Genomic DNA, 115343 nt, shown 5'->3' on the forward strand with positions numbered 1-115343 from the left:
ACACCGCCAACACCGGTTACCGCCACCGCACGCGCATGTTCGCGCACAACTTCCGGGGTGAATTTTTCAAGCGTGATCAGGCGGTCAAACAGCATCCGGTCATGAACCGACAGGTCAAAAACCTCGCGCAGGGTTTCAAGCGGCATTTCATAGGTACCAAGCCCGCCCGAAAGCCCCGGCAGACTGACAAGCGTGCGACCGCTTTGGCCAATCAGCACACGGGCATAACGCAGGCTTTTGGTCGTGAAAGGTGTCCGCACACCACGGGTAACGAATGACGCGGGCAAACAGGACAGTGCATCCGGCTGACCTGCACGACCAGAAGACGACATGCTTGCGTTATTATTTGCTAATTGCTGTTTGGTCATTCTCGGCTTTGATCAACCCATCCCGACAAATTCTATTCGTTGGCCATCTGCGCTGTCAGGTTTACGCCACGAGTGCCGCTGCCAAGCTTATACTATCGCGCAAGCCAGTCCATGACAAAGGAACCGGCATTTTGCAGATAAGCAGATTACCGGGACATGCTGATGAAACCCTTAACGTTCCGGATAGGTCAAACAAATCCGAAGATCAATGCCGAATGGTCACAAAAGTGCAGAAAGCCGCCTTGAAACAAGCACGTGCAACCATGAGCATGGCATCACAGTGTTTCTTTCGCCTTTTCCCACGTGTTGACATAGGCCTTCCATTCCGCGCCGTCCGGAATGCTTTCGTCAATATTAACCATTTCCGCACAATCAATCATCACCGCCACCTCGTCGGTTTCGACCGGCACCCTGATCATGGTTTTCTGATACGAACATGGATGCGGTCCATGCGGGAAGCCGCTGGGATGGAAGGTTGCCATGCCCGGCTTGATATTGCCCCGGCTGTAGAATTCACCCCGGTGATAGAAGATGAATTCATCGAAATCCTCGTTCGAGTGATAGAACGGCACGCGAAGCGTCCCTGATTCACCTTCGCCAATTTTCGGCACAAAGGTACTGATGGCAAACCGGTTGGCGACAAAGGTACTGTGTGCCGCGGGCGGCACCGGCTGGCCCGGTTGGCGGTCCTGTCGCAAATCGCGCCAGTTCAGCCGCACGACACTAAGATCCCCCTGCCAGCCCACCGCATCCAGCGGGTTATAGGGATAGGTCAGTGTCGAAATCGCATTGCGACGCTTGATGTGAATTTCCCAATAGGCCTCGTCCTGCTGGGCGCGGAATTTATCGTCAATTCGTGGCACTTCAAAACGGGTCGGATTGATCGATGGATGACCGGCTGACTGGGTTTCGTTTGGCAGGCCAAAGGCATCATTGGTTGCCTCGACAAACAGGAATTCCGATGGTTCGGATGCCTCGAACCGCCAGGCCGTACCGCGCGGCAGCAGGATGTAATCCCCATCACGATAGGGCATATGACCGTAATCGCAATAAAGTGCACCGTTGCCGTTATGCACAAAGGCCAGCGTATCACCATCGGCGTTACGCGCCAGCGCATGCATTTTACCATCCAGCCGCCAGTAACGGACTTCCATCACCGCATTATGCAGAATGCGGCGCGCCTGCAACGGGCAATCCGGCCCGGCGGCCAACTTGTTCAGATCGAACGCCCGCGGTCGAAGCGGCCCTTCGAACGAGGCCCAGCCTGCCGGTGGGTGTTTATGATAAATGTGGGCAGATGGCCCAAGGAACCCGTTGCGTCCTATTTCGCGTTCATGAACGGTAACGGATGGGGAATTTGTTGAACCTGCGGCATTCTTGGACGCTGCAACGCAATTGCCTTCGCTGTTCGGAAGACGAATCCAGTTCTTCACCTGACACCTCCCGGCCGGATCGGCCATATGAAAGGGCTTGTCGGATTTGCCCGTTATATAAGGATATGTGCAGGCCCGGAGATTATTTCAAGGCGTGCAGGAAATTGCAAAAATACAACTTTTCGCTGCACCGGCAACAAGGAAGCCGTCAGGACGAAAATCGGCCGAAATCGACAATGGACGCCCGCGTGACCAAGGCACTAAACTTCCCGCTCCCTGATTGACTGGAGAAACCTATGGATAAAATCACCGGTGGCTGCCTATGCGGCAAAGTCCGGCTTGTGGCAACGGGAAAGCCGTACCGGGTTGGCCTGTGTCATTGCCTTGATTGCCGGAAACATCACGGCACGCTTTTTCACGCATCGGCGGTTTATCCCGAGGATGCGGTAACAATCGAAGGTGACGTCCGCGATTATCAGGGGCGCTATTTCTGCCCGACCTGCGGATCATCGGTTTTCGGGCATAGCGGGGATGAAATCGAAGTCAATCTGGGCGCGCTGGACGCACCCGATCAGTTAAAGCCCACCTACGAACTTTGGACGATCCGACGCGAAGGCTGGCTGCCGGAATTTCCGCTTGCGAAACGCTATGAACGGGATCGGGAAGGTACGGGTCGTTCTGAAGAGTAAGGCAAAAGGGGATGGTGCGCCCGACAGGATTCGAACCTGTGGCCCCCAGATTAGGAATCTGGTGCTCTATCCTGCTGAGCTACGGGCGCACTTTATCGGCAAGAGGCATTCAATTAGCAGCTTCGATAGCTGCGATCAATCCGGCAGCGAACCAAATTTGCCCTTCATTGACCAGAAACGCAAAAAGCCCCGTCATCTGCGGGGCTTGGTGCATCGTTCCAAACGCGCAGATCAGTTAAAGATCGCGTCGATCGGAATCGCATAGGTCAGAGACAGAATTTCCGTACCCGGGTTTTCGTCGCCGATGCTGGCATTCGAAATGTGGGCAATGCCGAGGCTCAGACGTTCGCGGCTGTCAAAGCGGAAGCCAAGCTCAAGGCCCGAACGGAATTCGATCCAGTGACCAAGGTCTTCGCCGTCACCCTGGTGATAGGCACCGACCGAGGTATAGATGCTTGAAACGAAGTGATCGCCCCAAAGCACATCCATCGCAATACCGCCATAACCGTGTGCCGCCTTGTCGCTGGTGACCATCAGGCCAGCAATCGGGCGGGCAACGCCAAACATCGCATGCTGGAAACGGTAATCAAGACGGAATTCAGCCGCCTCGTCATCCTGCGTGATATCAACCATCCCGGTCGAAAATTCCAACAGGCCACTGTCATTGTTATTTCCAAGAAACTGCTGCGCATGTGCAGCCCCTGCAAAGCCCGCCACCAATAGCAGGGCCAGGATTTTCCCCAAAACCAACCGCATCAACTTAGTCCCCTCTAAGATCATGTCGAGCGTATACTACCCAACCGTATGATATAGACAACAAAACAATGAACCGGCTGTTCTAGTTTTTATCAAATCCGGTGCCATTAAAGGAGTTCGTGGCGCGCACAAGTTCACGCACGATCCCCGGCTCACTTGCCGCGTGACCGGCATCCTCAACGATATTCATTTCAGCATCCGGCCATGTCGCGAGCAAATCAAACGCGGAAACCGGCGGGCAGACGATGTCATAGCGGCCCTGAATGATCCGGGCGGGCAAATGACGAATGCGATCCATATTCTGAAGTAACTGGTCGGGCGTGAAGAAACCCTTATTGACGAAGTAATGATGCTCCAGCCGCGCCAGCGCGAGTGCGATCCCGTCGCTTTCGAAATCCTCGACCAGACTGTCATCGGGAAGCAATGTGCAGCAGGTGGCCTCATAGCCCGACCATGCACGCGCCGCGGCAATGGCAGCAGCTTCGCCTTCCTTACCGGCAAAGACATCACCAAATCGCTTCAGCAGGGCAGGACTTCCGGGATTGCGATCAAACCCCACAGCCGCAAGGAATTTCTTCTCGGCCTCGGCAAAGATTTTGCCCATGCCATCCATGAACCAGTCGATTTCCTGATCCCGGCACAGGAATATCCCGCGCAGGACAAAGCCCAAGGCACGTTCCGGATGGGCCTGCCCGTAAGCCAGCGACAGCGTCGATCCCCACGAACCACCAAAGACCAGCCATTTATCAATACCGCGATCCTCACGAAGCGCTTCGATATCGCCGATCAGATGGTCGGTCGTATTGTTTTCAAGACTGCCGAACGGACGGGATTTACCGGCACCGCGCTGATCATGCAGGATCACCCGGTATTTTTCGGGATCAAAGAAGCGCCTCGACTTGGGCGAGATCCCACCCCCGGGGCCACCATGCAGGAACACCACCGGAATGCCGTCGGGGTTGCCAAGTTCTTCCCAATAGATTTCGTGCCCGTCGGGCCGTTCCAGCCAGCCGGAATAAGCGGGTTCAATCTCGGGATAAAGCATTGGGGAGCCTCTTGGAATCTATCGTCCCATTCTTCTACACGTCTAAAGTGTTATTGGACAAGTCCAAAGCCGTTCACGGCTGACCGACAGACTGTTCCACACACAGGGACGCCGGATTGGCAAGCTCAAGATAGGGGCCACCGCGGTCTTCGATCAGGCCGCGGACACGGATTTTCTGGCCGACCCAGTCTTCCATATACTGCCCGGTGGCGGCGATCGCGTCACGACGGTCGCGGTCGATCATCACGGTGAAATCGTCGCGCCAGTTGGCACCGAAATTAAGATAACTGCGCCATTCCCGGTCTTCGATACGTTCAAGAATCCCGTCAATCACCGCAAACCGCCCGATGGCCTGCGCGGCATCGGGCAGATCACCCGCCAGCCCCGATGAACCGGCATAATGGTAAGCCGGGTTTTGGCTGGTCGCCCAAAGTCCGGCCTGCTGCGTCATGGCGGATTGTTCGGCTTTGATCAGGGTATCAATCGGGCGGCCGCCTTCGGGCAGAAGGATCACAACCCCCTGTTCCAGAAGCTTTTCCTGCCACAACCCGCCTGCGCCATCCTGCATGTCGGCAACGTGACGCCCGGCAAAATCCGGATTCTGGTCATATGCGACGAGGCCGGTGATGGTATTGGCTGTGCCCTTCATCGCCACAAGCGCGGCATTTTCAAATTCCGGCACAAAGGCGATATCGGCCAGACGCCATAGGATATCGGCCTGCGCGGATGTTATCAGGGCATCAACAGCATCAAAACTTGCCATTCGGACCGGCATGACGGGAAGATCACCGCCACGCGCGCCAGCCCCATCAGCATTGGCCACATCAATTTTGGCAGAACCAAAGTCAGGGCCACATATCCATTCCTGTGCATGCGCGAGGGTGGACGTGACTGCACTCAGGGATGCCGCAAACAGGCACCCTGCAACCCGAACAGCAAAGTTCGCCGCAAAATTTCCCGATTTTTGCGAATAGGTTTGATTGCTGCAAGATATTGATTGGCAAGCCAACACGCGCTACCACATCGTAAGGGATAAAATGGCGTTTCCGGCAAAGGATACGCATCGCGGGCATAAGAGGAAAGACTTCAATGAGCTGGCTTTTTCATCGCAAGACAAGACGATTGGCAACCGCCATTGGCGCACTTGGCCTGATTGCCGCCCTTGCGGGTTGCTCGACCAATCGTGCAACAGGCGAAGACAGCTTTACCGCCTTTATGTCCCCCGAGCAGGAAAAACAGGTCGGGGCCGAGGAACATCCGAAGATCGTCCGCGAGTTTGGCGGCGATTATGATGAAAAAGACCTGCAAAGCTATGTCACGGAAATCGGCAACAAGCTGGTGGCAGTATCCGAGGCACCGGATGAAAAATTCACCTTTACCGTGCTTGATTCACAGGTGATCAACGCCTTTGCACTGCCTGGCGGCTATGTCTATATCACCCGTGGTCTGGCGGGACTTGCCTCGAACGAGGCGGAGCTTGCCGGGGTTCTGGCCCATGAAATCGGCCATGTGGTCGCCCGTCATTCCGCCCAGCGTTACAGCCGCGGTGTCCTGACGCAAATCCTTGCCGGGGGACTGTCGGCTGCCCTTGGCAGTGGCGCGGGCGATATCGTCGGTGCCGGGGCGAATGCCTATCTGAAGTCGTTTTCGCGCGAACATGAATTTGAGGCCGACATGCTGGGCGTGCGTTACATCACGCGCGCCGGATATGACCCGGAAGGCATGGCATCGTTCCTGAAAAAACTGCGTGCCCATTCGCGCCTGCAGGCGAAACTGGCCGGACGGTCACCCGACGAAATCGATCAGTTTGATTTCATGGCCACCCACCCGCGGACCCTTGACCGGATCGAGCAGGCCCACAAAGCCGCCAACGTGACCCCGGTCGCCAATCCCGAAGTCGGCAGCGTGCGTTATATGCGGGCGATTGACGGTATTATTTATGGTGATGGCCCGGATAACGGTTATGTGCGGGGCACTGCCTTTATCCATGTGCCGCTTGATTTCCGCTTTGACGTGCCCGACGGATTTTCAATGATCAACCAGCCCGATGCCGTCATCGCACAGGATGACGGCGGGGCGCAGATCGTGTTTGAAGGGGCGCCAAAGGCCAAGGGTGTCGGACTTGATCAATATCTGGCACGTGGTTTTTCCAGCAAGATCGCGATCACCAATATCGAGAATATCGATATCAACGGTCAGGAAGCCGCCACCGGCTATGCCGACGTCAATCTGAATTCCGGCGGGAAGGCACGCCTGCGTGTGGTCGTGATCCGGCACGGCGAAAACGCCTATCAGTTCCTGTTCATCACACCTCTTAATAAGGTCGATGATTATAACGTGGCGTTACGCCGCACGACATACAGCTTCCGGCCGCTCACCCGCGAGGAACAGCAGAAATACCATCCGCTGCGGATCAAGGTGCGCGCGGTGAACCCGGAATATGACCTGTCGACCTTTGTCGGTCAGATGGCAGTATCACGCGAACCATCCGAAACCTTTGCCGTGCTGAACGGGCTTGAACCCGGCCAGCCACCGGCAACCAATTCGATGGTCAAAGTTGTGATTGATTAAACAAAAAGGGCAGCAAATCCGGTTTGCTGCCCTTTTTATCTGACATTTTTCAAATCAGCTTTCGATGCGATCAATGATCGTGCCATCACGGCCAATCGCAACGGCGATCAACTGACCACCCCGCCCGGCCCCGCCATCAATCGACAGGGTGAATTCGCGTTCCTGCAGGCCGACATTGCCCGGTGCCGATCCGCGCACGATCCGGCGGCAATCGTAATAACGGTCCGTGATGCTTTCAAACATCGACCCGCCCCACCAGAAGGTATCCGTCTGCCCGGTCAGCGGACGCGATCCATCCAGCCCCGCATGAACAAAGATCAGCGATCCATCCGTGGCATAGGCTGCGTGTTTAAGATCAGACAAAAGTGAACTGTGCCCGGGCTTTCTGCGGAAGGCTTCGCCGAACTGGCCGGTCCATTGCGAAATGGCGTGTGCACCCTGCCGCATCAGGGCCTGCGTATGCGACGGATCAAAGCCATAGGCCCGAAGTGTTCCAGCAATGCCGCGCGACAGCATCCAGTCAAATACCTCGCCCGGGTTGGGGGCGAAATGAATCTGCTGCAATTTACTGAGCATTTCTTCGCTCGCACCGCGCAGAAAGGCGATATCGGCGATATCAACACCATCTTTGGCAAGGAAATAGCGGCGGAACAGCAGCACTTCATTGATGGCGCCCGATACGGCCTCGGCCGTGCCATCGCCCCAGTAATTGCCAAGATAGATCAGACGATCACCTGCCGTGATTTTGCCCCGAAGCTTGCCATGAATGGCCTGCAGCGCGGCAAGATCGCCATTGATCGCACCAACGGTCCAAATTTTGTCCGCCGGTTTTATCGGTGCCAGAACTGCGCTCATCGCCATAACGTGCCCAAAATAAACAAAACCGGCCCAAGATTACCTTGTAGGCCGGTTTTTAAAAAGAGGTCTCTGTATAAGAAAGCTGTACAGACGTATCAGGCAGCTTTCTGCAACAGTTTTTCGAGCTTGCCCGATGCCTTGTCCTTGTCGATCTTTTCGATCGCGGCCAGTTCATCAACGAGGCGTTCAAACGCTGCTTCGTAAATCTGGCGTTCAGAGAACGACTGTTCAGGCTGGGTGGCGGTACGATGCAGGTCACGAACCACTTCGGCGATCGAAACCGGATCGCCGGAATTGATCTTTGCCTCGTATTCCTGCGCACGGCGCGACCACATGGTGCGTTTGACGCGTGCACGGCCCTTAAGGGTGATAAGCGCCGAGTCCATCTGTTTCTTCGAGGACAGCTTGCGCAGTCCGGAGTTGCCCACCTTATTGACCGGGACGCGCAAGGTCATGCGGCTCGATTCAAAAGTGATGATGTAAAGGCGCAATTCCTGACCCGCGATTTCCTGGGTTTCCAGGCCATCAACACGGCCAACACCGTGTGCGGGGTAAACAACGTAATCGCCAACAGCAAAGGGCAACTTATCCGACATCAAGCTTCCTTCCGGCCCAAACAGGCCTGGTCATTCAACTGTAACACTATAGACCCAGCGACGCGAAGAGCTTCACACGACCATGCTTTTGGCGAAGTCGCGGTTTTTGACAGGATATAATAACGGAGATCCGACTGCGCGGAGCGAGCCTGCCGAGCCCTTGAACGCGAGTTGCCCACAATAACACAAAGAGCCGGCCTATCACAGATTTTTTCCGTGCGACCGGCTCAATGCAGCCATGCGCCAATAAAATTAGGGCACAAAAACAGTTGTTTTACAGGCGCTTAACGCGTGCGATCAATCACCGGCTCCCGGCGCTTCGCTAAGCAATTCAGTCTTGCCCGACTTGCCATTCCATTCGTCGGCATCGGCCGGTGCATCACCCTTGCGCGTAATATTCGGCCAGACTTCCGCGAATTTGCGGTTGATTTCGAGCCAGTTATCCAGATTCGGCTCGGTATCGGGAATAATGGCCTCGGCCGGACATTCAGGTTCACAGACACCGCAATCAATGCATTCGTCCGGGTGAATAACCAGGAAGTTTTCACCTTCATAGAAGCAATCGACGGGGCAAACCTCGACGCAGTCCTGATACTTACACTTGATGCAGTTTTCTGTCACCACATAGGTCATGGTGTAACTCCGTTCAGGTTGCGAGGCCGTGATGCGGCTGCGCCCGCGCTCGGCCTTGTTCTCTCTCGGGGATTGGGTTATCACGCACGACGCTTGTGTGCAACTCCAATAAAATCCCATTTTTTTTAGTAGTATTGCTCTTTCGACGCATTGCGATATCGCAGATTTTTAACGCGCATCGGACAGGCAAAATCGGCTTTGGGCGGAAAATACAGATTTCGTCGCCTTTTTCCAGTATTAGAAGCCGTGCAACAATTGCTTTTGACGCATTAAGCACATAGTCTTGACTGTGCAAATGGTCATAGAGCCATGCAGGGGTGTGGATTGGCGGAGGGTAGCCTGAAAACGCAACGGCTCAGATGGCGTGATCGCTTGTCTGTCAAACAGGCACGTGCAGCCGTCATAATCACCCTTTTGATTGGTCTGTTTTTCAGTTTTGCCCAAATTGCCTGGGACCTGCATGAAGAACGCAACCTGATCGACAGGACCGTTAATCAGGTTTTGTCGACTTTGCGCGAATCCGCGACACAGGCGGCCTATGGCCTTGATGAAACGCTTGCCGCGCGCGTTGTATCAGGCCTGTTTGAGTACGAACCGGTTTACAGCGCAACCCTTCGCGACAATTTCGGCAATGTGCTGGCGCAACAGTCACGCCCGCAATCGTCATCGGGCCGCTCAGCCCTGACCGAAATGATGTTTGGTAACAACCAGCAATATGATGTTCCCCTTGAAATCGGCGAGAGTCGCGATCTTGTCGGGCATCTTGTGGTGCGGATCGATACCGACCTCATTGCTGACGGTTTTATCAATCGTGCAACCCGTATCCTGACATCTGGCATTTTGCGCAACTTCCTGCTCGGCCTTGCGCTGGTTGCATTCTTCTATCTGACCCTGACCAAACCGCTTTTGCGCATATCCCAGGCCGTCATCGGCATCGACCGCGACAATCCCGATGCCACCGGCATCACGGTTGCCCGCCACCATGAACGCGATGAACTGGGTCTGTTGTCGCACTCGGTCCGATCACTGGTTGACGGTATTGCGACCTCGCTTGGCAAATTGCGCCAGACCGAACAGCAGATGCGCGATAACGAATCCCGTCTTCGCGCCATCGTCCAGAACGTTGCCGACGGCATCCTGACGATCACACCGGGCGGCACCATTGTTGAAATCAACAACGCATCCTTCCCTTTGCTGGGGCTTTCCGAAGACGAAACACCAAAAGGCCGGTCCTTTCTTGAATTCGTCGCCCCGCGTGCGATCCCGCATTTCGAAGAATGCCTGACCGAACTTGCCGGTTTCCAGACGCGCGACCATGTGGCCGAACAACGCCTGACATTGCCACTGGTGCGTCAGGACAAGACCGAAATTGAAGTCAGCGCGGCCTTCCGCCCAATCCCCGAGGCGGAAACACCGCTGATCACGGCTGTTCTGCACGATATTACAGCGCGCAAGCGCTACGAGGAACAACTGGTCTATATGGCCAACCACGATGCGCTGACGAACCTGCCCAATCGCAGCATGCTCGAATACAGTCTGAAAACGGCACTGGAAGGTCGCAAGCGCGATGCACAGGGACCGCGCGACCGGGCCACTGCCATCCTGTTTATTGATCTGGACCGATTCAAGCTGATCAATGACAGCCTTGGTCACAATGTCGGAGACTTGCTGCTTAAAGCCGTTGCCGACCGGCTGCGCCGGGTTGTCAGCCGACAGGAGGTCGTTGGCCGCCTGGGCGGGGACGAATTTCTGATCATCATTCCGCGCCTGCGCGAAACACAGGACGCCGCAACACTTTCGCAGGCGGTTCTTGATGCCCTGTCCCCGGCCTTTGATATTCAGGGGCGGCAATTGTTCATTACGCCGTCCATCGGGATCGCCCTTTGCCCTGCCGACGGGGATGATTTCCCGACCCTGATGCGCAATGCCGATACAGCAATGTATAGCGCAAAGGCCCGTGGTGGCGGGACCTATCACTTCTTTACCAAGACGATGAATGAAAGCGCGGTTGCCCGTCTGGCAATCGAGAACGATCTGCGCGAAGCCCTGGCACAGGGTCAGTTCGAACTTTACTACCAGCCTAAAATAGATCTGGCTTCCGGCGGTCTTGCCGGACTGGAAGCCCTGATACGCTGGAACCAGCCGGGGCGCGGATTTATTTCCCCGATGCAATTCATCCCGGTTGCCGAAGAAACCGGCCTGATCGGCAAGATCGGGGAATGGGTGCTGCGCCGGGTCTGTGACCAAATCCGCGAATGGGATCTGCTCGGCCTGCCGCCTGTCAGCATTGCGGTTAACCTGTCGCCCCGCCAGTTGATCGAAGGCAGGATTACCGAAACGATATCGCGCATCCTTGACGAAACCGCGACACCGGCATCACGTATTGTCCTTGAAATCACCGAAACGGTGATGATGCATGAAATCAAACGATCCGCATCAATCCTTGATGAATTGCGTAAACTTGGCCTGCAGATCGCCATTGACGATTTCGGTACCGGATATTCCTCGCTGGCCTATCTGAAACGGCTGCCGATCAATTCGATCAAGATCGACCGGTCGTTTGTCCGCGATGTGACGACCGATCCCGACGATGCCGCGATCACAAATACGATTATCATCATGGGTCATAATCTGGGCCTGAAAGTCGTGGCAGAAGGTGTCGAAACCCAGGAACAGCTTGATTTCCTGCGTCAACATGGCTGCGACGAAATCCAGGGCTTCCTGATTTCCGAACCGCGACCGGCAAATATCATCGCCAAACAGATCGAACAGCTTTCGCGCAAGGTTGCGCCTACTCTATAATCGGACCTATCCTTGCGGGTGGCGCTGATACCACAAAAACACAAACCGAAGATCCGAGAAAAACATGTCCCAGAAGCGATCCGTCCTGCTTGTCGATGACAGCAAATTTGCCCGACTGCTGGTTAAGGCCTTTATCACCAGCAACTTTGCCGACTGGCGGGTGGATGAAGCCGAAGAAGCCGAAAAAGCGCAGGCAATGGCCGCCGAGCACGCCTATGATTACCTTGTGATCGACTTCAACATGCCGGGCATGAACGGGCTGGAATTGGGCGAAAAGCTTCGCGCGGCTTATCCCGATGCTGCAATTGCGCTTCTGACCGCCAATATACAGAAGGAAATCCAGAACAAGGCGGCGGGACTGGGCATGGATTTCATTGCCAAACCGCCGACCGAAGAAAAGATTTGCGATTATCTGAAAGGCAAGGAAGCCGGGCGATGATCGATCTGAGCGAGCTTGAACATGACACGATCAGTGAACTGATCAATATCGGGGTCGGTCGCGCCGCCGCGTCACTTTCGGAAATGGTCGATCAGCCGGTCGAACTGACGGTCCCGACGATTACCTTTGTCGAACGGTTTTCCGATTCAAACCTGACATCATCGCCCGAAGAAGTGGTTTCCGCCGTCAGCCAGACATTCGATGGCCCGTTCAAGGGCGAGGCGATGCTGGTTTTCCCCGAAAAACGCAGCCTTGAACTGGTGCGACGGTTGCTTAAGGTTGATGTGCCTCTCGATACCCTGACCGATCTGGAACAGGAAGCCCTGATGGAGGTCGGCAACATCATCCTGAATGCCTGTCTTGGCAGTATTGCCAACGTTCTGGGCGAGCCGATCAATTGTTCGATGCCGACCTTCCGCAAACGCGAAACCAAGGCGCTTTTGAATGATGAGGCCGCGTATGATACCACCTCGGGCAAGATGCCGGTTCTGATGATCCTGCATGTGCAATTCATGCTGCGCCAGAATGACATTGATGGTTATGTGCTGTTTGTCATGGATCTTGACTCGATCCAGACCCTGAAGGAACTCGTGCGGCGTTTCCTTGAAAACTCGCTCGGTTAACGGGCAGCAGCGCGATGACAAAACCCACCTCCCCGATTGTCGATATCAAGGATGCCGCAGAAGCCGCCGACCTTTACGGCAATCTGCTTGATACAGCCGATGTCGGCCTTGTGGTGATCGGGGCAGACCGGGCCATCTGCCACTGGAACCAGTGGATGCAAAGCCGGTCGGGGATTTTGCACGAACAGGCAATCGGTAAACGGTTAAGCGCCCTGTTCCCCGAAACCCGCTTGGGGCGTCTGTGCCAGGCCATACAGGATTGCCTGGAATTCGGCATGCCTGCTGTGATTTCGCCGTCCCTTAATCAGGGGGCCCTGCCGCTTCGTCCGCTGCCGCAATTTGCCGCGACATTTGAACGCATGGAACAATCCATCCGTGTTCATCCAATCACGACATCGCGCGGGGACAAGCTGTGTTCACTGACTGTACGTGACGTCACACTTGCCGTGCAGCGCGACCGGCTTTTACGACAGCAGGCTGCCGAATTGGCCGAACTGGTGACCCAGACCCGACGCAGTGAAGACCGTACACGTGCGATTTTGCAAAACACCATCGATGCCATTCTGGTCGCATCCGATGACGGCAATATCGAACCGCTTAATGCCCGTGCTCAGGAACTCTGCGGTCCCGAAGGCGACCCGGAACTGAGCAACATCATCCGGTTTTTGCTCCCTGACAGCAAACATACCCCACCGCAACGCCCGACTGCGGACCGTCTGTTGACCGATCTTGGCACAGGCGTGATCGAGGTTCTGGCCTGCACCAAAAACGGCCGCAACGTACCGCTTGAAGTCGCAATCAGCCACTTTTCGGCTGACGGGCGTTATCATTACATCATCACCCTGCGAGACATTTCCCAGCGCAAACGCCATGAAATGGAAATCCAGCGCACCATGGCGGAACTGGAACGATCCAACAGCGAGCTTGAACAGTTCGCCTATGCCGCGTCCCACGATTTGCAGGAACCGCTTCGCATGGTGTCGAGCTATACGCAGTTGATCGCACGGCGATACAAGGACAAGCTTGACGAAACCGCCGATGAATTCATTCATTATGCGGTCGATGGCACCCAGCGCATGCAGCGCATGATCGATGATCTTCTCACCCTGTCGCGGGTCGGGCGGCATGGCAAACCGTTCCATGCAGTGCCACTTGACAGCCTGTTTGACGCGATTGCCGCCAATTTCCGGCGGGCGGGACTGGGTCCGGCGGGCAACATTGTTCGCGATGGCTTTCTACCAACCGTGACCGGTGATGCCAGCCAGCTTTTGCTGCTGTTCCAGAACCTTGTTTCGAACGGCCTTAAATACAGTGACCCCGACAAGGGCGAAGTCCGGATTTATGCCGGGGAAACCGATGAAAGCTGGAAGGTTTTTGTTGCCGATAACGGTATCGGCATCGAACCGCAATATCACGCGACAATCTTTGAAATCTTCAAACGTCTGCACGGTTACGGGGAATACGCCGGGACCGGCATCGGGCTTGCGATCTGCAAAAAAATCGCTGACCGGCATGGCGGGACGATCACGGTTGAAAGCGAACCGGGAAAAGGCAGCACGTTCTGCGTTGAATTGCCAAAAGAATTGCCGATTGTGATCGCACAAGAAAGCATGTAGTTTTCGTTTACGTAAGCGTAAACCTGAACGGGATGTCATGAACGACAGCTATTCCATCACCGACCTTGCCCGCGAGTTCGACGTCACGACGCGTACCATCCGCTTTTACGAGGACCAGGAACTGATCGCGCCCGCGCGTCAGGGGCAGACCCGCATCTATAGCCAGCGTGACCGCGTGCGCCTGCGTCTGATCATGCGCGGCAAACGGCTTGGCTTTTCGCTTAAGGAAATTCGCGATCTGCTGGACCTGTATGATACGGACCGCAGCGAAATCATGCAGCTGACCATCCTTGTCGATAAGATCAATGAGCGCCGCGATACCCTGCGCAAACAGCGTCAGGATATCGACGCGACACTTGATGAACTCGATAAGCTCGAAGAAACCTGTCAGGAAGAACTGACCCGTAAATCGGGCTAAGCGGTAATACCTCAACACCCGACAGTATCAGACGCCTGTGCCCGGCTCCCCGCCCTGTGTTACCGGGATGGATGCGGGAATGCGCGACGGGCGTGACAGGATGAAACAGCTGACTGGAATTGCGACCAGCAACTGGATCATCACGATCCAGCGGTTTTCAACAAAGATCAGGGATGCGGCAATCACCACGACAAAGGCCGACATCGCCATGATCTTGGCCCGGCGATTGATCACGCCATGTTCGGTCCAGTGACGGATGGACGGGCCAAAATGTGGATGGTTGTAAATCCACGCATGCAGGCGCGGCGATCCTTTGCTAAACAGCCAGGCCGCCAGCAGCATGAAGGGCGTCGTCGGCAGAATTGGCAGAAACGCGCCCACAATGCCAAGTCCAACTGAAAGCCAGCCCAACGCCAGATAAAGATACGATGCCTGCACGTCTTATTTCCTGTTTACAGCCCTGCCCGCCCCTGACAGGGTAAGTGCCTTCAATGTAGGTGGAATGCGATCGATTTTCAATCGACAGCACCCACCGGTTTCCGGGCATCCGCCGTGCAAATTCGCCGCACAACTTATCGCCCCTATTACTTAGACGATCCGCCATGCTCGAAATCTCAAATGATCTTTATCTTGATGAACGCCACCTGCAATTTCAGTTCGTGCGTGCATCCGGTCCGGGCGGCCAGAACGTCAATAAAGTATCGACCGCGGTTCAAATGCGCGTGCGCATCGATGATCTGACGGAATTGCCGCAACGCGTGCGTGATCGCCTGCGCGAACTGGCAGGCAGCAAGCTGACCAATGACGGGGAAATCATCTTTGACGCGCAGCGTTTCCGCACACAGGAACGCAACAAGCAGGACGCGATAGAACGGCTTCTGGCGCTGCTGCGCAAAGCCGCCGAACGCAAAAAGTTCCGCGTCAAAACCCGCCCGTCCCTATCGGCGAAACGCAAACGGGTCGACACGAAGAAGAAACGCGGCGATGTCAAAAAGATGCGCCAGCGACCGATGGATTAGACGACAAAGCCCGATCACGAAACCGGGCATTTATGCAGCCAGTCATCCATCAGAGCCGCCATTTCCGAATTTTCCACGCCCGTCTGTGACAGCGACTGCCATGTCGCAAATTGCACCGCGTGCCGCGCAACAGCCTTGCACATTTTGCCCTTGCGTCGGGCATCGGGAAGGCTTGCCAGCACATCAACACACAGCATGTCGAGATAGGCATCAAAGCCCGTCATGTGTTCGTGAAGCGCCGCAACGCTCTCCTGATCCCGATAGCAATGATCCCACATATAGGCCGTTTCACCATAATAGTGATAAAGCATGCTAAGGATCGCAAGGCCCCAGTCACCCTCTGGCACCGACTCGCGCCATGATGTGGGATCGGGCGGCGGGCTAAGGCTCAGCCAATGTAACAAGCACGCATCAAGCAGTTCATTTTCTTCGGAAAAATGCCGATAGACCGTCAGGCGCTGCACACCGGCGCGGTCGGCAATGGCGCTGATGGTTGTGCGTGCAGGGCCGACTTCACCATGCAAACTCATCGCGGCCTCGACAATCTTCAGGCGCGTTTCATCTTCTTTTTCTGCGCGTAACGTCTTGTTGTATTTTCGCTTTTCCATTTAATTAAACATCACTGTTCTCTTAAATTTAACCCAAGGGAACTGCATTCTTCGTTTTAAATGAACGCATTTGATCATTCATTTTTGATGGTTCCCCCGAAGGGCCACAAGATACACATGACGCAGCCCAACCCTGAATTTAACCATCATCACCAGCTTTGCCGAAATGAGCAAGATGAACCTTCGGGACATCCCGGTTCGTATTGCGAATTTGCAGTCCGGATTTGCAAGCAGCCAACCGGGTTTCTATAACTGTCAGGGAATGACACAGGATTGGCCGACATGATCATCGATTGGGACGAAATCGCCAGACCGGCCCTGCCCGCCAATTGCGGATGGCGCGGCACCTATCGCGTGCGATATTCGGAAATTGGGGATAACGGCCTTGCGATGCTGTCGGCTCTTGCCGATTACATGCAGGATGCGGCTGGCTGGGGCGCCCGTATCCTGAAACTGGCCTATGACGATACGGTGGATCAGGGCATAGCATGGGTGCTGGCACGCATGGTCATTCATGTGCGGCGCTATCCCGGCAATGGCGAGGATATCATTGTCGAAACATGGCCATCCGGCGTTGCAAGACGTGTTGCCACCCGCGATTTCCGTCTGATCGATGGCAAGGGTGATGTGATTGCAGTCGCGCAAAGCTTCTGGGTGATGTTTGACCTGATTGAACGGCGCGCGGCAAGCTGGCCCGACTGGATCGAGGAAAGGCTGCCAGACCCGCCCGGCCCCAAGCTGATCGCACCGCCGTTTCGACCGCCCTTTACCAGCGACCCGTTACCCGAAATCGACAGCATAAAGGCCCGGCCATCCGACCTTGACCTGTATGGGCATGTCAACAATGTCCGCCTGATGCAGTGGGTCCTCGGCGCAACCGGTGCGGATGCAAAACCGGACTTCCATCCCGAAAGCATCGATATCCAGTTCCGCACCGAATGCCGGGTACAGGAACGGGTCACGGTGCGCCAGAAGGACGGATTTGCCGCGATTACACGTGACAGTGATGGCACCGACCTTGTCCGGGCAAGCGTGACGCAGGCCTCATAGGGCCTTCAGGCCGGATTTCCATACCATTGCAGCGCATGACGAACCGCCCGAAATCTCATGCCGTTTCGGCACGGTTCGTCTGTCCTTGTTTGAAATTACCGCCCCATAATGACCTTCGGTTCAAGATGACTTTCCAACCCATGAACCCCATATTGACGACCGATCCCTGATTGCTTGAAACCGCCAAACGGTGCCTGTGGTTCGTGCTGGAAGCCATTTATGCAGACGCGCCCGGCATCAATGCGTTCTGCGACACGTCCCGCCCGCGCGGGATCGGACGACATCACATAGGCCGCAAGACCATAATCCGTATCATTGGCAATCGTTATCGCCTGCTCTTCATCTTCATAGGGGATCAGACAAAGAACCGGGCCAAAAATTTCGTCACGCGCAATCGTCATGGCATTATCGACATTGCCAAACAGGGTCGGTCTAACGAAATAACCGCCAAGCCCTTCGGGGTGTCCTGGCCCGCCCGCCAAAAGGTCCGCACCTTCTTCGATGCCTTTGATAATATAGCCCTGTACGCGTTCATATTGTTTGCGACTGACCATCGGGCCAATACGTGATGCCGGATCGGTGGGCTCGGCGACCACAATGTCATTCATCGCAGCAATCAGTTTTTGCGCAAGTTCATCATGCTTTTCACGCGTAACCAGCACCCTGGTACCGGCAATACAGGCCTGACCACTATTCAAGAAGCCCGCAGTAAGAACAAGCGGAACCGCAGCATCAAGGTCGGCATCGTCAAGGATGATCGTTGGGGACTTGCCCCCAAGCTCAAGTGTTACCCGTTTCATGGTATCGGCACTGGCACGAAGGATATCTTTCCCCACCGCCGTTGAACCGGTGAAGGATATTTTTGCCACATCCGGGTTCCGGGCGATCTCCGCCCCAACTTCAATCCCGGTACCGGTCACAACATTAAGAACCCCTTTGGGCAGGCCTGCCACGTGCAGGCTTTCGCAAAGGATCTGGGTTTGCAATGCGCTCATTTCACTGGGTTTGATAACGGTGCAGCAACCCGCCGCGATCGCGGTCGCAAGCCTGCTGGTGATAAAACCGACATTGCTGTTCCAGGGGATGATAACCCCCACAACCCCTATCGGGGTCATCACAACGTCGCTTGCCCGAATTTTCTGCGTGAAATCGTAACTTCCCAGTGCCTCAGCCATATCCAGAAAGTTCTGTGCTGCCATTTTCGTCCATTGCGGCATCATGGAAACCGGGCCGCCATACTCCTCGACCACGGCAGCCGTAATATCATCGGCACGCGCGACAACCGCGTCATAAAGGCGCCACAGCAATGCCAGACGGGTTTCTTTCGTACTTTGCGAAAAGGCCGGAAAAGCTGCTTTTGCAGCCGCAATCGCTTTCTGGGCATCGTCACGATTGGCAAGGCGCACCTGCCCGTTCACCATCCCCGTGGCAGGATTATAAAGATCAAAAAGCGCCGAACCCCTCGGCGTGACGAATTCGCCATTGATATAAATTTTATCGATCTGATGCATACCGTTTTCTCCTGTGCAGGGTCGTTGGAGAAAATCTAGGCAGTCACGATAATCCTGTTAATATAGATTAACCTGTATGTTAAATTTCGAAAATCGGGACAATGCATAAATCCGGCCTGACCGAACTGGAAGCCATCATCGCGGTTGCCCGCCGCGGCAGCTTTCGAGCAGCGGCACATGAACTTGGCATGTCCCCCACTGCCTTATCCAATGCGGTTGCTGCTCTTGAAAAACGGCTTGATGTCCGGTTGTTCAATCGCACGACACGCAGCGTTTCGCTGACAGAAGCCGGGGACCGGTTCATTGCCCGTATTGCGCCTGCAGTTTCAGAAATCGATCAGGCCGTCGAAAACATCAACGCGCATCGCAACACACCGGTTGGCCGACTTCGGATAAACAGTTTCGCATTGGCCGCGCGTGTTGTCCTGAAACCGATTATTCTGGAATATATGCGCCGCTATCCGGACATGAAGGTCGACATTGTCACCGAAGGGCGATTTGTCGATATTGTCGCCGAAGGTTTTGACGGGGGATTTCGCCTTACCGAAGAAGTTCCGCGCGACATGATTGCCGTCCCTGCCGGGCCGGAGATGAGTTTTGCCGTTGTCGGCGCACCGTCCTATTTCGCCGCACGCGAACGGCCCCAAACCCCCGACGACCTGCTTAACCATGAATGCATACGATCCCGCCTTGGTAGCGGGGCGATCTATCACTGGGATTTCCGGTATAAGGATAAGATCCGCAGCATCGATGTCCCCGGGCAGCTTTGTCTGGATGAAGGGGAACTGCTTTTGCAGGCAGCAAGAGCCGGAGCAGGACTTGCCAATCTTCCGCTGTGGCTGGTTGAGGATGACATCCGAACCGGTCGCCTGATCCGCGTTCTGGAAGAATGGTCGATCAGTTATTCAAGGCTGGCATTCTATTATCCAAGTCGCAAAAACATATCAGCCGGTTTGCGTGCCTTCGTCAGCCTGCTACGCGAGATCGAAGCAAAATCACGACACGGTAAACCCTGATCCATCATCCGCTGGCAAATCCACAAGCAATTCGGCAATCGGCCTGAAACTGCGGCGGTGATGCAGGGTCGGGCCAACAATGCCAAGCCCGTCCATATGCTTTTTCACCCCATAACCGGCATTGCCATCCCAGCCGAAATGCGGATAGCGCACGGCAAGCCGGGTCATGGCGCGGTCGCGCACGACCTTGGCAACGATGGATGCCGCCGCGATGGATAATGACCTGCCATCACCCTTGATGATCGTTTCGACCGCACAGGGCAACCCCGGGTCACGATTGCCGTCCACCAGCGCCTGATCGGGGCATTGCGGCAGGCGCGCCACCGCACGGCGCATGGCGACATATGTGGCCTGCAGGATATTGATCCGGTCGATCTCGCGGACAGATGCCGCACCGATGCCGACCTCGGCACAGCCCATGATCACCTCAAACAGAAAGTCGCGTTTCTTGACCGAAAGCTTTTTGGAATCGTTAAGTTCCCCCAGAAGGACTTCCGGCAACCGTTCATCGCGCGGCAGGATAACGGCCGCCGCAACCACCGGCCCGGCCAACGGCCCACGACCGACCTCGTCGATCCCGGCGATCCGCCCGCAATACTGATCTTCGATGCTGAAATCCGGCATGTGAAACGCGTTCCTCCTGCCCTTGTCATAACAAGATCAGAGGCAGATCGGCAATGTCATCTATGAGGACGTTTTGCAAAATCATCTGCTGTGATCGCATATTGCACGATATCGTTGTCGTCCTTGTGAGGACACATGCCGATCTTTCGCGCCACCGCAAGTGATCCGATATTCCGGGCATCGATACAGGCAATGAAACCGGGCAGTTTCATGTTTTCAAACCCATGCGCCAACAGGGCATTGGCGGCTTCGGATGCGTATCCCCTGCCCCAGAAAGCCGGTTTCAACCGCCAGCCGATTTCGATCTCGGGCCCAACCGCATCCTCGGGGATCAGCAGCACCCAGCCAATGAAACGATCCGGTTCCGTTTTTAAAAACAGCGACCAGTATCCAAGTCCCGGCCCGTAATCCATGGTGATGCGATCATGGATAAAGGCACGATGTTCGGTTTCGTCGGCCCACGGTCCCTGAACAAAGTCGGTCACACCGGGTTCACGATCCATCGCAAAGCAGTCTTCAAGATCATCCAGTGTTCGCGGACGCAGCCAAAGCCGTTCGGTTTCAAGGATCATGCGGTTTTCCTGTTAACAGCATACCAAAACGGCACCGCATGAACGGTGCCGTTTGCAAATCTCCACCCGTGTTCACTTCTGATCGGGTTTGTATTCCTCGCTGGGGTCATAGCCATCCGGGCCGACCGGATCAAAGGTTGCCCAGCCTTCGTCCTGACCGCTTTTCGGAAGATCCGCGTGCGGATCGACATGACGCAGCAAATAGGCCTTGGCGATCAGGTTCGCGGTGATCGGTGCCGTCAGGAACAGGAACAGCGTGATCAGCAATTCATGAATGGTGAAATGCCCGCGTTCGATCCAGAAGAACAGCATCGATGCGATCAGGATTCCGCCAACGCCAACCGTGGTTGCCTTGGTCGGCGCATGAAGCCGCGGCAGCAATTCGCGCAGTTTGAGCATCCCGAACGACCCGATCAGCAGGAACAATCCGCCAATCACGATCAGAACGGAAATGACGAGTTCGGCAATAAACGGCATCGTCTCTCTCCCTATTCGATGATGTCGCCACGCAAGACGAACTTGCAATAGGCAACGGTGGAGACAAAGCCGAACATGGCAAACAGAAGCGCCCCTTCGAAATACATCGAGGTTGCGCGGCTGATCCCGTACAGCACCAGAAGGGCGATGGCGTTGATCGCCATGGTATCGACGGCCAGAACACGGTCCGCGATGGTCGGTCCCTTGGCCAAACGCCACAAATTCATCAACAGGGCGACCGCCACACAGATAAAGCCGAAATTCAGCGCATATTCGATCATTCGAAAATCTCCTTCAGACGGCCTTCATAGCGGGTCTTGATATCATCAACCACGCCCTGCGGGTCCGGCGCATGCAGGCAATGCACCAGAAGGCTTTTGGCATCGGCACTCAGATCAATGGTCACGGTGCCCGGCGTCATGGTGATCGTCCCCGCAAGGGTCGTGATCGCCTCCGGCGAGGTCAGATCAAGCGGAACGACAACGCATTTCGTTTCAAGGCTTTCGGCCTTGCGAAACAGGATCAATCCGGCAACGACAACATTCGCCACCAGAATATCCCACAACACGATCAGGCCGTATTCGCAGATCGCATAGGCATTGCCGACCTTTGGCGCGGCCGGCCAGAAACTTGACGTGATCAACGGCACCACAATCGCCAGGATCGCACCAAAGACCACGGCACCGGCCGATATTTCATTGACCAGCAACACCCAGACAACCAGCAGGGCCAGCGACAGAAGCGGGTGGGGAAGACAACGTTTCAACATCATCACTATCCTTTCATCACCGCTTACTGGCCAGGCTGTGTGGCGGGTATTTCACCCAGCACAGCCCGGATGTAATCCGTGGTGTCAAACAACTGCGCTGCCGTGCCCTGCAGGTAATCCATGATCGGTGCTGCAAACACCGTCAGGGCAACAAGTGCACACAGCATTCCGCAGGCGGCAACGATCGGAAGAACCGGCCAATTTGCCCCCTCGACCTCGATCACACCTTCAGCCGAGGCACTTTTCCAGAACAGGACACTGCCTGCACGGCCAAAACCGACAATGCACATCAGCGACGTCACAAGAATGACTGACCAGATCCAGACAGACAGGTCGCTGTCACGTGCCGCATCAAGGATCATCAGCTTGCCGATAAAACCGCTAAGCGGCGGCATCCCGGCCATGGCGATGGCCGCAACAAAGAACAGAACCGCCAGAAGCCCCGATTGATGGAAAACCGGTGCCGTTTCAAGTTTGTCGCCATAGATGGCCCCCCGGCGTGACGCCACCAGATCACCGATCAGGAACAGGGCCGCCCCGGCAAAGGTCGAATGCAGCAGGTAATAAAGACCGGCCGAAATGCTTTCGGGCGTAAACAGCGCGATGGAAATCAAAAGCGTTCCCATCGATCCAATCACGGAAAACGCAATCAGGCCATTAAGCCGCTTGGCCGCCAGCACCCCGATCATGCCAATCGCCAGTGTGACAATCGCCGCAGGCAGGATATAGGGCTGTGCGAGCCATGCCATATCACCGGCATTTTCGCCAAAGCCCAGCGAGTAAACGCGCAGGATCGAATAGGCACCGACCTTGGTCATGATCGCAAACAGGGCAGCCACCGGTGCCGGTGCATTGGCATAAGTCCCCGGCAGCCAGAAATGAACCGGCACCAAAGCCGCCTTCACACAAAACACCAGAAGCAGGATCAGCGCCCCGGCACGCAGCAACGCGGCATCACCGGCGGCCACCTGCGGCACCTGGATGGCCAGATCGGCCATGTTCAGCGTTCCGGTCACGGCATAGATCATGCCGACCCCGACCAGAAACAGGGTCGAACCCGTCAGGTTGATGACGATATACTGCATGCCCGCCTTAAGGCGTTCCGCCCCGGCACCATGCAGCATCAACCCATAGGATGCGATCAGCAGCACCTCGAAGAAAACGAACAGGTTGAACACGTCACCGGTCAGAAACGCACCATTGACCCCCATCAACTGGAACTGGAACAGGGCGTGGAAATGCTGGCCACGCTTGTCCCATTCGCTTGATGCAAACAGGATGACACCAAGACCGAGGATCGAGGTCAGAAAGATCATCATCGCCGACAGGCGATCCAGTACGATCACGATCCCGAACGGTGCCGGCCAGTCGCCAAGTGCGTACATTTCCGGGTTGTTGTTATTGGCAAAAATCACCAGCGACAGAGTGACCGCCACAAGGGCAACGGTCGAGGTGATCGAGAATATGCGCTGCAGAACAATGTCATGCCGAACCGCCAGAACAATCAGGGCGGCCATCACGGCAGGCAGCACAATGGGAACGACAATCCAGTGACCCATCAGTTTTTGTCTCCTGCTTCGGAAGGCTCGCCAACCGGGCGACCGTCAACATGGTCATTACCGATTTCAAGATAGGCGCGGATTGACAGCACAACGATAAGTGCGGTCATCCCGAACGAAATCACGATCGCTGTCAGGACAAGTGCCTGGGGCAGCGGATCGGTGTATTCCGTAACACCATCACGCAGGATTGGCGGCATATCGATGGTCAGGCGCCCCATGGCGAACAGGAAAACGTTCACCGCATAGGACAGAAGTGCCAGACCGATTACCACCGGGAAAGTACGACCACGCAGCAACATATAAGTGCCGCACATGGTCAGAAGCCCGATACTGCTTGCTACAAGAAACTCCATGATATCAGGCCTCTTTCTCAGCTGTCGCGACCTGCTGGGCCGCGGCGGACGGATCATGGTCCATCGGCTCGGGATTGATATCGACATGCTCGGCCATGCGTTCCACCTGCGACAGTTTGGCAAGGGCAAGGGTAACCGCCCCGACAACCGTCAGGAACACGCCAAGGTCAAAGCCCATGGCAGATGCCAGTTCAAATTCGCCGACAATCGGCAGATGAACATGGACAAAGCCACTGGTCAGGAACGGCAGCCCCGCCACCCAGGCCGAAAGACCCGTAATGGCCGCGGCAATCACACCCAACCCGATCATGCCGTGATAATTGGCTTTCATGCGGTTCTGGGTCCAGCCAAAGCCCGACGCCATATATTGCATGACCAGTGCGACCGAAACGACCAGACCGGCGATAAAGCCACCGCCCGGTTCGTTATGGCCGCGCAGGAAGATGTAAACCCCCACCAGCAGCGCCAGCGGCAACATCACCCGCGTTGCAATGACCATCATCATCGGATGGCGATCAGCCGACCGGCGATTATCGACCACCCAGCTTGCAAGACGTTTCGCCGCCTCACCCTGGGTAACCGTTTCAATCAGGGCAAAGATCGAAAGGGCGGCAATGCCAAGAACGATGATCTCGCCAAAGGTATCAAAACCGCGGAAATCAACGAGGATCACGTTGACCACGTTGGTCCCCCCGCCTTCGATTTTCGAATTGGCCAGATGATAGGCTGAAATCGAATTAGGCAATTCACGCGTCATGATCGCCCAGACAGCCCCGCCCATGCCAAGACCGGCCGCGATTGCAATTACCCAGTCGCGGAACTTGCGTCCCGGCTGGCTTTCCTTCGGGGTTTCCTTTGGCAGGATGTTCAGCGCCAGCAACATCAGGATGACCGTCACCACCTCGACCGAGATCTGCGTCAGGGCAAGATCCGGTGCCGACAGATAGATAAAGCCAAGCGAGACGATCAAACCGATGACCCCCACCAGAAGCAGGGTCAGAAGCCGGTTGTGATGCATCGCGACCGCCGCGATACAGGTCCCGACCAGAAGCACCCAGCCAATGGCAGCGGGCGGTGAAACCGCCAGAAGTTCACGTGTGCCTGCGGTATGATCCGGTTCGGCATAGAACCCCGAAAGACCGATGGCAATCGCGGCAAAGACCATAACCGCAAGATAGCGTTGCAGCGAACCGTTATGCAGATTGTCCGATATCACACGGCAAAGCGCGACGACCTTGACGATCAGGCAGTCAAACATGGCCTTGGCGTCGGGCCGCGACAGGTTGGCCGTTACCGACATCAAACCGCCATGGCGCAGCAAAAGCAACGCACCGCCGATAAGGGCAATCGTGCTCATGGCAAGTGCCGGGGTCAGCCCGTGCCAAAGTGCCAGATAATAGTCCGGAAGGTTCCCGCCCGTGACCGCATTGGACGTGGCCGCCACCAGCGGCCCGGCAATTGCTGCCGGGAACAAGCCGATCAGAACCACAAGAACCGTCAGGAATGCGGGCGGTGCCCACATGCCAAAGGGCGGATCATGGGGATGATGGGGCAGTTCATCACGGGTTTTGCCAAACCAGACATGGAAGATAAAGCGCAGCGAATAAGCAACCGAGAACAGCGCGCCAACCGTCGCCAGCAACGGCACGATCCAGTTCTGATCAAGCCAGACGGTATGCCATGCTTCTTCCAGCATCATTTCCTTGGACAGGAACCCGTTTAACGGAATGATCCCGGCCATCGATGCGGCCGAAATGATCCCGATGGTCCCGGCAATCGGCATCAGGTTCAGCAACCCGCCCAGACGGCGAATATCGCGCGTCCCGGTTTCATGGTCGATGATCCCGGCGGTCATGAACAGAGCCGCCTTGAAGGTCGCATGGTTGATGATATGAAACACGCCCGCAACGGCGGCCATCGGCGTACCGAAACCAAACAGCATGGTCACAAGACCAAGGTGGCTGACCGTGGAATAGGCCAGAAGCCCCTTAAGGTCGTGTTTGAAGATCGCAATCCATGCGCCCAGCACCATGGTCACAAGACCGGCGGTCGCAACGATATAGAACCATTCCGGCGTTCCCGACAGAACCGGCCACATGCGCGCCATCAAAAAGATGCCCGCCTTCACCATGGTTGCCGAATGCAGATAGGCCGAAACCGGTGTCGGTGCGGCCATGGCATGCGGCAGCCAGAAATGGAACGGGAACTGTGCGGATTTGGTAAAGCAGCCCAAGAGGATCAGAACAAGGGCTGGCACATAAAGCGGTGACGCCTGGATCAGATCTGCATTTTGCAGGATCACCGTCAGGTCATAGGACCCGACGATATTTCCAAGGATCAGCATCCCGGCAATCATCGCAAGCCCGCCTGCCCCGGTAACGGTCAGCGCCATACGCGCGCCCTGTCGACCTTCGGGCAGATGTTTCCAGTAACCGATCAGAAGGAAGGATGACAGCGACGTCAGTTCCCAGAAAATCAGCAGAAGCAGAATGTTGTCCGACAGAACAATGCCGACCATCGCGCCCTGAAACAGCAGCAGGAACACATAGAACCGCCCCATCGGATCGTCTTTCGACAGATAGAAACGGGCATAAATGATGATCAGCAGACCAATCCCCAGGATCAGGGTCGCAAACAGCAATCCCAGACCATCAAGGAAGAAGGTCACGTTCAATCCCAGTTCGGTCAGCCATTCATAGCGGACCTGAAACACTTCTCCGCCAATAACGGCCGGCGCCTTGGCGATAAGCAGGATCAGGGCAAGCAGCGTGACCGAGCCGGTTGCTGTGGCGCACGCATTGCGCCCGGCCCTGATCATGACGGCGGGTAACACCGCCCCAAGGAAGGGAAGCAAAACAATGAGGGTGAGACTCATGAAAGACCCTTATATTTGGAAAACGCCGCAACGCCCCCAACGCGCAACAGCAAGAAAATTCTGGCAGAAAGTAATATTTGTGCTGAAAATGGTCAAGAAAACCCAAACGGCGCAGTTTTTTGCCTTCAGGTTGTCAAGTGATGCGGATCACCGACTCTTTTCGCTATTCCGGCTCAAAACTATCGCCGCCCTCCCGCCAGTCGGATGGCTTCGGGCATGTTGCGCAATCGTCCCATGGCGATAAAGCCCAGTAATGGCCCCACCGCCAGCATGGCAAACGCCCCCCACCAGCCAAAACCATCGGCAATCACCGGCACCAGATGGATCGATCCAAGGGCAATAAGAAAGCCGATGGCATTTTGCATGGTCAGCGCCGTTCCCACCTGATGGGGATCGGCCAGTTCGATCACGCAGGATGAAAATTGCGCAGAATCGGCAATCACCGAAATGCCCCAGACAATACAGACGACAATCAGGATCGGGACCGACGCATCGCCAAGCGCCCCGGCAACAAGGGCGCAGATGCCACTGACCGCCATTGCGGCCATGGTCACCGTCGTCCGCCCGATCCGGTCCGCCAGCAAACCACCCGCAAGGCTCCCGAACGCGCCGATACCAACAATCGCAAATGTCAGAAGCGCCGCCCAGATACCGGGATTATCAAATTCCCGCCCGGAAAGCGCCCCATACAGGAACAACCCGATCCAGCCCCACATGGCATACAGTTCCCACATATGCCCAAAATACCCGTAACAGGCATGGCGCAGGGGTTTGTTCGACCAGATTTGGCCCACCATGCGCGGATCAAATCGCGGGGATTTTCCCGGCGTCCCACCCAGTTTGACAAACAGGATCGCCACACCGGCGATATAAGCCGAAATACTGGCGATCACGATCACCATCCGCCAGTCAAGCGGCACTGCCACGGCAAACAGATGCGGCAGGGCCGACCCCATGGTCAATGCACCGACCAGCAACCCAACCAGAAATCCCGTATCGCCGCGTGACCAGGTCGCGACCATTTTCATGCCGATGGGATAAATCCCTGCCATGCAGACCCCGGTAATCAGGCGAAGCCCGATCACAACCACCCCGTCGACCGGCACGGTCAGGATCAGAAGATTGGCGGTCGCAGCAATCAATGCGGATGCCGCCCAGAAACGCCTTGGCTCAACCCGGTCGGCCAGACCGAAAAACGCGCTGATCAAAGTGCCCAGTACAAACCCCAGCAAGACCGAACTGGTAAACAGGGATGATTGCACCGCCCCCAGATCAAACTCGGCCCGCAATTGCGGCAATACCGCCGTTGCCGAAAACCACAGCGCAAGTGCCATCAACTGGCAAATCGTGATCATGCCAACGGCAAATGGTTTGCCTGCCTGCGCCATGCTTTCCCCTGTAATCATTCAAATTTATGCGCCATCATACATTGCCAAAGGGCAATGACCAGTGGCCCATGCACAAAACAAAAAAATGCCGCCCGAACAAAGCCGGACGGCACCAAGTTTCCCGAGCGGGAATGAAACGGGTAGATACCTTTTCGCAGTATCGGTCCCGTGACGGGACAACTGCAAAAAGGGTTCTGGCGGTTGCTCAGGAATAGTCGCGCTGGTCGTCGATCACCTTGCCATCATTGGGCAGACTGCCCGGTGTTGCGATTTCGACCCTGCCGCGCAGCTTGCAGATCGAATGCAGGCTATCCATCACCGCATCGGCACTGAACCCGGCGGCATCGGTTTCACAGGCCAGCGTCATGACATCGACATCGTTTTCACGGGTTACGACCAGACGGGCCTTGCCGATATCCGCATGGCGTTTGACGACCTCGGCAATCTGGTGGGGATGGACAAACATGCCTTTGACCTTGGTGGTCTGATCGGCACGGCCCATCCAGCCCTTGATGCGCATATTGGTCCGCCCGCACGGGCTTGGCCCCGATGCAATCGCCGAAAGATCACCGGTGGCAAACCGGATCAGCGGATAATCCATATTAAGGCTGGTAACAACGACCTCGCCCACCTCGCCCTCGGCCACCGGATCACCGGTACCGGGACGCACGATTTCAAGGATGATGTCCTCGGCAACGATCATGCCGCTTTTGGCATCGCTTTCATAAGCAATCAGGCCAAGATCGGCACTGGCATAACATTGCAGCATGGCAACACCGCGTTCGGCAAACCAGTCGCGCAATGACGGCGGCAATGCCTCGCCCGACACAAGCGCACGGGTGATGGATGAAACATCCCCGCCCAGTTCGTCGGCCTTTTCCATCAGGATTTTCAGAAACGACGGTGTTCCGGAATAGCCGGTCGGTTTCAGGTCGGTGATCGCCTTGATCTGGGCCTCGGTCTGGCCAACACCGGCCGGGATCACCGCACAGCCACACGCACGCGCGCCGCTGTCAAAAATGAAGCCGCCCGGTGTCAGGTGATAGGACAGGCAGTTATGAATAATGTCGCCCGGCCGGAACCCGGCAGCAAAAAACGCGCGCCCCATCCGCCACCAGTCATCACCCTTGCCTTCGGGATCGTAAATCGGCCCCGGGCTTTGGAAAATACGGCCAAGGGCCGGCACCGGTGTTGCATTCAACCCGGCAAAGGGCGGATTTTTCGCCTGCATGTCAATCAGGTCGGATTTGCGCGTCACCGGCAGTTTTGCCAGTGCCTCGCGACTGTTGATCGTCTGCGGATCAACACCTTCAAGGATACGGCCAAACCCGGCGGCCTTGCTTTTTGCGTGATGAATAACCCGCGGCAATGCCGCCATCAAACCGGTTTCACGGTCTTTGGGGCTGCGGGTTTCACTGGCGTCAAAGTAGGTATTAAGCATGGTGGCCGGGTCCGTTTTCTGGTCGTTACAAGGCACAGGCGCGTGTTAAAGCCAACGCTTGCGACGTTTGTACGATTTGATGTTCTTGAAGCTTTTGCGGTCTTCCGAACCGCCGCCAAGATAGAATTCCTTGACGTCTTCGTTGTTCAGAAGCTCGTCACGGGTGCCATCCAGAACCACCTTGCCGCTTTCCATGATGTAGCCGTAATCGGCAACCTTCAGCGCAAAATTGGCGTTCTGTTCAACGATCAGCATGGTGATGCCCTGCTCGCGGTTGATCTTTTCGATGATCCCGAACACTTCCTTCACCAGCAAGGGTGACAGACCCATCGAAGGTTCATCAAGCAAAATCATTTTCGGACGCGCCATCAACGACCGGCCAATCGCCAGCATCTGCTGTTCCCCGCCTGACAGATAACCGGCAAGCCCGGTGCGTTCGCGCAGACGCGGGAAATATTCAAACACCATGTCGATATCGTCCTTAACGCCCTTGTCCTTGCGGGTATAGGCACCAAGCCGAAGGTTCTCGACACAGGTCATGTCTTCGATGATACGGCGGCCTTCCATGACCTGAAACAGGCCGGAACGCACGATATCCTCGGGGCTGCCATTGGCGATCTGCTGCCCCATGAAATTGATGTCACCTCGGGTAACCTTGCCATCCTCGGTCTTGAGCAAACCAGAAATAGCCTTGAGCGTGGTCGATTTCCCGGCCCCGTTCGGGCCCAGAAGGGTCACGATCTTGCCCTGCGGAACTTCAAGCGATACCCCGCGCAGCACAAGGATCACCTCGTCATACACGACTTCGATATTGTTGACCGACAGCAACGGTTCTGCGGTTTCGATCTTGCGGGCGGGCTCTGACATGGTGTCCCCTTCAATCACGTTCTGATTACATCTCCCGGCGCCGGGGCGGGCGCGCTTTTCGCCACCCCGCCCCGAACACCTTCGGGAGACAGCCGTCTTCTGACTACGACTTAATAGCCGAGCCAGTCGTCACGACGCGGCAGAGTTACCGTGGTCAGTTTTTCGACCGTCGGTTCACCACCCTTGGCACTGCCGTTATAGATATTCACGGTGTTGATGCCGCGATGATCTTCGGCCGTCCAGGTTGCCGGCATGCAGACACCTTCAAGACCTTTCGGCACCCAGTCGGTGCGGGCATACATCCCGGCCTTGATGTTTTCGCCGGTGATGCCGCCATTGGCCTTGGCCCATTCCATGGCTTCTTTCATGTAATAGACCGAGCAAATGCCGCGGATATAGTGGTGCGTACGGAACTGTTCGCCCGAGCTATCGGACATTTTCGAGATTTCACGCACCAGTTCCATGCCCGGTACGCCCTCGTCGGTCCAGAAGCTGGTCATCGCCGGGAAGACATAGTTTTCAACATCGCCGATGGTTTTCAGCGTTTCAAAGTCACCCGCCCAGATATTGGCGAGCCATTTCGGGGACGCGCCAACCGTGTCACACGATTTCACCAGCGAAACCACCGACGGGCCGAGGTTGCCAAGATATCCATAATTGGTTCCGGCTTCCTTGATCGTCAGGCACTGCGCCTTGAAATCGCCCGGCTTCATCGAAACAACAACCGGCTCGGTCACTTCAAAACCAAGTTCGGTCGCATATTCCGCACAGGCTTCTTTGGGGGCGTTCGGATACGGGTGGTTATCCCCGATATGCGAAAATACCGGCTTGCCAGAACCACCCGATGTTTTCCAGTCTTCGGCAGCCCACTGAACCATTGCACGGCAGGCATCGGAATAGGATGCGCCATAGAAGAAGTTATAGGGGGCCGGCTTTGCAGTTTTCGGGTTTTTCGCGGTCGGATCGGTCAGATGGCCGGAATAGGATGCGGAATAGACCGGCACCTTGTCCTGGGCCACAAAGCTGATCAGGGCTTCGGTATCACCCGTACCCCAGCCCTGCATGGCGACCATTTCATTGCGCGAACGCCATTTTTTATAGTTCGCAATGGCCTGCGGCACCTTGTAGGCGTAATCCACCGATTCAGAATCCAGAACCGTGCCGTCAATCCCGCCATGGGTGTTGACATAAGACAGTGCATCGCGAACCCCGTCGGCATAAAACTTGCCGATGAAGCCGGTGGCACCGGTGATATCCATCAGATGGCCGACGAATACTTCGTCTGCCTTGGCTGCCGTTACCGACAGGCCGGTTGCAACCATCGCGGTTGCAGCAATCAGTCTTTTCATCACGACGTCTCCCTTGGACGTTTTCATCAACGATATAGCCTCCCGGTCTCCCCCGATTTTGATCCTGCCCCTTTTGTGTTTTTTAGCGGGGCGGGTTTCGGCGGTAATTATCAGTACGAGAAGGGATAAAGCTTCCAGTACGCCCTGATCTGCTGCCAGCGGTGCGCGAGCCCGTCCGGTTCGAAGATCAGGAAAAGGATGATGGCCAGACCGATCGCCATCTCCTTGATATAGGCCAGTCCATCGGTCACAGCCGTTGAATTGGCCCATTCGAAAACACTTAAAAGCCCGACACCGTTTTCCATGACTTCCGGCAGCAGAACCATGAAGACGGTCCCCATCAGCGTGCCCTTGACCGAGCCAAGACCGCCAATGATGATCATGCCCAGAAACTGGATCGACAGCAGGATGGTAAAGCCCTCGGCCGAGACAAAGCCAAGATAGTGGCCATACATCGCCCCGCCGACCCCGGCATAGAAGGATGAAATCGCAAAGCTCATCAGACGATATTTCGTCAGATTGATGCCCATGATTTCCGCTGAAAGATAATGATCACGTACCGCAACAAAGGCACGGCCATCACGGGTCCGCATCAGGTTCGTGCCCAGCAGATACATGATCACAAGGAAGAACAGGCAGACATAGAAGAAGCTGAAATCATCCAGCACTTCATAACCGAACACATTGACCGGGTTCGCCGCCGCCCCATAAGACCCGCCGGTAAACCAGTCGGCCCGGGCAAAGAAATCTTCCAGGATGAACTGGGCGGCCAATGTCGCAATCGCCAGATAAAGCCCCTTGATCCGGGCAGCAGGCAGACCGAACAAAAGCCCGACAGCCGCCGTCATAAGCCCCGCCAGCGGGATCGACAGCAAAACCGGAATGCCGGTCGTATTGTTGATCCAGGCGGATGCGAATGCGCCAAAGCCAAAGAACGCCGCATGACCCAACGAAATCTGCCCGGTGAAACCGACCAGAATATTCAGACCAAGGGCGGCAATCGCAAAGTACGAGATCTGAATGAACAGGTTGACGTAATAGCCATCCAGAACAAACGGGATCAGGGCGGTTGCAATCACACCAAGGATCGCGGCATTGCGCACAAAGGTGGTGTCGAAAATCCGCGTATCCTGTCGATAGGTGGTGCGAAAATCACCGCAGGGACGCATCGAAAATCCAGCCATAACGTATTACTCCGCCCCTTAGATGCGTTCGATGTCTTTGGTGCCAAACAGACCGTATGGCTTGATGCAAAGAATGATGATCAGCACATAGAACGGTGCGATCGAAAACAGGTTGCCCCAGTGCAGATACTGACCGTCGACAAACTCGGCGGTGTTTTCCAGAAGACCGATGATCACACCGCCGACAATCGCGCCGATGATTGAATCAAGCCCGCCCAGAATGACCGCCGGGAAAACCTTGATCCCGATCACCGAAAGCGCGGATGAAACCCCGTTGACCATCCCGATCACGATACCGGCAACACCCGATACCAGGGCTGAAATCGCCCAGGACATGGCAAACACGGTCTTGACGGAAATACCAAGGCTTTGCGCGACCTGCTGGTCAAAGGCGGTGGCCCGCATCGCAAGGCCCAGCTTGGAATATTTGAAGAACCAGTAGAACGCCGCCATGATCACCAGCGAGATCACGAAACTCATGATATAGGCGGTTTCGATCTGCATGCCGAAAAGGTTGATCGACCGTTCGCTAAACACCTGCGGATAGGTCGCGGTGGTCGCACCGAATATCCATTTCGTTGCCGCCTGGAAAAAGATCGAAAGCCCGATCGTCACCATGATCACCGAAATGATCGGCTCGCCAATCATCGGGCGCAGCACCACCATTTGCAGGACAATGCCAAACGCCATCATGAACAGCAATGTGAACAGGAACCCAAGCCAGAAGGGCATCTGCATTTCCACCAGAAACGCATAACAAACCCATGCCCCGATCAAAAGAAACTCGCCCTGTGCGAAGTTCACGATCTGGGTCGATTTGTAAATCAGCACGAAACACATGGCGACCACGCCATACAATGTTCCGACAATCAGCCCGTTAAGCAGAAGCTGAAACAGAAGTTCGAAATTCATGTTGCCATCCCTGTAATGGCGGCCCCGCAACCTTTATGGCATTTGGGGCGCACTGTTTTATCGCTGCCTTATTCGGCGGCTTTGGGGGCCGTCTGTGCGGCCTTGTCCCCGTCCAGATCGACGACCTTCACACTTGTCTGGATGCGGGTTTTTGACCCGTCCTGGAAGGTGATCATGGTGTCGATATCAACCTTTTCATTGCCAGCATAAACCGCGTCGATGATGTCGGCGTATTTTTCCGCAACCACGCTGCGGCGAACCTTGCGGGTACGCGTCAGTTCGCCGTCATCGGCATCCAGTTCCTTGTAAAGCAGCAGAAACCGCTTGATGCGCTGGGCTTCCGGCAGGGTTTCATTCACCTGACGGATTTCATCAACGATCATGTCATAGACCTGCGGCTGGGCTGACAGATTGGTATAGTTGGTAAAGGCAATCCCGCGCTGCTCGGCCCATTTCGCCATGATCGAATAACGGATGCAGATCATGGTCGACAGGAACGGCAATCCCTTGCCAAGGATCACGGCCTCGGCAATGAAGGGCGAGAATTTCAGTTTGTTTTCAATAAACTGCGGCGAAAAACGCACACCTTTGGATGTTTCCGCCAGATCTTTCAGGCGATCAATCACCACAAGATGCTTGTTGCCTTCCTTGAAGTAACCGGCATCGCCCGTATGCATCCAGCCATCCCGGACATCCTCGTCATAGGCCGCCTGGTTTTTATAATAGCTGGTAAACATGCCCGATGTGCGCGCAACAATCTCGCCAACGCCGTTTTCATCGGTATTGATGATTTTGATTTCCGAATTGTCGAACGCGCGCCCGACCGTATCGAAATCAATGTCGTCGGGCTGATGGATGGTATAGGCACCGCAAAGTTCGGTCTGCCCGTAAAGCTGGCGCAACGGCACGCCCATGGCATGAAAGAACTTGAAGGTTTCCGGCCCCATCGCCGCCCCGCCGGTCGCCGCCGACCGCAGATTGGAAAAGCCCAACCGGTCCTTTAACGCATTCATCAACAGGACATCGGCAACCCTGGAATGACCGCCGCCATCAAGGGCTGTGCGCGCCAGAGCCATGCCGAAATCATACATTTTCTGTTTGAACAGGGTCGCATCCATCATGCGTGCCCGCACATCGGCGGCAATGGCTTCCCAGACGCGCGGCGCCAGCAGGACGAAGTTCGGTCCGATCTCGCGAAGATCGGCCATCATGGTTTCCTGTTCTTCGACAAAATTGACGATCTGGCGACTGATCAGCGACTGACCGACGACATAAACCTGTTCCATGATCCATGGCAGCGGCAGAACCGAAACATAGTTGTCACCCGGATATTTCGGGTCGGCCCGCAAATAGGCCGCACAGTGATCAAGGAAATCACCGGCATTCAGCATCGCCATTTTCGGCTTGGACGTCGTGCCTGACGTGGTGCACAGGATCGCGCATTCATCACCGCGCGTATCGGCCACCATGCCGTCATAGGCACCGGGGTCTTTTGCCTCGACCGCACGGCCAAGCTCGTAAAGCTTTTCGATATCCATCAGGCGCGGGTCTTCGTATTTCCGCATCCCGCGCGGATCGCAATAAACGATATGTTCAACCGTCGGAATCTGGTCGGCCAGTTCCAGAAGCTTGTCACACTGTTCCTCGTCCTCGGCGATCAGAACCCGCGCACCGGAATAGGTGATCAGATAGGCGACTTCTTCATGAAGGCTGTCCCGATACAGGCCGACCGACATGGCACGTAGCGCATGGGCGGCAATTTCGCCCCAGACCCATTCCGGGCGGTTTTCGCCGATAACGCCGATCACATCACCGGGCTTGATGCCCATATCGCGCAGGCCAAGCGCCATCCATTTGACGCGGTCGTTATAATCTTTCCACGTGAATTCCTGCCAGATGCCGAATTCCTTTTCGCGCATGGCAATTTCGTCGCCCCAGTGGCGCGCGTTATAAGCCAGCACCTTCGGAAAGGTATCAAGCGCCTGCACATCGGCATAATCGGGTGTATTGCTGCTCATGTTCAGGCCACCTGCTCGTCTTCATCGGTTGCGTCATCATCTTCGCCGAGATAGGCCTTTTTGACATGGGCATTCGCCATGACTTCTTCGGGCAGGCCGGCCGCAATCTTGCGCCCGAAATCAAGAACCATGACCCGGTTGGAGATATCCATCACCACCCCCATGTCATGTTCGATCATGACAACCGTCATGCCCCATTCTTCGTTCAGGTCGATGATAAAGCGCGCCATGTCCTCTTTTTCCTCGAGGTTCATGCCCGCCATCGGTTCATCCAGCAGGATCAGATCGGGGCGCAACGCCACCGCACGCGCCAGTTCAACCCGCTTTCGCAGACCATAGGATAGCGTTCCCGCCGTTGCCTTGCGGATATGGGAAATTTCAAGGAAGTCGATCACATCCTCGCAGAAGCGCCGATGTTCAAGCTCTTCCTTCTGCGCGCCGGAAAACCAGTAAAGCGGCCCGGTCAGGCAATTATTTTTCAAAAGATGGTGCCGCCCGACCATGATGTTATCAAGCACACTCATATGGCCAAAAAGCGCCAGGTTCTGGAAGGTACGGCCAATGCCCAACTCTGCGCGGTCATTGGGTTTAAGCCCCGTGACATCCTTCCCCTTGAAGGCAACGGACCCGGTGGTCGGCTGATAGCGACCCGAAATGCAGTTAAGCATCGATGTCTTGCCAGCCCCGTTCGGACCAATGATTGAAAACAGCTCGCCGGGCTGGACGGAAAAGCTGACATCGCTCAGCGCGCGCACGCCGCCAAACACAAGCGACACGTCGCTGATCTGCAAGATGGGACCCTGTGACGTCATAACGTCGCTTATCCTCCCTGACTTGGGCCGCAGGCATCCTTGTGTCCGGTTGACCGGATCAAAGGTGGATACCCCGTGCCTCTTGTTCAGTTTCCCTGATGATGTGCCGGTTTTTATTTGCCCCGGACCTTACGGAAACCGGGCTTGGCACATTTAATACGTATTTAAGTACCAATTTCAGCAAATCACGTCAACGTGTTGCACAGCAACGGATTGAGACTTTTCACAAATTCGCGCTGCACAATTTTTGCGTTCTGGTCTGATGAATGCATTTCCACCTATAATTCCGTAAGGTCATCGTGGCACAACCCGGAAACCGAAAACCCTGAAATTATTGCGCCGCACCATTGAGGCACCTGTTCGCGCTGCACCACGTGCATTCCGGCAAACCCCGAAATTGCCCCCTTGCACAGTCAGGCGGCCACCCGATTCGTTGCCGTTTGGACAGGCTTCTCCCCTTATTGGACAGGTCGCCTTCTACATTCGAGTCTTTCCAAACTGGACGGTGACCCCGTGGACTCGCAAACGATGTCCGGGCGGATTTGCGGCGTTTTTCACCGGAATCACATACCTTGCGATTGCCATTACACGCCAGCCATTCACCAATTCATTGTTATCGCAGGGATTTCAAGAATGACCCTTTTGCGGGTCTGGACTTTCGGGGGGAATTGTGGTGTAACCCCGTGGCACATACATATGTAGCCGTGACCCGCGTCACGAGAAACAGATAGCCCACCGCTCGGCGCTCCGACGGTCGGGGTGTCTTGTCACGACAAGCCCTTTAACCACCTTGAGGAGGGTCTGATGTCCATTTGTGGCAAAGACAACCTGCAAACGCGCCGCACGCTGAAAGTCGGGGATAAATCCTACGACTATTACAGCCTTAAAGTTGCTTCCGAAAAAATCGGCGACGTTTCCAAACTTCCGTTTACGCTGAAGGTCGTTCTGGAAAACCTTCTGCGTTACGAAGACGATTTCACTGTCAAAACCGACGATGTCAAAGCTGTCGTGGAGTGGCTCAAATCCCGTACGAGCTCGCACGAGATCAACTATCGTCCGGCCCGCGTCCTGATGCAGGACTTCACCGGCGTTCCCGCCGTTGTCGACCTTGCCGCGATGCGCGATGCCGTCGTCAAAATGGGTGGCGACGCCCAGAAGGTGAACCCGCTTTCACCGGTTGACCTCGTCATTGACCACTCGGTCATGATCGACTTCTTCGGCACCGACGACGCACTCGACAAAAACATGGAAGTCGAGTTCGAACGTAACGGCGAACGCTACGAGTTCCTGCGCTGGGGCCAGAATGCGTTCAACAATTTCCGCATCGTCCCGCCGGGGGCAGGTATCTGCCACCAGGTGAACGTCGAACATCTCGCCAAGGTCGTCTGGACCGGCGAAGATGACAACGGCAAAACCGTTGCCTATCCTGATACGCTGGTCGGTACCGACTCTCACACCACCATGGTCAACGGCCTTGCCGTTCTGGGCTGGGGTGTTGGCGGTCTCGAAGCCGAAGCCGCAATGCTCGGTCAGCCGATCTCGATGCTGATCCCCGAAGTCGTCGGTTTCAAACTGACAGGCTCGATGAAAGAAGGCATCACCGCAACCGACCTCGTGCTGCGCGTCGTTCAGATGCTCCGCGAAAAAGGCGTTGTCGGCAAGTTCGTCGAATTCTATGGCGACGCACTTGACCATATGAGCCTGCCGGATCGTGCGACCATCGGTAACATGGCACCGGAATACGGTGCGACCTGTGGCTTCTTCCCGATCGACGATGAAACGCTGAACTACATGCGTAACACCGGCCGCTCCGAAGAACAGATCGCACTGGTCGAAGCATATGCCAAAGAACAGGGCATGTGGCGCGACCCGAGCTTCGAAGCAGAATATACCTCGACCCTTGAACTCGACATCTCGACCGTCGAACCGGCCCTGTCCGGTCCGAAACGCCCGCAGGACCGCGTTCTGCTGAAAGATGCCGTTTCAAGCTTCACCAAGACCTTTGCCGATATGGCACCGGGTGTTGATGCGGATCGTTCTGTTCCGGTTTCGAACGAAAACTTCGCAATGAAAGACGGTAACGTCGTTATTGCCGCCATCACGTCCTGCACCAACACCTCGAACCCGAGCGTGCTGATCGCAGCCGGCCTGCTGGCGAAAAAAGCGGTTGAACTCGGCCTGCAGCGCAAACCGTGGGTGAAAACCTCGCTCGCACCGGGCTCGCTGGTTGTTGCCGACTATCTCGAAAAAGCCGGTCTGCAGTCCTATCTCGACAAGCTTGGCTTTAACGTTGCCGGTTTCGGTTGCACCACCTGTATCGGTAACTCCGGTCCGCTGGCCGACCCGATCATCGAGGCAATTGACGGCAACGACATGCTCGTTACCGCCGTTCTCTCGGGCAACCGTAACTTCGAAGGCCGCATCAGCCCGCAGGTCAAGGCAAACTACCTTGCCTCCCCGCCGCTGGTTGTTGCCTATGCCATTGCCGGTAACCTGAAGGTCGATCTGAACAAAGACCCGATCGGTACCGACAAGAACGGCAAAGACGTCTTCATGAAAGACATCTGGCCGACCAACAAGGAAATTGCGGACACCATCGCGTCCTCGATCTCTGCTTCGATGTACAAGGATCGTTACGACAACATCTTTGCCGGCCCGAAACCGTGGCAGGAAATCGAAGTCACCGAAGGCGAAACCTTCGATTGGGATGGCAAATCAACCTACGTCCAGAACCCGCCTTACTTCGTCAATATGGCGAAAGAACCGGGTGAGTTCTCGGAAGTTCATGGTGCACGTCCGCTCCTGATCCTGGGTGACTCTGTCACCACCGACCACATTTCTCCGGCCGGTTCGATCAAGGCAGAAAGCCCGGCAGGTGAATACCTCAAGGCTCATGGCGTCGAAGTTCGTGACTTCAACTCCTACGGCGCACGCCGCGGGAACCACGAAGTCATGATGCGCGGTACCTTTGCCAACATCCGTATCCGCAACGAAATGGCACCGGGCACCGAAGGTGGTGTTTCGGTTCATTACCCGTCCGGCGAACAGGGCTGGGTCTATGATGTTGCCATGCGTTACCAGGCAGAAGGCACCCCGCTGGTTGTCATCGCTGGTAAGGAATACGGCACCGGTTCGTCCCGTGACTGGGCAGCCAAAGGCACCAACCTGCTTGGCGTCAAAGCTGTTCTGGCCGAAAGCTTCGAGCGTATCCACCGCACCAACCTGGTCTGCATGGGCGTCCTGCCGCTGCAGTTCAAGAACGGTGAAGGTCGTGCGACTTACAAGCTTGATGGCACCGAAGTCTTCGACGTTCTGGGTATCGGCAACGGTATCAACCCGATGCAGGACGTTACGGTTCGTATCACGCGCAAGGATGGCTCCACCGAAGAGGTCATTGCCACCTGCCGTATCGATACCGAAAACGAAGTCCTTTACTACCAGAACGGCGGCATTCTGCAGTTCGTTCTGCGTAACATGATGAAAGCGGCCTGATTTCTCCTGAAATCAGAAGCTGACTGAATGCGAAACACCCCCGCCTTTTATGGACGGGGGTGTTTTTTTGCAGGAACCTGCACCTTTAAATTGCGCCAAATCCAAACCACATCTATCCATTGATTTATAACAAGTCAGCCATCCCGACGATTTGCTAGGGATGAGGCTAGACCAGAAATGCCCGCAAACCGGGTGCCAGACAGGATTTGGACAGCAACAGGTTATTATGACGCGCCCCAGTTTTTCGGATGGCAAGCCTCCCCACCTGACAGTAGGTACGATTTCCCCCGGCATTGTGTTGCGCTGCGGGCCGGAAACCGCCATTGGTCAGGCCATCGACATGATGCGCGAAGCCAATTGCAGCTCCATCATTGTCACCAGGGATCATCTGCCGGTCGGAATCTGGACGGAAAAGGATTGCCTGTCCCTGCCGGCCGACTGCGAAGCCACCCTGAACGAGCCGATATCAAAATGGATGTCGGCCCCGGTCCACAGCATTTCCGTCCACGCCACGCCCGAGGCCGCGATCATCCGCATGCGCGAACGCCATGTCCGCCATCTGGTCACCGTGGACGAGGAAAACCGCCTTGCCGGCATCATCAGCCAGTCGGATCTGATCCGTCAGCAGGGAAGCTGGCGCAAGCTTGGCGATGGTGATGTCGGTGCCGCCATCCGCCGCACGACAATCTTTGTCGATGGCGATATTGCGATGTCGGAACTGCGCGCCCGCATGCATGACGCCAAATGCGACTGCGCGATTGTTTATGATCCGTCGGTTGCGACCGACCCGGTCGCCATGCTTGATCACACCGGGATCATCACCGAACGCGATATCCTGCGCAATCTGGCCAATGGCGATCACGCAATCCCCGCCATCAAGGTCGCCAGCCGTCCACTGCGCGTTATTTCCGCCAGGGCCAGCCTGAACAATGCCCGCGACACGATGCTGGCCGAACATATCCGCCATCTTGCCGTCATTGATGAAGCCGGCAACGTGATCGGCGTTCTGTCATTTGCCGATCTGCTGGAATTCATCGAACAGGACTACTTCGCCCATCTCCGGTCCGTGATGGAAGGCCGCGATGTCGAACTGAGTGCAGCCCGCCGGTCGCTGTTTCTCGCCGACAAGATCATTGAAACCTCGCCCGACGGGATCATGGTCTGTGCCGCCGACGGCACGATCGAACTGGTCAATCCTGCCTTCACGCGCGTGACCGGCTACACCGCCAGCGATGTGATCGGCAAGAACCCGAATATCCTGCAATCCGGTCGCCAGTCCCGCGAATTTTATACCGCGATGTGGCGCGATATTGCGCGACAGGGCAAATGGGAAGGCGAAATCTGGAACCGTCGCAAATCCGGCGAAATTTATCCCGAATGGCTGTCAATCATCGCAATCCGCGATGCCGATGGCCAGATCAGCCAGTATGCGTCGATCTTCACCGATATCAGCGAACGCAAGAAAAACCGCGAGGATATCCTGCGGCTTGCCCATATTGATGAACTGACCGGCTATCCCAATCGCCGCCGCTTCCTTGAGCTGCTGGCACATGGCATCGGTGAGTCCCGGCGCAAGGGAACGCGCCTGACGATCCTGCTGCTTGATATCGATAATTTCCAGCGGGTGAACAACACATTGGGCCACGGTGACGGCGACGATGTTCTGGTCGAAGTTGCGCGTCGCCTGCATCGCCGTCTGGATCAGGGCGGGGTTCTGGCACGTGTCGGTGCGGATGAATATGCCATCCTGCTGTCAGGCGGCCAATCTGCCGACGATGATGCCGCACTGGCCGACGATCTTCTAAAGGCGTTAAGCCAGCCGCACCGCACCAGCAAGGGGCAGGAAATCTATCTTTCGGCCAGCATCGGCATTGCATCATTCCCCCACGATGCCAACGATACCGCCAATCTTTTGCGCAATGCCGAAATTGCCATGATGCAGTCCAAGGAACAGGGGCGAAACCGCTTCAGCCGCTATAACCGCGCCAGCCATTCACGCAGCGATACCGACCTTGCCCTTGAAACCGCATTGCGTCGCGCCCTGGACCGGGATGAATTTCATCTGGTCTATCAACCGCAATTCGAAGCCCGTACCGGCAACCTGCACGGGGTCGAAGCCCTGTTGCGCTGGAACCATCCGGAACGCGGCCCGATCCCGCCAACCGTGTTCATTCCCGTGGCCGAGGAAATCGGCGTCATCGGGGAACTGGGCCGCTGGGTACTGCGCCATGCCTGCCGACAGGCCGTTTCATGGCGCGAAAAGGGCCTGCACAACATCACCATGGCGGTGAATGTCTCGGTTCAGCAATTCTATGGCACGGTTGATCTCGCCGACCAGATCAGAACAATCCTGGTCGAAAAGGGCATGGCTGCCGACCGGCTGGAAATCGAAATCACCGAAAGCCTGTTCATGCAGAACATTGATGAAATGCGCGCCAACATGCAGCGCATTCGCGATCTCGGCGTCAAAATCGCCCTGGATGATTTCGGTACCGGCTTTTCCAGTCTCAGCTACCTGCGCAAACTGCCCTTTGACACGATCAAGATGGATCGCAGCTTTGTAAGCGACATCAATCAGGGGCGTGAAGGCAGCACGCTTGCGATCACCATCCTCAATATGGCGCAGAACCTGCGCAAAAAATGTGTCGCCGAAGGTGTCGAAACCAACGCCCAGCTCACGCTTCTGCGCGATGCCGGCTGTGACTACATTCAAGGCTACCTCATGGGAAAACCGATGAGTGCCGATGACATTTTCGACCTGTCACAGCAAAGATCGGCCGAAGCTTCCTGACACAGACAAAAGGGCGGGGAAATTCCCCGCCCTTTGCATTTCCGATGCTTTGAAAAGCTGGCCTAAAGCACGCCAAGCCCCTTCAGCAGAATGAAGGCAATCGCAAGCGGTGCGATGAACTTCACGATAATGCCCCAGGCATTGATCCAGCCCGGCACCACACCATTATGGGCAGCGATGTCTTCCTTGGCCTTGCCCCAGACAACCCAGCCGACAAACAGCGAGATGAACAGACCACCAATCGGCAGCAGCAATTTCGAGCTGATGTAATCCATCAGATCAAAGAAGCCGAGGCCAAAGATGGTGAACTCGCCCATGATGCCAAGCGACAGCGAGGACGGAATCCCCAGCAGGAAGATAATCACACCCACCACGATTGATGCCGATTTGCGGCTGATGCCACGGTCATCGACAAAATAGGCGACAACCACCTCAAGGATCGAAACCGCCGACGTCAATGCCGCAATACCGAGCAGCAGGAAGAACATGAACGCAAAGACCGATCCCATCGGCATATGCGCAAACACCGCCGGCAGCGTGATAAAGGTCAGGCCCGGCCCCGCACTTGGATCAAAGCCGAATGCAAACACGGCTGGCAGGATCAGAAGACCCGCCATCACCGCAACCGAGGTATCAAGCAGCGTCACCCAACCGGCCGAACTTGCGATATTTTCCTTTTTGCTCAGATACGAGCCATAGGTAATCATCGCCCCCATCCCAAGCGAGAGCGAGAAGAACGCCTGCGAAAGGGCTTCCGATACCGTCGTCCACGTGACTTTGGAAAAGTCCGGCGACAGCAGGAAGGCAATACCTTCGCCTGCACCCGGAAGCGTTACCGAACGCACGATCAGGATCAGCAACAGCGCAAACAGGGCTGGCATCAAAATCTTGGACGCGCGCTCGATCCCCGAACCGACACCCGCCAGAACCACAAAGATCGTCAGCGCCATGAACAGCGCATGATAGATCAGCGGCGAAACAGGATCGGAAATGAACCCGCCAAAGATGCTGCCCAATGCGGCCGGGTCCTCAATCGCAAGCGCCCCGGTGATCGATTTGACCATGTAGGAAATCGTCCAGCCGGCAACGACGCTGTAAAATGACAGGATGATAAAGGCCGCCGCGACACCACAGAAACCAACCAGCGGCCAGACGCCGCCTTTAAGCTTCGCGAACGCACCAATCGCATTCTTTTCCGCCATCCGGCCGATAACCATTTCAGCCAGCATGACCGAAAGCCCGATGGTAAAGACCAGCGCCAGATAAATCAGCAGGAAGGCGCCACCGCCATTCTCGCCCGCCATATAGGGAAACTTCCAGATGTTGCCCAGCCCCACGGCCGACCCGGCAGCCGCCAGGATAAAGCCGAGGCGTGAACCCCAATGCTCTCGTTTAATCATTGCCTGCAAACCTTTCTTGGACCGGCATCCACGGAAAGTCGCTCCCGCCGCAGTGCCTGTTCCTCATTTTTCTGTATAAACGCAAAGGTGATTTCACCTCACGCATTCCGTGAAGACCTGTTGCCCCCTTTCGGAATTGACCGGAGCTAATAACACCAATCTTCCGAAATCTCCTGTCTAAATTCCCGGATTTCACGCAAAAATCGGTCGTTTTGGCGCATACGGGCCTTTCAACGCCTTGTGATTGGTGGTTGATACGCATTTTGGGGCATCATCAAGCCATGAAACAGCTTCGCCCCCTTATCATCATGCTTGCAACCGCGTTTTTCGGTGGTTTTTCGACCGCATATGCAGCCGAATCCACTTCACCCCGCGCCGTGATCGAGCTTTACACATCCGAAGGATGCAATTCCTGCCCCCCGGCGGATCGCGTCCTTTACGAATTAAATCAGGAACGTAGCGACCTTCTCGCACTGTCCTTCCATGTCGATTACTGGAACTATCTTGGTTGGGAAGACCCGTTTTCCAGTGCCGCCAATACGGAACGCCAACGTGATTATGCCGGTCGCATGCGCGAACGTTATGTCTATACCCCGCAGGTCGTGATCAATGGTGATCATGTCGTGCGGGCCACCGCCAAAAACCAAATCGTCACCACCAGCGATGAAACCACCCCGCTTCGGCAATGGGCGGAACTGGCCCTGCAATCGGATAACCGTGCCACGCCCGCCAATGGCAAATTGAAACTCGGCATGGTCGATACCCCACCCGCCGGTCAATCCTACCAGCTTTGGCTGATCGGCTTTGATCGCGAACATGAACGCGATGTCCGGTCTGGCGAAAATGCCGGTCGGCGTCTGGTTCACGCCAATGTCGTGCGCGAAATGATCGATCTCGGTCAGTGGGATGGCACGCAGCGCGAACTTGATTTCGCCCTGAGCCAGCCTTGTGACGGTGGTGTTGTGGTTCTTGTTCAGGAAGGCCGCGGCGGCCCGGTTCGAAGCGCTTCGGTCATCCGCTTCTGATTATCTGTCCTTCTGCCAAACGCCGCAGCCGGTTTTTGATCGCTGCGGCGTTTGGCGTTTCTTTGGATTGATTTGAAACAATGTCATCACATCCAATGTCGGATAAAGCATGATTAATCACCCCGGACGCGTTATAGAAAACGCATATCCGGCATGAATTCCGACAGTCAAACGAGTTAGATGACAGTTTTTACCGGTTCTGATCTGACCTGTCTGCGTGGCGAACGTCTGGTCTTTGGCGATCTTTCCTTTGGCGCCAATACCGGCGATGCCGTGATGCTGCGTGGCCGCAATGGCGCAGGAAAATCAAGCCTGCTGCGCCTGATGGCGGGCCTTATGCCCCCGCGCCTTGGCACCATCCGCTGGCAGGGCGATGATATCGCCGATGATAAAATCGCCCATCGTGCCCGCCTGCATTACCTTGGTCATCAGGATGCCATCAAACCGGTCCTGAGTGTTCGTGACAATCTGCGCCTGTGGGCCGAACTGCGCGGTATTTCCGACATCGACGCCGAAATTGATCAGGCCCTTCGCGCCCTTGATATTCATCATCTTGGCAACACCGCCGGGCGATATCTTTCAAGCGGCCAGAAACGCCGCACCGCCCTTGCCCGTATCCTGCTGGGTCAAAGCGACCTTTGGCTGCTTGATGAACCAACTGTTGGCCTTGATCGCGAAAGCTGTGCAGAACTCGCCCGCCTGATTGCCGAATTCCGCGCCAAAGGTGGCATCGTGGTTTATTCAACCCATGTCGATCTGGATATCGCGGCCCCGACCATCCTCGATCTGGATCAGTTCGCCATCCCGATGATGGAATGGCTGGTCGAACAGGATGATGAAGATGCCGACGAAAACCTGTCGCACGACATGAATCAAGGCAAGGCGACGGAGGCCGCGATATGAATGCCTTTGTCGCCATCCTGCGGCGCGATTTGCGTCTGGCCCTGCGTCAGGGGGCGGATTCCGTGATGGTGGTTGCCTTCTTTATCGTAACCACCACCCTGTTTCCGTTTGGTGTCGGGCCCGAAGCCAACATTCTGGCGCGTATCGCATCGGGGGTGATCTGGGTCGCGGCCCTGCTGGCCGCCATGCTGTCACTCGAACGCGTCTTTCAGACCGATTACGAGGATGGCACGCTGGAACTGCTGACCCTGTCGCCCGCCCCGCTGGAACTGCTGGTGCTGGGCAAGGTCTGCGCCCACTGGCTGACGACGGGCCTGCCGCTGATTATTGCCGCACCGGTGATGGCGGTGATGCTCAATATGGATCAGGACGGCTTTGGCACTTTGATGATCGCCATGCTGATCGGCACACCCGCACTCAGCCTGATCGGGGCGATTGGCGCGGCACTGATACTGGGGGCACGGCGCGGCGGTGTACTGGTGTCGTTACTGGTCCTGCCACTATATATACCGGTACTGATTTTCGGTGCTGGCGCGGTCGAGGCCGCATTGCTTGGCATTTCCGCCCAGGCACAGTTACAGATCATGGGGGCGATCCTGTTACTGTCACTGGCTGCTGCCCCGTTTGCCACGGCCCACGCCATCCGGCAGGCAGTGGAATGACAAAGAACACAGACTGACGACCTTCGGCGGCATCGCCGCAAACGGACGAGAGAAAATGCATCGTTTCGCCAAACCAAGCGTGTTTCTGAAACTGACCGGGGCCATGATGCCCTGGATGGTCGCGCTGACCGTCATCCTCACCGTGGTCGGGCTTTATCTGGCCCTGATCGGATCACCGGTTGACTATCAGCAGGGCAACACCGTCCGCATCATGTATATCCATGTGCCCGCCGCATGGATGGGCCTGTTCTGTTATGTCGGCATGGCCCTTTGCGGCGCCATGAGCCTGATCTGGAAACATCCGCTGGCCGATATCTGCGCGCGCGCCACCGCACCGGTCGGCGCGACCTTTACCGCCCTGACCCTGATTACCGGGTCGCTTTGGGGCGAACCGATGTGGGGAACATGGTGGGTCTGGGATGCGCGTCTGACCTCAATGCTGATCCTGCTGTTCCTCTATCTTGGCTATATCGCGCTGGTAAATGCCTTTGACGATCCCGAACGCGGGTCAAAGGCCGGATCGGCACTGGCGCTGGTCGGGGTGGTCAATGTGCCGATCGTCAAATTTTCGGTCGACTGGTGGAACACCCTGCATCAACCGGCATCGGTCGCCCGCATGGGCGGCCCCAGCATCGATCCAAGCATGCTGGCCCCGCTTCTGATCATGGCCTTTGCCTTTACCGGATATTATTTCATCATTCTGGTCCTGCGCGTGCGCCTTGAACTGAACCAGCGCCGCATTCGTGCCCTTCAGCTCAGCGGCCTGTTTGACGAACGCGCCGCTGCCAATGGCGATGACGACGCACTTGCCTATGATCAGGGTCACAACGCCGGAGCCGGAAAATGAGTGAATTCTTCTCAATGGGCGGATACGGCAGCTATATCTGGGCCAGCTACGGCATCGCTGCCCTTGCCATGATTGTCCTTCTGATCGCAACCCTGCGGGGCCTGCGTCAAAGTAAAACCGAACTTGATCAGCTTGAAACCGTTCTGAAAGCCCGCCGTCCCAGACGTGCCCGCACCACAGACCAGTCTCAGACATCCTGAGCGGAGAATATGAAGTGTCTCTTTCGCGTGCCAAATCCCGCAAACGTCAGCGCATGTATATCATCATGGCCGCCCTTCTCGCGGTCGGTGCAGCTGCCGCACTTGCCCTGACGGCGTTTGAAGATTCGGTTGTGTTCTTCTTCAGCCCGACCGAGATCGCCGAAAAATCGCCGATTGACCCCGATCAGCGCCTGCGCGTCGGCGGCCTTGTCGAAGAAGGATCGCTCAAAAAACTCGGCGGCGGTGAAACCGTCACCTTCACCGTTACCGACATGGCAAATTCGGTCACCATTTCCTATACCGGCATCCTGCCCGACCTGTTCCGCGAAGGTCAGGGTGTCGTCGCCGAAGGCCATATGGGCTCCGAGGGTCAGTTCATCGCATCCGAAGTTCTGGCCAAACATGACGAGAATTACATGCCGCCAGAAGTCGCTGACTCATTGAAAAAAAGCGGTTATTGGGAAGAAATCGAAGCCCGAAATGCCGAACAAATGCGTAATTAAGCCACATTCTGCCATCATAAAAACCTCATATTGAAGCCTTCAACGCGGCATTAAAACTGGGTGGATGCCTTGCTATTTGACAGCAGGGGCTGAGTGGTGTTCGTTTACCGCACATCACGTACGGGGAAATCTGAAGAAACGCATGATCGCAGAGTTTGGACATTTTGCCCTTATCCTCATTCTCGCATTGGGGACCTGCCAGGCCGTCCTTTTCTGTCCGGCCCTGTTTCGCGCAAGCTATCGCGCGCTTGGCCCGACACCGGCAATGGCTCCGGCAATCGCAAATGGCTCCCTGCCTGACGGAATGACCGGCACGACCGGGCCTGCCGAAACATCCGGTTTCGGTGTCTGGCCGCTGCCCTTTGCCATGTGCGTTCTGGCAATCATTGCCGAGGCCGCCCTGATCCATTCCTTCATTGTCAGCGATTTCACCCTGCCCGTGGTGGCCGGTTACAGCCATTCCTCCACCCCGCTGATTTACCGTATCGGTGCGGCCTTCATCCCCGATAGCGGCGCAATGCTGTTCTGGGTCGCAACCACTACTCTGGCGACATTGTTATTTGCCCTGCAAAGTGTTGCGCGCGGCGTTACCGAACAGGATCGTGTTGCCCTTGGCATTCTTGGCATCGTTGTCGCCCTGCTGGTGGCAGCAACAATCATTGATGCCGATCCCTTCATGCGTTCCGGGATGGCGCCCCTTGATGGCAGCGGCCTTGACCCGGAATTGCAGGACATCGCCGGCATGATCCGCGGACCGATCCTCTATGCCGGTCTTGCCGGACTGTCGGTGATCTTTGCCGTAACCTTTGCCGCCTTGCCGGGTGCCAAGCTTGATCGTGCATGGTCCGAACAGCTCCGCCCGTGGGCAATGGTCTCCTGGACGTTCCTTGGCGGTGCCATCGCGATTAGCGCCTACCGCGCCTATACCGAACAGGCATGGGGCAACTGGTGGTATTGGGATACATCCGAAAATGCCCTGCTGCTGCCCTGGCTTTTGACCACGGCCTTCGTGCATTGCCGTGCGGTCCTTGAAAAAACCGATACCCTGAAACCCTGGACGGCCCTTCTGGCCCTGTCTGCCTTCGGGGCGGGCTGGTTCGGGACATTCCTTGTGCGCTCCGACCTGCTCGGGCCATTGCCAACCGCCCTGCTCAGCAGCGGCGACAGTGTGGCCCTTCTGGTCGGGTTCTGTGTGCTGTTTGCCGGGGCCTATTTCATGTTCTGGCGCTGTGCTGGTGGCATGATCGACAACAAGGACTTTTCCCTGATATCGCGCGAAAGCGGCATGTTCTTAAACAGCGTGATGCTATCGGTTGCTGCCGCAACCGTTCTGATCGGCACCATTTATCCGCTGTTCCTGCGCTGGTTTGACGGCGATATCATCACGGTCGGTCCACCGTTCTTCGTCCAGGCGCTGATCCCGATCGGTTTGCCGCTTCTGTTCCTGATGGGCTTTGCCCCGACGCTTCGCTGGCGCAATGACGAGGCATGGCAGATCGGACGCCGGATGAAACTGGCGGCCATGATGTCGCTGATTGTCATTCTGTTTGTCTGGATGCGCTTTATCAATGCATCCCCCCTGCCATTGCTTGGCATCGGTCTTGCGGCATGGGTCTTTACCGCCGCCCTTGGCGACCTGTGGGAACGTCTGTGGCGTCAACCCGATCACGGCGAAGGCAAATACCGCAATCTCCAGCTTCTTGGCCCCCGCTATCTCAGCATGACTTTTGCCCATATCGGCATCGCCATCCTGATTGCCGGTGGCTCGGCCAGTGCCATCTGGGAACAGCAGATATCGCTATCGGCCCGCACCGGCCAAAGCATCCAGATCGGTCCCTATAACCTGCAATATGAAGGTGTGGCATTGCTGCCCGGCGAAAACTTCGCCACGCGCAAGGCAACCTTTATCGTCTATCGCAACGCCCAGCCGGTCGCCGAACTGTTCCCCGAAGTCCGCTATTATCCGATCCGCGGCATTGAAACCAAGGAAGCCGATATCTGGCACGGACGCGACGGGGATTTGCATGTTTCCGTCGGCGAACGGGCCGAAGACGGCGGACGTGTCGTGACCGTCCGGTTCCTGCCGATGATGCCCTGGGTTTGGGGTGGAATGTTACTGATGCTGATTGGTGGTGCCATCAGCATCTGTACGCGCATCGTCCTGCGCTATAAGAAGAACGGAGTTCCCGCTTCATGAGATTCTGGATCGCAGTCATCCCGCTGGTGCTCTTTGCGGCCCTTGCCGGTGTCTTTCTGATGAATATCGGCAAGGATACATCGGTTGTACCATCTGCCTTGCTCGACAAACCGGCACCGGATTTCCAGCTTCCCCCGCTGCCCGGTCGTGATCAGGGATTGTCGCGGGCCGATATTTCAAAGGGCGAGGTTTCGGTGCTGAACGTCTTCGCCAGCTGGTGCATTCCGTGCCGTGCCGAACATCCGCTGATCAAGCGCCTCTCGCGCGAGGCCGATGTGCCTGTTTATGGTCTGAACTACAAGGAAAAAGACCCGCAGGACGGTGTGAACTGGCTTGATGAACTGGGCGATCCCTATACCGCGGTCGGCATGGATCTGTCCGGGCGGACCGGGATCGATTTCGGTGTCTATGGCGTGCCGGAAACCTTTATCATCGATGGCAGCGGACAGATCAGATACAAGCATGTCGGTCCGGTCACCAATGAAATCCTTGAAGAAGTCCTGCTGCCCAAGATTGCGGAGTTAAAGGGATGATCCGTCGAAATTGCTCACTGTTCGCGGCCTTCGTGATCCTGCTGGGTTTGCATGCAGCCCCGGCATTTGCGGTCAATCCCGATGAAATGCTGGCCGATCCCAAGCTGGAAGAACGCGCGCGCGACATCAGTCAGGAACTGCGCTGTCTGGTCTGTCAGAACCAGTCGATTGATGATTCCGATGCCGATCTGGCACGCGATCTGCGCATTCTTGTCCGCGAACGTCTGGTTGCCGGTGACAGCAACGAGGAAGTCATCGATTACATTGTCGAACGCTATGGCGATTATGTTCTGCTGAACCCGCCGCTGAAACCCGAAACCTATATCCTGTGGATCAGCCCGGCGGTTCTTGCATTCCTTGCCCTGATTGCCGTGATTGCCTTTTACCGCCGCAAACAGCGCGAAGACGGTGCAGGACCAAAATCGCTTTCCGCCCAGGAACAGAAGCGGCTTGATGAAATCCTCGGCACGTCACAGGATCGCTCGTAACGATGCAGTTTGATCACCCTGCATACCGCATTCCCCGCAAGCGAGGTTCCCTGTGATCTGGCTTGGTCTTGTCATACTTGCCGCGTTTGGCGGGCTTGCGATTTATGCCAGCCTGCCGCGCCACCTTGGCAAATCCGGTGATGCTGCAACGCCGGGCACCAAACTTTCCTTTGGCCCCGTCGCCCGGATCGGCTTTTCCGCCCTGCCGATCATTGCCGCGGTTATTCTTTATACCGCAATTGGCATGCCACAAATTCCGTCGCGCCCCTATGCCGAACGGGAAGGCGAACGCAATCTTGCCGCGGCGGCCGCCGCCGCAACCGATGTGACAGATCCCGATTTCCAGACCGATCAGCAGATCCGCCGTCTGCTCAGTCAGATTGTCCTCACGCTTGAAGCCAATCCCCGTAACCTGCAGGGCTGGATTGTTCTGGCGCGCGGGTCGCTACGGCTGGGTGACGTTGAACGGGCGGTCGCGGCCTTTGCACGTGCCTATGCCCTGTCGGGGCACAATCCGTTACTCGCCATTGAATATGCCGACACACGCATCACCGCCCAGCAAGGCCAGATTGATCAGGTATCACGTGATCTTGTCCTGCATGCCCTTGGCCAGATGCCAAACCATCAGCTCAGCCGCTATTACTATGGCATGATGCTGAAACAGCAGAACAAGTATCAACAGGCCCTGAATGTCTTTACCGATCTGTATCGCGACATTCCAAAGGACGACCCGCTCAGCGGCGCGACCGAGGCGGAAATCCAGTTGCTGAACGCTGAAATCGCCGACGCGACAGAGTCGGAACCGAACTGACGAACTGAATACCGCCCATGGGACTGTATCGGGCTAGGCCCCAATCAGATACAGCACACCCAGCAAAGCCGCGACAATCACAATGAAAGTTCCCGCGACCACCGCAAATCGCATCAGCGGATGCAGTTTGGCAAGTTCCGTGGTCTCGTCGCTCTGTGATTGAAGGCCGCCTGCTTCGCGGTCCTTGTGGAACCGGCGCAATGCCTCATCCCCACTCATCGGTGGCATCTGCATCCGGTCAAGGACCGTACCCTGATCCCGACGACCAGACGACGGATCATCATTGCGATGCTTGTTTGCGGTCATCAATCCCGGCTTAGCGTTCGGCGGTCAGGCCACTATCACCCGTACCGCCAAGGTCCTGTGACTGGTAAACCGGCCACTGCCCCGCGGCAAGACGATCGAGCGACGGGCTATCCTGCCCCAGACGCGACCGATACATCCAAAGGTTCGCCATCACACGCTCGATAAACAGGCGCGTTTCGCGCGACGGAATGCTTTCGATGAAATACAGCGGATCTTCGTTATCCTTAAGAGCCTTCTGCCAGCGCCCCAGATTGCCGATCCCGCCATTATAGGCCGCCATCAACTGCAGGAAGCCGTTATCAACCCCGTCCTGTCCCAGCAGATGGTCGACATATTTCTGGCCCAGCGACAGGTTGATTTCCGGCTCATACAGTTCCGCACGCTTTTCACCGCGATAACGGGTATTGCCGATATAGCTGGCGGTTGCAGGCATCAACTGCATCAAACCGCGTGCACCGGCATGGCTTCGTGCCTCGGCATTGAAACCGGATTCCTGACGCATCAGCGCATAAATCAGCGCCCGGTCAACTTCATACCCGCCTTCCGGTGCCCATGGCGGAACCGGATAAAGCGCATTGACGATCACCTCGCCGGTCTTCTGCGCGATATACCCGCCAAGCCGCATGGTCAGCGACGCAAAATTGGCATTGTCCGCAAGGGAAAGCACCGCCCGGCGCAGTTTGTCATCATCACTTGCCGCGGCCTTGCGCAATTCACGTTCCGCCTCGTCACGATTGCCAATCTGGATCAGGGCAAGTGCGCGGCGACCATGCGGGTCAAGTTTCAGCTTGTTGGCGCGATTTTCATCAAGCGCCAGACTGTCCCAGTCAAAAACGTCATCCCGGCCAAGTGACCGCAATGCCAGAAGCCCATAAAACGACCGCGGATATTCCGCCGCCATCTGCAACAGTTTGTCGGCTTCGACAAAACGCCCCGCCGCCAGATCAATACGTGCCGCCCAGAATGCCCCGGCCGAACGGGTCCAGCTTGACGCATATTTGTTTTCGGTCAGTGCGATGAAATGGCTGTGCGCCTGATCCATCTTGCCAAGGCGCCACGCGGTCAAGCCCGCCGTCCAATGCGCCTGCGGCAGGTATTTGCCCGACCGCTTTGCGGCTTCGGCCGCATGACGCAATGCCAGATCCGGCTTGCCGAAATAATAATATCCCGATGCAATGGATGTCCGCGATTCGTCAAGTTCATAGGCATCAAACAGGCGTTTGGTTTCCTGCGCCTCAAGAACCTGCAACGCACCGGTCGGCCAGCCGTCACCAATCCGCTGGCGGATGCGGCGTTTCAGAACCGAAACGCGCGAACGCTGTGCCGATGAAAGGCTTTTGGTCGATTTATGGTGATAGGGACGGATGTCTTCGTAATCATATCCGGCACCGTTGACATAACCACCAACCGGCTTTTTCGGATAGCTGGCACTGCCACGGCGCTGCAACGCCAGTTTGTAAATGCGCGGTGCCTGCGGATGGTCGGCATAAAGCGCCAGCCAGTCCTTCAATTCCTTGTAACGCGACCGATATGCCGTCGGATGCAGATAACGCTGTGCGAGGACATGGCCCATCAGCAGATCATCGGACAAACGCGAAATCAGGTTATCCGCATCTTTCCAGCGGCCCTGTTCCTGAACGGCAAAAATCTGTTCGTAAAGTTCTGCGTCGCGCTTGGACAGCGCAAGGGGAACCGATACCGAAGCATCGTCACCAGTCTCGGGCGCGCTCAAGGCGGCCTGTTCCTTGGTAGCCTGGGCATGCGTTACGGGCACTGCCAGCGCGATGGCACCAAGTGCTGTGAAGAAAACGGTACGCCGTAATGCCAATGCGGCACGCGGCAGGCCTGTTTTTATTGCTTCGATCAAAACCAGTCTTTCCCCTGCGAGACTCCGGCAAAGCCGTGTTTGTATCCCGAAGCAGTTTCTCGTCGCAACCTGTAGAGTGCGGTGTCCCCCCGCTTGAAGCCGCCATATATACCAGCAAAAGCCTGCCTCGCGAAATGATTTCTCCGAAATCAACCACTTGGCGGGGATGTTCGCACGCTGCCTGCCCGCTGCATATCGGCCATGCATCGTGGGTTTCGTAAGGTAATTTACGACAATTTCTGTGCCACGGCGCGCAAATCACGCCACGCCAGCCGCTTCTGTTCGGGTGTCCGAAGCAGATAGGCCGGATGGAACATGGCCGTCACATCGGCCACACTGGACGCCCCCAGTGTCATTTCCTTCCACGTGCCACGCAACCGGGTAATGCCGCGATCCTCTTCCATCAGGGTCTTTGCCGAACTGCCGCCAAGGCAGACAACAACCTTTGGCCCGATCAGTTCAAGATGACGGCGGACAAACGGTTCGCACACCGCAATCTCGGCGATGGTCGGCTGACGGTTTCCCGGCGGACGCCACGGCAGGATATTGGTGATATAGACTTCCTCACGCGCAAAGCCGATGGACCGCAACATCGCATCAAGCAACTTGCCGCTCGGCCCGACAAAGGGTTCGCCCTGCCGGTCCTCTTCAGCACCTGGTGCCTCACCCACCAGCACCAATCGTGCTTCGGGGTTCCCCACACCAAACACGGTATTGCTCGCCGATTTCTTAAGCGCGCAGCCCTCGAACTTTTCGACCGCTTCCTTAAGATCGGCCAGACTGGTTGCCGCTGCGGCAAGATCACGGGCTGATTGCCGGGCTTCGTGGGGCGTATCGGATAACAGGAAACCGGCACCCGGTGCCATGGGTGGCGGCGGTGTCATCGCACCTGTGCCACCGGCAGGCCGTGGCATCGCCGGGCGGGCGGCCCCGCCACCATTGGGCGGCAATGCTGCACGACCCGGAAGGCCTGCCTGACGGCTCAGGCTTTCGGACGCCTTGAAACGGTCCAGCGGCTCGTCGGCAATCGCTTCGTCCGCGCCCATTTCAAACTGCCAGATCAATGCCTGCAGCGGGTCGAGGTTATTTACATCAAAATCTGTAATTGGTTTGCTCATCTACACAGGAACGGTGTATGTTGCGGCGCACTCTTTGGAATGGCGCATGGATTTAAATCGACTTTAACGATTTTGGATCACTTGCACCATATACAAACGCGGCTTAAATCGGTACACCTATACCGATTAACCAATGAATGTGAGAAATCAGGGCTTGGGCGAGACTCTGATCGGTGAATACCGGCTTGTGACCCATACGGACGGAAACAGTCCGAAACGGTCGGCAGCCAAAGGAGAGAGGCCATATGGAACGCGAATCCATGGAATTTGACGTGGTTGTCGTCGGTGCCGGTGTATCCGGTCTGTCGGCTGCCATTCGCTTGATGCAACTCGCCCAGGAACATGAAAAAGAAATCACCGTCTGTGTGGTGGAAAAAGGTTCCGAGGTCGGCGCGCATACGCTTTCGGGTGCGGTGATGGAACCGCGTTCGATGAACGAACTTTTCCCCGACTGGAAAGAACGCGGCGCACCGCTGAATGTCCCCGCTGGCAAGGATGAATTCCTGATGCTGAGCGAAACCGGTGGCATCAAGCTCCCCACCCCGCCGCAGATGCATAACAAGGGCAACTATATCGTAAGCCTCGGCAATGTCTGTCGCTGGCTTGGCGAACAGGCCGAAGCCATGGGGATCGAAGTTTATCCCGGCTTTGCCGCCGCCGAAGTCCTGTTTAACGAAGACGGTTCGGTCAAGGGGATCGCGACCGGCGATATGGGCATCCAACGCGATGGCACGCCCGGCCCGAACCACGAACCGGGCATGGAACTGCATGCGAAATACACCTTCTTTGCCGAAGGCTGCCGTGGCTCGCTGTCCGAACAGCTGATCAAAAAGTTTGATCTGCGCAAAAATTCCGATCCGCAAACCTATGGCATCGGGATCAAGGAACTCTGGGAAGTCGACCCTGAAGTTCACGAAGAAGGCAAAATCACCCACACCACCGGCTGGCCGCTCGATAAAAACACCTATGGCGGGTCGTTCCTGTATCACCTTGATAACAATCAGGTGGTGGTCGGTTTTGTCATCGGGCTTGATTACGAAAACCCGCATCTGAGCCCGTTTGACGAATTCCAGCGTTTCAAAACCCACCCGAAAGTCCGCAAGATTTTCGAAAAGGGTCGCCGTATTTCATACGGCGCGCGCGCGCTGAACGAAGGCGGTTTCCAGTCGATCCCCGATCTGGTCTTCCCCGGTGGCTGCCTGATCGGCTGTTCGGCCGGTTTCATGAATGTGCCGAAAATCAAGGGATCGCACACCGCAATGAAGACCGGCATGCTCGCCGCCGAGGCCGCGTTCGAGGCGCTAAGTGCCGAAACACCGCCCGCCTCGATGGAAAGCTACCCGGAAAAACTTAAAAACAGCTGGGTCTATCCCGAACTGCACAAGGTCCGCAACATCCGCCCAAGCTTTGCCAAATGGGGCTACTGGGGCGGCATGGCCTATAGTGCGGTCGATACCTATCTCCTGGGTGGCAAGGCCCCCTGGACCTTTAAAAACCACGCCGACCATGCCTGCCTGAAACCGGCTGCCGACATGCCGAAAATCGACTATCCGAAACCGGATGGCAAAATCAGCTTCGACAAACTGTCATCGGTGTTCCTGTCAAACACCAACCACGAAGAAGACCAGCCGATCCATCTGACGCTCAAGGATGCCAGCGTGCCGGTCGACGTCAACCTTGCGGTCTATGACGGGCCCGAAGCCCGCTTCTGCCCGGCTGGCGTCTATGAATTTGTCGAGGACGAGGATAAAGGCGGCAAACGTCTGCAGATCAATGCGCAGAACTGCGTTCATTGCAAAACCTGCGACATCAAGGACCCGACCCAGAACATCGTCTGGGTGGTGCCCGAAGGTGGTGGCGGCCCGAACTATCCCAATATGTAATGCTTTAAAAAAGGGCCGCATGAAGCGGCCCTTTTTCGTGATCCTGATGATCGATATGCGCCCTATTCCGGTGCATAGCCAAATGCGGCGGGCGGATTGGCCGCCGTTTCGGTCCAGACACTTTTGGGCTGCATATATTCCATCAACCCTTCCTTGCCGCTCGACCTTCCATACCCACTGGCCCCAAACCCGCCAAAGGGCGACATGACATTGATCGTCTTGTAACTGTTGATCCAGAACGTCCCGGCCCGCACATTGGCCGCCACCCGGTGCGCCCGATCCACCGATTGCGTCCAGACAGCCCCGGCCAGACCAAACTTGCTGTCATTGGCAATCGCGACCGCCTCTGCCTCATCATCAAACGGAATGACCGAAACAACCGGGCCAAAGATTTCCTCGCGCGCAATCGCCATGTCATTGCGCACATTGCCCAACACCGTCGGACGCAGGAAATAACCCTCGTCATACCCTTCCGGGCGAACGCCGCCTGCCAGCAGTTCCGCGCCTTCTTTCTGACCCGCCGCAACCAACCGACGCACCGTCTGATATTGCGCGTCATTGTTGATCGGGCCGATCTGGGTTGCGCTATCCATCGGATCCCCGACCGGAATACGATTGGCCCCATCGACCAGCATATCAAGGAACCGGTCAACCACATTGCGCTGCACCAGAAGCCGCGATCCCGCGACACAGCTTTGCCCCGCGCCGCTAAAGATCGCGGCCTGCGCACCAAGCACCGCGCGTTTAAGGTCCGCATCGCCAAACACGATATTGGCCGATTTCCCGCCAAGCTCCAAAACACAGGGCACGATATTCTGTGCCGCCTGTGCGGCGATAATTGCCCCCGTGCGCGGCGACCCAACGAAAACAACCTTGCGCGTCACATCATGGGTGGTCGCCGCAACCCCGGTCGTGGTGCCAAGCCCGGTCAAAACCGTAATCACCCCAACGGGCAAACCGGCCTTTTTGGACAGAACCCCAAGGGCCAGCGAGGTCAAAGGCGTCATTTCCGATGGCTTCAGAACCGCCGCATTGCCGGTGCAAAGGGCCGGGGCCAACTGCCAGCCGGCGGTAAAGATCGGCGCATTCCACGGCGTAATCTGTGTCACCACGCCATACGGTTCGGGACGGGTATAGTTCAGATGGCTGGTCGGCACCGGGATCACATCACCATGCAGCTTGTCGGCCCAACCGGCGTAATATTCAAACATCTCCGCGACTTTAAGCACCTCGACCTTTGTATCGCGGATCGGCTTGCCCGCCGTCACGGTTTCCAGCAACGCAAGCTGATCAAGGTGATCACGCACCTGCTGCCCGATCCGCCATAGGATCCGGCCACGTTCAGCCGCCGTCATGCCCCACCAGACTTTCTGTCCGGCACTGGCCGCCTGCATCGCCTCATCAACAACCTCCGCCCCGGCATCCTTAAGCGTCAAAAACGCCTTGCCGGTCGCCGGATCGATCAGTTCGAACATATCGCCACGTCCGGGCATCATCGCCCCATTGACCCAGCTTCCGATCTCATCGCTGCCAAAAAACGGCGCCATGGCCTTGTGATAGTCACGCGCCATCATTTTGGAATCACTGCTCATGATTTGGCTCCTTTGTCGGCAGGATCACATTCGGTAATACGGTTGAAATCAGCGTCATCGGCAAGAACTTCGGCACTTGCCGCCCAAATCTGTCCGGCCAATCCCGACACTGGCAGGGAAACGTCCTTTTCCTTGGCAAGCGCCATGGCAAGCCGCACGTCCTTTCGCATCAGTCCCATGGTAAAGCCGCTGTCAAAGGCACCGTTCATCACCCATTTCGGATAATTGACCTCGCTGATCGCACTGCGGCCCGACCCGGCATTAAGGGCAGCAATCAGGTTTTCCGTCGTCACGCCTGCCGCATTGCCAAGACGCACCGCCTCGCTCATGGTCAGAAGGTGGCTTGCCACCAGCATGTTATTGACGATCTTGACCGCATGACCCGCACCCACCGGCCCGACATGGGTAATCTTGCCACCCAGCGAATTCAGGACCGGCATCGCACGCGCCACATCGGCATCCCCGCCGCCAACCATCATGGTCAGATTGCCGCTATTGGCACCGGCCGGTCCGCCGCTGACCGGCGCATCAATCAGGATATGCCCCTGTGTCCGCAGCACCGCATCAAGCTCGCGGGTTACATCGGGTTCCGATGTTGTGGTGTCGATCACAAGCCTTGGGTCCATATCGCGCGCACCAAGGCCCTCATCACCGGTCAGAACCGTGCGCACATGGTTCGCCGTCGGCAGCGACAGGACAATCGTCGGGCACGCTTCAAACAGTTCGGGCAGGCGGGCAACGATGGTCGCCCCGGCGGCGGCAGCTTCGGCCTGACGTTCCGGCGAAAGGTCAAACCCGACCACCGAAAAGCCATCCCGCAACAGGGTACGGACCATGCCCAGCCCCATATTGCCAAGACCAACGACACCAATGGTGCCGGTTTCTGGATTACTCACGATAAATGCCTCTTTGCTTTCAGACAGCCGGGCTCAGCCGGTGAAGACACGCGCCTTCCCGTCACGGCACCAATGCGGTCCGATGTGATTTTTTGATTTTGCCCCCCGACTTTCCGGTGGATATCGGGTGAACTCAAGATCAATTGCCGGAACATGTTGTTGCCGAAACAGCAACACATATGCTCTGATTAGGTGATCAGCTTCACAAGCACCACGCATCAACCACCCAATCAGGCACCACCGCCATGAAGATCGACGACAAGCCGCTGCGTTATTTCCTTGCCGTGTTCGAGGCCGGGTCCATCCGGACCGCGGCCGAAAATCTGCGCATCGCCCCATCCGCCATCAGCCGCCAGATCGCATCCCTCGAAGCCCATCTTGAAACGCTTCTGATGGAACGCACCAAACGCGGCATCATCTTCACGGAATCGGGCCATATGGTTGCCGCCCATGCCAGACGCCGCTTTGAAATGGACGAGGCCTTTTCGGTTGATCTGGCCGCCGCCCGCGGTGCCATTGCCGGAACAGTGCGCATTGCAACGGGCGAAGGATTTGTCGTCGATCTGGTCAATCACGTTGTCCGCCCGCTTCGCGATGAATTCCCCGATATCCGCCTTGAAATTGATGTCGCCGGAACGGAAAAAATCACCCACGGCATCCTGCGTGATGATTACGATATGGGGCTTGTCTTCAACCCGCCGCGCAATCCCGATCTGGAACTTCTGGCCGAGGATCACGCACCGCTTTGCGCCCTTGTCCCGCCGGGATTTGATCTGGCGAAAAAGGAAACCTGCACGCTTTCCGATACACTGAATTACCCGGCTGCCTTACTGAACCCGCATTTCGGCGTTGCCAAACTTCTGGCCAATGTCGATCACGGCAACCGGGTGGCGCGTGATGCGTTCCTGACCGCCGATTCGATCAATGTTGCCGTCCATTTCGTGCTATCGGGGGGCGGCATCACCTTTCTTCCGGCCTTTGCCGTATCGCGACAATTACGCAGGGGCGAGGTCGTGGCGATCCCCCTGACCGACCATTTTCTGGCCCGCGTTCCATCGCATCTTCTGGTGCGCAAGGGACGCCCGAAAACCGCCGCCGTGCGGGCGGTTACCGGCATGATCCGCGACCGGATGGAGGCCTTCGGCTCCGCCTGGTATCCCGAAGAACACGCATAGCATCAAGGCACCTGTTGCCGCTCCGGCAACAGAAGCATCCCAAAATGGCACTTGCTCCACCCCGGTCGAGTTTTCATTGTCGGACAAAATCCCCGGCGCCAAAAATGGCAAAATTGTGAAATCTGCCAATGCCGGGATACCGCAGGGATGATGCAACAGTCTGGCCTTTTTGACCGTGGCCATGGTTGCGTCGAACACGCCACGTCAAGGAGATTGGGAAATGAACGCGCTTCGGGGACAATTGGAGCTTTGGCGGCTCCACCTCGCCGTTATCGTACTCGGCGCCATCGCCGAACTGATCGGCATTCAGAAAATTCCATTGGGCATCGGCGCGATCCTGCTGCTGCCGCTGCTTTATGCCTTCGTCATGGCGGCATTGATGAACCCCAATGTCATGCCGAAATTCGGAAAGTTCATCCGCCAGAAGGAAGTCGCCGCCGCATCGCCGCTGATCGTGATCGCGATCATGCCGTTCATTGCGAAATTCGGCACCACCATCGGCCCGGCAATCGAAACCATCATCGCAGCCGGCCCGGCCCTTCTGTTGCAGGAACTGGGCAATCTCGGCACCATCGTTCTGGCCTTCCCGCTTGCGGTCTGGGGCCTGAAAATGGGCCGCGAGGCGATTGGCGCAACCTTCTCTATTGCGCGTGAACCCAACCTTGCGATCATCGCCGACCGCTATACCCTCAAAAGCCCCGAGGGCACGGGTGTCATGGGCGTCTATGTGATCGGTACCCTGTTTGGCACTTTCATCTTTGCCATTCTGGCGTCCCTTTTCGCCAGCGCGGACATCTTTGATCCGCGTGCCCTTGCCATGGCATGTGGCATCGGCAGTGGCTCGATGATGGCGGCCTGCACCGGCGCGCTGACCGAAGTCATTCCGTCCATGAAGGACGAAATCCTTGCCCTTGCCGGGGCCAGCAACCTTCTGACCTATGCGACCGGGCTTTATGCCGGCCTGTTCATCGCCCTTCCGATTGTTGAAAAACTCTATAACGCGACGGCTGGCAAAAACGACATCGCCACCGCAAACAAGAAGGAGGCCTGATCATGTCCGATAACGCAATTGCAATGGAACGTACCCGTCCGAACATTGATCTGACAGATCACGCCGTCACCCTTGTCATTGTCTGCCTTGTCGGACTGGTGATGAATACGGTCGGTCCGGCCATCCCGCTTGCCGATGGGTTTGTCGGCATGGTGGTGATTTATCTGATCACCATGGTCGGCCTGCTTCTGACCCGCTTTGCACCTTTCTATCTGCCAAGCGTCGCATGGATTTCGCTGGTCGGTATCCTCGCGACCCTGCCCTGGACCCCGGGTTCGGAATGGATCGTCGAGCAGGCCAAATCGGTCAACTTCCTGGCCCTTGCCACCCCGGCCCTTGCCTATGCCGGCTTTGCGATTGCCAAAAAGGAAATCGAAGTCGCCAAGCATTCCGGCTGGAAACTGGCACTGGTTGCCTGCTTGGTCTTCCTTGGCACCTATGCCGGTTCGGTTCTGGTGGCCGAACTGATCCTGCGCCTGCAAGGCGCCTGATCAGACACCATATGAACGGGGGCGATCGCGTCCCCGTTTATCGCGGGGCTCCGATGCCCACGATAAGACCCCCGCTTTTGATATGACACACGACAGAGTATGCAGATGACAGTCTCCGCTTCCTCCCTTCATCCTCGTGCCACCCAACTCGTTGATGAATTTACGGCCTGGCGACATCATCTGCATGCTCACCCCGAAACCGCGTTCGAGGAAAAGCTGACCAGCGCCTTTGTCGCGCAAAAGCTTCAATCCTTCGGGCTCGATGTCAAAACCGGTATCGCAAAAACCGGTGTGGTCGCCACCCTTCAGGGCAAAGGCGGACCCGGAAAACGTATTGGCCTTCGCGCCGATATGGATGCCCTTGATATCCACGAAACCACCAATCTGCCCTATGCCTCGAAACATCCGGGCAAAATGCATGCCTGCGGCCATGATGGCCATATGACCATGCTACTCGGTGCGGCCAAAATCCTCGCTGAAAATCCCGATTTCACCGGCACGGTCGATTTCATCTTTCAGCCTGCCGAGGAAAACGAAGGCGGCGGGCGCGAAATGGTCGAAGAAGGCCTGTTTGACAGCCACCCTGCCGATGCGGTCTACGGCATGCATAACTGGCCCGGCCGCGATGTTGGCACCATGGCAATGAAACCCGGCCCCATGATGGCCAGCTACGATATTTTTGAAATCGCCATTGATGGTCGCGGCTGCCATGCCGCCATGCCGCATCTTGGCCGCGATCCGATTACCGCTGCCGGTCAGGTGCTGCTTGCCCTGCAAACCATCACTGCGCGCAACGTCAATCCGCTGCAAAGTGCGGTGATCTCCCCCACCCAGATTTTCGCGGGCGACACATGGAATGTCATCCCCGATACCGCCACCATCCGCGGTACGGTGCGCACCTTCGCCCCCGACATTCAGGATCTGGTCGAAGAACGCCTTAAAACCGTTGCCGATGCCACCGCGCGCGCCTTTGATTGCACCGCGCGCGTCATGTATCAGCGCCGTTACCCGGCCACGATTAACAGCGAAGCCGAAACCGCCATCGCCTTTGCCGCCGCCTCACGCGTCGTCGGCGCGGATCAGATCGATCAGAACCCCGAACCCTCCATGGCCAGCGAGGATTTCGCGTTCATGCTCAATGCCAAACCCGGAAGCTACGTCTGGCTTGGCAACGGCCCGACCGATGGCAACTGCCTTCTGCATAACGCTGCCTATGATTTCAATGACGCTGCCATCCCCTATGGCGTCAGTTACTGGATATCGCTGGTCGAAGAATGCCTTTCCGCATGATTTTCTGACGGAAATATCGCATTTTCCTTGTCTAAGTCACAATCTGCGCGTTCAATAGCCGCCCTTTTTTGACTGGCGATGGATGTGTGATGGAAATCGCGATTGTAACGCTTGATGGTTTTAACGAACTCGACAGTTTTGTCGCGCTCTCGATCCTGAACCGGGCCAAGGGCAATGGCCTTCGTGCCGTCATTACCGGCACGGGCCAGTCCGTAACCTCGATGAACGGGGTCGAAGTCACGATACAGGAACCGTTATCCTTTATCGCCACGGCCGATGTCGTCCTGTTTGGCAGTGGCATCCACACCCGCGATCATATCAATGATCCCGACCTGATGGCACAGATCGACCTTGATCCGTCGCGCCAGATGATCGGCGCGCAATGTTCGGGTGTGCTGTTCCTGCATAAACTGGGCCTTCTGCCCGCCACCATCACGACGGATACCAAAACCCGGTCCCTTCTGGCGCGCACCGATACGGTCCTTGAAGACCGCCCGCTGGTCGCGCAGGGCAATATCGTCACCAGTGGCGGCTGCCTGTCGTCGCACTATCTGGCGGGATGGGTTCTGGCGCGTGCGCTTGGCACCGACAGGGCAATGTCCATTCTGGAATATGTCGCCCCGGTCGGCCAGAAATCGCAATTCACCAAACAGGCGCGCGACATCATCGTGCCGCAGCTTGATGTTCCGGCCAAACGCCCGCTTTACTGCTAGGCTCAGGACCCATCACGAGAACGTTTCTGGCTTTGCGCAACCACCTGTGGGAAGTCATCGTACAATCACGTATGCTGGCTCATCACCGGTTGCGCGAAATGGCAAATGTTTTGCCTTATATTTGCCGACTAGTTAGGGTTAGCTCAACAAAAGTTAGTGGCCCGCATTGAAGGCAAAAAATGCGGCCGGTTGCGAATTGCAGACGCAGGACAAGTTTTTGAAACGCCATCTGTTAAACATCGTCATTCCGATGACGGCTCTTGCCCTTTCGGCCTGTGGCACCATGTCGCAGCGCGCCGACCGTGCCGAGTTCGAATATCCGCAAAGCAACAGCTTCTCTGGCAACTTCCTTGCCGGCAAGGCCGCCCAGATCGAAAACCGCACGGATTATGCTTCGCGCTATCTGCTGCGCGCCCATGAAATCGACCCAGGCAACGATGATCTGCGCCGCCGCGCCTTTCTGGCCCTGATTGCCGAAGGCCGCATTGCGGACGCGGAACCGATTGCACGCGTTCTGGTCGATGAAAACCCCGAAGACCTGTTTGCCGTGATGGCCGTCATGGATGCCGAAATCCGCGATCAGGATTATCAGGCAGCCCTTGATACCGTATCAACCCTGCCGCAACGCGGGATCACATCGCTGATCGTGCCACTCGCCAAGGCATGGCTTTATACCGGCCTTGATCAGCCGCAAAACGCCATGGCCGCCCTTAACGAATTGCAGGGCAACGGGTCGCTCAATCCGCTGTCGGAATATCATCGTGGCCTGATCCTTGCCTATTTCAATGACCTGAACGCCGCCGAAGTCGCCCTTGCCAGCGCCTATGGCGATCCGGCCGATGCGCCGCTTCGCGCGGCCGAGGCACTCGGCTCCGTCTACGAACGCAAAGGCCAGACGCAAAAGGCATCACTTTTGTATGAAAGCTATATGGATCGCCATCCGCAGTCGCTGGCGATGCCCTATCACCTTGACCGTCTGGCAAAGGGCGAACCACCAACCAGCACGGTTGTGACCCCGGCATCGGGTCTGGCGGAGGCATATCTTGATATCGCGACCCTGCTCAGCCAGGAAAACGCGGTTGATCCGGCCCTGCTCATGGCGCGCTTTTCGCTGTCGCTGCGCCCCGGTGATGACATAACCCGCCTTCTGGTCGGCGAAATCATGGAAATCCAGAAACGCTTTGACGCGGCGATCATTGTCTATCAATCGATCCCCATCGAATCCCCGCACAGCTGGAACGCGCGCCTGCGCGCCGCCTCAAGCTATGAACAGCTTGGCAAAACCGACGATGCCATTGCCCTTCTCGAAAACATGGTCAATGAACGCGGTGATCGTCCCGATGCCCTGATCCAGCTTGGCGATATCCTCCGCTTTGATCAGGACTTTGCTGGCGCGGCCAATGCCTATGACCGGGCGATTGAACGGCTGGGCGGGGCCGATGCTGTCGGCTGGCGTCTGCTTTATCGTCGCGGCATTGCCTATGAACGCGCCGGAAACTGGCAAAAGGCCGAGGCCGACTTCCTCAAGGCGCTCGAACTTGAACCCGATCAACCCTATGTCATGAACTATCTTGGCTATAGCTGGGTCGATATGGGCAAAAACTTCGATCAGGCCGAAGACATGCTCAAACGCGCGGTCGAACTGCAACCTGATGACGGTTACATCATCGATAGTCTCGGCTGGGTCTATTACAAGCTCGGCCGTTATGACGATGCTGTCGAACAGCTTGAAAAGGCGGTTGAACTCAAACCCGATGATCCGACCATCAACGATCATCTGGGCGATGCCTATTGGCAGACCGGCCGCTTCCACGAAGCCCGTTTCCAATGGCACCGCGCCCTTTCCTTCAACCCGACCGAAGAACTGCGTGCGGATGTTCAGGCCAAGCTTGAAGGCAAAACACCCCTTGTTGGTGCGGTTGCCGCAAACTGATTGATCGGGGATATCGGGCATATGTCTTCGACCCATACCGAACCGGCCCCGGCCAAGCTGAACCTGTTCCTGCATGTCACCGGCAAACGCGATGACGGCTATCACCTGCTCGATAGCCTCGTCTGCTTTGCTGATTGCGGCGATGTGATTACCGCAACCGCGCGCGATGATGCCGAACTGACCCTTTCGATCACCGGCCCGATGGCGGGTGACCTTGCCACCGGCAATATCGAAGACAACCTGGTCCTGCGCGCCGCGCGCCTGCTTCGGGCCGAGGGAGCGGTATCACAGGGCGCCGACCTCACACTTGAAAAAAACCTGCCCGTCGCATCTGGCATCGGCGGCGGATCGGCAGATGCCGCCGCCGCCCTTCGCGTGCTGTGCCGGGTATGGCAGCTTGATATCCCGACCGACGCCCTTGAAAAACTCGCCCTCAAGCTCGGGGCCGATGTGCCGGTTTGCCTGCATGGTAAAACCGTTTTGATGCAGGGGATCGGGGAAAAGCTGATTGATCTGCCGGAATTGCCCAGCCTGTCACTGGTGCTGGTCAATCCGGGCCAGGCGGTTTCAACGCCTGAAATCTTTGCCGCGCGCGATGCCGCTTTTACCGACGAAAACCTTTGGGATCGCATGGCAAAGTTTAACAGCGGGGCATCGCTTGCCGCGGCCCTTCAGGACTGCCGCAACGACCTGACCCTTCCGGCATCGGGCATCTTGCCCGAAATCTGTGACGTGCTGAATGCGCTGGCCCGCGAAGACGGCTGTTTGCTGGCCCGCATGTCGGGCAGCGGGGCGACCTGCTTTGCGATTTACGATACCGAAAATCAGGCCGGACGCGCCGCCCACGCCATCGCCGAAAGCCAGCCCGACTGGTGGGTACAGGCCACCGGAATTCAAACGACCGAGGATCGCGCACGCGCACAAATCGGCGCATCCTTCCCGGCCTAAATCCCCCGCAAAAAAAGGTTCAAATAGAGGGTTGCACTCCGGCGCGGGGAACGCTATTTTCCGCGCCACACACGCTGATGGGGCGTGGCCAAGTGGTAAGGCATCGGTTTTTGGTATCGTGTACCGTAGGTTCGAATCCTACCGCCCCAGCCAAGACAAACCGCTTTGAGGTTTTCCTCAAAGCGGTTTTCTTTTATCCGCTCATCCCCGCCTTAAGCGCCCGGACGATTTCGCCATCGGTGGCGACCCGTCCGGCGGCGTAACCGTCCCCCGCCGGGTTCGCTTTTTTGCACGATGCATGCAGTTCCGTTGCCCCGGTTGTGCGCAGCAATTTTGCCGCATTTTCCGGCGTGATGCCGGATCCGGGCAGGATCGTGATCCGTCCGTCGGCCTGTGTGATCAGGCGCGCAATCATGTCCGCCCCCTGTTCGGCGGTCGGCTGCTGGCCTGATGTCAGGATGCGGTCAAAGCCAAGGTCGATGGCACCTTCAAGCGCGTCGAACGGATCGGGCACCGCGTCAAACACCCGATGCAATGTCGCCCCAAGCCCGCCCGCCACGGACAGAAGATCGGCCAGCATGTCGCGATCAAGCCGCCCGTCCGGTGTCGCCGCGCCAATCACGATCCCCTCTGCCCCATGGTCGCGGGCAAGGGCGATGTCGTGTTTCATCATCGCCACGTCAGACGCGCCATAGATGAAATCGCCGGGCCGTGGCCGGATCATCACCCGGCAGGGCACGGGAATATCGCGCAAATGGGCCATCGCCCCGGCACTTGGCGTCACCCCGCCGACCGCCAGGGCGGCGCAATATTCAATGCGGTCCGCCCCGGCGCGCGCGGCCACCATCGCATCGTCAAAACTTTCAACACAGATTTCCAGAAGCGGTTTGATCCCGGCTGTCATACACCCGCCCCGCCAGCCAGAAGATGCAGCATCGCCGCCCCGCGAAGCCCGCCATCGCGGCTGTAATGGCCCGGCACCACCAGCGGCGCGTCATAGCGGCCGAGAACCCGCGCCCGCACCGCCTCATCGATCATCGCAATCAGGCGGCTTTCAGAAGCCAGCCCCCCGCCCACCGGTACACTATCGGGGTCGAGCACATTGACCATCAATGCAAGCTCCCCCGCGATCAGGTCGACAAAGATTTCCACCGCGCGGCTTGCCATCGCATCCCCGCCCTGCCAGCCATCGGTGATCTCGTAACTTGGCCGTTCCTGTCCGGGGGAAAGCCCGGCAATCTGCGCGTAAATCCGTTCAAGCCCCCGCGCCCCGCCCCAGGCATCAAGGCACCCGTTCCGGCCACAGCCGCACACAACGCTCGCAAGCCCATGGCGGATCAGCGCACCGGAAACATCATTGCCATGTCCCCATTCGCCGCGAATGCCGCTGCGCCCGCCAATGAACTGCCCGTCCACCACAATGCCGCCGCCGACCCCGGTGCCAAGGATGATGGCAAAAACCGTCCGCGCGCCCTTGGCCGCACCCCCGCGTGCTTCGGCAAGCGCAAAGCAATCGGCATCATTGGCCACCCGCACGTCACGATTGAGGATTTTCGAAAGTTCCGGGCCAAACGGCCATCCCTTGATCGCCGGGATATTGGCCGAAATCACCGCCCCGGTCTTGGGATCAAGCCCCCCGGCAAAGCTGATGCCGATATCGGCATTCTCGCCAAATTCGCGGTCGGCATCGGCAATCAGCCCGGCAATCGCCGCGACAAAGGCATCGCGATCCTGCGTTGGTGTCGGCACCTTGATCTGGGACCGGATGTCACCACTGGCGTCAAACGCCCCGAATTCGATTTTCGATCCGCCAATATCAAATGCGTAATGCATGGACTGTATCCCCGTGATCTTTCCTATCGGATACACCACAGGATCATCTGCCGCAAAAAGAAACGGCGCCCCCAGAAGGCAGCGCCGCATTCCTTCATCTTCTTAAAACGCCGTTCTCAGGCACGCAGCCGTGCCGCAAGGTCATCATAACCCGGCATGCCCTTGACCGGGCCAAGGGCCGTCACCGTCGGCGTACCGCCCAGAAGCGACTTGCCCGCCGCACGCACCCGTTCAAGGTCAACCGCGTCAACCTTGGCAACGATTTCCTCGATGGTTTGCGGGCCACCGAAAATCTGGATCTGGCGCGCAAGCGTTTCGCAACGGCCGGAATTGCTTTCCATGCCCATCACGACCGAAGCCTTAAGCTGTGCGCGCGCCCGGTTCACTTCTTCCTCGGTCAAATCGACCGTGGCGCGCACCAGCTCGTCACACATCACCGGCATCAATTCGCCAATGTCGTTTGGCCCGGTCCCGGCATAAATCGAAAACAGCCCGCCATCGACATAGTGTGACGAGAAGCTATAAACCGAATAGACAAGCCCGCGCTTTTCACGGATTTCCTGGAACAGCCGCGAAGACATGCCCCCGCCCAGCAACGTGTTGAACACCTGCAGATCATAGAAACTGTCATCGGTATAAGACACCGTCGGCAGGCCAAAAATCACATGCACCTGTTCAAGGTCGCGCTGCTCGATCCGGTTGCCGCCTTCATAGCGAAGGGCTTCCATTTCATGGTCTTCATGCGTCGGAAGGTTATCGAATTTCGACGACACCAGATCGACAATCTGCTGATGATCAACCTTGCCCGATGCCGAAAACACCATGCGTTTCGGGCTGTAACGGCGCGACATGAAATCAAACAGATCATCACGCGACAGCGACGATACATTTTCCGGACTGCCAAGGATCGACCGGCCAAGCGCCTGATCCGGCAGGGCCGTTTCCTGGAAATAGTCGAAAATAATGTCATCGGGCGTGTCATTGGCCTGCCCGATTTCCTGCAAGATCACCTGACGTTCGCGTTCAAGTTCCTTCGCATCAAGGGTCGAGTTCTGCAAAATATCGGCAATCACATCAATCGCCAGTTCCTGATCTTCATGCAGGACCTTGCAGTAATAGGCCGTATTCTCGCGCGAGGTATAGGCATTCATCTGCCCGCCGACATTCTCGATTTCCTCGGAAATCTGAAGCGCGCTGCGCCGCCGCGTGCCCTTGAACGCCATATGTTCAAGCATATGGGAAATGCCGTTGATTTCAGGCGTCTCGTTGCGCGCCCCCACATCAACCCACGCACCAAGTGCCACGGATTGCACATGCTCAAGGCGGTCGGTCGCAACGATCATCCCGTTGTCAAGCCGGGTAAGCTCGACTGTCATATGGTTATACTCCTGTGTTTCACATCATGTCCGAAGTCGCACGTCATCAGGCCGCACGTCGCTTTGCGCGAACATGCGCCATCAGGGCGCTGACATCATTGGACATGGTTTCGGCCTTCTCTGGCCGGTCATATAGGTCAGACAGCCGTGCCGGCAAGTCCGGATAAATCCCCGATGCCTGTTTGACCGCATCCGGGAACTTCGCCGGGTGTGCGGTCGCAAGGGCCACCATCGGAACCGATTTGTCGCGATTGCATTTGCGTCCGGCGACAATGCCGATCACCGAATGCGGATCAACAAGCTCGCCACTGGTCGCCAGCACATCCCTGATCGCCGCCCGGGTTTCATCGTCGCTCAGCCGATAGCCGTCGAAATGTTCCTGTGCGCGGGCAAACTGCCCCTGCGACATTTCCATAATTCCGGTTTCGCGGAACTTGGTCAGCATCCCGGCAATCGCAAGGCCATCGCGATCATAAAGGTCAAACATCAACCGTTCGAAATTCGAACTGACCTGAATATCCATCGACGGGCTGATGGACGGCTCGACACCTTCCATCTTCATCACGCCACTTTCGAAAAAGCGGGCGAGAATGTCGTTGCGATTGGCCCCGACCACAAACTGTTTGATCGGAAGCCCCATCTGCATCGCGGCATATCCGGCATAGACATTGCCGAAATTGCCCGACGGAACGGAAAATGACATTTCACGTTCCGGCGATCCAAGCTGCACCCCCGCCCAGAAATAATAGGCGATCTGGCACATGATGCGCGCCCAGTTGATCGAATTGACCGCCGAAAGACCAACCTCGTCGCGGAACGCATGATCATTGAACAATGCCTTCACCAGGTCCTGACAATCATCAAACGATCCCTCGACCGCGATGTTATGCACATTATCCGACAGGATGGTCGTCATCTGGCGACGCTGCACTTCGGAAACGCGCCCCTTCGGATGCAGGATGAAAATATCGATATTTTCCCGGTCCCGGCAGGCTTCAATCGCGGCTGACCCGGTATCACCCGACGTCGCACCGACAATCGTGATGCGTTCGCCGCGCTTGGCCAGAACATGGTCAAACAGCCGCCCGACCACCTGCAACGCATAATCCTTGAACGCCAGTGTCGGACCATGGAAAAGCTCCATCACCCAGTCATTGGCACCAAGCTGTTTAAGCGGTGCGACCGCTTCGTGATCAAACCCGGCATAGGTTTCTTCAAGAATGGTCTTAAGCGCCGCATCATCGACCGAACCGGTCGTGAAGGGCTGGATCACCTTATAGGCAACTTCGGCATAAGTCAGGGTTCGCAGCGCACGGATGTCATCGGCAGTGAAGGTCGGCCAGCTTTCGGGCACATACAATCCACCATCACGGGCCAGACCGGCCAAAAGGACATCATCAAACTGCAAAACGGGCGCGGTTCCCCGCGTGCTGACATAACGCAACGACCTGTGCTCCTGAACTGGGCTTTCACAACATTCAGGCGACTTTGTCCCTAACGGACAAAGACACTCCAAACCGAAAGTTAGTGAGGGGAACAGCCGCCATAGTCAAGGGTCAATCAGGCAGATCAGGCGTGCTTTGCGCAATATCGCGTAACCGGCTGGAATGACGGCCTGTCAATCAAGCGTGATCCCGTGTTCCTTGAGCTTGGCCTCGGCCACGGCGGCACGGCGCACCACGGTGCGATAGTTATTCAAAAGAATCCGCAGGACCGCCTTGATGAAGCGGTCAGACGCCGCCATTTTTTTCTCGAACATCTGGCGATTGATCGCAATCAGGACCGTCCGTTCGCAGGCGCGCGCCGATGCCATGCGCGGCTCGTTATCGACAAGCGCCAATTCGCCAAACAGGCCCCCGGCTTCTATCCTGCCCAGAATGACTTCTTCGTCGCCATTCATGGTCTTATAGATTTCAACCCGGCCTTCCTGCACGACAAAGGCCGCACTTCCCGGTTTTCCTTCCCGAAAAATGACCTGACCGGCGGCATAAACATGCCGGTCCATGACTTTCTTGTTGCCGTCGGTTATTCCCATGACGCTTCCGGGAAAATGGACATTAAATCAAAATATCCTGATGTGGGGCCGGATGCCTGCCGTCACCTGTGCCGGAAGGATGATTGATGCTAGCAGATAAGTACCGCCAATCAATCAGTTTCACCCGCCATACCTGTTTTCCATATGGGCCTTGAAGGCCGCCACGCCAAGCGGTTGACCGGTTGCCTCGATCAATATCTCGTCAGTTGATTTGCTCGATGCCTTGCCATGGATATTTTCGCCAAGCCACCCCATCAAGGGGCTGAAATCACCACGCGACAGTGCATCGGGGATTTCCGGCCGGGCCTTTTTCGCCGCGGCAAAAATCTGGGCGGCGGCCATCGCGCCCAGCGTATAGGTCGGGAAATACCCCCACGCACCTGATGGCCAATGGATATCCTGCATGCAGCCATCCCTGTCATCGGGCGGCGTAATGCCCAGCAACTTGCCCATCATCTCGTTCCAGGCACCCGGCAGATCGGCAAGCTTCATGTCGCCTTCGATCAGGGCGCGCTCCAACCGATACCGCAGGATCACATGCGCCGGATATGTCACCTCGTCCGCATCCACACGGATCAGACCCGGTTCGACACGGGTATAAAGCCGATGCAGGTTGCCTGCATTCCATGCCGCGTCATCGCCACCAAACGCCGTCTTGAAGACCGGCCCGGCATAGGTCAGGAATTCTTCCGACCGGCTGGCCTGCATTTCCACCAGAAGCGACTGGCTTTCATGCAGGGTCATGCCGCGCGCCTTGCCCACCGGCTGATTGCGCCACGCGCCGGGCAATCCGCGTTCATACATCGCATGGCCGGTTTCATGCAGAACCCCCATGATCGCCGATGTGAAATCAGTTTCGTCATAGCGCGTCGTGATGCGCACATCATCGGGAATCCCGCCACAGAACGGATGATGCGAAATATCCAGACGGCCATGCTCGAAATCAAAACCGACCGCCTTCATCAGGTCCAGGCCGACCTTGTTCTGAACCGAAACCGGGAACGGCCCGGTCGGGCTGATCGGGGCCGCTTCGGATTTCTGGCGTTCGATCACCTGGGCGGTAAAGGCTGGCAGGAACGCTTCAAGTTCGGCAAACAGGCTATCGATCCGATCTGACCGCATCATCGGATCATACTGATCCAGAAGCGCATCATAAACCGACGTGCCCAGCGCCTCGGCCTTGGCCTTGCCCGCCTCGATCGACAGGTCCAGCACGGTCTGAAGCTTCGGCAAAAGCCCGGCAAAATCATTATCCGCCCGCGCACCGCGCCACGCGACCTCGCACGAAGTCGCCGCCAGTGACATTTTCTCCACCAGATCGGACGGCACCGCCGTGCCATGCACCCAGTTGCGTTTCATTTCCGCCAGATTGGCCTTCTGCCACGAATCAAGGTTTTCACCCCCCGCCGCCTCGATCAAATCGCCCATATCCGGGGCATTGATCAGTTCGTTTGCCATGACATCAAGGGTCGCCAGTTGCTCGGACCGGGCATTGGCCCCGCCATTGGGCATCATCGCCGCCATATCCCAATGCAGCATGCCGCCGATATCGGACAGAACATTGATCCGGCGAAAACGGGCTTCAAGCGATTTATAGGCGTCAGTCATGGGAACTCCTGTTCGGCGGAACCGGAAAAATCTGGCAAACCGGGCAAACGAAACGCCGCAACCGGTATCGGGCAGCGTTCCGTCAGGCAGTCGGAAATATCGTCAGAAAGGATCAGCTTTCGGCGTCATCTTTCTGCGGGCGGCGGTGATACAGAATAAAGATCACAATCAGCGAAAGCGCAAGGCTGTACCAGGTGATCGCATATTCAAGATGATTGTTCGGCAGATCGATTTTCGCCTGCCCGCCAATCGGCAAGCCGCCGGGGATTTCGGTTTCATCAAGTTCAAGATAATACCGGCTGGCAAGATCCGCCCCGCTATCCTCGGCCATCGCATCGACATCGACAAAGAACCACTGGTTTTCCAGCGGTTCGTTTTCCGGCTGAACCCAGTGGCGGGTCTGCGGCAGGCGCAGTACGCCGGTTACCCGGACATTGCCCTCAATCAGGCTGTCGGGTCGGGTCGAAGGATCGCGAAAATCCTGCGGCACCCAGCCGCGATTGACCAGAATGATCCGGCCATCTTCCTGTTCAAGCGGTGTGATCAGATGAAACCCGATATTGCCCCGCCGGGTCCGCGCCATCAGATACATTTCCTGATCGTTCAGGAAATGGCCTTCGGCATAGGCGGCCCGGAATGCCATCGCCGGGTCGGGCGCAACATCTGTCGGCACGGCAATAGGCGGCTGGGTCGCCTGCGCCTGGCGTTCCGCGATCAGGTTCTGTTTCCAGAACAGGCGATCCACCTGCCAGGACCCAAGTCCCAGAAGGATCACAAGGGCAAGACCGGCACAGATTTTGATCGCGGGGCTTGGGCGTGTCGTCAGAAGCGGCATCTATTCAATTCAATCCTGTTCGGAAGTCGACCGGTGGCGATATTGCAGCGCCACCATGAGGCCTTTTAACGGTCGCAGCAAGGCCAGTGTTACCCCGATGATGGTCGGGAACCATAACACCGCATGCAGCCACAAAGGCGGCATATAGGTCATCTCGACCCAGAGCGCCATCGGCACCACGATAAAACCGAGAATGAAGATGATAAAAACGGCCGGGCCATCACCGGCATCATGACCGCGAAGATCAAGACCGCATTGCGAACAGCTTTCGCGAACATTCAGAAAGCCCGAAAACAGCTTTCCCCCGCCACAGCGGGGGCATTTGCATGCCAGCCCGGTGCGGATGGGGGAAAGTGCTGGATAGTAATCCATGGTCATTGGCTGACCGGTATCCTTTATTCGCCGCCCCAGATGTAAACGGCAAAGAACAGGAACAGCCAGACAACGTCAACGAAATGCCAGTACCATGCGGCGGCTTCCAGACCGAAATGATGGTCGGGTTTAAAGCCGTCCTTGATCGCCCGCACAAGGCAGACCGCAAGGAACACGGTGCCGACAAACACGTGGAAACCGTGGAAACCGGTCGCCATGTAGAAGGTCGACGAATAAATGCCATCGGCAAAACCGAATGCGGCATGGCTGTATTCATAAGCCTGCAGGCCCAGGAAGATGACGCCAAGGGCAACCGTAATCGCCAGCCCCTGCACCATGTCCTTTTTCTTGCCTTCAAGGCAGCCATGATGCGCCCAGGTCAGGGTGCAGCCCGACAGAAGCAGGATCAGGGTGTTGAGGAACGGCAAATCCCACGGATCAAGAACTTCGACACCTGCGGGCGGCCATTCGGTCACACCGGGGCTGAAAATAATGAACGCGTTGTGGAAGAACGCCCAGAAGAAGGCGACAAAGAACATCACCTCGGACGCGATAAACAGCGACATGCCGTACCGCAAGCCGATCTGCACAACCTTGTTGTGGTAGATGGTGGACTCGCTGATCACGTTGCTCCACCAGCGGAACATCACGAACAGGATGCCCGCCAGTCCAAGTCCGGCCAGCCAGAAATCTGTCGGCGCACGATCCGAATGCATGAACATGACCATGCCACCGGTAAACAGTCCCGCAGACAACGCGGCCACCAACGGCCACGGGCTCGGGTCTACCAGATGGAACGGATGTTTCTGAGCGTGATCACTCATTCCTCGCCCCCCTCAATCCTCACAAATGAAACCTTCAAAGCTCTCTTCATTGGAAACACGGAACCTGCCAACCGGTCAGGCCCTAGCCTCCTTTTCCTTTATCCCCGCCCGGACCTTCAACCGATGCCTCGGTCTTATAGAAGGTATAGGACAGGGTAATGGTCTTCACGTCTCTGGTATTCGGGTCTTCTGCAATCGCCGGATCGACATAGAAACTGACAGGCATATCCACGCGCTGACCGGGTTCAAGCGTCTGCTCGTCAAAACAGAAACAGGCGATCTTGCTGAAATACTGCCCGGCCTTAAGCGGCGTTACATTGTAAAGCGCCTGACCGGTCACCGGTTTGACCGACATGTTTTCGGCCATGTAATAGGCAAGGTTGTCCTCGCCCAGCTTCACGGTGATTTCACGCTGTTCGGGCTTGAACTGCCACGGCAGGCGGGAATTCACATCGGCATTGAACCGGATTTTGATCGTCTTTTCCGAAACATCGCGCGGTGCATCGGTGGCAACCTGTGTGGTGCCGCCATATCCCGTCACCTGACAAAACAGCGCATAAAGCGGGACCGAGGCATATGACAGACCAATCATGCCGCCAACAATGGCAACACAACTCAGCAATACGCGCTTGTTACGCGCCTTTGTTTTGTCCGCATGCTTCTGATCAGCCATATATGCCCTAGCTCATCTTAAGAATGGTGATGGCGAAAAACAGGATTGCCAGCCCGCCAAGAATGGCAAGAAACGCCCAGTTCTTCTTGCGCCGCTTGGCGTAAAACGCATCCAGTTCGGCTTTGCTCATTTTGGGTTCGGTCATGCCAGATATCCTTTGATCCAGACATCGGCAACCATCGCACCAAACAGGACGAACAGATAAAGGATCGAATATCCGAACATCTTGTGCGGTGCCTTTTCCTCGGCATTGCGCAGCACGCGAACCGCATGGCGCAGGAACCACAAACCGGTCAGAACCGCCGTCACACCGTAAAACACGCCCAGCAACCCGGTCGCAACCGGCACAAGCGTGATCGGCAGCAGCAGGATCGTATAGATCAGCATCTGCTTCTTGGTCGCGGCCTCACCGGCAACGACTGGCATCATCGGCACGCCGACCTTGGCATAATCGCCACAGCGAAACAGTGCCAGCGCCCAGAAATGCGGCGGCGTCCACATAAAGATAATCAGAAACAGCGCAATCGAATTGATATCGATCCCGCCGGTCACCGACGCCCAGCCGATCATCGGGGGGAATGCCCCGGCGGCGCCGCCAATGACGATATTCTGCGGCGTGCTGCGTTTCAGCCACATGGTGTAAACGAACACGTAAAACGCAATCGACACCGCCAGAAGGGCGGCGGCGGCAAAATTGATCGCAACCGCCATGACGGTTACGGAAAGGATGGATAACGCGATCCCCAGCGAAAGCGCCTCGTCGGCGGGCACACGGCCGGCCGGGATCGGGCGGTTCTGGGTGCGTTTCATGTGGATGTCGATATCGCGGTCATACCACATGTTGATCGATGCCGCCGCACCGCTGGCAACGGCAATACAGGCAATCGCAACCAGCGCCAGGAACGGATGAAGCGTTCCCGGTGCAATCAAAAGACCCACGGCACCGGTGAACACCACAAGGGTCATCACACCGGGTTTCAGCAACGCAATATAGTCGCGCACTTCCGATACCGGTAATGCGGCGATGTTATCGATTGCAAGGGTCTGCTGGGCGGCCTGCTTGGTCATGTAATTCTGGTCTTCTTTTCTCGGGGCGGTCGTATGTTCCCCGCCGGGACCGGCTGGTCACGGCGGGGAACGCAAGATCGGATCAATTACTTGATGCGCGGCAGTTCGTCAAAGGTATGGAACGGCGGCGGCGAGCTGACGGTCCATTCCAGTGTATCCGCACCTTCGCCATATGGGTTGGCTTCGGCCTTTTTGCCACGGATGAAGGCATGCGCCACCAGCCCGACAAAGAAGATCGTCGCCGCGAACGAAAGATACGCGCCATAGGATGAAACCAGGTTCCAGCCCGCAAACGCATCCGGGTAATCGGCATAACGACGCGGCATGCCGGCCAGCCCCAGGAAGTGCTGCGGGAAGAAGGTCAGGTTCACCCCGATAAAGAACAGCCAGAAGTGGATTTTACCGCCGAGATCGGAAATCTCGTAACCCGACATCTTGCTGAACCAGTAATAGAAGCCCGCAAAGATCGAGAACACGGCACCCAGCGACAGCACATAGTGGAAATGCGCCACCACGAAATAGGTATCGTGCAGCGGCAGATCCATGCCGGAATTCGCAAGGATAACCCCCGTCACACCGCCAACGGTGAACAGGAAGATAAATCCGATCGCCCACAGCATCGGTGCGCGAAGCTCGATCGAACCGCCCCACATGGTCGCGATCCACGAAAAGATCTTAACCCCGGTCGGCACCGCAATCACCATCGTTGCCGCGGTGAAATAGGCGCGGGTATCAACATCAAGGCCAACGGTATACATGTGGTGCGCCCACACGATGAAACCGACAACACCGATTGCGACCATGGCGTAAGCCATCCCGAGATAGCCAAAGATCGGCTTGCGCGAGAAGGTCGAAATGATGTGGCTGATGATGCCAAAGCCCGGCAGGATCATGATGTAAACTTCCGGATGCCCGAAGAACCAGAACAGGTGCTGGTACAGGATCGGGTCACCGCCACCGGCCGGATTGAAGAAATCCGTGCCAAAGTTGCGGTCGGTCAGAAGCATCGTGATCGCGCCACCAAGAACCGGAACCGCCAGAAGCAGCAGGAATGCCGTCACCAGCATCGCCCATGCAAACAGCGGCATCTTGTGAAGCGTCATGCCCGGTGCGCGCATGTTGAAAATGGTGGTGATGAAGTTCACCGCCCCAAGGATCGAGCTCGCACCGGCAAGGTGCAGGGCAAAGATCGCCATATCAACAGATGCGTCCGGGTGGCCCAGCACGCCCGATAGCGGCGGGTAAACCGTCCAGCCGGTCCCGGCACCGCTGCCGACAACGGCAGACAGCATCAGAAGCACGAAGGCCGGAACGATCAGCCAGAACGAAATATTGTTCAGACGCGGGAACGCCATGTCCGGCGCCCCGATCATGATCGGAACGAACCAGTTGCCAAAACCGCCAATCATGGCGGGCATGACAACAAAGAACACCATGATCATGCCATGTGCGGTGACCAGCACGTTAAAGAACTGGTGATCTTCGATGATCTGGGTGCCCGGATGGGCCAGTTCCATACGGAACCAGACCGAGAACGCCCCGCCGATCAGACCGGCAATCAGCGAGAATGCAAGATAAAGCGTGCCGATATCCTTGTGGTTGGTCGAAAGGAACCAACGGGTAAAGAAACCGGGCATGTGATCATCATGCGAATGTGTGTCAGCGTGAGCCATAAATCTCTCCCTCACTCTGCCGAGGCCACGGAAACCGCCGACGGCAGGTCAACCGACGCGAATTTCTCCTGGGCCTCTGCGACCCATGCCTCGTATTCTTCCATGGTCACGGCTTTCACCGCGATCGGCATGTATGCGTGGTTCACGCCACAAAGTTCCGAACACTGGCCATAGAAGGTGGTGCCTGCATATTCGCCCGGAATGCGGGTCCAGGTTTCGTTCAGGCGGCCCGGCACGGCATCCAGCTTGATGAACAGCGACGGCATGGCCCAGTTATGGATCACATCGTCCGATGTCATGATCAGGCGGATATTGGTGTCAACCGGCAGAACAACGGGGTTGTCCACATCCAGAAGGCGGATCTTGCCTTCTGCAACGGCGGTTTCCTCGTCGATCATAAGGGAATCGAACGTGAAATTGCCATTGTCGGGATATTCGTACGTCCAGTACCACTGCTTGCCGATGATCTTGAGCGTCATATCGGCATCTTCGACGTGATCTGCATAATACAGCAGACGGAACGACGGGATCGCAATGATCAGAAGGATCAGTACCGGCGCCACGGTCCATACGATTTCAAGAAGCGTATGGTGGGTGGTCTTGGACGGGACGGGATTGCGTTTCCGGCTAAAGCGGAAAAGAACATAAAGCAACAACAGCAGGACGATCACCGTAACGGCGGTCATCAGCCATGTCAGAAGAATAAAGAAATCATGGCCCTGTACAGCCACCGGCGAAACCGGGTGCTGAAGACCCAGTTGCCATGGCTCAGGCTGACCAACCGCGGCAAGCGCGGCACTATCCAGTCCGGTCAGAACTGCCAATCCCAGCAAAAGAATGGGAAACAGCATCTTGATCGACATGCGAATCTGCCCCCTCGCATTACATCTCAAGGCAATTTGTCCAAAGGAAAGCCACATCGTGACCATCGACATTTACGAACATAACGGGTTGTTCGTTCATCGAAAAGGCATGCCGTGATGACTCAACCATAAATCGGCACGCCATCAGGATCACAACACAACATCAGACAAACCTGATTTTTAAACCCGCATGCACTGCGGCACAACGGTATGGCAGGCAAATAGCCTATCTTCACTACCTGTTCCAGAAAAAACCTCGCTGCGTTGCACAAAAATATTACTTGTCCTTTCAGGAATTTAGCGCACTGGTTCAATTTTTTTCTAAATCCAGAGCCCTACCCCTGCGATAGAAATCCTGCCATTCCTTATCGCGTCGGGCCATCATAGCCCCGATTGCTGCCACGCAACAGACAGCAGGAAATTATCCTTTAGACGATACAAACCGCAGGTAAAATAATCATTTAGGTACGGATTTATCGGCATCCCCCGAACGACGCGACTTTGATCCCGAAACCGGCCCCGGTTCCGGCAAGTTATCCACAGGCAAAGCCATCGCAATCAATCATTTACCGCAACATCGAGTCGTAAAACCCAACTACCCTGATCTGCTTCCACTGTGCCCCCGGCCTGCCCCCGGTCCGCCTCCGATCTGCCCTCGCTCTGCTGGTTTCGATCATCAGGAACCGGATCGCGCATGAAGTTTTTCGAATGCACCGCACAAAGGTTGATAATCGCCGCGATCTCTGTGATTGTTGGCACAAGGAACCTGCCGGATCACTTGCGCGCCGGGCTTCCGCTTTCGGGACACGAAACCTACATAAAAACGCGCATATGCCTTTAATTGCGGGATTTTTTCCCAATATCAGGAGAATGGTATCAGCAACCTGACCGGTTGGCTGGAACTGTTCTATTCGAAAGTATTATTTTTCCTGTCCTTCCGATAATTCTCGATTATCATCCGGGCAGGATTACCGTGACGTTTCAGATCGAGGTTCGCTCATGTCCCGCCAAGGAAGCAAAAAGCTTTTCACCGCAGAGCTCCGGCTGCTCAACAAGCTGGAAAGTATGAGTGATATCGTATCCATGCCGTTACCGGCACCGGCCGCTGATGGCGGTGCCACCGGTGGTGCGGATATGTCCTCACTCCATAATGCGATCGAGGATCTGAAGGTGGAACTTCTGTCCGACATCCGCATCATGATGGAAGAACAGAAAAAGCTGAATGCGCGCGCCGATGACGAAGATCAGGACGATGCGCGCAACGAGCTTCGCATGCTCAAGACCGAAATCCGCGCACTCGCCAATTCCATTCAGGAAACCAAGCGCGAAATCGCCGCCCTCTATACCGCACCGGATGATAGCAGCGGCACCCGGCTTAACATCGTCAAGGGCGAGCTTGATTCCGTCGTCGCCGCGACGGAGGACGCCACCGCCAACATCCTTGAAACCGTCGAGAAAATCGATGCAGTTGCCCACAATATCCGCTCCGCCGCCCCCGATGACTACACGCAGGGGCTGGCCGACGATATCGTCGATCTGGTGGTCAAGGTGTTTGAATCCTGTAACTTCCAGGATCTGACCGGGCAGCGCATCACCAAAGTCGTCAACACCATGAAATATATCGAGGAACGCGTGACCCGCGTGATCGAAATCTGGGGCGAGGATGACTTTGGCGAGTTCGATCTGCCCGCCGATCCCAAAGGCCAGGACAATCTCGACAAAACCGTTACCCGCGCGCCGCAAAACGTCGAACGCGTCAGCCAGGACGAAATCGATCAGATATTCTCGCAGGAAGAAATCGACGCCCTGTTCGACTGATCCGTTTATTGGCCTGAAACGTCACCAAAACAACAAAGCCTGCCGGAAACGGCAGGCTTTTTCATGTGCGGAGTTTGGTCCCGTGGTCTTACGCGTGGCCCGCCTCACCCGAAAGAAGTTCGGGGGCAAAGCCCAGCTTGGCAAAGGCCCGTTCCCATTTGTCTTCGCAATCGGTGTCAAACAGAAGGTCGGCATCCGCATCAACATGCAGCCAGCCATTGGCAAGGATTTCACTTTCAAGCTGCCCGCTGCGCCATCCGGCATAACCGAGCGCCAGAATGCTGCTTTTCGGGCCTTCGCCCAGCGCAATCTGCTCAAGGATATCGACCGTCGCCGTCACCGACACACCGGGATCGACATGCAGGGTCGCCTCGTTTTCAAAATCGGTACTGTGCAGAACAAATCCCCGCCCGCTTTCAACCGGGCCACCGAAATGCACCTGAATATCGGCAATAGTCGGCGCCGGGCGCGCAATGCCAAGCTGCTCAAGCAGCTCGGGAAACGTGATGCTGTCGATCAGCCGGTTGACCACCAGCCCCATCGCCCCATCCTCGTTATGGGCACAGATATAGACCACGCTTTGCGAAAAGCGGGGGTCACGCATGCCCGGCATCGCCACAAGCAGCTTCCCTTCCAGATATTCGCCAGTGTGTTCTTTAATTCCCATTCCCGAACTTTTCCTGTTTTGCTCATACAAACCTAACGCGATCCGTCGCCCATTACCACCGAAAGCCACCTTTGCCTGAAAACAGTCCAAAAATGACATTGATCAAAGCCGAAACGCGCCACTGCTTTACATGTAGGTAGCCAGACAGGCAATCGACAGCAATCGCCTGGTAAAAAGATGGTGTTCCTGATCACATCACCGGGCACACCACCGATCACACCACCGATCACACCACCAGGCACATCACCGGGCACACGAACCGGTAACGCAGTCGTGCCTTGCTTTGAACATCAACCGGGATTAGCCATCATTTCCATGGCATCCTGGGGCATGCCGGTGGCACAAAGCCCGGTTTTGTGCCATATCCACCAAACGGAATGTCATCGTGCCCGTTTCGAAAACCAGAAGGAACCACCCGTGATCCGGTCTTTGCCTGTCATCCTTGGTCTGTTTATCGCAGCCCTCGCCCCACTGGGTATCGGGGCGGGCACAGGGGCGCATGCGCAAACCGCCGCCAGCAACCGGGTTGACGAGGATTTCGCATCGGTCCGCCTGCTCAGCGCGCGTGACGCCATCAATGGCCGCGATGAAATCCGCCTTGGTCTTGAATTCGAACTTGAGCCCGACTGGAAAATCTATTGGCGCAGTGCCGGTGATGCCGGTTTCCCGCCGCAGCTCGACTGGGCCGGATCAACCAATATCGGCGATGGCGAAATCCGCTGGCCCGCCCCACACCGTTTTTCGATCTTTGGCCTCGAAACATTCGGCTACAAGGATCACATCATCCTGCCGATTGATGTCCCCGTGACCGATCCCGCACAGGCCGCCCATATCGAACTTGATGTCGATTATCTGGTCTGCAGCGATGTCTGCATCCCCGCACAGGCCCACCTTACCCTTGATATCCCGGCAAACCTTTCGGGTGGCACGGATAGCGATAATGCCGCCATCAGCAGCTTTGCCCATGACATCGAAAAATTCGCATCCCGCGTTCCGCTTCGCGGTGATAACCTGCCAATGTCGGTCACCGATATCTGGCAGTCGGTCGACGCATCGGGCGAAAATGACGAGACATTTCTGAATGTCGCCGTCTCGGGCCTTGATCAAACCGCGACCGATCCGGTTGAAATCCTGATCGAAGGCAATGTCCGCCTTGGCTTTGGCGTGCCGGTCCCGACCGCAACCGATGACGCAAACGGCACACAGCAATTCCGGATCCCGATCTATGGCCTGAAAGACGGTCAGACCACGATTGGCGATGACGTGATCGTCACCGTCATTGCCGGCCCCCTTGCCATCGAACAGAACCGCCAGATCGCCGCTTCCCCGTCTGGTTCTGCCACCAGCAGCAACACCGTTTCCGGTACCAGCATCGCCGCCACCAGCCTCTGGCTGATCGGCGCGCTGGCCCTTCTGGGCGGCTTTATCCTGAATTTCATGCCCTGCGTCCTGCCGGTCCTCTCGATCAAGGTGATGTCGGCGATGAAGGCCCAGGGTGCCGAACGCAGTGCCACCCGGCGCGGCTTCCTTGCCAGTGCGGCGGGCATCATCACGTCCTTCTGGCTGATTGCGGCTGTCCTGATCGGCATCAAGCTTGCGGGCGGCACGATTGGCTGGGGCATCCAGTTCCAGCAACCGCTGTTCCTGACCGTGATGACCATCATCGTCGCCCTGTTTGCCTTCAATATGTGGGGCCTGTTTGAAATCAACGGTCCGGCCGAACTCGGCAATGCCGCCAATGATGCCATCACCACGCGCGAACAATCCGGAAGCCACCTTGGCGGTCATTTCCTGACCGGCATGTTTGCCACCCTGCTGGCAACCCCGTGCTCGGCCCCGTTCCTTGGCACCGCCGTTGGCTTTGCTTTGGCAGGCAGCAGCTTCGACATTTTCTGGATATTCACCCTGCTGGGTATCGGGCTTGCCATTCCTTATCTGGCGATTGCTGCCCGGCCCGAAATCGCCCGACTTCTGCCTAAGCCCGGTCGCTGGATGGGCTTTGTCAAAGGGGTTCTGGGTGTGGCCCTTGCCGGGACAGCCATCTGGCTGCTGTCGGTTCTGGCGGTTCAGATCGGCATGGGCGGGGCGATTGCGGTTGGTGTCGCCCTTGTGATCGCGGGCATCCTGCTGTTTGCCCGCCACCGCACGACGGTGCAGAAACGCAAATTTGCTTTTACAGCACTTGCCACCCTTGGTGTGCTGGCCGCCCTGTTTGCCCCGGGCTTTTCCAAGGCCCCGGTTCGCGAAACGGGGGGCGCTGAAACCGTCACCGGCAAACTCCCGTGGCAACCCTTCGCCCCGGATGAAATCGCCCGCCACGTTGCCGATGGCAAAACCGTTCTGGTCGATATCACCGCCGAATGGTGTGTCAGTTGTCAGGTCAACAAGAAGCTGGTCCTTGAAACCGACGAGATCACCGCGGCCCTGTCTGCCGATGATGTCATTGTGATGCAGGGCGACTGGACCCGTCCCGACCCTGTGATTGCGGGCTATCTTGCCGGCTATGGCCGTTATGGCATTCCGTTTAACGCCGTGTTTGGCCCGAACGCCGAAAAAGGCATCCTGCTTTCGGAACTTCTCAGCAAAAAAGAAGTTCTTGCTGCACTGGCCGACGCAAGCGGCCGGGCCGATCTTGTCAAAAACTGATCCGGTCCATGTCTTTGCATGTCGCGGCCAGCATGCAGGAACCGATGACAAAGATTTGAAACCATCGCAACATCACCGGATATGATTGAAGATCAACCCGTTTTGCTGTTTGATGGCCCTATCCCAGAACAAGGGCGACAATAAAGCCGCCCGTATGACGGAGAAAACCCCATGACCATCGAAATCGGCAGCCCCCTTCCCGAAGTCACCCTTTTCCGCGCCACCGCTGACGGCCCCGAAGCCGTCAACACCAAGGAATTTTTCGCCGGTCGCAAGGTCGTCGTCTTTGCCGTGCCGGGTGCCTTCACCCCCACCTGCTCGGCCAAGCATCTGCCGGGCTTCGTTGCCAATGCCGATGCCATCAAGGCAAAGGGCGTTGATGAAATCGTCTGCCTGGCATCGAACGACGCCTTTGTTCTGCGCGCATGGGCCAAGGCGGAAAATGCCGGTGACAACATCACCATGTTGTCCGATGGCGACCTCGCCTTCGTCAGCAAGACCGGTCTTGAACTGGACCTGACCGGTCGCGGTCTTGGTAAACGCGCCAACCGTTTTGCAATGATTGTCGATGATGGCAAGGTCACCGATCTTGCGGTCGAAGAACCCGGTGCATTCGACGTTTCAAGTGCCGAAACCGTGCTCGGCAAACTCTGATCGGTTCGCCCGAACCCCACGGCCTGAAAACAGAAAAGCTCCGCAGTGATGCGGAGCTTTTCCTTTATCTGTAGACGCTTAACGCGGCAAAAGGATCGGAATCGGGTCCGACTTGCTGTCAAAATCGCATTCAAAAGTCGGATTGGTGTGCTTGGCAATGAAATGCACCACACCTTCCCTGAAGTCCGCCTTGATCGGGGACCAACTCATGAATACGCCGCCCCGGTTGTCATATTCGCGAATATCGCGGTCCCGGAAAAGTTCACGGAAACTGTGACCAAGATCCTCGGTCGCCCCGGCAACCAGCCACGACGGCTTCAAACCGCCATGCCAAAGCAGATAAACACCCCCGACATTGTCGAGTTTGAGTTCACTGAAATCATCAATCATGAACAGACGATAATATTCGCCACGCGGGCTTTTCCGCCATTTGATATCTTGTGCCTTTGGCTGGCGCATACCGCCAAGCGACCAGAATCCCATTTCATCCTCCAAGCGTGCATGAATGCGCGCAACTGCCCGTCACACGCATCCCAACACAAGCTTTTGTTTTTATGAACAATACGATATCGGGAAACTGTAAACTTTTGGTTGACTGATTACAGGTCGCGATTTCGCAAGATCTTGTTCTGGCGCAAGACTCACTCCGGGTTTCAACCTGGAATATAATATCCTGTCGAACATTTTGGAATAGTCAGTCAAACAATTTGTCGATGTCGTCCTGGCTGATTCCCTCGCCTTCAAGCTGCGGACCATTCAGAAGATCGTCATCTTCATTCCTTGGCGTTCCGTCATCATCATCGGGAACCGGCAGGTCGCTAAAGGCATCCTCGCCCCAGATCAGGATCATGTTGTGAACCCGTTCTTCTACGAATTCAAGGGTGCGAACCACCTTGTTGATGCGCTGCCCGGTGATGTCCTGGAAGTTACAGGATTCGAAAACCTTGGTGACCAGAAACGCGATCTGTTCGACATGGTCGGCGACGAAGTCGTTCGGCGCCGCATTTTTAAGCGTCATCGCCAGATCATCGATCTGTTCAGCGGATTCAAGGATCGTATGCGTTGCCATTTCCGTATCCTTGATGATCGCATCAAGTTCGGTGGTCGCATTGACCAGACGGTCATCCTCGGCCTTCGGATGGCGCAGCGACGCAATCTGCATCTTCGCCTTGTGAATATGCTCGTTCATTTCCTCGATCTGCTTGCGGATCAGTTCGAGGTCGTCACGGTCGGGCTCGGATGCCCCCGGACGGTTGCTGTGGGTAAAATTGCTGCTGACCGGTTCGGGCAGAACATCCGTCGCATCGCCATCCGATGCCGGTGCGATATGGGCGGCATCAACACTGCCCCCGGCACGAACCGCATCGCGAAGCTCGGCGACTTCGGATCGAAGGGCACGGATTTCATCCAGAACCGCCTGATTGATCCCCGTCGCATCCGCCGTCGCGGCTGGCTTTGGCGCCGGTAATGCCGCACCTGCCCCCATACCGGTTTCAAGCGTCGGATCGAAAAAGGAATCCGACCAATCTTCGACCACACCACCCGAACGTTCTTTTAAACGGCGTTCTGCGGTGAAAACCTTCTGCACGCGACGTGACATGACTGACTTCAATCCTCCGGCAACGGGGTGTATTCCCCGATCCCAATTCCCCCGATCATCCGTCCCCGTGGTCCGATGATCACTTTAAAACAAGTATAAGGGTCCAGATTGCTACAAGTCCAATGGGTTTCAAGAACAACCCTTTGAAAAAGCACACCCCGGCCAACCGACCGGGGTGTGCAAAAAGGTTATGCTGCGTTGCAAATCAAGCAGATTCAGGCATCCAGCGCAGAACCGGCTTTCTTGCCGCCGCCGTTTCGTCAAGACGACGGCGCGGCGTCAGATACGGTGCATTCTTGAAGAATTCCGCATCACCCGATTCTGCCTTGGCCACCAATGCCAGAACCGCATCGCAGAACTGGTCAATCGATTCCTTGGTTTCCGTTTCCGTCGGCTCGATCAAAAGCGCACCGTGAACCACCAGCGGGAAATACATGGTCATCGGGTGGAAGCCCTCGTCGATGATCGCCTTCGCCAGATCCAGCGTCGAAACACCGGTATCTTTCAGGAAATCATCGTCAAACAGGGCTTCGTGCATGCAATAGCCGGGGAATGCCACGCTCAGCTTGTCTTTCAGACGCGCCAGCAGATAGTTGGCATTCAGCACCGCATCGCCCGATGCCTGACGCAATCCATCCGCGCCATGGCTTTTCATATAAGACAGCGCACGAATGAACATGCCCATCTGGCCGTGGAAGCCTTTCAGACGACCGAACGGCTTTTTGCCATCCTGTTCTTCGGCGGTTTCCACCAGATGGAATTTCTCGCCCTTGCGCACGACATAGGGGATCGGTGCGAACGGGGCCAGTGCGTCGGAAAACACAACCGGACCCGAACCCGGTCCACCGCCGCCATGCGGGGTCGAAAAGGTTTTATGCAGGTTGATATGCATCGCATCAATGCCAAGATCGGCCGGGCGAACCCGTCCGACAATCGCGTTGAAGTTCGCCCCGTCGCAATAGAAATACCCACCGGCCGCATGGACCAGATCGGCAATCTTGCGAACGTCGCGCTCGAACAATCCACACGTATTCGGGTTGGTCAGCATGATCCCCGCAACATCGTCGCCAAGCTTGGCTTCGAATGCCGCCAGATCAACACGGCCATCTTCGGTGGCCGGGATCGAATCAACCGTGAAACCACATGCCGCGGCCGTTGCCGGGTTGGTCCCGTGGGCTGATTCCGGCACCAGAACACGACGACGGTTTTCACCGCGCGCATCAAGCGCCGCACGGATCGCCATCATGCCACAAAGTTCACCCTGTGCGCCCGCTGCGGGCGACATGGAAACCGCGGGCATCCCGGTCAGAACCAGCAGCCAGTGCGCACAACTGTCAATCAGTTCAAGCGCCCCCTGAACCGTGCTTTCGGGCTGCATCGGATGCAGGTCGGCAAGACCGGGCATGCGCGCAACCTTTTCGTTCAGGCGCGGGTTATGTTTCATCGTGCACGAACCCAGCGGGAAGAAGCCGGAATCAATGCCAAAGTTTTTCTGCGACAGGCGCGTGAAATGACGCACCACCTGCGGCTCGGACAGGCCCGGCAAACCAACATCGCTATCGCGATCAAGGCCGCCAAGGCGTGATTTGATGCCCGCTGGCTTCGGAAGGTCAACACCGGTACGACCCGGTTCGCCCTGTTCGAAAATCAGCTTCTCCTCAAGAACGAGGCCGCGGTTACCGGTATGGGTGGTAAAGCTCATGCCAGCACCTCCTTCAATGCAGACGCAAGGTCCGCGATGTCTTCGTCGGTGTTGGTTTCGGTCGCCGCCACCAGCATGTAATGGTCCAGATCGTCACGGTTCGGATACAGGCGCGACAACGGAACCCCGCCAAGGATACCCTTGGCAACCAGTGCCTCGACCACCTCGGCTGCCGGTTTGGCAAGCTTGACGGTGAACTCGTTAAAGAAGCTGTCATTGACCACTTCCGCACCCGGTACCGCATCAATCGCATCGGCGGTCTTGCAGGCGGTTTCATGGTTAAGCGTTGCCACACCACGATACCCGTCTTCCCCCAGAAGGCTCATATGCACCGTAAAGGCCAACGAACACAGACCGGAATTGGTGCAGATGTTCGATGTCGCCTTTTCGCGGCGGATATGCTGTTCACGGGTCGAAAGCGTCAGAACAAAACCGCGCTTGCCGTCCTGATCGACCGTTTCACCACACAGGCGACCGGGCATCTGGCGTACCAGTTTGCTGGTCGTGGCAAACAGACCAACATATGGCCCGCCATAGTTCAGGTTGTTACCAATCGACTGGCCTTCGCCGCAGACGATATCCGCGCCAAAGCTGCCCGGTGATTTGACCGCGCCAAACGCCATGGCCTCGGTAAACACCACGATCAGAAGCGCACCCTTGGCATGGCACGCATCCGCCAGCTTCGTGTGGTCCTGAATACGGCCAAACACGTCCGGATACTGGACCACAACGCACGCGGTCTGATCATCAATCAGATCGTCAAGCTCGTCGGCGGTTGCCTGCTTTTCCGGGTGCCCGTCACGACCGGCAACTTCGGTATCGCTATACTGGCAATAGGTTTCCGTGACTTCACGGTAATGCGGATGCAGACCACCCGACAGAACCGCTTTCTTGCGGCGCGTGGCCCGGCACGCCATCAGAACGGCTTCCGCACATGACGTTGCCCCGTCCCACATCGATGCGTTGGCCACATCCATTCCGGTGATCGATGCCACCTGGGTCTGGAATTCGAACAGATACTGCAACGTACCCTGTGCGATTTCCGGCTGATACGGGGTATAGGCCGTCAGAAACTCACCACGCTGGATGATGTAATCAACCGTGGCCGGAACATGGTGGCGATACGCCCCCGCCCCCAGGAAGCTCGGCACGCTGGCCGTGCCCATGTTTTTGGCGGCCATTTTCGCCATGTCGCGTTCGACCTGCAATTCGCCCAGATGATGGGGCAGATCGACCGGCTCGGACAGCAGCGCGCCTTCGGGCACGTCGCTATATAATTCATCAACGGACTTTGCCCCGATGGTTTCAAGCATCGAGGTGCGATCCGCCTTGGTTAGCGGAAGATAACGCATATCTTAAAGGCCTTCGACAAAGTCTTTATACGCAGCTTCATCCATCAGCTCATCAAGCTGGGACTCATCGGAAAGTTCCATGCGGAAGAACCAGCCATCGCTTTCCGGGGCTTCGTTCACCAGTGCCGGATTATCATCAAGCTCTTCGTTGGCTTCGACAACGACACCATCAAGCGGCGCATAAACGTCGCTGGCGGCCTTGACCGATTCGACAACTGCCGCATCACCGTCCTTGGTCAGCTTTTTGCCGACTTCCGGCAGTTCGACATACACGATATCGCCAAGCGCCTGCTGGGCATAATCGGTGATGCCGACGGTCGCGACACCGTCTTCATATTCAACCCATTCATGTTCCTGCGAGAATTTTTTAGCCATTGTAATCGTCCCTGTAAGATCAGTTGTCTCTAAAATCTGTGGTCTGTCCGGTCTTCCCGTTTTCCGGGATGTTCCGGTTTTGCGGCTTCCCGGTTGTTCCGGTTGTTCCGCTATTTTTATCCCGGAAGGGCAACGTCGCGCCGCCCGCCCGATCCGTTCTGGCGATCAGCCGCGATAATAACGGTGCGGTGCAAACGGCAGCTCGACGATTTCCGCCGGGCGGGCCTTGCCGCGCACCATCAGATCGACTTTGGTACCCGGGGCGGCAAATTCAATTGCGACATATCCCATCGCAATCGGGCCATCCACGGTCGGGCCGAAACCACCGCTGGTGATTTCGCCAATTTCTTCACCGTCACTGTTCAGGACAGCCGTATGTTCACGTGCTGGTGCCTTGCCTTCGGGCTTGATCCCGACACGTTTGCGATCCGCCCCGTTGGCAAGCTGATCAAGGATGATGTCTGCGCCCTTGAACCCGCCTTCTTCGCGGCGACGCTTGTTGATGATCCAGTTAAGGTCGCCTTCAACCGGGGTGGTCGTGGTGTCGATATCGTTGCCATACAGGCAAAGACCGGCTTCAAGACGCAGCGAATCACGCGCGCCAAGGCCAATCGCCTCGACCTCATCCTCGGCCAACAACTTGCGCGCCAGTTCTTCGGCGCGGTCGTTCGGCACGGAAATCTCGTAACCGTCTTCGCCGGTATAGCCCGACCGGGTGACAAAGCACGCGATACCGGCAATATCGATCTCGGCAAAGCTCATGAATTTCATATCGGCAACCGACGGTGCAAACCGTGCCAGCACGCGGGCGGCATCCGGTCCCTGCAAGGCCATCAATGCGCGGTCATCAATCTCGATCAGCTCCACACCATTATCAAGATTGGCCCGCATATGGACAATGTCATCATCCTTGCACGCGGCATTGATCACCAGAAACAGGCTGTCGCCCGCATTGGTGATCATCAGATCGTCCAAAATCGTGCCATCGTCATTGGTGAATGCGGAATAACGGGTGCGGCCGGGTTTCAGGATCGCGATGTCACCGGGCACAAGCTTTTCAAGCTCGGCCACGCGATGTTCACCGGTCAGGCGGACCTGCCCCATATGCGAAACGTCAAACAGACCGGCCTTCGCACGGGTATGCAGATGTTCGCCCTTCACCCCCAGCGGATATTGCACCGGCATGTCATAACCGGCAAACGGCACCATCTTGGCACCCAGTTCCACATGCAAATCATAAAGGGCGGTTTTCAGCAGTTCGGTTTGATGATCGGCCATCAAGGTCTCCAGACAGGCGTTGCGAAACATAGCCGACCAGTGGCCAACCACGTCCCCCTCTGTCTTGGAGCCTGAAAGAATCACAGCCGGTTTGGACACCGGTCTGCTTACATCTTCGGCGAGGCGCACATCGATTTCTGATGCCGCCTGCTTTCCAGAGTCCCATCTCCCCGCGGTCCGTTTGCCTGAGAGTTTCCGGGGTGGTTGCTCCTTCGGCGTCCGCGCAATCCCTATCGATGCAATCACGCACATCGATCAAGACCGTGGCACTCTCCCACGGGGATCATTTGGGTATGCCCCCTTATACGGATTTGAATCCGACCAGACCAGCCCCAAAAATCATATCCTTTCGACCCCACCCATTGGTATGAGGATTAAAAGCCCTTTTTTGGCTCCTCCGGCAAATGTCCATTATTTTGTATGAGGATTACCGGAAACGAACTTTTGTCCAAAAACGAAAATCCCGCCACGCGATGCGGGCGGGATTTGATTACTCACTAAAAATGAATAATAGGCCGGATTATTAATTTTTTCCGAAGCGTCGATTGTAATCAAGCTGGTCAGCACTCAGCTGGAAACCAAGGTAAATCTCGTAATCCGGACCGGCCCAGACATCGTCCAGCGGCACGTTCAGGGTCACCTGCTCGTCACGATACCGCGCCAGGTTCAAATTGCTCGGAAAGACCATGTCGACATCAAACAGATTCTTCTGGATGAACTCGCCGGACGGGTCCTTAAGGGCTACGAAATACTGGAGTTTTGCGTTGCGCCCCTGTGCTGCCGGGCCCAGTTCGGCATTGATGATCGGGCTGATGACAACGTTCAGAACCTTGTCATCAAGGTCATAGCCGCAATCGCCCAGATATCCGCCAAATTCGGCTTCAAGGATCACATCGGTCAGATCCCTGCCCTGACCGTTGAACTGCACCAGACGGGCGGTATCATTGGGCAAAAAGGCCCGCGGGCATGCCGGGACCGGCTGCTCTTCGAACGTGCCACACGCCGCCAGGAAACCGGCAAACGACACCAAACCCAATGCACAAATACGCCGCAGTCCGTTCGCAATCGTCATCCAAGCCTCTATAGAACTGGTCAAATCCGCTGTCATGCCCGATCCGGGCACAGCCGCGCGCAGTCTATTCGCTCCGATATGGCGACACAACCCGCTTCCGTTTGAAATCAGTGCATTCACAACAATTGCCACCAATACATGCATCCACATCCATCTTTGCATGGTGTCTGTCATTGCACGTCCGGTGCTGGCGGGTTATGTAACGAAGACATTTGAATAACCGTGCCATCGCATGGCACGCATCATGAACATTCGGACCCGTATCATGTCTGACAAAGCCGACCTTCGGATCATTCTTGCCAACCCGCGCGGTTTCTGTGCCGGGGTGGATCGTGCGATCGAGATCGTCGAAAAGGCGCTGGTGAAGTACGGCGCGCCGGTCTATGTCCGCCACGAAATCGTCCACAACAAATTCGTGGTCGACCGCCTGCGCGACATGGGGGCTGTTTTTGTCGATGAACTTGATAAGGTTCCCGACGGAGTTCCGGTGATCTTTTCCGCCCACGGGGTGCCGAAATCGGTCCCCGAAACCGCCGAAAGCCGCAAGCTTGAATATCTTGATGCGACCTGCCCGCTGGTCTCCAAGGTCCATCGCGGGGCGGAACGCCACCATGCCGATGGCAAACATATCCTTCTGATCGGTCATGCCGGCCATCCCGAGGTGATCGGCACCATGGGCCAGTTGCCACCGGGCAGCATGACCCTGATCGAAACCGAAGAAGACGCCGAAAACCTGCAGGTCGAAAACCCGGAAAACCTTGCCTTCGTGACCCAGACCACCCTGTCGCTGGACGATACGGCAAGGATCATCTCGATCCTGCAAAGCCGTTTTCCGGCAATCGAGGTCCCGAAGAAAGAAGACATCTGCTATGCGACCACCAACCGCCAGCACGCGGTCAAGCTGATCGCAACCGATGCCGATGCCATTCTGGTGCTGGGCGCGCCGAACTCGTCAAACTCGAACCGTCTGGTCGAAGTCGCGAAACGCGAAGGATGCGACCGCTCGGTTCTGGTCGAACGTGCCAAGGACATCGACTGGTCCAAGCTTGAAGGCATTTCGACCCTTGGCATTACCGCCGGTGCCTCCGCCCCGGAAATCCTGGTCGAGGAAGTCATTGATGCCTGTCGCGAACGTTATAACGTCACGGTCGAAACCCTGACTTTGACCAACGAAAACGTCACCTTCAAGCTGCCCCGACAGCTTGCCAGCTAACCCAGCTCTGATCCAGGAAATCCGGACATCACATGGCCGTCTATACCGACGTTTCTGACGAAGATATCGCCCGTTTTGTTGCCGAATACGATATCGGCAATGTGATTTCGTTCAAAGGCATCGCCGAGGGTGTCGAAAACACCAATTTCCTGCTTCAGACCGATCAGGCATCCTTTATCCTGACCCTGTATGAAAAGCGCGTGAACCCCGATGATCTGCCGTTCTATCTGGGTCTGATGGATCATCTGTCGGCCAAGGGGCTGAACTGCCCGACGCCAATCCACGGCAGGGATGGGGTTGCGTTGCGCCGTCTTTGCGGACGTCCGGCCGCCATCACATCCTTCCTGAACGGCATGTCGCCACGCCGGATCATGCCCCATCACTGCACAGGTCTTGGTACCGCGCTGGCGCAATTGCATACCGCCGGTCAGGATTTCGACATGTATCTTGGCAATGCGCTGAGTGTGAAGGGCTGGCGCCCGCTGTTTGAAAGCTGCCGTGCCGATGCCGATGGCGTTCAGCCCGGCCTTGAAAAGCTGATCGAGGACGAGCTGGCCTTTCTTGAAGCCAACTGGCCCCATCAATTGCCCGCAGGCGTCATCCATGCCGATCTGTTCCCGGACAATGTGTTTTTCTTCCCCGGAAAGGACGATGTATCCGGCCTGATCGATTTCTATTTCGCGTGCAATGATCTGCTGGCCTATGACATTGCGATCTGCATGAACGCCTGGTGCTTCGAACCCGATAACAGCTTTAACGTCACCAAGGCGCGCAACCTTCTGTCAAGCTACGGCAAGGTGCGCACCTTGTCCGATGACGAACTGGCGGCCCTTCCGATCCTTGCGCGCGGGGCATCTTTACGGTTCCTTCTGACCCGTCTTTATGACTGGATCAATACGCCCAAGGATGCGCTGGTTACGCCGAAAAATCCGCGCGAATACATCAATAAACTGCGTTTCCATCAGCGCATCGACAGTGCCGGCGCCTATGGCCTGGGCGAGGAATAGGATCTAATGACGGCAACCGAAGACAACCGCGTCGAGATTTACACAGACGGCGCGTGCAGCGGCAATCCCGGTCCCGGCGGCTGGGGCGCAATCCTGCGATTTCGCGGGGTGGAAAAGGAAATGTCGGGCGGTGATCCCGAAACCACCAATAACCGTATGGAAATGATGGCTGCGATCAGTGCGCTTGAAGCATTGAAACGCCCCTGCATCGTCGACATTTATACCGACAGCAGCTATGTCCGGGACGGAATTACCAAGTGGATTTGGGGATGGCAGAAACGCGGATGGAAGACCGCAGACAAGAAACCGGTCAAGAATGTCGAGCTATGGCAACGGCTTCTGGATGCCCTGAAACCTCATAAAGTTGAATGGCACTGGGTCAAAGGACATGCCGGGCACCCCGAAAACGAACGGTGCGACGAGCTCGCACGACAGGCCGTACCAAAATAAACTTGGCCGACAAGTCCTTGAAGCTGCTGGACTTCGATCCAAAATAGATGGACCGGGACAGTTTTTGTGAACGCTATATGAAAAAAATGAAATCAAACTTGCTTTTGGGCTGACTTCCGGATTGAGTATGACAGTCTTAGGGGTATTGGAGCCCACCCGAAGGTCGAGTATGGTTGCCATTAACTAATCGATAGTGGGTGCCGAGGAGAAATACGCTTGTCGCGCGGATCGTACGGCTTTTTACAACGGAAGTCGCTTAGCAGCCGATTGCTTTTTATCGCGCTGCCGCTGGTTTCCTTGTTCTCCCTCGCCCTGTTCGTTGTCTTCGGATACGTCAGTTATACTGTGCTGCGCGACGATCTGACGGAAAAAATCGAACAGACGGCCGATATCAATGCTCGCGTTCTGGCAACACCTTTCTGGTATCTGGATGTCGACAATATTGAATCAGCCCTGAACGCCATGAGCCGCGATCGCGATATCGTCGCGGTGCAGGCATTGGGGGCTGATGGCACCGAATTTGCCCATACCGGCGTATCCCAGTCCGAACTGAACGACACCCTTCGCCTGTCGCGTCGCGTGTTCTTTGAACGCAACAATGTGCGCCATGATGTCGGCGAACTTGTGATCTTCTTCACAGAAGCCCGCGTTCAGGATCTGCTGTTCCGCCGGATCGTGATCGACATGATCCTGTTCGGCCTGCTGATTGCGGTTGTCGCCGCAAGCCTCCTGATCGCGAACAAGCGTTCGATCAAGGAACCGCTGAACCGGCTTTTGCATTCCATCCGCATGACCAAACATGGCCGGCTCCGCCGCCCGGTGGAATGGAACAGTTCGGATGAACTTGGCCTTCTGATCCGCGAATATAACGAAATGGTCGCCCTGCAGGGGCAGGCACAGGAAGAAGCCCAGCGCAAACAGGCCCTTCTGGAAGCCACCCTTCACAATATCGGCCAGGGGATATGCCTGTTCGATCAGGACCTGAACCTGATGGTCTGGAACGAACGCTATATCGAATTGCTCAACCTGCCGCGCGATCTGGTCAAGGAAGGCACGCCGCTTTCCGATATTCTGCGCTATAATGCCGAACGCGGCGAATATGGCGATGTCAGCATTCAGGCCCTGATTTCCGACCGTGTCGCGATTGCGCGCCGTCGCGAACCCTATCGCATGGAACGTACCCGCCCGAATGGCCGTGTGGTTCAGGTGGACCATAACCCGATGCCCGGCGGCGGTTACGTCGCGACCTATACCGACATTACCGAACGCAAACAGACCGAAGCCCGCATGCGCCATCTGGCTGTCCATGACGTGCTGACCAGCCTGCCGAACCGCACCCTGTTCCTGGATCGCCTGCGTCAGGCATTGCTGTCCGCCCGCCGGTTCCAGCGCGGGGTCACGGTCCTGTTTGTCGATCTTGACCGGTTCAAGGACATCAATGATCACTTTGGCCATGATGTCGGCGATCTGATGATCCAGGAAATGGGGCAGCGCCTGTCGCGGATCATCCGTGATTCCGATACCGCCGCCCGTCTTGGCGGCGACGAATTCGCGATCATCCAGACCGACGTTCAGAATATCGAAGACACCATCGCCCTTGCCCAGCGCATCATCGACGAGCTTTCGCAACCGTTCGATTGCCGTGGCATCCGCCTGCATTCGACCGCCAGTGTCGGCATCACCCTGTTCCCCGAAGACGGCGAAAACCCCGAACAGCTTGTCAAAAACGCTGATATGGCGATGTATGCCGCCAAGGCCGAAGGCCGCAACAATTACCGCTTCTTCCTGCCGTCGATGCATGAACGGGTCAAGGAACGCAAAACGATCGAAGAAGACCTGCGCAACGCGCTGGAATATGACCAGCTTGAACTTTACTATCAGCCGAAAATCGACTGCCGCACCGAAAAGGTCGTCGGGGCCGAGGCGCTGGTGCGCTGGCACCACCCGGATCGCGGCATGATCCTGCCGGGCGAGTTTATTTCGGTGGCCGAGGAATGCGGCCTGATCAATCGGCTGGGTGCATGGGTTCTGAACAAGGCCTGCAAACAGACGCAAATCTGGCGCGAAACCACCTTGCCGGGGCTTCGTATTGCGGTAAACCTGTCCCCGGCACAGTTCCAGGATGCCGAACTGGTCAGTTCCGTCACCCAGATCATGGATCAGACCCGCCTGCCCGATGGCACGCTGGAACTCGAAATCACGGAATTGATCCTGATGAACAACCCGGAAAAAGCCGTTTCGACCTTGAACGAGCTTAAAGGCCTAGGCGTGCGGATCGCGATTGACGATTTCGGTACCGGCTATTCATCGCTGAACTATCTGAAACGTTTCCCGGTTTCCTCGATCAAGATCGACCGGTCGTTTGTCAACGACATCCATGTCGATATGGATGACAAGGCGATTGTCGATGCGGTGATCGGATTGGGCCACAGCCTTAACCTTGAAGTCGTCGCCGAAGGCGTTGAAGAAGTCGAACAGCACGAATATCTGCGTGACAAGGGATGCGACTTCATTCAGGGCTTCCTGTTTGCCAAACCGTTGCCCGCCGCAACCTTTGAAAACTGGGTTCTTGAACGCCACGGCCGCCAGACGGCACGGATTGCCGTCAAGAATTGACCGGGCTTTAAGGCTTCAGGCAGGGATTGCGACATGGCGTTGCGTTCATTCACCGACATCATCACCGAAACGGCGGCTCTCAAGGGTGGCATGGATGCCATCAATGCCCGGCTGATCACGCCCAAGACCCCCGATGAAATCCGCAAAATCCCGTCGGACCGGTGGCTTTCGGCCATGACGATGTGCGTGTTTCAGGCGGGGTTTAGCTGGAAGGTGATTGAAAACAAATGGCCGAATTTCGAAACCGCCTATGACGGATTCGATATCAGCCGCTGGTCGATGATGCATGACGAGGACATTGATCGCCTGATGGCAACCGACGGGCTTGTCGCCCATGCACCGAAAATCAAGGCCGTTGGCCCGAACGCCCATTTCCTGTGCCAGATCGAAGAAGATTACGGCACCGTCGGCGCATGGTTCGCCGATTGGCAGATTGCCGATTACTGCGACAATCTGCGCATCGTTCAAAAAGGCGGTTCGCGCCTTGGCGGCAAAACCGGGCAGATGTTCCTGCGCCGGATGGGGGTCGATACGCTGGTCTTTTCCAACGATGTGATCAAGGCCCTTGGCCGTGAAGGCGTGGTTTCGAAAATGCCATCATCGGGCAAGGATTTTGCTGCCGTTCAGGACGCGATTAACCAATGGCACGGTGAAACCGGTCGCCCCCTGACGCAGATCAGCCAGATACTGGCGCTATCGGTGGGCTGAGATATCCAGCCCACCGACCTGCAAATTCCAGACAAGAGCCGTTCGATCAGGCATTCACCCCGCTATCGACCGTGAATTCCGAACCGGTGACGACCTTTGCCTCCGGCCCGGCAAGCCATGCGACAAGACCGGCCGTGTCATTAGCGTCGCTATATTGCGAGATCGCCATGCGGCTGCGCTGGGCATCGGACATTTCGCCGTCTACCGGATTCATATCGGTTTCGGTTGACCCCGGATGAATGACATTGGCGGTGATTTTCCGTGGCCCCAGATCACGGGCAATCCCACGGGTAAAGCCCGATAGCGCGGATTTCGACATGGCATAAAGGCTAAATCCCGGCCAAAGCACGCGATGCGCCAAATTGCTGCCGGTCGTGATGATCCGGCCCCCATCGGGCATATGGGCCAGTGCTGCCTTGGTCGCGACAAAGACGGCCCGGACATTGACATCGACCGTCCGGTCAAACTGTTCGATGCTTAATTCATCGACCGGTGCCATTTCGATAATCCCGGCATTATTGACCAGAATATCGATCCTGCCGAATTTCGCGGCAGCTTCGTTAATCGCCGCTTCGACTTCCTGTGCTTTGCGATTATCGGCCTTGATCGCCAACGCCACACCACCCGCAGCCTCGATTTCACCAACCACATCACGGGCGCGGTCCGGCGCACTGACATAGGTGATGGCGACTTTGGCACCTTCACGCGCCAGACGTTTTGCGATGGCGGCACCGATTCCACGGCTGCCGCCGGTAACGAATGCGACCTTTCCTGCAAGGTTCTGCATGATGAACTCCATTTATGTAATGATCACTACATAATTCGTGACAGGCTTGCATTTCTCCGTCAAGTGATTTATTTAGTGATCGTTACATAATTAGATGAGCACAAAATGGCGCCACGCGGAAGACCACGCGCATTCGACCGGGACGACGCCCTGAACAAGGCCCTGGCCCTGTTCTGGGAACGGGGATATGACAACACGTCCATGGCCGATCTGAGTGCGGCCATGGCCCTCAGCCCGCCCAGCATCTATGCCGCCTTTGGCGGCAAGGAAACGCTGTTTGACGAGGTCATAACACATTACGCCACGCATTATGGTACATCGATCTGGGGAAATCTGGACCGGTTCAAACTGGCACGGGAGGCGACACAGCATGTCCTGATCGCGTCCGCCAATGCCTTTACCCGCGATGATACACCGCATGGCTGTCTGGTTGTTCTGGCCGCACCACAGGCGGAATCAAACCACGCAACCGTCAATCAGACCCTGCGCGGCCATCGTCGCAAGGTGACGGAAATCCTGAAAAACCTGTATGAAGCAGGCTTGGATCGCGGCGATATCCCGCGCGGTACGAATATCGATAAAATGGCGAACTATTACGCGACCGTGCAGCATGGCATGTCGATCCAGGCCCGCGATGGCGCAACCCGTGACGAACTGATCGCCGTTGCCGAGGCCGCAATGGCAACCTGGCCAAGCCTGATCAGCACACCGCCGGTCAAAGCCTGAAACCCGCCCCCATGAAAATCAATCGATACCATCAATAGATCGCGGTTCCGGCCCCTTCCGGCTTGCCCTCAACCTTACGCGGGGCCGGATGTTCGGTTGATTTGCGATCCACCAGATCGACAATTTCGGAAATCACCCGGACCAGTTGGTAATCCTTGGGCGTATAAACCGCCGACACCCCCATCTGACGCAGGACAAGCATATCCGCATCCGGGATGATGCCGCCAACGACGACGGGAATATGCCCCGCCCCGTGGGCGCGCAATCCATTCACAACCTCGCGCACCAGCGGCACATGCGACCCTGACAGGATTGAAAGCCCGATCACATGCGCGCCTTCGTCGATGGCATTGCGCACCAGTTCATCGGGCGTCCAGCGAATGCCGTCATAAAGCACCTTGATCCCGGCATCGCCCGCCTTGACCGCAATCTGCTCCGCCCCGTTGGAATGGCCGTCCAGCCCCGGCTTGCCGACCAGCATTTTCATCCGTTCGCCAAGCTTTTCGGAAACTTCATCCACGCGACTGCGCAGTTTTTTGATGTCTTCTTCATCCCCGGTCACGATCATCGATGTGATGCCGGTCGGCGCACGGTATTCGCCAAACACCTGACGCAGCGTTTCGGACCATTCCCCGGTCGTGACCCCGGCATGAGCGCACGCAATCGAACTTTCCATGATGTTGCGGTCTTCGCGGGCGGCAGCTTCAAGATCGGCAAGGCTTCTGGCAACAGCCACCTGATCCCGGCCGGATCGCCATTCTTTCAGTTTTTCGATCTGTTCCTGTTCGGCCATGTCATCGACCGTCAGGATTGATTTATCCCCCGATGTCAAGGGCGATGCTTCGGTTTCGGTATAGGCATTCACACCGATCACCTTGGTCAGCCCGGTTTCGATATCGGCCAGACGGCGCGCATTGGATCGCACCAGTTCCTGCTTCATATAACCGCGATCCACCGCCGTAATCGCCCCGCCCATCTCATCGATTTTCGCCAGTTCCGCACGCGCCCCTTCCTTAAGCAAACCGACCTTGCGTTCAATCGCCGGATTGCCGTCAAACAGGTCGTCATATTCCAGAAGATCGGTTTCATAGGCCATGATCTGTTGCAGGCGCAGCGACCATTGCTGATCCCATGGGCGCGGCAGACCAAGGGCCTCGTTCCACGCCGGAAGCTGCACGGCACGCGCACGGGCATTTTTCGACAGCACCACGGCGAGCATTTCGATCAGGATGCGATAGACATTGTTTTCAGGCTGCTGTTCGGTCAGACCAAGCGAGTTGACCTGCACGCCATAGCGGAACCGGCGATATTTTTCGTCAGCGATGCCATAACGTTCCCGCGTGATTTCATCCCACAATTCGCAAAATGCCCGCATCTTGCAAATCTCGGTCACAAACCGGATGCCGGCATTCACGAAAAATGAAATGCGCCCGACAACCTTGGCAAAATCTTCTTCGGGCACCTGACCGGATGCCTTGACCGCATCAAGCACGGCAATCGCGGTCGCCAGCGCATAGGCCAGTTCCTGTTCCGCGGTCGCCCCGGCTTCCTGCAAATGGTACGAGCACACATTCATCGGATTCCATTTCGGCACCTCGCGATAGGTAAAGGCCGCAACATCGGTAATCAGTTTCAGACTGGGTGCGGGCGGAAAGATATAGGTCCCGCGTGACAGATATTCCTTGATGATGTCGTTCTGGGTCGTCCCCTGCAGGCTGTCGCGCGGCGTTCCCTGTTTTTCGGCAACGGCAATATATAACGACAGCAACCATGCCGCCGGGGCGTTGATCGTCATGGATGTGTTCATCTGATCAAGCGGAATGCCGTCAAACAGGGTCATCATGTCGCCCAGATGCGATACCGGCACGCCGACCTTGCCGACCTCACCGCGCGCCAGAATATGGTCCGAATCGTAGCCGGTCTGGGTCGGCAGATCGAACGCCACCGACAGCCCCGTCTGCCCCTTTGCCAGATTCTGGCGATACAGCGCGTTCGATGCGCTGGCCGAACTGTGCCCGGCATAAGTCCGGATCAGCCACGGGCGATCGCGTTCCGACTTTGCTGCACTGCGTTGACTTTCCATCGACATGCCGACCTCGCGTATCTTTATTACCCAAAAGCTTTTTGTTTATTACAAGGAAACGTTATTAAATTACCTACTGGACATCAGTTGGATAATTATATAACAATTTGTGCAACGCGATAAAAGCGAAAACTAAGAAAGCATTCGGGAACCCCAACCGGAAACCAAGGGAAACCGGTGCATTTCAGGGAAAATATCACAAAATCCGTGGCTTGGAGGATTCGTCGACCGCAGCGCAACACAGGATAATTTTATTACCATCCTTTTACAGCGCGATTCGGATCGACCCGAACAAGGAGTGAAGGCCATGAATACGACTGCTGAAGTTCTGCCGTTCCGTGGTGGTCATGAAGAAAAAGACCTGTATGAAATCGGCGAGATTCCACCACTGGGCCATGTGCCAAAGAATATGTATGGCTGGGCCATTCGCCGCGAACGCCACGGCGAACCTGATACCGCCATGCAATGCGAAGTCCTGCCGGTCATTCAGCCCGACAGTCACGAGGTCCTCGTCCTCGTGATGGCGGCGGGTGTGAACTATAATGGTGTATGGGCGTCGCTCGGCAAGCCGATCTCGGTCTTTGACGTGCATGACCTGCCCTATCATATCGCGGGATCGGATGCGTCGGGCATTGTCTGGGCGGTCGGGTCAAAGGTCACGCGCTGGAAAGTCGGCGATGAAGTCGTTATTCACTGCAATCAGGATGACGGCGATGACGAGGAATGCAACGGCGGTGACCCGATGCTGTCCCCCACCCAGCGCATCTGGGGTTACGAGACACCGGACGGATCATTCGCGCAATTCACCTGTGTTCAGGCCCAGCAGCTTATGCCGCGCCCCAAACACCTGACCTGGGAAGAAAGTGCGTGCTACACGCTGACCCTTGCCACCGCATACCGCATGCTGTTTGGCCATCGCCCGCATATCCTGCGCCCCGGTCACAATGTTCTGGTGTGGGGGGCGTCGGGCGGCCTTGGATCGATGGCGATCCAGCTGATCACCACGGCGGGTGCCAATGCCATTGGCGTGATTTCCGATGAAAGCAAACGCGATTTCGTGCTCGGCCTTGGTGCCAAGGCCGTGATCAATCGCAAGGATTTCAATTGCTGGGGCCAGTTGCCAACCGTAAATGGCCCGGAATTTGGCGACTATATGAAAGAAGTCCGCAAATTCGGCAAGGCGATCTGGGACATCACCGGCAAGGGCAATGACGTTGATATTGTCTTTGAACATCCGGGCGAACAGACCTTCCCCGTATCGTGCAACGTGGTCAAACGCGGCGGGATGGTTGTTTTCTGTGCCGGGACGACGGGCTTTAACCTGACATTCGATGCGCGCTTTGTCTGGATGCGTCAGAAACGTATTCAGGGCAGCCATTTCGCCAACCTGAAACAGGCAGCCCAGGCCAACAAGCTTGTGATTGAACGGCGCATTGATCCCAGCATGTCCGAAGTACTTGGCTGGGACGATATTCCGCGCGCACATATGAAAATGATGCGCAACGAACACAAACCCGGAAACATGGCCGTTCTGGTTCAGGCCAAACGTCCGGGCATGCGAACCCTTGAAGAAGCAGTCGACGCCTAAGCCCACATAAAGCGTCGACTGACCGTTGGTGGCCCTGATGCGTTCTCGCCCGATCCGCATCGGGGCTGCCACTTTTCAATCCTTGCCGAACCGGCATGACAACAATGATAGTCTGCTTCATGCACCAGATGGACCGAACCCGAGGATCAGACCAATGAGCGATAAAGCCCTGCTGCCCGAACTGACCCGGCTTTGCGACGATGCGCTGGCGGCCCTTGCCCCGGTGCATCAGGCCGCCGAAACCGCGATGCGCGAAATCGTGACGGTAGATGGCAAAATCGATGCGAGCGCACTGGATGAAAACCAGTATGCCGCCCACGGCTTTGCATGGTTTTCAACCTATGTCACCGCGTTAAAGCAGATGAAGGCATGGGCGGATCGGCTTACGACACAGGGAAAGTTCGGAACGCTTGAACAATTGATCCTTCAGGCGGCGTTTGGCGAATATCTGGCACAGATTCAGGGCGGCATTGCGATGTCGCAGGGCGAGTTCATCCGTCTTTCAACCCTTGGCGTCCCGGGCGATGTGATTGCTGCCCTTGGCGATAGCCGCGCGGTTGCGACCCTGACCGGCATGGGCAACAGCGACGCCACCCGACGCGCCATTGCCGATCAGATCAAGGACAGCCTTGATACCGGCCGCTTTGGCGAAACCGGGCTTGAAGACGAAACCCTTGATATGGTCCGGGACCAGTTCCGGCGCTTTGTCGATGAAAAGGTCAGCCCGCATGCCCATGGCTGGCACGAACGCGATGAACTGATCCCGATTGAAATTATCAACGAAATGTCCGAACTGGGCGTTTTCGGCCTGACCATCCCCGAAGAATTCGGCGGGCTTGGCATGGGCAAAACCGCGATGTGCGTCGTGACAGAAGAACTCTCGCGCGGCTATATCGGGATCGGCTCGCTTGGCACACGGTCGGAAATTGCCGCCGAACTGATCCGCCTTGGCGGGACGGATGCGCAAAAGGAACATTACCTGCCGAAACTGGCATCGGGTGAAATCCTGCCAACCGCGGTCTTTACCGAACCCAATAACGGATCGGATCTGGCGCGCCTGCGCACGCGTGCGATCAAGGATGGCGATACCTATAAGGTCACCGGCAACAAGACATGGATCACCCATGCCGCCCGATCCGACCTGATGACGCTTCTGGCGCGCACCAACCCCGATGAAACCGGGTATCGCGGGCTTTCCATGCTGCTGGCCGAAAAGCCGCGCGGCACGGAAACTGATCCGTTCCCGGCCAAGGGCATGAGCGGCGGCGAGATCGAGGTGCTTGGCTATCGCGGCATGAAGGAATACGAACTGTCGTTTGACGGGTTCGAGGTTCCCGCCGAAAACCTTCTGGGCGGCGATGAAGGTCAGGGCTTCAAGCAACTGATGGCGACCTTTGAATCTGCCCGCATCCAGACCGCTGCCCGTGCGGTGGGTGTCGCCCAGAACGCGCTTGAAATCGGCATGCGCTATGCGCAGGACCGCATCCAGTTTTCCAATCCGCTTTACAGCTTCCCGCGGGTTTACGGCAAAATCGCCTGGATGGTGGTTGAAACCATGATCGCCCGTCAGTTGACCTATTTTTCCGCCATCGAAAAAGATCAGGATATCCGCTGCGATATCGAGGCCGGCATGGCAAAGCTTCTGGGCGCACGCGTCGCATGGTCCAACGCCGATAATGCGCTGCAAATCCACGGTGGCAATGGCTACGCGCTTGAATACCAGATCAGCCGCGTCCTGTGCGATGCCCGCATCCTGAACATTTTCGAAGGGGCGGCCGAAATTCAGGCGCAGGTCGTGACCCGCGGCCTTCTGGGCCGATAGACGGGGCCGCTGCCCGAACGTCTCGCTTAGTTCCTGTTCCAGCGAACCGTGGCCCCGGTGAAAAACTTGGGCAAACTTGGCCCGTCAACCTTGACGGGCCTCTTTCTTGTATCAACCTAAAGTATGATATCTGTATACCTACCCTGCGGTGGTAACATCACTTTAATCAACAGGTAAAAAATCGAAAAATCGAAGCCTGTGCGGCCTGATGTGCCGAAGGGGAAATAGGGAGAGACGTTTCTATGAATCACGCGTCTGCATCACCGGAAAATACAATTTTTACGCGTGCACACGCCGCGCGCGAGATTTTTGACAAACATGCCGACAAGCTCGCCGAAAGCCTTCTGGCCGAGCTGTTTGGCTCAGGTCAGAACAGCCGTAATCCGCACGATCCGAAAGCCCATGTCAGCGCACTGGCAAAACGCCTGCGTACATTGATGGCCGCAACCAACGGATCAGATTTTGATGCCTGCTTTGCCGATCACATTCTGGCCGATGCCATTGTCGGCACCCCGGCAAGCCGCATCGTTCAGGCCTACCACAACACAATCGAAAATTTTGCCCGACTGGCGGCCTCCGAGGGACGCGGCAGACGCGATCCCGGCGTGCTGGACGCCTGCCGTTCGGTGCTGATGGGGGATATGGCCTGCCTGATGGCCAAGGCGGAACGTAAATCCGCACAGGGCCGTTCGGCATCGGAAATCCAGTCGATGTCGGAAATCATTGAACGCGAAACCGATAACATGATCGCCGAAGTCGGGTTTCAGGCCGGTCGCACCAATGACGTGGCGCAAATCATGGCATCCGATGCGCATGATCTGTCGGAACTGGTCGAACGGATCACATCGACCACCGCCATTGCCAGTAACAATGTCTCCACCGTCGCCTCCGCGACCGAGGAATTGCAGGCATCAAGCGAAGAAATCGCGGACCGCATCCACAAAACCAACGACATCGCCAGTCAGGCCGTGACCCGCGCACAGGAAACATCGGTCACGATGAACAGCCTGTCAGACACCGCAAGCGAGATCGGCAAGGTCGTCGATATCGTCAAACGCATTTCCGACCAGACCAAGATGCTCGCCCTCAACGCGACCATCGAAGCCGCCCGCGCAGGCGATGCTGGCAAGGGCTTTGCGGTTGTGGCGAACGAGGTCAAAAACCTCGCATCGCAAACCGAAAAGGCCATTTCCGATATCAACGCCCAGATCACCGCCATTCAGAACGCCACATCCGAGGCGGTCGGCGCGATCGAAGGCATTGGCGGCGCGATTGACGAAGTCAGCCAGCTTTCATCAGATATCGCCTCCTCCGTTCAGCAGCAAACCGCCGCCATCAGCGAGATTTCAACCAGCGCCCAGGAAGTGTCCACCCACATGCAGGGCATTTCCAGCGACATCGCACTGGCCAGCGAAAGATCACACAACGCCAGCAAGACATCGGAAAACCTGCGCATTCTCGCATCGAATATCCGCAAGGATATCAACGAGATGGAAAACCGGTTCCGCGTTGTTCTGCGTTCGGCAGACACCAGCAACCGCCGCAATCAGGAACGCGTTCCGATTGCCGTTGATATCGAAATGGATTTCGGCAATGGCGACAAACGCAAGGGCGTTACCGCCGATATGTCGGTGGCCGGTCTTCTGGCCCGGATCAAGGCCAGCGATCAGGACAATGGCAAACCGGTTTCGATCCTGCTTGATGGCAACACCCGTCTGCACGGCATCCTGAAGGCGGTTTCAAATCTGGGGTCGCATGTCCAGTTCACCGAACTGGACGAAGAAGCCAACCGCACGATCATGGGGCTTTTGCAGAAAACCCGCGATCACGACAACAAGATCGCCGAACTGGGCGCACCCTTGGCGGCCCAACTGGCAAAGGTACTGGAAAACGGCATCCGCAATGGCGAGATCAGAAAAGAAGATCTGTTCCGTCCCCGCTATGAACCGATTGACGGCACAGACCCGATACAGTTCATGACGCCCTATATCCCCTATACCGACCGGCATTTCACCCCGTTACAGGAAGAAATCCTGCAAAAGGACAAACATATCGTCTTTGCCGCCGGGGTGGATATCAACGGCTTCCTGCCGACCCATAACAAGGTCTACAGCCAGCCACAGCGCCGCGGTGAACCGGCATGGAACATGGGCAACTGCCGCAACCGGCGCATCTTTGACGACCGGGCCGGCCTGATGGCGGCACGCAATACCAAACCCAAACTGTTGCAGACCTATTTCCGCGACATGGGATCAGAAGTCGTCTTCATGAAGGAATGCGACATCCCGATTGTGGTCAATGGCGAACAATGGGGCAATCTGCGCATCGGCTATCGCGCCTGATCATTGCCAGAAGCAGAAACAAAAACACCCCGGTCACATGCCGGGGTGTTTTGTATTTGATGAAACGGAAATCAGCTATGCGACCGTAAAACCGCCTCGGCGATTTCGCGTTCGACATCCGCCGGGTAATCATAGAATCCCGGCTTGAAGGACGATGCGCCCCCTGATGCCAGCCAGTCGATCCCGCGAATCAGAATGGCGGAAAACGGGTCAAACAGGTCCTTGCCCGATCCCCCCATGCCCGGCGCGAGGTTAAGAAGGCTGCCACGGTTCAGAAGGTAAACTTCCTTGCCGTTATCAAGCGTGAAACGTTCGATATAGCGGCGCATCCGGGTGCATTCCTGCGTATCAAGCCATTTGACGTCAATTTCGGTATTGGAATGCCCGACATTGACCAGAATGGCACCACGACGCGCCAGTTTGATCTGATCCGGGCCAAGAATGCCGGAAAAACCGGTGGCGGTAACGACAATCGCACATTCCCGAAGCCCGTCTTCAAGCGCCACAACGCGGCAACCGTGATGCTGTGCTTCAAGGGCGCGAACCGGATCGCGTTCGGCGACCGATACGACCGCCCCCAGATTGCGCGCCCGTTCGGCAACGCCGCGCCCGACCGGGCCAAAGCCGATCACCAGAACCGAACGACCATAAAGCGCCAGACCGGTGACATTGGAAAAGACCGGCCACATTTCCTGCGCCACGTGATGGCGATTATGCAGTCGATCCTTGATCGCGATATCGTTCCAGTTAAAGACCGGGAAAGTGAAATCAAGCTTTTCAACGCGGTGAACGCCGGTCGTGGTCGCTTCAAGCGCACCATCAACCTTATGGCCCTTTTTCACAAACGCCTCGATCAGTTCCCCACCCATGTCGGCCACGATATCGGCCGGGCTATCAGACAGGATATCGATGCTTTTGGCATATTCTTCTGGTGTCATGCCGGAAAAGGCATGGACCTCGACCCCGTTCGCCGCCAGATAGGCCGCCGCAACATCATCGGTGCTATCGGGGTTGCACGCGCCCACCTTGACCTTGGCGCCTGCTTTGACGAACGGCAGCAAGGTCGGAATGGTGTCTTCAAGAACGTGCTGGAAACTGACGATGGTTTTGTCACGCAGATCGCGTTTGGCAACGTAATTGCCGTATTTGGCAGTCACCGGGCAGATCACCTCGCGCCAGGCAAGGGTTTCATCGGTGATATTGGCAGCAAGTGCCGGATCCTTGATGCGGCTGGTGGTCGAGGTGGTCATGGGTGGGCTCGCTTGAAACGTGGGACGAATACTGGATTACCCCCATGTGTTAATCCCAGCCCGGCCGGATGAAAAGCATTTCTGACCATGTGGTCAGATTTTTCATCCGGCGGGCAGGATCAAGGACGCGAACCCCTTACTTTAAGGACGCGCCGGAATTTCCAGACCACGTTGCACCGCCGGACGCGCAAGCCCGCGTTCAAGCCATGCCGGAACGTTTTTGAGGCTGTCATAATCCACCAGTGCCCCGGCATCATAGAAACCGACCAGATTGCGCACCCAGCCAAGGGTTGCGATATCGGCAATGGTATATTCATCACCCATGATCCAGTCACGCCCGGCAAGACGCGTTTCCAGAACACCCAGCAAACGTTTGGATTCCCCAACATACCGATCCCGCGGGCGTTTATCCTCGTATTCACGCCCGGCAAATTTGTGGAAAAAGCCAAGCTGGCCAAACATCGGGCCAATTGCCGCCATCTGGAAAAACACCCACTGGATGGTTTCGATCCGGGCAATCGGATCAGATGGCAGGAATTTTCCGGTTTTTTCCGCCAGATACAAAAGAATTGCGCCCGATTCAAACAGGCCAACCGGTTTTCCATCCGGGCCGTTAGGGTCAATGATGGCCGGGATTTTGCCATTCGGGTTCAGCGACAGGAATTCCGGCGTCCAGGTTTCGTCCTTGCCGATATCGATGAAATGCGGCTCGTAATCGATGCCGGTTTCTTCCAGCATGATCGAAACCTTGACCCCGTTCGGTGTCGGCAGGGAATAAAGCTGCAGGATATCGGGGTTCTTGGCGGGCCAGCGTTTGGTGATGTCAAATGCGGACAGATCAGCCATCTGATTATTATCCTTCCTGATTTGGGTCATGGTGGTTGATGGGATCGCACATTGCGCCAGACCATCAACCCTTATCCAACGTGATGTCCCCAAGATGTAGGATAAGACGGTCTTCCCGCCAGCGCGAAATTGGCAATTGACTGTTTCCCGACCTGTTTCAGTCCTGCGGCAACAACAGATCAGGCCAACCCGCGCATGCAGATCGGCCTGACTGGACTGCGACATCCGGATCAATATTCATCCGCTGCCGATATGGGATTGCCTTAACCGCGTGCGATATTATCTTACCAGGCACGATAAGGCAGGAATTTGCCATCAAGGGTCACGACAACGCGGTCGCCCTTCGGATCGGCCTTGCGTTCGATATACATTTCGTAATCAATCGCGCTCATGATGCCGTCGCCGAACTTCTCATGGATGATTTCTTTGATCGTTTCGCCGTAAACGCCCATGATTTCATAGATACGGTACACGGCTGGATCGGTCGGCACCGCCTGTTCCCAGATTTTCATCGGGCATTCCTGCAACACGGCGGATGCCTCCGCCGGAAGCTCCAGCAGGGCCACCAGCATATCGGCCTTTTCCTTGGGCGCGGAATTCATGCCAAGGCAGACCGACGTGGTCCATACCGGGGACATGCCGATCTTGCTGGCGATTTCTTCCCAGCCAAGACCCTTGGCTTTTTTGGACGTAATGATCAGTTCTTTCACATCTGCTTTTTTCACAGCTTTTCTCCACTTCACTGTCTGTGTCGTTACGGATTAGTCGGCACCATTCACCACCCGCGCACGCGCAGGTGTTTCCCCGGCACCTTTGTTGGATTTATTGGCAACCGGCCCGTTCAGACCAAAACGGATGACGTTCGGTTCGGAAACGCCATCCTCGTCGCGCTTCCCGGCCAGTTCGCGGGACCGTTTGGCAAGGAATTCGACCAGATGGTTGCGAATATCGTAATAGTCGGGATGATGGATGATATCGGCCCTGACACGCGGACGTTCGATATCGACCTGTACCGATTCCGCAACCCTGGCATAGGGGCCGTTGGTCATCAGAAGGATGCGGTCGGCAAGAAGGATCGCCTCGTCCACATCATGGGTGATCATGAAGACAGTCTGATCCGACCCGGCCCAGATACGGATCAATTCATCCTGAATGCTGCCCCGTGTCAGGGCATCAAGTGCCCCAAACGGCTCATCCAGCAACAGCAGTTCCGGCTGAATGGCAAAGGCACGCGCAATCGAAACGCGCTGACGCATGCCACCTGATAATTGTGATGGCTTGCGAAGCTCCGCCCCGCCGGTCAAACCCACCATTTCCAGATATTTGATCGAATGATCATGGACCTGTTTCTTGGTCCAGTTGCGATGACGCGCCTGCACGGCAAAGGTCACGTTTTTAAGCGCGGATAACCACGGCAACAGGGAATAGTTCTGAAACACGATACCGCGATCAAGGCTCGGCCCCGATACTTCCCTGCCATTCATGATCACCGCACCGTCGGTCGGCTCGTCCAGCCCGGCAAGGATATTCAGGATCGTCGATTTGCCGCAGCCCGAATGACCGATGATGCAGACAAATTCGCCCTTTTCGATGCCAAGATTGACGTTTTCAAACACGGTTAACGGATCAGATCCCTTAGGGCCGGGAAACCGTTTGCTTAGTCCCTGTACGCTCAGGAAGGGTGTTGGCATGGTGCTTTTCCTTATTCCTGGTACTGCACAAGGCGGGCGCAATAGGCGAACGCCGTATCAAGAAGCATGCCGACAAGGCCGATCATCAGGATCGAAAAGATCACACTGGTCAGATCCAGATTGTTCCATTCGTTCCAGACGTAATAGCCAATGCCGGTACCGCCCACGAGCATCTCGGCGGCCACAATCACCAGCCACGCAATCCCGATGGAAATCCGCATCCCCGTCAGGATCGTCGGCGCCGCCGCCGGAAGAATGACGATCCATGCGGTTTTAAGCGTGCCCAGTTCATGGGTGCGCGCGACATTGACCCAGTCCTTGCGTACACCGGCAACGCCAAAGGCCGTATTGATCAGCATCGGCCAGATCGAACAGATAAAGATCACGAAAATCGCCGATGCCTGACTGTCCTGAATGACAAATAGCGCAAGCGGCATCCACGCCAGCGGCGAAATCGGGCGAAGGATCTGGATGAACGGATCAAGTGCCCGATACATCAATGGCGACATGCCAATCAGAAACCCGGCGGGAATGGCAATTGCAGCGGCCAGAAAATAGCCCGACAGCACGCGATAAAGCGAATAGCCGATCTGAATGCCAATCCCCTTGTCGTTGGGACCGGCATCATAGAAAGGGTTGGAAAGTTCTTCCCACGCCTTGACAAACACCGCAGATGGCGGCGGCACGGCGGCCTTTGGCTCTGCCCCGCCCATCAGGATTTCATATTCTGTCAGTTCACTGCCCAGTTTCTGCTGGGGGCTGGCGGCCTCCCATATTCCAAGAAGAACCGCCAGCAAAACAGCAGACAACAGCAGCGCCCTGGCATTCAGGGATGCGATCATATCAGCTTACCCCTTTGCCAATCGGGAAGCTGTTGACATAGGCCTCGGGCTGATCGGGGTCGAACTCTTTGCCCATGATCGTGTATTTCTGATAGGTGCTGTCTGGTGCTTCGTAGCCAAGGTCCTTCATGATCTTGGCGCAATCGCTCGCGACATAGACTTCTTCGGCGATTTTCTTGTAATCGACATCGCCGTCGATATAGCCCCAGCGCTTCATCTGCGTCAGAATCCACACACCCATCGAATGCCACGGGAACGGATCGAAATCGATGCGATCCGGCACATTCTTGACCTCGCCCAGACCATCGGCATACCGCCCGGTCAGGACCTGCTCGATGACCGGCACCGGCTGGTTCAGATAGTTGGTCGGCGCGATTGCTGCCGAAATTTCCTTGCGGTTTTCCGGCTTCGATGCGTATTGCGTCGCATCGACAATCGATTTCAGAAGCGCGCCATAGGTATTGGGCATTTCATCGGCAAATGCCTTGGAACAGGCAAATGCGCAGCACGGATGACCTTCCCAGATATCCTTGGTCAGGGTGTGGATGAAGCCGATTTTCTCCCAGACGGCACGCTGGTTGAACGGATCAGGCGACAGATAGCCATCAAGGTTACCCGCACGCAGGTTGGCGACCATTTCGGGCGGCGGAACGACACGGATCTGGATGTCTTTATCCGGGTCAAGGCCATGTTCGGCGACGTAATAACGCAGCAGGAAGTTGTGCATCGAATATTCGAA

The 115343-nt window shown here is 56.6% G+C and carries 105 protein-coding genes, 2 tRNA genes and 2 riboswitches (2 of these 109 running past the window's edge); of the genes, 43 read left to right on the plus strand and 64 right to left on the minus strand.

Annotated elements, in window-relative coordinates; translation table 11 throughout:
- On the minus strand, nucleotides 1–332 hold the beginning of the coding sequence (locus tag R1T41_RS04660) for a hypothetical protein (protein ID WP_231858119.1). It extends 799 nt beyond the left edge of the window; 332 of the gene's 1131 nt are visible here — the first part of the coding sequence; the start codon lies at nucleotides 330–332; its stop codon lies off the left edge, out of view.
- 311 nt (nucleotides 333–643) lie between these two features.
- Nucleotides 644–1801: a homogentisate 1,2-dioxygenase gene (locus R1T41_RS04665; RefSeq protein WP_209220416.1), complete on the minus strand. Its 1158-nt coding sequence runs from the start codon at nucleotides 1799–1801 to the stop codon at nucleotides 644–646.
- A gap of 236 nt (nucleotides 1802–2037) precedes the next feature.
- On the opposite strand from R1T41_RS04665, the gene R1T41_RS04670 reads away from it, so the two are divergent.
- Nucleotides 2038–2430 carry a GFA family protein gene (locus R1T41_RS04670; RefSeq protein ID WP_317340291.1) on the plus strand — a complete coding sequence of 131 codons (393 nt, stop codon included), beginning with the start codon at nucleotides 2038–2040 and terminating at the stop codon, nucleotides 2428–2430.
- A gap of 12 nt (nucleotides 2431–2442) precedes the next feature.
- Here R1T41_RS04670 and R1T41_RS04675 read toward each other — a convergent pair.
- From R1T41_RS04675 to R1T41_RS04690, 4 genes are all read right to left on the minus strand, one after another.
- Nucleotides 2443–2519, minus strand: a tRNA-Arg gene (locus tag R1T41_RS04675).
- Between the two features lie 142 nt (nucleotides 2520–2661).
- The gene (locus tag R1T41_RS04680; RefSeq protein ID WP_062961209.1) at nucleotides 2662–3186 is read right to left on the minus strand and encodes an acyloxyacyl hydrolase; all 525 of its coding nucleotides are present in this window, start codon (nucleotides 3184–3186) and stop codon (nucleotides 2662–2664) included.
- Nucleotides 3187–3268: 82 nt separating this feature from the next.
- Complete coding sequence (gene pip, locus R1T41_RS04685) at nucleotides 3269–4231, minus strand: prolyl aminopeptidase (protein WP_317340293.1); 963 nt, start codon at nucleotides 4229–4231, stop codon at nucleotides 3269–3271.
- Between the two features lie 73 nt (nucleotides 4232–4304).
- Nucleotides 4305–5054, minus strand: coding sequence for a hypothetical protein (locus R1T41_RS04690; RefSeq protein WP_317340295.1), 750 nt, complete (start codon nucleotides 5052–5054; stop codon nucleotides 4305–4307).
- Between the two features lie 266 nt (nucleotides 5055–5320).
- Here R1T41_RS04690 and R1T41_RS04695 point away from each other — a divergent pair, with 266 nt between their 5' ends.
- The gene (locus tag R1T41_RS04695; RefSeq protein WP_317340296.1) at nucleotides 5321–6802 is read left to right on the plus strand and encodes a M48 family metalloprotease; all 1482 of its coding nucleotides are present in this window, start codon (nucleotides 5321–5323) and stop codon (nucleotides 6800–6802) included.
- Between the two features lie 54 nt (nucleotides 6803–6856).
- Here the strand turns inward: R1T41_RS04695 and R1T41_RS04700 are convergent, their stop codons facing one another.
- From R1T41_RS04700 to fdxA, 3 genes are all read right to left on the minus strand, one after another.
- Entirely contained in the window at nucleotides 6857–7663 is an 807-nt protein-coding gene (locus R1T41_RS04700; protein WP_317340298.1) for a hypothetical protein, read from the minus strand.
- 92 nt (nucleotides 7664–7755) lie between these two features.
- Nucleotides 7756–8256, minus strand: a complete 501-nt coding sequence (locus R1T41_RS04705) for a CarD family transcriptional regulator (protein ID WP_062948226.1) — start codon at nucleotides 8254–8256, stop codon at nucleotides 7756–7758.
- A 297-nt stretch (nucleotides 8257–8553) separates the two neighbouring features.
- Nucleotides 8554–8889 carry a ferredoxin FdxA gene (fdxA, locus tag R1T41_RS04710; protein ID WP_114109593.1) on the minus strand — a complete coding sequence of 112 codons (336 nt, stop codon included), beginning with the start codon at nucleotides 8887–8889 and terminating at the stop codon, nucleotides 8554–8556.
- Nucleotides 8890–9261: 372 nt separating this feature from the next.
- Here fdxA and R1T41_RS04715 point away from each other — a divergent pair, with 372 nt between their 5' ends.
- From R1T41_RS04715 to R1T41_RS04735, 5 genes are all read left to right on the plus strand, one after another.
- Nucleotides 9262–11691: a putative bifunctional diguanylate cyclase/phosphodiesterase gene (locus R1T41_RS04715; protein WP_317340302.1), complete on the plus strand. Its 2430-nt coding sequence runs from the start codon at nucleotides 9262–9264 to the stop codon at nucleotides 11689–11691.
- 64 nt (nucleotides 11692–11755) lie between these two features.
- Nucleotides 11756–12130 carry a response regulator transcription factor gene (locus tag R1T41_RS04720; protein ID WP_062948228.1) on the plus strand — a complete coding sequence of 125 codons (375 nt, stop codon included), beginning with the start codon at nucleotides 11756–11758 and terminating at the stop codon, nucleotides 12128–12130.
- A complete protein-coding gene (locus tag R1T41_RS04725) occupies nucleotides 12127–12753 on the plus strand; it encodes a chemotaxis protein CheC (RefSeq protein WP_062961214.1) in 627 nt (208 codons plus the stop codon). Before R1T41_RS04720 ends, R1T41_RS04725 begins: the two co-directional genes overlap by 4 nt.
- 14 nt (nucleotides 12754–12767) lie before the next feature.
- The gene (locus tag R1T41_RS04730; protein ID WP_062948232.1) at nucleotides 12768–14369 is read left to right on the plus strand and encodes an ATP-binding protein; all 1602 of its coding nucleotides are present in this window, start codon (nucleotides 12768–12770) and stop codon (nucleotides 14367–14369) included.
- A gap of 37 nt (nucleotides 14370–14406) precedes the next feature.
- Nucleotides 14407–14787 (plus strand): MerR family transcriptional regulator, encoded by a 381-nt coding sequence (locus R1T41_RS04735; RefSeq protein ID WP_062948234.1) that lies wholly within the window; start codon nucleotides 14407–14409, stop codon nucleotides 14785–14787.
- Nucleotides 14788–14814: 27 nt separating this feature from the next.
- Here the strand turns inward: R1T41_RS04735 and R1T41_RS04740 are convergent, their stop codons facing one another.
- Nucleotides 14815–15225, minus strand: a complete 411-nt coding sequence (locus R1T41_RS04740; protein WP_317340306.1) for a YbaN family protein — start codon at nucleotides 15223–15225, stop codon at nucleotides 14815–14817.
- Between the two features lie 164 nt (nucleotides 15226–15389).
- On the opposite strand from R1T41_RS04740, the gene arfB reads away from it, so the two are divergent.
- Complete coding sequence (gene arfB / locus R1T41_RS04745) at nucleotides 15390–15806, plus strand: alternative ribosome rescue aminoacyl-tRNA hydrolase ArfB (RefSeq protein ID WP_062948238.1); 417 nt, start codon at nucleotides 15390–15392, stop codon at nucleotides 15804–15806.
- A 14-nt stretch (nucleotides 15807–15820) separates the two neighbouring features.
- Here the strand turns inward: arfB and R1T41_RS04750 are convergent, their stop codons facing one another.
- Nucleotides 15821–16414: a helix-turn-helix domain-containing protein gene (locus R1T41_RS04750; RefSeq protein WP_317340309.1), complete on the minus strand. Its 594-nt coding sequence runs from the start codon at nucleotides 16412–16414 to the stop codon at nucleotides 15821–15823.
- 282 nt (nucleotides 16415–16696) lie between these two features.
- On the opposite strand from R1T41_RS04750, the gene R1T41_RS04755 reads away from it, so the two are divergent.
- On the plus strand, nucleotides 16697–17464 hold the full coding sequence (locus R1T41_RS04755; protein WP_317340311.1) for an acyl-[acyl-carrier-protein] thioesterase: 768 nt from the start codon (nucleotides 16697–16699) through the stop codon (nucleotides 17462–17464).
- Between the two features lie 95 nt (nucleotides 17465–17559).
- Here the strand turns inward: R1T41_RS04755 and R1T41_RS04760 are convergent, their stop codons facing one another.
- Nucleotides 17560–18975: an aldehyde dehydrogenase family protein gene (locus tag R1T41_RS04760; RefSeq protein WP_317340313.1), complete on the minus strand. Its 1416-nt coding sequence runs from the start codon at nucleotides 18973–18975 to the stop codon at nucleotides 17560–17562.
- Nucleotides 18976–19076: 101 nt separating this feature from the next.
- Between R1T41_RS04760 and R1T41_RS04765 the strand changes: the two genes are divergently transcribed.
- Nucleotides 19077–19991 (plus strand): LysR family transcriptional regulator, encoded by a 915-nt coding sequence (locus R1T41_RS04765; RefSeq protein ID WP_317340315.1) that lies wholly within the window; start codon nucleotides 19077–19079, stop codon nucleotides 19989–19991.
- Here the strand turns inward: R1T41_RS04765 and R1T41_RS04770 are convergent.
- The 16 genes from R1T41_RS04770 to R1T41_RS04845 form a co-directional block, all read right to left on the minus strand.
- Nucleotides 19971–20615 (minus strand): ribonuclease HII, encoded by a 645-nt coding sequence (locus tag R1T41_RS04770; RefSeq protein WP_317340317.1) that lies wholly within the window; start codon nucleotides 20613–20615, stop codon nucleotides 19971–19973. The two genes, R1T41_RS04765 and R1T41_RS04770, sit on opposite strands and share 21 nt — an antisense overlap.
- A gap of 56 nt (nucleotides 20616–20671) precedes the next feature.
- The gene (locus R1T41_RS04775; protein ID WP_317340319.1) at nucleotides 20672–21187 is read right to left on the minus strand and encodes a GNAT family N-acetyltransferase; all 516 of its coding nucleotides are present in this window, start codon (nucleotides 21185–21187) and stop codon (nucleotides 20672–20674) included.
- Between the two features lie 72 nt (nucleotides 21188–21259).
- Entirely contained in the window at nucleotides 21260–21664 is a 405-nt protein-coding gene (locus R1T41_RS04780) for a Na+/H+ antiporter subunit G (RefSeq protein WP_062961220.1), read from the minus strand.
- 11 nt (nucleotides 21665–21675) lie between these two features.
- On the minus strand, nucleotides 21676–21945 hold the full coding sequence (locus tag R1T41_RS04785; RefSeq protein ID WP_007090204.1) for a K+/H+ antiporter subunit F: 270 nt from the start codon (nucleotides 21943–21945) through the stop codon (nucleotides 21676–21678).
- The gene (locus tag R1T41_RS04790; protein WP_231858121.1) at nucleotides 21942–22436 is read right to left on the minus strand and encodes a Na+/H+ antiporter subunit E; all 495 of its coding nucleotides are present in this window, start codon (nucleotides 22434–22436) and stop codon (nucleotides 21942–21944) included. The genes R1T41_RS04785 and R1T41_RS04790 overlap by 4 nt, the downstream gene beginning before the upstream one ends.
- Nucleotides 22437–22456: 20 nt before the next feature.
- Nucleotides 22457–23992 carry a monovalent cation/H+ antiporter subunit D gene (locus tag R1T41_RS04795; RefSeq protein ID WP_247794603.1) on the minus strand — a complete coding sequence of 512 codons (1536 nt, stop codon included), beginning with the start codon at nucleotides 23990–23992 and terminating at the stop codon, nucleotides 22457–22459.
- The gene (locus R1T41_RS04800; RefSeq protein ID WP_062948254.1) at nucleotides 23992–24348 is read right to left on the minus strand and encodes a Na+/H+ antiporter subunit C; all 357 of its coding nucleotides are present in this window, start codon (nucleotides 24346–24348) and stop codon (nucleotides 23992–23994) included. Before R1T41_RS04800 ends, R1T41_RS04795 begins: the two co-directional genes overlap by 1 nt.
- A gap of 4 nt (nucleotides 24349–24352) precedes the next feature.
- Complete coding sequence (locus R1T41_RS04805; RefSeq protein ID WP_062948256.1) at nucleotides 24353–27223, minus strand: monovalent cation/H+ antiporter subunit A; 2871 nt, start codon at nucleotides 27221–27223, stop codon at nucleotides 24353–24355.
- Between the two features lie 179 nt (nucleotides 27224–27402).
- The gene (locus R1T41_RS04810; RefSeq protein WP_062948258.1) at nucleotides 27403–28611 is read right to left on the minus strand and encodes an MFS transporter; all 1209 of its coding nucleotides are present in this window, start codon (nucleotides 28609–28611) and stop codon (nucleotides 27403–27405) included.
- Nucleotides 28612–28816: 205 nt separating this feature from the next.
- Nucleotides 28817–30052, minus strand: coding sequence for a phenylacetate--CoA ligase family protein (locus R1T41_RS04815; protein WP_317340326.1), 1236 nt, complete (start codon nucleotides 30050–30052; stop codon nucleotides 28817–28819).
- A gap of 45 nt (nucleotides 30053–30097) precedes the next feature.
- Entirely contained in the window at nucleotides 30098–30919 is an 822-nt protein-coding gene (locus R1T41_RS04820; protein WP_097052096.1) for an ABC transporter ATP-binding protein, read from the minus strand.
- Between the two features lie 110 nt (nucleotides 30920–31029).
- Nucleotides 31030–32268, minus strand: coding sequence for an ABC transporter substrate-binding protein (locus R1T41_RS04825; protein WP_062948262.1), 1239 nt, complete (start codon nucleotides 32266–32268; stop codon nucleotides 31030–31032).
- 110 nt (nucleotides 32269–32378) lie between these two features.
- Entirely contained in the window at nucleotides 32379–33452 is a 1074-nt protein-coding gene (locus R1T41_RS04830) for a branched-chain amino acid ABC transporter permease (RefSeq protein WP_062948264.1), read from the minus strand.
- Between the two features lie 18 nt (nucleotides 33453–33470).
- Nucleotides 33471–34364, minus strand: a complete 894-nt coding sequence (locus R1T41_RS04835) for a branched-chain amino acid ABC transporter permease (RefSeq protein ID WP_062948266.1) — start codon at nucleotides 34362–34364, stop codon at nucleotides 33471–33473.
- A gap of 68 nt (nucleotides 34365–34432) precedes the next feature.
- Complete coding sequence (locus R1T41_RS04840; protein WP_317340330.1) at nucleotides 34433–36382, minus strand: long-chain fatty acid--CoA ligase; 1950 nt, start codon at nucleotides 36380–36382, stop codon at nucleotides 34433–34435.
- Nucleotides 36383–36384: 2 nt separating this feature from the next.
- A complete protein-coding gene (locus R1T41_RS04845; RefSeq protein ID WP_062948270.1) occupies nucleotides 36385–37194 on the minus strand; it encodes an ABC transporter ATP-binding protein in 810 nt (269 codons plus the stop codon).
- A gap of 804 nt (nucleotides 37195–37998) precedes the next feature.
- Between R1T41_RS04845 and acnA the strand changes: the two genes are divergently transcribed.
- Together acnA and R1T41_RS04855 are read left to right on the plus strand one after the other, a co-directional pair.
- Entirely contained in the window at nucleotides 37999–40686 is a 2688-nt protein-coding gene (gene acnA / locus R1T41_RS04850) for an aconitate hydratase AcnA (protein WP_062948272.1), read from the plus strand.
- Between the two features lie 226 nt (nucleotides 40687–40912).
- Nucleotides 40913–43477, plus strand: a complete 2565-nt coding sequence (locus R1T41_RS04855; protein ID WP_317340333.1) for an EAL domain-containing protein — start codon at nucleotides 40913–40915, stop codon at nucleotides 43475–43477.
- A gap of 62 nt (nucleotides 43478–43539) precedes the next feature.
- On the opposite strand, the gene R1T41_RS04860 is transcribed toward R1T41_RS04855, so the two are convergent.
- Nucleotides 43540–44877, minus strand: coding sequence for a sodium-dependent transporter (locus R1T41_RS04860; RefSeq protein ID WP_062948276.1), 1338 nt, complete (start codon nucleotides 44875–44877; stop codon nucleotides 43540–43542).
- A gap of 281 nt (nucleotides 44878–45158) precedes the next feature.
- On the opposite strand from R1T41_RS04860, the gene R1T41_RS04865 reads away from it, so the two are divergent.
- The 10 genes from R1T41_RS04865 to R1T41_RS04910 all read left to right on the plus strand — a co-directional run bounded on the left by R1T41_RS04865 (nucleotide 45159) and on the right by R1T41_RS04910 (nucleotide 53046).
- Complete coding sequence (locus R1T41_RS04865; protein WP_317340336.1) at nucleotides 45159–45902, plus strand: DUF1223 domain-containing protein; 744 nt, start codon at nucleotides 45159–45161, stop codon at nucleotides 45900–45902.
- A gap of 180 nt (nucleotides 45903–46082) precedes the next feature.
- On the plus strand, nucleotides 46083–46805 hold the full coding sequence (ccmA, locus tag R1T41_RS04870) for a heme ABC exporter ATP-binding protein CcmA (protein ID WP_317340338.1): 723 nt from the start codon (nucleotides 46083–46085) through the stop codon (nucleotides 46803–46805).
- On the plus strand, nucleotides 46802–47467 hold the full coding sequence (ccmB, locus tag R1T41_RS04875; RefSeq protein ID WP_062948282.1) for a heme exporter protein CcmB: 666 nt from the start codon (nucleotides 46802–46804) through the stop codon (nucleotides 47465–47467). The genes ccmA and ccmB overlap by 4 nt, the downstream gene beginning before the upstream one ends.
- 55 nt (nucleotides 47468–47522) lie before the next feature.
- On the plus strand, nucleotides 47523–48314 hold the full coding sequence (locus R1T41_RS04880; protein WP_062961230.1) for a heme ABC transporter permease: 792 nt from the start codon (nucleotides 47523–47525) through the stop codon (nucleotides 48312–48314).
- Complete coding sequence (gene ccmD / locus R1T41_RS04885) at nucleotides 48311–48514, plus strand: heme exporter protein CcmD (RefSeq protein WP_062948287.1); 204 nt, start codon at nucleotides 48311–48313, stop codon at nucleotides 48512–48514. The genes R1T41_RS04880 and ccmD overlap by 4 nt, the downstream gene beginning before the upstream one ends.
- Before the next feature lie 14 nt (nucleotides 48515–48528).
- Nucleotides 48529–49017: a cytochrome c maturation protein CcmE gene (gene ccmE / locus R1T41_RS04890; RefSeq protein ID WP_082832867.1), complete on the plus strand. Its 489-nt coding sequence runs from the start codon at nucleotides 48529–48531 to the stop codon at nucleotides 49015–49017.
- A 142-nt stretch (nucleotides 49018–49159) separates the two neighbouring features.
- A complete protein-coding gene (locus R1T41_RS04895) occupies nucleotides 49160–51214 on the plus strand; it encodes a heme lyase CcmF/NrfE family subunit (protein ID WP_317340342.1) in 2055 nt (684 codons plus the stop codon).
- Nucleotides 51211–51747, plus strand: a complete 537-nt coding sequence (locus R1T41_RS04900) for a DsbE family thiol:disulfide interchange protein (protein WP_062948291.1) — start codon at nucleotides 51211–51213, stop codon at nucleotides 51745–51747. Before R1T41_RS04895 ends, R1T41_RS04900 begins: the two co-directional genes overlap by 4 nt.
- The gene (locus R1T41_RS04905) at nucleotides 51744–52235 is read left to right on the plus strand and encodes a cytochrome c-type biogenesis protein (protein ID WP_062961232.1); all 492 of its coding nucleotides are present in this window, start codon (nucleotides 51744–51746) and stop codon (nucleotides 52233–52235) included. The genes R1T41_RS04900 and R1T41_RS04905 overlap by 4 nt, the downstream gene beginning before the upstream one ends.
- A gap of 52 nt (nucleotides 52236–52287) precedes the next feature.
- Entirely contained in the window at nucleotides 52288–53046 is a 759-nt protein-coding gene (locus R1T41_RS04910) for a cytochrome C biogenesis protein CcmI (protein ID WP_317340345.1), read from the plus strand.
- A gap of 33 nt (nucleotides 53047–53079) precedes the next feature.
- On the opposite strand, the gene R1T41_RS04915 is transcribed toward R1T41_RS04910, so the two are convergent.
- The 3 genes from R1T41_RS04915 to R1T41_RS04925 form a co-directional block, all read right to left on the minus strand.
- Entirely contained in the window at nucleotides 53080–53352 is a 273-nt protein-coding gene (locus R1T41_RS04915) for a hypothetical protein (protein ID WP_317340347.1), read from the minus strand.
- 10 nt (nucleotides 53353–53362) lie between these two features.
- Entirely contained in the window at nucleotides 53363–55219 is a 1857-nt protein-coding gene (locus R1T41_RS04920) for a lytic transglycosylase domain-containing protein (protein ID WP_062948313.1), read from the minus strand.
- A gap of 227 nt (nucleotides 55220–55446) precedes the next feature.
- A complete protein-coding gene (locus R1T41_RS04925) occupies nucleotides 55447–56337 on the minus strand; it encodes a uracil-DNA glycosylase family protein (protein ID WP_297204778.1) in 891 nt (296 codons plus the stop codon).
- 245 nt (nucleotides 56338–56582) lie between these two features.
- On the opposite strand from R1T41_RS04925, the gene R1T41_RS04930 reads away from it, so the two are divergent.
- Complete coding sequence (locus R1T41_RS04930; RefSeq protein WP_247794615.1) at nucleotides 56583–58220, plus strand: electron transfer flavoprotein-ubiquinone oxidoreductase; 1638 nt, start codon at nucleotides 56583–56585, stop codon at nucleotides 58218–58220.
- Between the two features lie 62 nt (nucleotides 58221–58282).
- Here the strand turns inward: R1T41_RS04930 and R1T41_RS04935 are convergent, their stop codons facing one another.
- The gene (locus tag R1T41_RS04935; RefSeq protein WP_317340351.1) at nucleotides 58283–59812 is read right to left on the minus strand and encodes an aldehyde dehydrogenase family protein; all 1530 of its coding nucleotides are present in this window, start codon (nucleotides 59810–59812) and stop codon (nucleotides 58283–58285) included.
- Nucleotides 59809–60708 (minus strand): NAD(P)-dependent oxidoreductase, encoded by a 900-nt coding sequence (locus R1T41_RS04940; protein WP_411045526.1) that lies wholly within the window; start codon nucleotides 60706–60708, stop codon nucleotides 59809–59811. The genes R1T41_RS04935 and R1T41_RS04940 overlap by 4 nt, the downstream gene beginning before the upstream one ends.
- A gap of 245 nt (nucleotides 60709–60953) precedes the next feature.
- On the opposite strand from R1T41_RS04940, the gene R1T41_RS04945 reads away from it, so the two are divergent.
- From R1T41_RS04945 to R1T41_RS04980, 8 genes are all read left to right on the plus strand, one after another.
- Nucleotides 60954–61883: a LysR family transcriptional regulator gene (locus R1T41_RS04945; RefSeq protein ID WP_209221819.1), complete on the plus strand. Its 930-nt coding sequence runs from the start codon at nucleotides 60954–60956 to the stop codon at nucleotides 61881–61883.
- 220 nt (nucleotides 61884–62103) lie between these two features.
- The gene (locus R1T41_RS04950) at nucleotides 62104–62934 is read left to right on the plus strand and encodes a DUF3100 domain-containing protein (protein WP_062948322.1); all 831 of its coding nucleotides are present in this window, start codon (nucleotides 62104–62106) and stop codon (nucleotides 62932–62934) included.
- A gap of 2 nt (nucleotides 62935–62936) precedes the next feature.
- Complete coding sequence (locus R1T41_RS04955) at nucleotides 62937–63425, plus strand: hypothetical protein (RefSeq protein ID WP_317340354.1); 489 nt, start codon at nucleotides 62937–62939, stop codon at nucleotides 63423–63425.
- Nucleotides 63426–63530: 105 nt separating this feature from the next.
- Nucleotides 63531–64715, plus strand: coding sequence for a M20 aminoacylase family protein (locus R1T41_RS04960; RefSeq protein ID WP_317340356.1), 1185 nt, complete (start codon nucleotides 63531–63533; stop codon nucleotides 64713–64715).
- An 89-nt stretch (nucleotides 64716–64804) separates the two neighbouring features.
- A complete protein-coding gene (locus tag R1T41_RS04965) occupies nucleotides 64805–65428 on the plus strand; it encodes a DJ-1/PfpI family protein (RefSeq protein ID WP_317340358.1) in 624 nt (207 codons plus the stop codon).
- Between the two features lie 217 nt (nucleotides 65429–65645).
- The gene (locus tag R1T41_RS04970; RefSeq protein WP_317340360.1) at nucleotides 65646–67361 is read left to right on the plus strand and encodes a tetratricopeptide repeat protein; all 1716 of its coding nucleotides are present in this window, start codon (nucleotides 65646–65648) and stop codon (nucleotides 67359–67361) included.
- Between the two features lie 21 nt (nucleotides 67362–67382).
- Nucleotides 67383–68309: a 4-(cytidine 5'-diphospho)-2-C-methyl-D-erythritol kinase gene (locus tag R1T41_RS04975; RefSeq protein WP_317340362.1), complete on the plus strand. Its 927-nt coding sequence runs from the start codon at nucleotides 67383–67385 to the stop codon at nucleotides 68307–68309.
- Nucleotides 68310–68387: 78 nt separating this feature from the next.
- Nucleotides 68388–68462: transfer RNA gene (locus R1T41_RS04980), tRNA-Gln, on the plus strand.
- A 40-nt stretch (nucleotides 68463–68502) separates the two neighbouring features.
- Here the strand turns inward: R1T41_RS04980 and R1T41_RS04985 are convergent.
- The 14 genes from R1T41_RS04985 to coxB all read right to left on the minus strand — a co-directional run bounded on the left by R1T41_RS04985 (nucleotide 68503) and on the right by coxB (nucleotide 81469).
- A complete protein-coding gene (locus tag R1T41_RS04985; RefSeq protein WP_317340364.1) occupies nucleotides 68503–69213 on the minus strand; it encodes a copper homeostasis protein CutC in 711 nt (236 codons plus the stop codon).
- Nucleotides 69210–70142, minus strand: a complete 933-nt coding sequence (locus tag R1T41_RS04990; RefSeq protein WP_317340366.1) for an ROK family protein — start codon at nucleotides 70140–70142, stop codon at nucleotides 69210–69212. The genes R1T41_RS04985 and R1T41_RS04990 overlap by 4 nt, the downstream gene beginning before the upstream one ends.
- 116 nt (nucleotides 70143–70258) lie before the next feature.
- Complete coding sequence (locus R1T41_RS04995) at nucleotides 70259–71518, minus strand: M16 family metallopeptidase (protein ID WP_062961248.1); 1260 nt, start codon at nucleotides 71516–71518, stop codon at nucleotides 70259–70261.
- A 46-nt stretch (nucleotides 71519–71564) separates the two neighbouring features.
- Nucleotides 71565–72962 (minus strand): threonine synthase, encoded by a 1398-nt coding sequence (thrC, locus tag R1T41_RS05000; protein WP_317340368.1) that lies wholly within the window; start codon nucleotides 72960–72962, stop codon nucleotides 71565–71567.
- Nucleotides 72963–73136: 174 nt separating this feature from the next.
- Nucleotides 73137–73553 (minus strand): Crp/Fnr family transcriptional regulator, encoded by a 417-nt coding sequence (locus R1T41_RS05005; RefSeq protein ID WP_062948355.1) that lies wholly within the window; start codon nucleotides 73551–73553, stop codon nucleotides 73137–73139.
- Nucleotides 73554–73673: 120 nt separating this feature from the next.
- Nucleotides 73674–75161 (minus strand): carboxypeptidase M32, encoded by a 1488-nt coding sequence (locus R1T41_RS05010; protein WP_317340370.1) that lies wholly within the window; start codon nucleotides 75159–75161, stop codon nucleotides 73674–73676.
- A gap of 112 nt (nucleotides 75162–75273) precedes the next feature.
- Nucleotides 75274–75996, minus strand: a complete 723-nt coding sequence (locus R1T41_RS05015) for an SURF1 family protein (RefSeq protein WP_062948357.1) — start codon at nucleotides 75994–75996, stop codon at nucleotides 75274–75276.
- Between the two features lie 9 nt (nucleotides 75997–76005).
- Nucleotides 76006–76374, minus strand: a complete 369-nt coding sequence (locus R1T41_RS05020) for a DUF983 domain-containing protein (protein ID WP_062948359.1) — start codon at nucleotides 76372–76374, stop codon at nucleotides 76006–76008.
- A 17-nt stretch (nucleotides 76375–76391) separates the two neighbouring features.
- Entirely contained in the window at nucleotides 76392–77192 is an 801-nt protein-coding gene (locus tag R1T41_RS05025; RefSeq protein WP_062948361.1) for a cytochrome c oxidase subunit 3, read from the minus strand.
- 82 nt (nucleotides 77193–77274) lie between these two features.
- The gene (locus R1T41_RS05030; protein ID WP_062948363.1) at nucleotides 77275–77865 is read right to left on the minus strand and encodes a cytochrome c oxidase assembly protein; all 591 of its coding nucleotides are present in this window, start codon (nucleotides 77863–77865) and stop codon (nucleotides 77275–77277) included.
- 7 nt (nucleotides 77866–77872) lie between these two features.
- Nucleotides 77873–78010, minus strand: a complete 138-nt coding sequence (locus R1T41_RS05035) for a hypothetical protein (RefSeq protein WP_156486479.1) — start codon at nucleotides 78008–78010, stop codon at nucleotides 77873–77875.
- Entirely contained in the window at nucleotides 78007–78933 is a 927-nt protein-coding gene (gene cyoE / locus R1T41_RS05040; RefSeq protein ID WP_170954139.1) for a heme o synthase, read from the minus strand. The genes R1T41_RS05035 and cyoE overlap by 4 nt, the downstream gene beginning before the upstream one ends.
- An 86-nt stretch (nucleotides 78934–79019) precedes the next feature.
- Nucleotides 79020–80606: a cytochrome c oxidase subunit I gene (gene ctaD / locus R1T41_RS05045; RefSeq protein WP_317340373.1), complete on the minus strand. Its 1587-nt coding sequence runs from the start codon at nucleotides 80604–80606 to the stop codon at nucleotides 79020–79022.
- An 11-nt stretch (nucleotides 80607–80617) separates the two neighbouring features.
- Nucleotides 80618–81469: a cytochrome c oxidase subunit II gene (coxB, locus tag R1T41_RS05050; RefSeq protein ID WP_062948368.1), complete on the minus strand. Its 852-nt coding sequence runs from the start codon at nucleotides 81467–81469 to the stop codon at nucleotides 80618–80620.
- A 999-nt stretch (nucleotides 81470–82468) separates the two neighbouring features.
- Here coxB and R1T41_RS05055 point away from each other — a divergent pair.
- On the plus strand, nucleotides 82469–83287 hold the full coding sequence (locus R1T41_RS05055; protein WP_062948370.1) for a hypothetical protein: 819 nt from the start codon (nucleotides 82469–82471) through the stop codon (nucleotides 83285–83287).
- An 88-nt stretch (nucleotides 83288–83375) separates the two neighbouring features.
- Here R1T41_RS05055 and R1T41_RS05060 read toward each other — a convergent pair whose 3' ends face one another.
- A complete protein-coding gene (locus R1T41_RS05060) occupies nucleotides 83376–83954 on the minus strand; it encodes a YqgE/AlgH family protein (protein ID WP_062948372.1) in 579 nt (192 codons plus the stop codon).
- 177 nt (nucleotides 83955–84131) lie between these two features.
- Here R1T41_RS05060 and R1T41_RS05065 point away from each other — a divergent pair, with 177 nt between their 5' ends.
- Both R1T41_RS05065 and R1T41_RS05070 read left to right on the plus strand, forming a co-directional pair.
- Nucleotides 84132–86600 (plus strand): protein-disulfide reductase DsbD family protein, encoded by a 2469-nt coding sequence (locus R1T41_RS05065; RefSeq protein ID WP_317340375.1) that lies wholly within the window; start codon nucleotides 84132–84134, stop codon nucleotides 86598–86600.
- Nucleotides 86601–86771: 171 nt separating this feature from the next.
- Entirely contained in the window at nucleotides 86772–87254 is a 483-nt protein-coding gene (locus tag R1T41_RS05070; protein WP_062948374.1) for a peroxiredoxin, read from the plus strand.
- 78 nt (nucleotides 87255–87332) lie between these two features.
- On the opposite strand, the gene R1T41_RS05075 is transcribed toward R1T41_RS05070, so the two are convergent.
- The 7 genes from R1T41_RS05075 to R1T41_RS05105 all read right to left on the minus strand — a co-directional run bounded on the left by R1T41_RS05075 (nucleotide 87333) and on the right by R1T41_RS05105 (nucleotide 94669).
- Nucleotides 87333–87737: a hypothetical protein gene (locus R1T41_RS05075; protein ID WP_062948376.1), complete on the minus strand. Its 405-nt coding sequence runs from the start codon at nucleotides 87735–87737 to the stop codon at nucleotides 87333–87335.
- Nucleotides 87738–87948: 211 nt separating this feature from the next.
- Complete coding sequence (locus R1T41_RS05080) at nucleotides 87949–88854, minus strand: protein phosphatase CheZ (RefSeq protein ID WP_317340378.1); 906 nt, start codon at nucleotides 88852–88854, stop codon at nucleotides 87949–87951.
- A gap of 205 nt (nucleotides 88855–89059) precedes the next feature.
- Complete coding sequence (gene gcvPB / locus R1T41_RS05085) at nucleotides 89060–90556, minus strand: aminomethyl-transferring glycine dehydrogenase subunit GcvPB (protein ID WP_062948380.1); 1497 nt, start codon at nucleotides 90554–90556, stop codon at nucleotides 89060–89062.
- On the minus strand, nucleotides 90553–91908 hold the full coding sequence (gcvPA, locus tag R1T41_RS05090) for an aminomethyl-transferring glycine dehydrogenase subunit GcvPA (RefSeq protein WP_317340380.1): 1356 nt from the start codon (nucleotides 91906–91908) through the stop codon (nucleotides 90553–90555). Before gcvPA ends, gcvPB begins: the two co-directional genes overlap by 4 nt.
- A gap of 3 nt (nucleotides 91909–91911) precedes the next feature.
- Nucleotides 91912–92283 (minus strand): glycine cleavage system protein GcvH, encoded by a 372-nt coding sequence (gene gcvH, locus R1T41_RS05095; RefSeq protein ID WP_062948384.1) that lies wholly within the window; start codon nucleotides 92281–92283, stop codon nucleotides 91912–91914.
- A gap of 165 nt (nucleotides 92284–92448) precedes the next feature.
- Nucleotides 92449–93561 carry a glycine cleavage system aminomethyltransferase GcvT gene (gene gcvT, locus R1T41_RS05100; protein ID WP_317340382.1) on the minus strand — a complete coding sequence of 371 codons (1113 nt, stop codon included), beginning with the start codon at nucleotides 93559–93561 and terminating at the stop codon, nucleotides 92449–92451.
- Nucleotides 93562–93618: 57 nt separating this feature from the next.
- A riboswitch (glycine riboswitch) is annotated at nucleotides 93619–93721 on the minus strand.
- Nucleotides 93722–93724: 3 nt separating this feature from the next.
- A riboswitch (glycine riboswitch) is annotated at nucleotides 93725–93848 on the minus strand.
- A 236-nt stretch (nucleotides 93849–94084) separates the two neighbouring features.
- Nucleotides 94085–94669 (minus strand): hypothetical protein, encoded by a 585-nt coding sequence (locus tag R1T41_RS05105; protein WP_317340384.1) that lies wholly within the window; start codon nucleotides 94667–94669, stop codon nucleotides 94085–94087.
- A 229-nt stretch (nucleotides 94670–94898) separates the two neighbouring features.
- Here R1T41_RS05105 and ispH point away from each other — a divergent pair, with 229 nt between their 5' ends.
- The 5 genes from ispH to R1T41_RS05130 all read left to right on the plus strand — a co-directional run bounded on the left by ispH (nucleotide 94899) and on the right by R1T41_RS05130 (nucleotide 100627).
- On the plus strand, nucleotides 94899–95846 hold the full coding sequence (gene ispH / locus R1T41_RS05110; protein WP_062948520.1) for a 4-hydroxy-3-methylbut-2-enyl diphosphate reductase: 948 nt from the start codon (nucleotides 94899–94901) through the stop codon (nucleotides 95844–95846).
- 32 nt (nucleotides 95847–95878) lie between these two features.
- Nucleotides 95879–96853, plus strand: coding sequence for a homoserine kinase (locus R1T41_RS05115; RefSeq protein ID WP_317340387.1), 975 nt, complete (start codon nucleotides 95879–95881; stop codon nucleotides 96851–96853).
- Between the two features lie 6 nt (nucleotides 96854–96859).
- Nucleotides 96860–97303: a ribonuclease HI gene (gene rnhA, locus R1T41_RS05120; RefSeq protein WP_062948394.1), complete on the plus strand. Its 444-nt coding sequence runs from the start codon at nucleotides 96860–96862 to the stop codon at nucleotides 97301–97303.
- A gap of 216 nt (nucleotides 97304–97519) precedes the next feature.
- Complete coding sequence (locus R1T41_RS05125) at nucleotides 97520–99919, plus strand: putative bifunctional diguanylate cyclase/phosphodiesterase (protein ID WP_317340390.1); 2400 nt, start codon at nucleotides 97520–97522, stop codon at nucleotides 99917–99919.
- Between the two features lie 33 nt (nucleotides 99920–99952).
- Nucleotides 99953–100627, plus strand: a complete 675-nt coding sequence (locus R1T41_RS05130) for a DNA-3-methyladenine glycosylase I (RefSeq protein WP_317340392.1) — start codon at nucleotides 99953–99955, stop codon at nucleotides 100625–100627.
- 46 nt (nucleotides 100628–100673) lie between these two features.
- On the opposite strand, the gene R1T41_RS05135 is transcribed toward R1T41_RS05130, so the two are convergent.
- Complete coding sequence (locus R1T41_RS05135) at nucleotides 100674–101414, minus strand: SDR family NAD(P)-dependent oxidoreductase (protein WP_317340394.1); 741 nt, start codon at nucleotides 101412–101414, stop codon at nucleotides 100674–100676.
- 105 nt (nucleotides 101415–101519) lie between these two features.
- Between R1T41_RS05135 and R1T41_RS05140 the strand changes: the two genes are divergently transcribed.
- Complete coding sequence (locus R1T41_RS05140) at nucleotides 101520–102140, plus strand: TetR/AcrR family transcriptional regulator (RefSeq protein WP_317340396.1); 621 nt, start codon at nucleotides 101520–101522, stop codon at nucleotides 102138–102140.
- A 31-nt stretch (nucleotides 102141–102171) separates the two neighbouring features.
- Here the strand turns inward: R1T41_RS05140 and R1T41_RS05145 are convergent, their stop codons facing one another.
- On the minus strand, nucleotides 102172–104229 hold the full coding sequence (locus R1T41_RS05145) for a protein meaA (RefSeq protein ID WP_317340398.1): 2058 nt from the start codon (nucleotides 104227–104229) through the stop codon (nucleotides 102172–102174).
- A gap of 301 nt (nucleotides 104230–104530) precedes the next feature.
- Here R1T41_RS05145 and ccrA point away from each other — a divergent pair, with 301 nt between their 5' ends.
- The 3 genes from ccrA (at nucleotide 104531) to R1T41_RS05160 (ending at nucleotide 109975) form a co-directional block, all read left to right on the plus strand.
- Nucleotides 104531–105811, plus strand: coding sequence for a crotonyl-CoA carboxylase/reductase (gene ccrA / locus R1T41_RS05150; protein ID WP_062948406.1), 1281 nt, complete (start codon nucleotides 104531–104533; stop codon nucleotides 105809–105811).
- Between the two features lie 154 nt (nucleotides 105812–105965).
- Nucleotides 105966–107633: an acyl-CoA dehydrogenase family protein gene (locus R1T41_RS05155; protein ID WP_317340399.1), complete on the plus strand. Its 1668-nt coding sequence runs from the start codon at nucleotides 105966–105968 to the stop codon at nucleotides 107631–107633.
- A 242-nt stretch (nucleotides 107634–107875) separates the two neighbouring features.
- The gene (locus R1T41_RS05160) at nucleotides 107876–109975 is read left to right on the plus strand and encodes a methyl-accepting chemotaxis protein (RefSeq protein ID WP_317340401.1); all 2100 of its coding nucleotides are present in this window, start codon (nucleotides 107876–107878) and stop codon (nucleotides 109973–109975) included.
- A 71-nt stretch (nucleotides 109976–110046) separates the two neighbouring features.
- Here the strand turns inward: R1T41_RS05160 and R1T41_RS05165 are convergent, their stop codons facing one another.
- The 6 genes from R1T41_RS05165 to R1T41_RS05190 all read right to left on the minus strand — a co-directional run.
- Complete coding sequence (locus tag R1T41_RS05165) at nucleotides 110047–111225, minus strand: adenosylhomocysteinase (protein ID WP_317340403.1); 1179 nt, start codon at nucleotides 111223–111225, stop codon at nucleotides 110047–110049.
- A 141-nt stretch (nucleotides 111226–111366) separates the two neighbouring features.
- Nucleotides 111367–112071 carry a glutathione S-transferase N-terminal domain-containing protein gene (locus R1T41_RS05170; RefSeq protein ID WP_317340405.1) on the minus strand — a complete coding sequence of 235 codons (705 nt, stop codon included), beginning with the start codon at nucleotides 112069–112071 and terminating at the stop codon, nucleotides 111367–111369.
- 284 nt (nucleotides 112072–112355) lie between these two features.
- Nucleotides 112356–112796: a cyanase gene (gene cynS / locus R1T41_RS05175; protein ID WP_007092354.1), complete on the minus strand. Its 441-nt coding sequence runs from the start codon at nucleotides 112794–112796 to the stop codon at nucleotides 112356–112358.
- A 36-nt stretch (nucleotides 112797–112832) separates the two neighbouring features.
- Nucleotides 112833–113762, minus strand: a complete 930-nt coding sequence (locus R1T41_RS05180; RefSeq protein ID WP_317340408.1) for an ABC transporter ATP-binding protein — start codon at nucleotides 113760–113762, stop codon at nucleotides 112833–112835.
- An 11-nt stretch (nucleotides 113763–113773) separates the two neighbouring features.
- Nucleotides 113774–114604 carry a nitrate ABC transporter permease gene (ntrB, locus tag R1T41_RS05185; RefSeq protein ID WP_007092352.1) on the minus strand — a complete coding sequence of 277 codons (831 nt, stop codon included), beginning with the start codon at nucleotides 114602–114604 and terminating at the stop codon, nucleotides 113774–113776.
- 1 nt (nucleotide 114605) lies between these two features.
- Nucleotides 114606–115343 carry the 3' portion of a CmpA/NrtA family ABC transporter substrate-binding protein gene (locus R1T41_RS05190; RefSeq protein ID WP_317340412.1) on the minus strand. Its footprint extends 732 nt past the window's final position, so only the last 738 of its 1470 coding nucleotides appear in the window; the start codon falls outside the window, past its right edge — the gene reads right to left on this strand; the stop codon is at nucleotides 114606–114608.

The organism is Thalassospira lucentensis, assembly GCF_032921865.1.
In the GTDB taxonomy this organism is placed as follows: Bacteria; Pseudomonadota; Alphaproteobacteria; order Rhodospirillales; family Thalassospiraceae; genus Thalassospira; species Thalassospira lucentensis_A.

Excerpts from the sequence above, each read along its gene's own strand:
- R1T41_RS04670 (WP_317340291.1), top strand. The coding sequence starts at position 2,038 with ATGGATAAAATCACCGGTGGCTGCCTATGCGGCAAAGTCCGGCTTGTG.
- R1T41_RS04680 (WP_062961209.1), bottom strand. The coding sequence starts at position 3,186 with ATGCGGTTGGTTTTGGGGAAAATCCTGGCCCTGCTATTGGTGGCGGGC.
- pip (WP_317340293.1), bottom strand. The coding sequence starts at position 4,231 with ATGCTTTATCCCGAGATTGAACCCGCTTATTCCGGCTGGCTGGAACGG.
- R1T41_RS04695 (WP_317340296.1), top strand. The coding sequence starts at position 5,321 with ATGAGCTGGCTTTTTCATCGCAAGACAAGACGATTGGCAACCGCCATT.
- R1T41_RS04700 (WP_317340298.1), bottom strand. The coding sequence starts at position 7,663 with ATGGCGATGAGCGCAGTTCTGGCACCGATAAAACCGGCGGACAAAATT.
- R1T41_RS04705 (WP_062948226.1), bottom strand. The coding sequence starts at position 8,256 with ATGTCGGATAAGTTGCCCTTTGCTGTTGGCGATTACGTTGTTTACCCC.
- fdxA (WP_114109593.1), bottom strand. The coding sequence starts at position 8,889 with ATGACCTATGTGGTGACAGAAAACTGCATCAAGTGTAAGTATCAGGAC.
- R1T41_RS04720 (WP_062948228.1), top strand. The coding sequence starts at position 11,756 with ATGTCCCAGAAGCGATCCGTCCTGCTTGTCGATGACAGCAAATTTGCC.
- R1T41_RS04725 (WP_062961214.1), top strand. The coding sequence starts at position 12,127 with ATGATCGATCTGAGCGAGCTTGAACATGACACGATCAGTGAACTGATC.
- R1T41_RS04730 (WP_062948232.1), top strand. The coding sequence starts at position 12,768 with ATGACAAAACCCACCTCCCCGATTGTCGATATCAAGGATGCCGCAGAA.
- R1T41_RS04735 (WP_062948234.1), top strand. The coding sequence starts at position 14,407 with ATGAACGACAGCTATTCCATCACCGACCTTGCCCGCGAGTTCGACGTC.
- arfB (WP_062948238.1), top strand. The coding sequence starts at position 15,390 with ATGCTCGAAATCTCAAATGATCTTTATCTTGATGAACGCCACCTGCAA.
- R1T41_RS04750 (WP_317340309.1), bottom strand. The coding sequence starts at position 16,414 with ATGGAAAAGCGAAAATACAACAAGACGTTACGCGCAGAAAAAGAAGAT.
- R1T41_RS04755 (WP_317340311.1), top strand. The coding sequence starts at position 16,697 with ATGATCATCGATTGGGACGAAATCGCCAGACCGGCCCTGCCCGCCAAT.
- R1T41_RS04760 (WP_317340313.1), bottom strand. The coding sequence starts at position 18,975 with ATGCATCAGATCGATAAAATTTATATCAATGGCGAATTCGTCACGCCG.
- R1T41_RS04765 (WP_317340315.1), top strand. The coding sequence starts at position 19,077 with ATGCATAAATCCGGCCTGACCGAACTGGAAGCCATCATCGCGGTTGCC.
- R1T41_RS04770 (WP_317340317.1), bottom strand. The coding sequence starts at position 20,615 with ATGCCGGATTTCAGCATCGAAGATCAGTATTGCGGGCGGATCGCCGGG.
- R1T41_RS04775 (WP_317340319.1), bottom strand. The coding sequence starts at position 21,187 with ATGATCCTTGAAACCGAACGGCTTTGGCTGCGTCCGCGAACACTGGAT.
- R1T41_RS04780 (WP_062961220.1), bottom strand. The coding sequence starts at position 21,664 with ATGCCGTTTATTGCCGAACTCGTCATTTCCGTTCTGATCGTGATTGGC.
- R1T41_RS04785 (WP_007090204.1), bottom strand. The coding sequence starts at position 21,945 with ATGATCGAATATGCGCTGAATTTCGGCTTTATCTGTGTGGCGGTCGCC.
- R1T41_RS04790 (WP_231858121.1), bottom strand. The coding sequence starts at position 22,436 with ATGATGTTGAAACGTTGTCTTCCCCACCCGCTTCTGTCGCTGGCCCTG.
- R1T41_RS04795 (WP_247794603.1), bottom strand. The coding sequence starts at position 23,992 with ATGGGTCACTGGATTGTCGTTCCCATTGTGCTGCCTGCCGTGATGGCC.
- R1T41_RS04800 (WP_062948254.1), bottom strand. The coding sequence starts at position 24,348 with ATGGAGTTTCTTGTAGCAAGCAGTATCGGGCTTCTGACCATGTGCGGC.
- R1T41_RS04805 (WP_062948256.1), bottom strand. The coding sequence starts at position 27,223 with ATGAGTCTCACCCTCATTGTTTTGCTTCCCTTCCTTGGGGCGGTGTTA.
- R1T41_RS04810 (WP_062948258.1), bottom strand. The coding sequence starts at position 28,611 with ATGGCGCAGGCAGGCAAACCATTTGCCGTTGGCATGATCACGATTTGC.
- R1T41_RS04815 (WP_317340326.1), bottom strand. The coding sequence starts at position 30,052 with ATGCTTAATACCTACTTTGACGCCAGTGAAACCCGCAGCCCCAAAGAC.
- R1T41_RS04820 (WP_097052096.1), bottom strand. The coding sequence starts at position 30,919 with ATGTCAGAGCCCGCCCGCAAGATCGAAACCGCAGAACCGTTGCTGTCG.
- R1T41_RS04825 (WP_062948262.1), bottom strand. The coding sequence starts at position 32,268 with ATGAAAAGACTGATTGCTGCAACCGCGATGGTTGCAACCGGCCTGTCG.
- R1T41_RS04830 (WP_062948264.1), bottom strand. The coding sequence starts at position 33,452 with ATGGCTGGATTTTCGATGCGTCCCTGCGGTGATTTTCGCACCACCTAT.
- R1T41_RS04835 (WP_062948266.1), bottom strand. The coding sequence starts at position 34,364 with ATGAATTTCGAACTTCTGTTTCAGCTTCTGCTTAACGGGCTGATTGTC.
- R1T41_RS04840 (WP_317340330.1), bottom strand. The coding sequence starts at position 36,382 with ATGAGCAGCAATACACCCGATTATGCCGATGTGCAGGCGCTTGATACC.
- R1T41_RS04845 (WP_062948270.1), bottom strand. The coding sequence starts at position 37,194 with ATGACGTCACAGGGTCCCATCTTGCAGATCAGCGACGTGTCGCTTGTG.
- acnA (WP_062948272.1), top strand. The coding sequence starts at position 37,999 with ATGTCCATTTGTGGCAAAGACAACCTGCAAACGCGCCGCACGCTGAAA.
- R1T41_RS04855 (WP_317340333.1), top strand. The coding sequence starts at position 40,913 with ATGACGCGCCCCAGTTTTTCGGATGGCAAGCCTCCCCACCTGACAGTA.
- R1T41_RS04860 (WP_062948276.1), bottom strand. The coding sequence starts at position 44,877 with ATGATTAAACGAGAGCATTGGGGTTCACGCCTCGGCTTTATCCTGGCG.
- R1T41_RS04865 (WP_317340336.1), top strand. The coding sequence starts at position 45,159 with ATGAAACAGCTTCGCCCCCTTATCATCATGCTTGCAACCGCGTTTTTC.
- ccmA (WP_317340338.1), top strand. The coding sequence starts at position 46,083 with ATGACAGTTTTTACCGGTTCTGATCTGACCTGTCTGCGTGGCGAACGT.
- ccmB (WP_062948282.1), top strand. The coding sequence starts at position 46,802 with ATGAATGCCTTTGTCGCCATCCTGCGGCGCGATTTGCGTCTGGCCCTG.
- R1T41_RS04880 (WP_062961230.1), top strand. The coding sequence starts at position 47,523 with ATGCATCGTTTCGCCAAACCAAGCGTGTTTCTGAAACTGACCGGGGCC.
- ccmD (WP_062948287.1), top strand. The coding sequence starts at position 48,311 with ATGAGTGAATTCTTCTCAATGGGCGGATACGGCAGCTATATCTGGGCC.
- R1T41_RS04895 (WP_317340342.1), top strand. The coding sequence starts at position 49,160 with ATGATCGCAGAGTTTGGACATTTTGCCCTTATCCTCATTCTCGCATTG.
- R1T41_RS04900 (WP_062948291.1), top strand. The coding sequence starts at position 51,211 with ATGAGATTCTGGATCGCAGTCATCCCGCTGGTGCTCTTTGCGGCCCTT.
- R1T41_RS04905 (WP_062961232.1), top strand. The coding sequence starts at position 51,744 with ATGATCCGTCGAAATTGCTCACTGTTCGCGGCCTTCGTGATCCTGCTG.
- R1T41_RS04915 (WP_317340347.1), bottom strand. The coding sequence starts at position 53,352 with ATGACCGCAAACAAGCATCGCAATGATGATCCGTCGTCTGGTCGTCGG.
- R1T41_RS04925 (WP_297204778.1), bottom strand. The coding sequence starts at position 56,337 with ATGAGCAAACCAATTACAGATTTTGATGTAAATAACCTCGACCCGCTG.
- R1T41_RS04930 (WP_247794615.1), top strand. The coding sequence starts at position 56,583 with ATGGAACGCGAATCCATGGAATTTGACGTGGTTGTCGTCGGTGCCGGT.
- R1T41_RS04935 (WP_317340351.1), bottom strand. The coding sequence starts at position 59,812 with ATGAGCAGTGATTCCAAAATGATGGCGCGTGACTATCACAAGGCCATG.
- R1T41_RS04945 (WP_209221819.1), top strand. The coding sequence starts at position 60,954 with ATGAAGATCGACGACAAGCCGCTGCGTTATTTCCTTGCCGTGTTCGAG.
- R1T41_RS04950 (WP_062948322.1), top strand. The coding sequence starts at position 62,104 with ATGAACGCGCTTCGGGGACAATTGGAGCTTTGGCGGCTCCACCTCGCC.
- R1T41_RS04955 (WP_317340354.1), top strand. The coding sequence starts at position 62,937 with ATGTCCGATAACGCAATTGCAATGGAACGTACCCGTCCGAACATTGAT.
- R1T41_RS04960 (WP_317340356.1), top strand. The coding sequence starts at position 63,531 with ATGACAGTCTCCGCTTCCTCCCTTCATCCTCGTGCCACCCAACTCGTT.
- R1T41_RS04965 (WP_317340358.1), top strand. The coding sequence starts at position 64,805 with ATGGAAATCGCGATTGTAACGCTTGATGGTTTTAACGAACTCGACAGT.
- R1T41_RS04975 (WP_317340362.1), top strand. The coding sequence starts at position 67,383 with ATGTCTTCGACCCATACCGAACCGGCCCCGGCCAAGCTGAACCTGTTC.
- R1T41_RS04985 (WP_317340364.1), bottom strand. The coding sequence starts at position 69,213 with ATGACAGCCGGGATCAAACCGCTTCTGGAAATCTGTGTTGAAAGTTTT.
- R1T41_RS04990 (WP_317340366.1), bottom strand. The coding sequence starts at position 70,142 with ATGCATTACGCATTTGATATTGGCGGATCGAAAATCGAATTCGGGGCG.
- R1T41_RS04995 (WP_062961248.1), bottom strand. The coding sequence starts at position 71,518 with ATGACAGTCGAGCTTACCCGGCTTGACAACGGGATGATCGTTGCGACC.
- R1T41_RS05005 (WP_062948355.1), bottom strand. The coding sequence starts at position 73,553 with ATGGGAATAACCGACGGCAACAAGAAAGTCATGGACCGGCATGTTTAT.
- R1T41_RS05010 (WP_317340370.1), bottom strand. The coding sequence starts at position 75,161 with ATGACTGACGCCTATAAATCGCTTGAAGCCCGTTTTCGCCGGATCAAT.
- R1T41_RS05015 (WP_062948357.1), bottom strand. The coding sequence starts at position 75,996 with ATGCCGCTTCTGACGACACGCCCAAGCCCCGCGATCAAAATCTGTGCC.
- R1T41_RS05020 (WP_062948359.1), bottom strand. The coding sequence starts at position 76,374 with ATGACCATGGATTACTATCCAGCACTTTCCCCCATCCGCACCGGGCTG.
- R1T41_RS05025 (WP_062948361.1), bottom strand. The coding sequence starts at position 77,192 with ATGAGTGATCACGCTCAGAAACATCCGTTCCATCTGGTAGACCCGAGC.
- R1T41_RS05030 (WP_062948363.1), bottom strand. The coding sequence starts at position 77,865 with ATGGCTGATCAGAAGCATGCGGACAAAACAAAGGCGCGTAACAAGCGC.
- R1T41_RS05035 (WP_156486479.1), bottom strand. The coding sequence starts at position 78,010 with ATGACCGAACCCAAAATGAGCAAAGCCGAACTGGATGCGTTTTACGCC.
- cyoE (WP_170954139.1), bottom strand. The coding sequence starts at position 78,933 with ATGACCAAGCAGGCCGCCCAGCAGACCCTTGCAATCGATAACATCGCC.
- ctaD (WP_317340373.1), bottom strand. The coding sequence starts at position 80,606 with ATGGCTCACGCTGACACACATTCGCATGATGATCACATGCCCGGTTTC.
- coxB (WP_062948368.1), bottom strand. The coding sequence starts at position 81,469 with ATGTCGATCAAGATGCTGTTTCCCATTCTTTTGCTGGGATTGGCAGTT.
- R1T41_RS05055 (WP_062948370.1), top strand. The coding sequence starts at position 82,469 with ATGTCCCGCCAAGGAAGCAAAAAGCTTTTCACCGCAGAGCTCCGGCTG.
- R1T41_RS05060 (WP_062948372.1), bottom strand. The coding sequence starts at position 83,954 with ATGGGAATTAAAGAACACACTGGCGAATATCTGGAAGGGAAGCTGCTT.
- R1T41_RS05065 (WP_317340375.1), top strand. The coding sequence starts at position 84,132 with ATGGTGTTCCTGATCACATCACCGGGCACACCACCGATCACACCACCG.
- R1T41_RS05070 (WP_062948374.1), top strand. The coding sequence starts at position 86,772 with ATGACCATCGAAATCGGCAGCCCCCTTCCCGAAGTCACCCTTTTCCGC.
- R1T41_RS05075 (WP_062948376.1), bottom strand. The coding sequence starts at position 87,737 with ATGGGATTCTGGTCGCTTGGCGGTATGCGCCAGCCAAAGGCACAAGAT.
- R1T41_RS05080 (WP_317340378.1), bottom strand. The coding sequence starts at position 88,854 with ATGTCACGTCGCGTGCAGAAGGTTTTCACCGCAGAACGCCGTTTAAAA.
- gcvPB (WP_062948380.1), bottom strand. The coding sequence starts at position 90,556 with ATGAGCTTTACCACCCATACCGGTAACCGCGGCCTCGTTCTTGAGGAG.
- gcvPA (WP_317340380.1), bottom strand. The coding sequence starts at position 91,908 with ATGCGTTATCTTCCGCTAACCAAGGCGGATCGCACCTCGATGCTTGAA.
- gcvH (WP_062948384.1), bottom strand. The coding sequence starts at position 92,283 with ATGGCTAAAAAATTCTCGCAGGAACATGAATGGGTTGAATATGAAGAC.
- gcvT (WP_317340382.1), bottom strand. The coding sequence starts at position 93,561 with ATGGCCGATCATCAAACCGAACTGCTGAAAACCGCCCTTTATGATTTG.
- R1T41_RS05105 (WP_317340384.1), bottom strand. The coding sequence starts at position 94,669 with ATGACAGCGGATTTGACCAGTTCTATAGAGGCTTGGATGACGATTGCG.
- ispH (WP_062948520.1), top strand. The coding sequence starts at position 94,899 with ATGTCTGACAAAGCCGACCTTCGGATCATTCTTGCCAACCCGCGCGGT.
- R1T41_RS05115 (WP_317340387.1), top strand. The coding sequence starts at position 95,879 with ATGGCCGTCTATACCGACGTTTCTGACGAAGATATCGCCCGTTTTGTT.
- rnhA (WP_062948394.1), top strand. The coding sequence starts at position 96,860 with ATGACGGCAACCGAAGACAACCGCGTCGAGATTTACACAGACGGCGCG.
- R1T41_RS05130 (WP_317340392.1), top strand. The coding sequence starts at position 99,953 with ATGGCGTTGCGTTCATTCACCGACATCATCACCGAAACGGCGGCTCTC.
- R1T41_RS05135 (WP_317340394.1), bottom strand. The coding sequence starts at position 101,414 with ATGCAGAACCTTGCAGGAAAGGTCGCATTCGTTACCGGCGGCAGCCGT.
- R1T41_RS05140 (WP_317340396.1), top strand. The coding sequence starts at position 101,520 with ATGGCGCCACGCGGAAGACCACGCGCATTCGACCGGGACGACGCCCTG.
- R1T41_RS05145 (WP_317340398.1), bottom strand. The coding sequence starts at position 104,229 with ATGTCGATGGAAAGTCAACGCAGTGCAGCAAAGTCGGAACGCGATCGC.
- ccrA (WP_062948406.1), top strand. The coding sequence starts at position 104,531 with ATGAATACGACTGCTGAAGTTCTGCCGTTCCGTGGTGGTCATGAAGAA.
- R1T41_RS05155 (WP_317340399.1), top strand. The coding sequence starts at position 105,966 with ATGAGCGATAAAGCCCTGCTGCCCGAACTGACCCGGCTTTGCGACGAT.
- R1T41_RS05160 (WP_317340401.1), top strand. The coding sequence starts at position 107,876 with ATGAATCACGCGTCTGCATCACCGGAAAATACAATTTTTACGCGTGCA.
- R1T41_RS05165 (WP_317340403.1), bottom strand. The coding sequence starts at position 111,225 with ATGACCACCTCGACCACCAGCCGCATCAAGGATCCGGCACTTGCTGCC.
- R1T41_RS05170 (WP_317340405.1), bottom strand. The coding sequence starts at position 112,071 with ATGGCTGATCTGTCCGCATTTGACATCACCAAACGCTGGCCCGCCAAG.
- R1T41_RS05180 (WP_317340408.1), bottom strand. The coding sequence starts at position 113,762 with ATGCCAACACCCTTCCTGAGCGTACAGGGACTAAGCAAACGGTTTCCC.
- ntrB (WP_007092352.1), bottom strand. The coding sequence starts at position 114,604 with ATGATCGCATCCCTGAATGCCAGGGCGCTGCTGTTGTCTGCTGTTTTG.